At 48.2% G+C, this 115,343-nt stretch carries 109 protein-coding genes, 14 tRNA genes and 2 rRNA genes (1 of these 125 running past the window's edge); 93 read left to right on the forward strand and 32 right to left on the reverse strand.

Annotated elements, in window-relative coordinates:
• The 22 genes from KNO91_RS00005 to KNO91_RS00110 form a co-directional block, all read left to right on the forward strand.
• A 23S ribosomal RNA gene (locus tag KNO91_RS00005) occupies nt 1–84 on the forward strand; the annotation flags it as partial.
• Between the two features lie 96 nt (nt 85–180).
• A 5S ribosomal RNA gene (gene rrf / locus KNO91_RS00010) occupies nt 181–297 on the forward strand.
• 8 nt (nt 298–305) lie between these two features.
• Nucleotides 306–380 (forward strand) — tRNA-Asn (locus KNO91_RS00015).
• A gap of 11 nt (nt 381–391) precedes the next feature.
• A tRNA-Ser gene (locus tag KNO91_RS00020) sits at nt 392–482 on the forward strand.
• A 20-nt stretch (nt 483–502) separates the two neighbouring features.
• Nucleotides 503–577 (forward strand) — tRNA-Glu (locus KNO91_RS00025).
• A gap of 16 nt (nt 578–593) precedes the next feature.
• Nucleotides 594–667 (forward strand) — tRNA-Met (locus KNO91_RS00030).
• Between the two features lie 9 nt (nt 668–676).
• Nucleotides 677–752 (forward strand) — tRNA-Asp (locus KNO91_RS00035).
• A 31-nt stretch (nt 753–783) separates the two neighbouring features.
• A tRNA-Phe gene (locus tag KNO91_RS00040) sits at nt 784–859 on the forward strand.
• A 5-nt stretch (nt 860–864) separates the two neighbouring features.
• Nucleotides 865–948 (forward strand) — tRNA-Tyr (locus KNO91_RS00045).
• Nucleotides 949–951: 3 nt separating this feature from the next.
• Nucleotides 952–1,022 (forward strand) — tRNA-Trp (locus KNO91_RS00050).
• 17 nt (nt 1,023–1,039) lie between these two features.
• A tRNA-His gene (locus KNO91_RS00055) sits at nt 1,040–1,115 on the forward strand.
• Between the two features lie 7 nt (nt 1,116–1,122).
• Nucleotides 1,123–1,197, forward strand: a tRNA-Gln gene (locus KNO91_RS00060).
• Nucleotides 1,198–1,201: 4 nt separating this feature from the next.
• Nucleotides 1,202–1,276: transfer RNA gene (locus KNO91_RS00065), tRNA-Gly, on the forward strand.
• 10 nt (nt 1,277–1,286) lie between these two features.
• Nucleotides 1,287–1,360: transfer RNA gene (locus KNO91_RS00070), tRNA-Cys, on the forward strand.
• Nucleotides 1,361–1,369: 9 nt separating this feature from the next.
• Nucleotides 1,370–1,450: transfer RNA gene (locus KNO91_RS00075), tRNA-Leu, on the forward strand.
• A gap of 96 nt (nt 1,451–1,546) precedes the next feature.
• Nucleotides 1,547–2,614, forward strand: coding sequence for a DUF2332 domain-containing protein (locus KNO91_RS00080; RefSeq protein WP_371816620.1), 1,068 nt, complete (start codon nt 1,547–1,549; stop codon nt 2,612–2,614).
• A gap of 122 nt (nt 2,615–2,736) precedes the next feature.
• Nucleotides 2,737–2,807, forward strand: a tRNA-Gly gene (locus KNO91_RS00085).
• 67 nt (nt 2,808–2,874) lie between these two features.
• A complete protein-coding gene (queG, locus tag KNO91_RS00090; protein ID WP_214815492.1) occupies nt 2,875–4,023 on the forward strand; it encodes a tRNA epoxyqueuosine(34) reductase QueG in 1,149 nt (382 codons plus the stop codon).
• The gene (locus KNO91_RS00095; protein WP_214815494.1) at nt 4,004–4,444 is read left to right on the forward strand and encodes a methylated-DNA--[protein]-cysteine S-methyltransferase; all 441 of its coding nucleotides are present in this window, start codon (nt 4,004–4,006) and stop codon (nt 4,442–4,444) included. The genes queG and KNO91_RS00095 overlap by 20 nt, the downstream gene beginning before the upstream one ends.
• 12 nt (nt 4,445–4,456) lie before the next feature.
• Nucleotides 4,457–4,930 (forward strand): tRNA (uridine(34)/cytosine(34)/5-carboxymethylaminomethyluridine(34)-2'-O)-methyltransferase TrmL, encoded by a 474-nt coding sequence (gene trmL, locus KNO91_RS00100; protein WP_026826698.1) that lies wholly within the window; start codon nt 4,457–4,459, stop codon nt 4,928–4,930.
• Nucleotides 4,931–5,159: 229 nt separating this feature from the next.
• A complete protein-coding gene (locus KNO91_RS00105; protein WP_074032604.1) occupies nt 5,160–5,717 on the forward strand; it encodes a DUF5366 family protein in 558 nt (185 codons plus the stop codon).
• Complete coding sequence (locus KNO91_RS00110) at nt 5,714–6,589, forward strand: hypothetical protein (protein ID WP_214815497.1); 876 nt, start codon at nt 5,714–5,716, stop codon at nt 6,587–6,589. Before KNO91_RS00105 ends, KNO91_RS00110 begins: the two co-directional genes overlap by 4 nt.
• A gap of 47 nt (nt 6,590–6,636) precedes the next feature.
• Here KNO91_RS00110 and KNO91_RS00115 read toward each other — a convergent pair whose 3' ends face one another.
• Nucleotides 6,637–8,427, reverse strand: a complete 1,791-nt coding sequence (locus KNO91_RS00115; protein WP_214815500.1) for a transglycosylase domain-containing protein — start codon at nt 8,425–8,427, stop codon at nt 6,637–6,639.
• A gap of 154 nt (nt 8,428–8,581) precedes the next feature.
• On the opposite strand from KNO91_RS00115, the gene KNO91_RS00120 reads away from it, so the two are divergent.
• From KNO91_RS00120 to KNO91_RS00135, 4 genes are read left to right on the forward strand one after another with little or no spacing between them, the layout of a single operon-like run.
• Entirely contained in the window at nt 8,582–9,736 is a 1,155-nt protein-coding gene (locus KNO91_RS00120; RefSeq protein WP_214789737.1) for a glucose-1-phosphate adenylyltransferase, read from the forward strand.
• Entirely contained in the window at nt 9,669–10,871 is a 1,203-nt protein-coding gene (glgD, locus tag KNO91_RS00125; protein ID WP_371816621.1) for a glucose-1-phosphate adenylyltransferase subunit GlgD, read from the forward strand. Before KNO91_RS00120 ends, glgD begins: the two co-directional genes overlap by 68 nt.
• A gap of 10 nt (nt 10,872–10,881) precedes the next feature.
• On the forward strand, nt 10,882–12,315 hold the full coding sequence (gene glgA / locus KNO91_RS00130) for a glycogen synthase GlgA (RefSeq protein WP_214815503.1): 1,434 nt from the start codon (nt 10,882–10,884) through the stop codon (nt 12,313–12,315).
• Nucleotides 12,316–12,337: 22 nt separating this feature from the next.
• Nucleotides 12,338–14,770, forward strand: coding sequence for a glycogen/starch/alpha-glucan phosphorylase (locus KNO91_RS00135; RefSeq protein WP_214815506.1), 2,433 nt, complete (start codon nt 12,338–12,340; stop codon nt 14,768–14,770).
• A gap of 52 nt (nt 14,771–14,822) precedes the next feature.
• Here the strand turns inward: KNO91_RS00135 and KNO91_RS00140 are convergent, their stop codons facing one another.
• Entirely contained in the window at nt 14,823–15,638 is an 816-nt protein-coding gene (locus tag KNO91_RS00140; protein ID WP_214815509.1) for a sulfurtransferase, read from the reverse strand.
• Nucleotides 15,639–15,738: 100 nt separating this feature from the next.
• Between KNO91_RS00140 and KNO91_RS00145 the strand changes: the two genes are divergently transcribed.
• The 3 genes from KNO91_RS00145 (at nt 15,739) to KNO91_RS00155 (ending at nt 18,998) form a co-directional block, all read left to right on the forward strand.
• Nucleotides 15,739–17,466 (forward strand): phospho-sugar mutase, encoded by a 1,728-nt coding sequence (locus tag KNO91_RS00145; protein WP_214794551.1) that lies wholly within the window; start codon nt 15,739–15,741, stop codon nt 17,464–17,466.
• A 126-nt stretch (nt 17,467–17,592) separates the two neighbouring features.
• Nucleotides 17,593–18,351 carry a transporter substrate-binding domain-containing protein gene (locus KNO91_RS00150; RefSeq protein ID WP_214794549.1) on the forward strand — a complete coding sequence of 253 codons (759 nt, stop codon included), beginning with the start codon at nt 17,593–17,595 and terminating at the stop codon, nt 18,349–18,351.
• A complete protein-coding gene (locus KNO91_RS00155) occupies nt 18,348–18,998 on the forward strand; it encodes an amino acid ABC transporter permease (RefSeq protein WP_015880920.1) in 651 nt (216 codons plus the stop codon). Before KNO91_RS00150 ends, KNO91_RS00155 begins: the two co-directional genes overlap by 4 nt.
• Before the next feature lie 42 nt (nt 18,999–19,040).
• On the opposite strand, the gene KNO91_RS00160 is transcribed toward KNO91_RS00155, so the two are convergent.
• Nucleotides 19,041–20,138, reverse strand: a complete 1,098-nt coding sequence (locus KNO91_RS00160) for an ABC transporter ATP-binding protein (protein ID WP_214789726.1) — start codon at nt 20,136–20,138, stop codon at nt 19,041–19,043.
• A gap of 104 nt (nt 20,139–20,242) precedes the next feature.
• Nucleotides 20,243–21,094, reverse strand: a complete 852-nt coding sequence (locus tag KNO91_RS00165; protein WP_260569865.1) for a PucR family transcriptional regulator — start codon at nt 21,092–21,094, stop codon at nt 20,243–20,245.
• A gap of 42 nt (nt 21,095–21,136) precedes the next feature.
• On the opposite strand from KNO91_RS00165, the gene KNO91_RS00170 reads away from it, so the two are divergent.
• The 4 genes from KNO91_RS00170 (at nt 21,137) to KNO91_RS00185 (ending at nt 25,127) form a co-directional block, all read left to right on the forward strand.
• On the forward strand, nt 21,137–22,255 hold the full coding sequence (locus KNO91_RS00170) for a DUF445 domain-containing protein (RefSeq protein WP_251126006.1): 1,119 nt from the start codon (nt 21,137–21,139) through the stop codon (nt 22,253–22,255).
• A 35-nt stretch (nt 22,256–22,290) separates the two neighbouring features.
• The gene (locus tag KNO91_RS00175) at nt 22,291–22,662 is read left to right on the forward strand and encodes a YlbF family regulator (protein WP_074032614.1); all 372 of its coding nucleotides are present in this window, start codon (nt 22,291–22,293) and stop codon (nt 22,660–22,662) included.
• 133 nt (nt 22,663–22,795) lie between these two features.
• The gene (locus KNO91_RS00180) at nt 22,796–24,574 is read left to right on the forward strand and encodes an SLC13 family permease (protein ID WP_214815512.1); all 1,779 of its coding nucleotides are present in this window, start codon (nt 22,796–22,798) and stop codon (nt 24,572–24,574) included.
• 61 nt (nt 24,575–24,635) lie between these two features.
• Nucleotides 24,636–25,127: a hypothetical protein gene (locus KNO91_RS00185; protein WP_214794545.1), complete on the forward strand. Its 492-nt coding sequence runs from the start codon at nt 24,636–24,638 to the stop codon at nt 25,125–25,127.
• Between the two features lie 37 nt (nt 25,128–25,164).
• On the opposite strand, the gene KNO91_RS00190 is transcribed toward KNO91_RS00185, so the two are convergent.
• Genes KNO91_RS00190 through KNO91_RS00200 form a run of 3 tightly spaced genes read right to left on the reverse strand, consistent with a single transcriptional unit; the run spans nt 25,165 to nt 27,474 of the window.
• The gene (locus KNO91_RS00190) at nt 25,165–25,383 is read right to left on the reverse strand and encodes a YhzD family protein (protein WP_214794543.1); all 219 of its coding nucleotides are present in this window, start codon (nt 25,381–25,383) and stop codon (nt 25,165–25,167) included.
• A 40-nt stretch (nt 25,384–25,423) separates the two neighbouring features.
• On the reverse strand, nt 25,424–26,515 hold the full coding sequence (gene dinB / locus KNO91_RS00195; RefSeq protein WP_214794541.1) for a DNA polymerase IV: 1,092 nt from the start codon (nt 26,513–26,515) through the stop codon (nt 25,424–25,426).
• 35 nt (nt 26,516–26,550) lie between these two features.
• Nucleotides 26,551–27,474 carry a CorA family divalent cation transporter gene (locus KNO91_RS00200; protein ID WP_214815515.1) on the reverse strand — a complete coding sequence of 308 codons (924 nt, stop codon included), beginning with the start codon at nt 27,472–27,474 and terminating at the stop codon, nt 26,551–26,553.
• 81 nt (nt 27,475–27,555) lie between these two features.
• On the opposite strand from KNO91_RS00200, the gene KNO91_RS00205 reads away from it, so the two are divergent.
• Complete coding sequence (locus KNO91_RS00205) at nt 27,556–28,515, forward strand: HD domain-containing protein (protein WP_214794537.1); 960 nt, start codon at nt 27,556–27,558, stop codon at nt 28,513–28,515.
• A gap of 49 nt (nt 28,516–28,564) precedes the next feature.
• On the opposite strand, the gene KNO91_RS00210 is transcribed toward KNO91_RS00205, so the two are convergent.
• Nucleotides 28,565–29,539, reverse strand: a complete 975-nt coding sequence (locus tag KNO91_RS00210; protein WP_251126489.1) for a peptidylprolyl isomerase — start codon at nt 29,537–29,539, stop codon at nt 28,565–28,567.
• 165 nt (nt 29,540–29,704) lie between these two features.
• On the opposite strand from KNO91_RS00210, the gene KNO91_RS00215 reads away from it, so the two are divergent.
• Nucleotides 29,705–30,043 carry a DUF1878 family protein gene (locus KNO91_RS00215; protein ID WP_353047455.1) on the forward strand — a complete coding sequence of 113 codons (339 nt, stop codon included), beginning with the start codon at nt 29,705–29,707 and terminating at the stop codon, nt 30,041–30,043.
• Here KNO91_RS00215 and KNO91_RS00220 read toward each other — a convergent pair.
• Nucleotides 30,027–30,590: an HTH-type transcriptional regulator Hpr gene (locus KNO91_RS00220; RefSeq protein ID WP_015880933.1), complete on the reverse strand. Its 564-nt coding sequence runs from the start codon at nt 30,588–30,590 to the stop codon at nt 30,027–30,029. The genes KNO91_RS00215 and KNO91_RS00220 overlap by 17 nt on opposite strands.
• A 61-nt stretch (nt 30,591–30,651) precedes the next feature.
• Nucleotides 30,652–31,008: a hypothetical protein gene (locus KNO91_RS00225; protein ID WP_214789715.1), complete on the reverse strand. Its 357-nt coding sequence runs from the start codon at nt 31,006–31,008 to the stop codon at nt 30,652–30,654.
• Between the two features lie 168 nt (nt 31,009–31,176).
• On the opposite strand from KNO91_RS00225, the gene KNO91_RS00230 reads away from it, so the two are divergent.
• Nucleotides 31,177–31,512, forward strand: coding sequence for a hypothetical protein (locus tag KNO91_RS00230; RefSeq protein WP_214794530.1), 336 nt, complete (start codon nt 31,177–31,179; stop codon nt 31,510–31,512).
• 38 nt (nt 31,513–31,550) lie between these two features.
• Here KNO91_RS00230 and KNO91_RS00235 read toward each other — a convergent pair whose 3' ends face one another.
• Nucleotides 31,551–31,979, reverse strand: a complete 429-nt coding sequence (locus tag KNO91_RS00235; protein WP_214794528.1) for an HIT family protein — start codon at nt 31,977–31,979, stop codon at nt 31,551–31,553.
• 128 nt (nt 31,980–32,107) lie between these two features.
• Here KNO91_RS00235 and KNO91_RS00240 point away from each other — a divergent pair, with 128 nt between their 5' ends.
• Entirely contained in the window at nt 32,108–33,157 is a 1,050-nt protein-coding gene (locus tag KNO91_RS00240) for a hypothetical protein (protein ID WP_214794527.1), read from the forward strand.
• Nucleotides 33,158–33,205: 48 nt separating this feature from the next.
• On the opposite strand, the gene KNO91_RS00245 is transcribed toward KNO91_RS00240, so the two are convergent.
• On the reverse strand, nt 33,206–33,457 hold the full coding sequence (locus tag KNO91_RS00245) for a GlsB/YeaQ/YmgE family stress response membrane protein (protein WP_214789707.1): 252 nt from the start codon (nt 33,455–33,457) through the stop codon (nt 33,206–33,208).
• Nucleotides 33,458–33,627: 170 nt separating this feature from the next.
• Here KNO91_RS00245 and KNO91_RS00250 point away from each other — a divergent pair, with 170 nt between their 5' ends.
• Both KNO91_RS00250 and KNO91_RS00255 read left to right on the forward strand, forming a co-directional pair.
• Nucleotides 33,628–34,365, forward strand: a complete 738-nt coding sequence (locus tag KNO91_RS00250; protein ID WP_251126490.1) for an ABC transporter ATP-binding protein — start codon at nt 33,628–33,630, stop codon at nt 34,363–34,365.
• On the forward strand, nt 34,362–35,495 hold the full coding sequence (locus tag KNO91_RS00255) for an ABC transporter permease (protein ID WP_214815519.1): 1,134 nt from the start codon (nt 34,362–34,364) through the stop codon (nt 35,493–35,495). The genes KNO91_RS00250 and KNO91_RS00255 overlap by 4 nt, the downstream gene beginning before the upstream one ends.
• Nucleotides 35,496–35,541: 46 nt before the next feature.
• Here the strand turns inward: KNO91_RS00255 and KNO91_RS00260 are convergent, their stop codons facing one another.
• Nucleotides 35,542–36,846 carry an ammonium transporter gene (locus tag KNO91_RS00260; protein WP_251126491.1) on the reverse strand — a complete coding sequence of 435 codons (1,305 nt, stop codon included), beginning with the start codon at nt 36,844–36,846 and terminating at the stop codon, nt 35,542–35,544.
• Nucleotides 36,847–36,967: 121 nt separating this feature from the next.
• Between KNO91_RS00260 and KNO91_RS00265 the strand changes: the two genes are divergently transcribed.
• From KNO91_RS00265 to KNO91_RS00340, 16 genes are all read left to right on the forward strand, one after another.
• On the forward strand, nt 36,968–37,273 hold the full coding sequence (locus tag KNO91_RS00265; protein ID WP_074032630.1) for a MerR family transcriptional regulator: 306 nt from the start codon (nt 36,968–36,970) through the stop codon (nt 37,271–37,273).
• A 117-nt stretch (nt 37,274–37,390) separates the two neighbouring features.
• Nucleotides 37,391–38,434, forward strand: coding sequence for a uroporphyrinogen decarboxylase (gene hemE / locus KNO91_RS00270; RefSeq protein WP_214794520.1), 1,044 nt, complete (start codon nt 37,391–37,393; stop codon nt 38,432–38,434).
• Between the two features lie 2 nt (nt 38,435–38,436).
• On the forward strand, nt 38,437–39,366 hold the full coding sequence (gene hemH / locus KNO91_RS00275; RefSeq protein ID WP_214794518.1) for a ferrochelatase: 930 nt from the start codon (nt 38,437–38,439) through the stop codon (nt 39,364–39,366).
• A complete protein-coding gene (gene hemG, locus KNO91_RS00280; protein WP_214815525.1) occupies nt 39,359–40,744 on the forward strand; it encodes a protoporphyrinogen oxidase in 1,386 nt (461 codons plus the stop codon). Before hemH ends, hemG begins: the two co-directional genes overlap by 8 nt.
• Nucleotides 40,745–40,831: 87 nt before the next feature.
• Nucleotides 40,832–41,719 carry a Cof-type HAD-IIB family hydrolase gene (locus tag KNO91_RS00285; RefSeq protein WP_214794516.1) on the forward strand — a complete coding sequence of 296 codons (888 nt, stop codon included), beginning with the start codon at nt 40,832–40,834 and terminating at the stop codon, nt 41,717–41,719.
• Nucleotides 41,720–41,790: 71 nt separating this feature from the next.
• The gene (gene lplA / locus KNO91_RS00290; protein WP_214815528.1) at nt 41,791–42,780 is read left to right on the forward strand and encodes a lipoate--protein ligase; all 990 of its coding nucleotides are present in this window, start codon (nt 41,791–41,793) and stop codon (nt 42,778–42,780) included.
• Between the two features lie 147 nt (nt 42,781–42,927).
• Nucleotides 42,928–43,401: a PTS sugar transporter subunit IIA gene (locus KNO91_RS00295; RefSeq protein WP_214789690.1), complete on the forward strand. Its 474-nt coding sequence runs from the start codon at nt 42,928–42,930 to the stop codon at nt 43,399–43,401.
• Nucleotides 43,402–43,501: 100 nt separating this feature from the next.
• Nucleotides 43,502–45,049, forward strand: a complete 1,548-nt coding sequence (locus KNO91_RS00300) for a long-chain-fatty-acid--CoA ligase (RefSeq protein WP_214815530.1) — start codon at nt 43,502–43,504, stop codon at nt 45,047–45,049.
• Between the two features lie 91 nt (nt 45,050–45,140).
• A complete protein-coding gene (locus tag KNO91_RS00305; RefSeq protein ID WP_214789688.1) occupies nt 45,141–45,443 on the forward strand; it encodes a metal-sensitive transcriptional regulator in 303 nt (100 codons plus the stop codon).
• 11 nt (nt 45,444–45,454) lie between these two features.
• Nucleotides 45,455–47,566: a heavy metal translocating P-type ATPase gene (locus KNO91_RS00310; RefSeq protein ID WP_214789687.1), complete on the forward strand. Its 2,112-nt coding sequence runs from the start codon at nt 45,455–45,457 to the stop codon at nt 47,564–47,566.
• On the forward strand, nt 47,563–47,769 hold the full coding sequence (gene copZ, locus KNO91_RS00315; protein WP_214789686.1) for a copper chaperone CopZ: 207 nt from the start codon (nt 47,563–47,565) through the stop codon (nt 47,767–47,769). The genes KNO91_RS00310 and copZ overlap by 4 nt, the downstream gene beginning before the upstream one ends.
• 308 nt (nt 47,770–48,077) lie before the next feature.
• Nucleotides 48,078–48,740: a response regulator transcription factor gene (locus KNO91_RS00320; protein WP_015880954.1), complete on the forward strand. Its 663-nt coding sequence runs from the start codon at nt 48,078–48,080 to the stop codon at nt 48,738–48,740.
• Complete coding sequence (locus KNO91_RS00325; protein WP_214794510.1) at nt 48,737–50,107, forward strand: sensor histidine kinase; 1,371 nt, start codon at nt 48,737–48,739, stop codon at nt 50,105–50,107. The genes KNO91_RS00320 and KNO91_RS00325 overlap by 4 nt, the downstream gene beginning before the upstream one ends.
• Before the next feature lie 127 nt (nt 50,108–50,234).
• Nucleotides 50,235–50,705: a competence protein ComK gene (locus tag KNO91_RS00330; RefSeq protein ID WP_214789682.1), complete on the forward strand. Its 471-nt coding sequence runs from the start codon at nt 50,235–50,237 to the stop codon at nt 50,703–50,705.
• A gap of 86 nt (nt 50,706–50,791) precedes the next feature.
• Nucleotides 50,792–53,860 (forward strand): efflux RND transporter permease subunit, encoded by a 3,069-nt coding sequence (locus KNO91_RS00335; protein ID WP_214815533.1) that lies wholly within the window; start codon nt 50,792–50,794, stop codon nt 53,858–53,860.
• 127 nt (nt 53,861–53,987) lie between these two features.
• Nucleotides 53,988–54,398, forward strand: coding sequence for a hypothetical protein (locus tag KNO91_RS00340; RefSeq protein WP_015880958.1), 411 nt, complete (start codon nt 53,988–53,990; stop codon nt 54,396–54,398).
• 29 nt (nt 54,399–54,427) lie between these two features.
• Here KNO91_RS00340 and KNO91_RS00345 read toward each other — a convergent pair whose 3' ends face one another.
• Together KNO91_RS00345 and KNO91_RS00350 are read right to left on the reverse strand one after the other, a co-directional pair.
• Nucleotides 54,428–54,817, reverse strand: a complete 390-nt coding sequence (locus KNO91_RS00345) for a hypothetical protein (RefSeq protein ID WP_214815536.1) — start codon at nt 54,815–54,817, stop codon at nt 54,428–54,430.
• A 55-nt stretch (nt 54,818–54,872) separates the two neighbouring features.
• The gene (locus tag KNO91_RS00350) at nt 54,873–55,253 is read right to left on the reverse strand and encodes a truncated hemoglobin (protein ID WP_214789676.1); all 381 of its coding nucleotides are present in this window, start codon (nt 55,251–55,253) and stop codon (nt 54,873–54,875) included.
• Nucleotides 55,254–55,411: 158 nt separating this feature from the next.
• On the opposite strand from KNO91_RS00350, the gene addB reads away from it, so the two are divergent.
• The 12 genes from addB to KNO91_RS00410 all read left to right on the forward strand — a co-directional run bounded on the left by addB (nt 55,412) and on the right by KNO91_RS00410 (nt 75,211).
• On the forward strand, nt 55,412–58,849 hold the full coding sequence (addB, locus tag KNO91_RS00355) for a helicase-exonuclease AddAB subunit AddB (RefSeq protein WP_214815539.1): 3,438 nt from the start codon (nt 55,412–55,414) through the stop codon (nt 58,847–58,849).
• The gene (gene addA / locus KNO91_RS00360) at nt 58,827–62,444 is read left to right on the forward strand and encodes a helicase-exonuclease AddAB subunit AddA (protein ID WP_214815541.1); all 3,618 of its coding nucleotides are present in this window, start codon (nt 58,827–58,829) and stop codon (nt 62,442–62,444) included. Before addB ends, addA begins: the two co-directional genes overlap by 23 nt.
• Before the next feature lie 168 nt (nt 62,445–62,612).
• On the forward strand, nt 62,613–63,095 hold the full coding sequence (locus tag KNO91_RS00365; protein WP_214794498.1) for a MarR family winged helix-turn-helix transcriptional regulator: 483 nt from the start codon (nt 62,613–62,615) through the stop codon (nt 63,093–63,095).
• Nucleotides 63,088–64,812 (forward strand): ABC transporter ATP-binding protein, encoded by a 1,725-nt coding sequence (locus KNO91_RS00370; RefSeq protein ID WP_214789668.1) that lies wholly within the window; start codon nt 63,088–63,090, stop codon nt 64,810–64,812. The genes KNO91_RS00365 and KNO91_RS00370 overlap by 8 nt, the downstream gene beginning before the upstream one ends.
• Nucleotides 64,809–66,680: an ABC transporter ATP-binding protein gene (locus KNO91_RS00375; protein WP_285800644.1), complete on the forward strand. Its 1,872-nt coding sequence runs from the start codon at nt 64,809–64,811 to the stop codon at nt 66,678–66,680. The genes KNO91_RS00370 and KNO91_RS00375 overlap by 4 nt, the downstream gene beginning before the upstream one ends.
• Nucleotides 66,681–66,814: 134 nt before the next feature.
• Nucleotides 66,815–67,177, forward strand: coding sequence for a response regulator (locus tag KNO91_RS00380; protein ID WP_074032651.1), 363 nt, complete (start codon nt 66,815–66,817; stop codon nt 67,175–67,177).
• Nucleotides 67,174–69,732, forward strand: coding sequence for a sensor histidine kinase (locus KNO91_RS00385; RefSeq protein WP_214794496.1), 2,559 nt, complete (start codon nt 67,174–67,176; stop codon nt 69,730–69,732). The genes KNO91_RS00380 and KNO91_RS00385 overlap by 4 nt, the downstream gene beginning before the upstream one ends.
• 117 nt (nt 69,733–69,849) lie before the next feature.
• The gene (locus tag KNO91_RS00390) at nt 69,850–70,233 is read left to right on the forward strand and encodes a YisL family protein (RefSeq protein WP_214789665.1); all 384 of its coding nucleotides are present in this window, start codon (nt 69,850–69,852) and stop codon (nt 70,231–70,233) included.
• 100 nt (nt 70,234–70,333) lie between these two features.
• Complete coding sequence (locus tag KNO91_RS00395) at nt 70,334–71,365, forward strand: class I SAM-dependent methyltransferase (protein WP_214815544.1); 1,032 nt, start codon at nt 70,334–70,336, stop codon at nt 71,363–71,365.
• Nucleotides 71,366–71,434: 69 nt separating this feature from the next.
• Complete coding sequence (locus tag KNO91_RS00400) at nt 71,435–72,928, forward strand: phytoene desaturase family protein (protein ID WP_214794493.1); 1,494 nt, start codon at nt 71,435–71,437, stop codon at nt 72,926–72,928.
• The gene (locus tag KNO91_RS00405; protein WP_214794491.1) at nt 72,925–74,403 is read left to right on the forward strand and encodes a phytoene desaturase family protein; all 1,479 of its coding nucleotides are present in this window, start codon (nt 72,925–72,927) and stop codon (nt 74,401–74,403) included. The genes KNO91_RS00400 and KNO91_RS00405 overlap by 4 nt, the downstream gene beginning before the upstream one ends.
• A complete protein-coding gene (locus KNO91_RS00410; protein WP_214794489.1) occupies nt 74,372–75,211 on the forward strand; it encodes a phytoene/squalene synthase family protein in 840 nt (279 codons plus the stop codon). The genes KNO91_RS00405 and KNO91_RS00410 overlap by 32 nt, the downstream gene beginning before the upstream one ends.
• Before the next feature lie 442 nt (nt 75,212–75,653).
• On the opposite strand, the gene KNO91_RS00415 is transcribed toward KNO91_RS00410, so the two are convergent.
• From KNO91_RS00415 to ybaK, 6 genes are all read right to left on the reverse strand, one after another.
• The gene (locus KNO91_RS00415; protein ID WP_214815547.1) at nt 75,654–77,120 is read right to left on the reverse strand and encodes a phytoene desaturase family protein; all 1,467 of its coding nucleotides are present in this window, start codon (nt 77,118–77,120) and stop codon (nt 75,654–75,656) included.
• Between the two features lie 30 nt (nt 77,121–77,150).
• The gene (locus KNO91_RS00420) at nt 77,151–78,218 is read right to left on the reverse strand and encodes a glycosyltransferase family 2 protein (protein ID WP_214789652.1); all 1,068 of its coding nucleotides are present in this window, start codon (nt 78,216–78,218) and stop codon (nt 77,151–77,153) included.
• Entirely contained in the window at nt 78,215–78,913 is a 699-nt protein-coding gene (locus tag KNO91_RS00425; RefSeq protein ID WP_214815550.1) for a lysophospholipid acyltransferase family protein, read from the reverse strand. The genes KNO91_RS00420 and KNO91_RS00425 overlap by 4 nt, the downstream gene beginning before the upstream one ends.
• A complete protein-coding gene (locus tag KNO91_RS00430; RefSeq protein ID WP_214794483.1) occupies nt 78,879–79,628 on the reverse strand; it encodes a carotenoid biosynthesis protein in 750 nt (249 codons plus the stop codon). Before KNO91_RS00430 ends, KNO91_RS00425 begins: the two co-directional genes overlap by 35 nt.
• Before the next feature lie 89 nt (nt 79,629–79,717).
• Nucleotides 79,718–80,416 (reverse strand): CDP-diacylglycerol--serine O-phosphatidyltransferase, encoded by a 699-nt coding sequence (gene pssA, locus KNO91_RS00435; protein ID WP_214789647.1) that lies wholly within the window; start codon nt 80,414–80,416, stop codon nt 79,718–79,720.
• 19 nt (nt 80,417–80,435) lie between these two features.
• Nucleotides 80,436–80,900, reverse strand: a complete 465-nt coding sequence (gene ybaK, locus KNO91_RS00440; protein WP_214815553.1) for a Cys-tRNA(Pro) deacylase — start codon at nt 80,898–80,900, stop codon at nt 80,436–80,438.
• A 144-nt stretch (nt 80,901–81,044) separates the two neighbouring features.
• Between ybaK and KNO91_RS00445 the strand changes: the two genes are divergently transcribed.
• Complete coding sequence (locus tag KNO91_RS00445) at nt 81,045–81,785, forward strand: enoyl-CoA hydratase/isomerase family protein (protein WP_251126521.1); 741 nt, start codon at nt 81,045–81,047, stop codon at nt 81,783–81,785.
• Between the two features lie 23 nt (nt 81,786–81,808).
• Here KNO91_RS00445 and KNO91_RS00450 read toward each other — a convergent pair whose 3' ends face one another.
• Nucleotides 81,809–83,167 carry an MATE family efflux transporter gene (locus KNO91_RS00450; RefSeq protein WP_214794477.1) on the reverse strand — a complete coding sequence of 453 codons (1,359 nt, stop codon included), beginning with the start codon at nt 83,165–83,167 and terminating at the stop codon, nt 81,809–81,811.
• Nucleotides 83,168–83,327: 160 nt separating this feature from the next.
• A complete protein-coding gene (locus KNO91_RS00455; RefSeq protein ID WP_214794475.1) occupies nt 83,328–85,112 on the reverse strand; it encodes a glycoside hydrolase family 13 protein in 1,785 nt (594 codons plus the stop codon).
• A 371-nt stretch (nt 85,113–85,483) separates the two neighbouring features.
• On the opposite strand from KNO91_RS00455, the gene KNO91_RS00460 reads away from it, so the two are divergent.
• The 8 genes from KNO91_RS00460 to KNO91_RS00495 all read left to right on the forward strand — a co-directional run bounded on the left by KNO91_RS00460 (nt 85,484) and on the right by KNO91_RS00495 (nt 95,714).
• Nucleotides 85,484–86,749, forward strand: coding sequence for an extracellular solute-binding protein (locus KNO91_RS00460; RefSeq protein ID WP_214815559.1), 1,266 nt, complete (start codon nt 85,484–85,486; stop codon nt 86,747–86,749).
• Between the two features lie 105 nt (nt 86,750–86,854).
• Nucleotides 86,855–88,207, forward strand: coding sequence for a sugar ABC transporter permease (locus tag KNO91_RS00465; protein ID WP_074032667.1), 1,353 nt, complete (start codon nt 86,855–86,857; stop codon nt 88,205–88,207).
• 1 nt (nt 88,208) lies between these two features.
• Nucleotides 88,209–89,042 carry a sugar ABC transporter permease gene (locus tag KNO91_RS00470; RefSeq protein ID WP_214696113.1) on the forward strand — a complete coding sequence of 278 codons (834 nt, stop codon included), beginning with the start codon at nt 88,209–88,211 and terminating at the stop codon, nt 89,040–89,042.
• 23 nt (nt 89,043–89,065) lie between these two features.
• Nucleotides 89,066–90,568 (forward strand): alpha-amylase family glycosyl hydrolase, encoded by a 1,503-nt coding sequence (locus tag KNO91_RS00475; protein WP_214794473.1) that lies wholly within the window; start codon nt 89,066–89,068, stop codon nt 90,566–90,568.
• A 55-nt stretch (nt 90,569–90,623) separates the two neighbouring features.
• Nucleotides 90,624–91,682, forward strand: a complete 1,059-nt coding sequence (locus KNO91_RS00480) for a LacI family DNA-binding transcriptional regulator (protein WP_214789630.1) — start codon at nt 90,624–90,626, stop codon at nt 91,680–91,682.
• An 86-nt stretch (nt 91,683–91,768) separates the two neighbouring features.
• Nucleotides 91,769–92,206, forward strand: coding sequence for a YflT domain-containing protein (locus KNO91_RS00485; protein ID WP_251126493.1), 438 nt, complete (start codon nt 91,769–91,771; stop codon nt 92,204–92,206).
• 215 nt (nt 92,207–92,421) lie between these two features.
• Entirely contained in the window at nt 92,422–94,719 is a 2,298-nt protein-coding gene (locus KNO91_RS00490; protein WP_214815562.1) for a glycoside hydrolase family 65 protein, read from the forward strand.
• Between the two features lie 146 nt (nt 94,720–94,865).
• On the forward strand, nt 94,866–95,714 hold the full coding sequence (locus KNO91_RS00495) for a YitT family protein (RefSeq protein ID WP_074032674.1): 849 nt from the start codon (nt 94,866–94,868) through the stop codon (nt 95,712–95,714).
• Nucleotides 95,715–95,766: 52 nt separating this feature from the next.
• On the opposite strand, the gene KNO91_RS00500 is transcribed toward KNO91_RS00495, so the two are convergent.
• Nucleotides 95,767–96,579, reverse strand: coding sequence for a Cof-type HAD-IIB family hydrolase (locus KNO91_RS00500; RefSeq protein WP_214789624.1), 813 nt, complete (start codon nt 96,577–96,579; stop codon nt 95,767–95,769).
• A gap of 162 nt (nt 96,580–96,741) precedes the next feature.
• Here KNO91_RS00500 and KNO91_RS00505 point away from each other — a divergent pair, with 162 nt between their 5' ends.
• The 11 genes from KNO91_RS00505 to KNO91_RS00555 all read left to right on the forward strand — a co-directional run bounded on the left by KNO91_RS00505 (nt 96,742) and on the right by KNO91_RS00555 (nt 103,490).
• Nucleotides 96,742–96,936, forward strand: coding sequence for a YjzD family protein (locus KNO91_RS00505; RefSeq protein ID WP_074032676.1), 195 nt, complete (start codon nt 96,742–96,744; stop codon nt 96,934–96,936).
• A gap of 76 nt (nt 96,937–97,012) precedes the next feature.
• Entirely contained in the window at nt 97,013–97,435 is a 423-nt protein-coding gene (locus tag KNO91_RS00510; RefSeq protein ID WP_214696100.1) for a thioredoxin family protein, read from the forward strand.
• Nucleotides 97,432–98,211 (forward strand): phosphatidylserine decarboxylase, encoded by a 780-nt coding sequence (locus tag KNO91_RS00515; RefSeq protein ID WP_214789620.1) that lies wholly within the window; start codon nt 97,432–97,434, stop codon nt 98,209–98,211. Before KNO91_RS00510 ends, KNO91_RS00515 begins: the two co-directional genes overlap by 4 nt.
• 125 nt (nt 98,212–98,336) lie before the next feature.
• Complete coding sequence (locus tag KNO91_RS00520; RefSeq protein WP_214789618.1) at nt 98,337–98,963, forward strand: YqeG family HAD IIIA-type phosphatase; 627 nt, start codon at nt 98,337–98,339, stop codon at nt 98,961–98,963.
• A gap of 133 nt (nt 98,964–99,096) precedes the next feature.
• Nucleotides 99,097–100,209: a ribosome biogenesis GTPase YqeH gene (gene yqeH, locus KNO91_RS00525; RefSeq protein ID WP_015880995.1), complete on the forward strand. Its 1,113-nt coding sequence runs from the start codon at nt 99,097–99,099 to the stop codon at nt 100,207–100,209.
• Complete coding sequence (gene aroE / locus KNO91_RS00530) at nt 100,206–100,991, forward strand: shikimate dehydrogenase (RefSeq protein WP_214815564.1); 786 nt, start codon at nt 100,206–100,208, stop codon at nt 100,989–100,991. Before yqeH ends, aroE begins: the two co-directional genes overlap by 4 nt.
• A 6-nt stretch (nt 100,992–100,997) precedes the next feature.
• On the forward strand, nt 100,998–101,294 hold the full coding sequence (gene yhbY, locus KNO91_RS00535) for a ribosome assembly RNA-binding protein YhbY (protein WP_214789614.1): 297 nt from the start codon (nt 100,998–101,000) through the stop codon (nt 101,292–101,294).
• On the forward strand, nt 101,291–101,860 hold the full coding sequence (locus KNO91_RS00540; RefSeq protein WP_214815567.1) for a nicotinate-nucleotide adenylyltransferase: 570 nt from the start codon (nt 101,291–101,293) through the stop codon (nt 101,858–101,860). Before yhbY ends, KNO91_RS00540 begins: the two co-directional genes overlap by 4 nt.
• Nucleotides 101,850–102,407: a bis(5'-nucleosyl)-tetraphosphatase (symmetrical) YqeK gene (gene yqeK, locus KNO91_RS00545; protein WP_214815569.1), complete on the forward strand. Its 558-nt coding sequence runs from the start codon at nt 101,850–101,852 to the stop codon at nt 102,405–102,407. The genes KNO91_RS00540 and yqeK overlap by 11 nt, the downstream gene beginning before the upstream one ends.
• 10 nt (nt 102,408–102,417) lie before the next feature.
• Nucleotides 102,418–102,765 carry a ribosome silencing factor gene (gene rsfS, locus KNO91_RS00550; protein WP_214739453.1) on the forward strand — a complete coding sequence of 116 codons (348 nt, stop codon included), beginning with the start codon at nt 102,418–102,420 and terminating at the stop codon, nt 102,763–102,765.
• Nucleotides 102,765–103,490 carry a class I SAM-dependent DNA methyltransferase gene (locus KNO91_RS00555; RefSeq protein WP_214815572.1) on the forward strand — a complete coding sequence of 242 codons (726 nt, stop codon included), beginning with the start codon at nt 102,765–102,767 and terminating at the stop codon, nt 103,488–103,490. The genes rsfS and KNO91_RS00555 overlap by 1 nt, the downstream gene beginning before the upstream one ends.
• A 40-nt stretch (nt 103,491–103,530) precedes the next feature.
• On the opposite strand, the gene KNO91_RS00560 is transcribed toward KNO91_RS00555, so the two are convergent.
• Nucleotides 103,531–103,944 (reverse strand): VOC family protein, encoded by a 414-nt coding sequence (locus tag KNO91_RS00560; RefSeq protein ID WP_214789606.1) that lies wholly within the window; start codon nt 103,942–103,944, stop codon nt 103,531–103,533.
• Nucleotides 103,945–104,099: 155 nt separating this feature from the next.
• On the opposite strand from KNO91_RS00560, the gene KNO91_RS00565 reads away from it, so the two are divergent.
• Nucleotides 104,100–104,696 carry a DUF2238 domain-containing protein gene (locus tag KNO91_RS00565; RefSeq protein WP_214789604.1) on the forward strand — a complete coding sequence of 199 codons (597 nt, stop codon included), beginning with the start codon at nt 104,100–104,102 and terminating at the stop codon, nt 104,694–104,696.
• An 83-nt stretch (nt 104,697–104,779) separates the two neighbouring features.
• Entirely contained in the window at nt 104,780–106,249 is a 1,470-nt protein-coding gene (locus tag KNO91_RS00570; protein WP_214815575.1) for a catalase, read from the forward strand.
• An 82-nt stretch (nt 106,250–106,331) separates the two neighbouring features.
• Here KNO91_RS00570 and KNO91_RS00575 read toward each other — a convergent pair whose 3' ends face one another.
• On the reverse strand, nt 106,332–107,225 hold the full coding sequence (locus KNO91_RS00575) for a DNA/RNA non-specific endonuclease (RefSeq protein WP_214815577.1): 894 nt from the start codon (nt 107,223–107,225) through the stop codon (nt 106,332–106,334).
• Between the two features lie 170 nt (nt 107,226–107,395).
• On the opposite strand from KNO91_RS00575, the gene nfsA reads away from it, so the two are divergent.
• A complete protein-coding gene (nfsA, locus tag KNO91_RS00580; RefSeq protein WP_214815580.1) occupies nt 107,396–108,145 on the forward strand; it encodes an oxygen-insensitive NADPH nitroreductase in 750 nt (249 codons plus the stop codon).
• 41 nt (nt 108,146–108,186) lie between these two features.
• On the opposite strand, the gene KNO91_RS15445 is transcribed toward nfsA, so the two are convergent.
• The 3 genes from KNO91_RS15445 to KNO91_RS00595 form a co-directional block, all read right to left on the reverse strand.
• Nucleotides 108,187–109,308: a TlpA family protein disulfide reductase gene (locus tag KNO91_RS15445; RefSeq protein ID WP_214815583.1), complete on the reverse strand. Its 1,122-nt coding sequence runs from the start codon at nt 109,306–109,308 to the stop codon at nt 108,187–108,189.
• Between the two features lie 66 nt (nt 109,309–109,374).
• Nucleotides 109,375–110,775 carry an MBL fold metallo-hydrolase gene (locus tag KNO91_RS00590; RefSeq protein ID WP_214815586.1) on the reverse strand — a complete coding sequence of 467 codons (1,401 nt, stop codon included), beginning with the start codon at nt 110,773–110,775 and terminating at the stop codon, nt 109,375–109,377.
• Nucleotides 110,776–110,806: 31 nt separating this feature from the next.
• On the reverse strand, nt 110,807–111,103 hold the full coding sequence (locus KNO91_RS00595) for a rhodanese-like domain-containing protein (protein WP_015881009.1): 297 nt from the start codon (nt 111,101–111,103) through the stop codon (nt 110,807–110,809).
• A 115-nt stretch (nt 111,104–111,218) separates the two neighbouring features.
• On the opposite strand from KNO91_RS00595, the gene KNO91_RS00600 reads away from it, so the two are divergent.
• Both KNO91_RS00600 and KNO91_RS00605 read left to right on the forward strand, forming a co-directional pair.
• A complete protein-coding gene (locus tag KNO91_RS00600; RefSeq protein ID WP_251126494.1) occupies nt 111,219–111,593 on the forward strand; it encodes a rhodanese-like domain-containing protein in 375 nt (124 codons plus the stop codon).
• A gap of 33 nt (nt 111,594–111,626) precedes the next feature.
• On the forward strand, nt 111,627–112,406 hold the full coding sequence (locus tag KNO91_RS00605) for a sulfite exporter TauE/SafE family protein (RefSeq protein WP_214815589.1): 780 nt from the start codon (nt 111,627–111,629) through the stop codon (nt 112,404–112,406).
• Nucleotides 112,407–112,449: 43 nt separating this feature from the next.
• Here the strand turns inward: KNO91_RS00605 and KNO91_RS00610 are convergent, their stop codons facing one another.
• The 3 genes from KNO91_RS00610 to KNO91_RS00620 all read right to left on the reverse strand — a co-directional run bounded on the left by KNO91_RS00610 (nt 112,450) and on the right by KNO91_RS00620 (nt 114,436).
• Nucleotides 112,450–112,644, reverse strand: coding sequence for a hypothetical protein (locus tag KNO91_RS00610; RefSeq protein ID WP_214696058.1), 195 nt, complete (start codon nt 112,642–112,644; stop codon nt 112,450–112,452).
• Nucleotides 112,645–112,818: 174 nt separating this feature from the next.
• A complete protein-coding gene (locus KNO91_RS00615) occupies nt 112,819–113,556 on the reverse strand; it encodes an ABC transporter permease (protein WP_214789589.1) in 738 nt (245 codons plus the stop codon).
• Nucleotides 113,534–114,436 carry an ABC transporter ATP-binding protein gene (locus KNO91_RS00620; RefSeq protein WP_251126495.1) on the reverse strand — a complete coding sequence of 301 codons (903 nt, stop codon included), beginning with the start codon at nt 114,434–114,436 and terminating at the stop codon, nt 113,534–113,536. The genes KNO91_RS00615 and KNO91_RS00620 overlap by 23 nt, the downstream gene beginning before the upstream one ends.
• A 367-nt stretch (nt 114,437–114,803) precedes the next feature.
• Here KNO91_RS00620 and KNO91_RS00625 point away from each other — a divergent pair, with 367 nt between their 5' ends.
• Nucleotides 114,804–115,343: the 5' portion of a 2-oxoglutarate dehydrogenase E1 component gene (locus tag KNO91_RS00625; RefSeq protein WP_214815592.1), read on the forward strand. The gene runs 2,313 nt beyond the window's last position; only the first 540 of its 2,853 coding nucleotides appear in the window; it begins with the start codon at nt 114,804–114,806; its stop codon lies off the right edge, out of view.

A 115,343-nucleotide genomic window follows, 5' to 3' on the forward strand; every position in this document is an offset into this window, starting at 1 on the left:
GAGACGATGAGGTAGATAGGTCATGGGTGGAAGCGTGGTGACACGTGGAGCTGAATGATACTAATCGGTCGAGGCTTTGATCTAGTCTAACGGTTTGTGTTGATGAATCCTCAGTTTTGAGAGAACAATCTCTCTAAAATATGTTGACATTATCGATAAATAATGTTAATATAATACTTGTCTGGTGGCGATAGCGAGACGGCCACACCCGTTCCCATGCCGAACACGGAAGTTAAGCGTCTCAGCGCCGAAAGTAGTTGGGGGATCTCCCCCTGTGAGGATAGGACGTTGCCAGGCAAGATCGTTCCGCAATAGCTCAGTGGTAGAGCAACCGGCTGTTAACCGGTAGGTCGTAGGTTCAAATCCTACTTGCGGAGCCACTTTCTCTTTTGGAGAGCTGTCCGAGTGGCCGAAGGAGCACGATTGGAATTCGTGTAGGCGGCAAAACCGTCTCAAGGGTTCGAATCCCTTGCTCTCCGCCAGTTTTTCAAAATTCAAACATGGCCCGTTGGTCAAGCGGTTAAGACACCGCCCTTTCACGGCGGTAACACGGGTTCGAATCCCGTACGGGTCACCATTTAATTTTATATCGTCGCGGGGTGGAGCAGTCTGGTAGCTCGTCGGGCTCATAACCCGAAGGTCGTCGGTTCAAATCCGGCCCCCGCAATTAATGTCCGGTCTCGTGGTGTAGGGGTTAACATGCCTGCCTGTCACGCAGGAGATCGCGGGTTCGAATCCCGTCGAGACCGCCATTTTTATTTTTAAAAAATCAAGACTACATATGGCTTTGTAGCTCAGTTGGTAGAGCAAAGGACTGAAAATCCTTGTGTCGGCGGTTCGATTCCGTCCAAAGCCACCATATGTGGGGGGGTAGCGAAGTGGCTAAACGCGGCGGACTGTAAATCCGCTCCCTCGGGTTCGGCGGTTCGAATCCGCCCCCCCCCACCACTTAGGGGCATAGTTTAGCGGTAGAACTACGGTCTCCAAAACCGTCAGCGCGGGTTCGATTCCTGCTGCCCCTGTTTTTAATTTAATCATGGCGATTGTGGCGAAGTGGTTAACGCACCGGATTGTGATTCCGGCATTCGAGGGTTCAATTCCCTTCAGTCGCCCCATTATTATTGGGCTGTAGCCAAGTGGTAAGGCATCGGATTTTGATTCCGACATGCGAAGGTTCGATCCCTTCCAGCCCAGCCATTTTGCGGAAGTAGTTCAGTGGTAGAATACGACCTTGCCAAGGTCGGGGTCGCGGGTTCGAATCCCGTCTTCCGCTCCAATGACTTTTTGGCGCCATAGCCAAGTGGTAAGGCAGAGGACTGCAACTCCTCTATCGTCGGTTCGATTCCGACTGGCGCCTCCAACATAATATGCCGGTGTGGCGGAATTGGTAGACGCGCACGACTCAAAATCGTGTTCCTCTGGAGTGTCGGTTCGACTCCGACCACCGGTATCCGTATGACTCTAACTGAGGTTAGGGTCTTTTTTGTGTTCAATTTGCAGGGTAAGTGATCATTTTAATCGAATGGTTTAGGGTGTAGAAACAGGGGTGAATAACATCAACCAAAAAGAGATCGTAGAACGCTTCATCCGATTTGCTGACAAAGAATGTGTAGGATCAAGTCGCTTGTATGAGATATTAGCTAGAGAAGTCGCTGAAAATGAATGGCTATTGTCTCTGTGTGAGGAGATACCTTATGGACAACCGGTGCCGAACCTGTTGTTTGGAGCTGTTCATGAGTTAGTACTTCAACACCAATCCGATGAACTAGCTATGTATTATCTGAGCGTGACGAAGAATCCAAAACAACCTGACGATGTATTTCCTTTTTTTCTGACGTTTTGTCATACATATGAAGCTGAGATTCGCAAGCGACTCATGACGCGACTTGTCCAAACAAATGAGATTCAGCGTTGCTCGTATTTATATCCGATTTTTATGAGAATCCAACAACAGACGAAGTTGCCACTCGGCTTACTCGAAATCGGAACAAGCGCAGGCCTCCAACTTTTTGTTGATCAGTATGTCTATGAGTATAATGACGTTCCGCTTGATCCGACAAATGCCTCATCTGTAAATATTTCAGTAAGCGTTGAATCGAAAGAACCGTTCCATCTCGAGGCGACAATTCCGCTCGATATCGGTACACGTCTCGGTATAGACTTGAATGTAATTGATTTAAAGGACGAAGCAGAACGGTCGTGGATGAATGCATTAATTTGGCCGGAGCATGAAACGCGCCGTCAAATGCTCGATGCTGCCATACAAGAAGTCGATTTTGACAAGGTGACACTCGTTGAAGGAGATGGCGTGTCTATATTACAAGAACTCACGACACGTCTTCCTAAAACAGAGACACTGTGCATCTTCCATACGCACGTTGCGAATCAGATGCCACGTCCTGTGAAAGAAAATCTATTAGAGCAAGTGAGGCGGATCGGACAAACGCGAGACGTCTTCCATATTTATAACAATATTCAAGACCGTTACCTTCATGTCGACATGTATCAATCAGGACGCTTAACGGAGTTGACGTATGCTGAGACAGAAGGGCATGGACGGGCATTTCGTGTGATCACACCATTGGAATCCTTATTTGTTCAGGCATCAAACTAACAATTAAGATATATCGAAATATTTTTTTCGATGATTTTAGAAAAACTTACGAATACTTGTTGACAGTTTAATGGTATAGGTGTATATTAACTGTAGTCGCTTGAACGACAACAATATTTCATGCGGGTGTAGTTTAATGGTAAAACCTCAGCCTTCCAAGCTGATGACGAGAGTTCGATTCTCTTCACCCGCTTCATATCTCTCTGCCGAGTGGCGGAGAGATTTTTTGTATGCGAAAATATATAAAGGAGGTGAACGGAATGGACCCATACACATTAAAACAACAAATCCTCGAGTATGCCGAAACCATCGGGATCGACGAGTTGAAAGTGACAACGGCTGATCCGTTCATCGTCATGAAACAGCGACTCATTCGGCAGCAAGAGAAAGGGTTTGCCTCTGGGTTTGAAGAGCCCGACTTAGAGAAGCGTACAAACCCGGAGCTCTTACTTGAAGAAGCGCAGTCAATCATAGCGATTGCGATCGCTTATCCAAGTAAGTTGAAGGATGCGCCACGGAGCGTCTCCGGAGAGCGTCGCGGGCTATTTGCCCGAGCCTCATGGGGACTGGATTATCATCGCGCCGTCGGCAATCGATTAGAGCAGCTTCAAACGTACATTGAAGAGTTGGTTCCTGGAGTGCGTACGCGCTCAATGGTCGACACGGGTGAACTCGTAGACCGAGCTGTCGCTGAACGAGCCGGAATCGGCTTCAGCGGAAAAAACTGCTCTATCATCTCACCCGAAAAAGGATCGTACTTATATTTAGGGGAAATGATTTTAGATGTTTATTTGCCGCCGGATGAAGCGATTGAAGATGGATGTGGCGACTGTAATAAATGTATGACGGCCTGCCCGACGACAGCACTCGTTGAACCGGGCGTGCTGGATGCGAAACGCTGCATCGCTTATCTTACGCAGATGAAGACGTTGATGCCACGAGAGTTTCGCTCGAAACTCGGAGGGCGACTATACGGATGTGATACGTGTCAGCAAGTTTGCCCGTATAATCGTAAAAAGGATTGGCGTCACCACGAAGAATTGTTACCGGAAGCAGAAGTCGTCAAACCGCTGTTAGAGCCGCTCTTGACATTGAGTAACCGAGAGTTTAAACAAAAGTTTGGGCATTTATCAGGTGCGTGGCGCGGGAAGAAACCAATCCAGCGAAATGCAATTTTGGCGCTCGCGCACTACCGGGAACCATCTGCGATTCCGATTTTACGTGAATTCATCCGAAACGATGAACGAGAGGACATGCGAGCGACTGCGGTATGGGCGATCGGTGCAATTCTTGGTCCTGATGCCGAATCGATTTTTGAAGAAATTGAACGTAAAGAAGTTTCTGACATGGTACATGAAGAAATTCGTATCTATCGAGAGGAGTGGACACATGAAGATCGTGTCGTCTAAATGGGGACCGTTAGCGTATGAATTAAACGCAGCAGGCAAACTGACAGCTCTTGAGTTCACCACATATGAACCGTCAGAAGAAGCTCCTGACTGGTTACAACATCTCATGATGCGCGTCGAGCAGCATGGGTTCCATGAATCAGATCGTACCTACATCGAAATGAAGGGAACACCATTTCAACAGGAAGTATGGGATGCATTGTTGACGATTCCATACGGTGAGACACGGACATATAAACAAATTGCAGAACAAATCGGTCGGCCGAAAGCTGTTCGTGCCGTCGGCCAAGCGCTCAACCGAAATCCGTTACCGATTTTATTTCCGTGTCATCGGGTGATTGGAAGCAGTGGGAAGCTTGTCGGCTTTGCAGGAGGGTTGTCTGAAAAACAACGTCTTCTTGAATTAGAAATGAAAAAGTGAGGGAAATGAACTATGGCGATTCATGTCGTAATGTTTCAACCAGAAATACCAGCAAATACAGGAAACGTCTCACGTACGTGTGCGGCGACAAACTCTGTCCTCCATTTGATTCGTCCGCTCGGTTTCTCGACAGACGATAAAATGTTGAAGCGCGCAGGGCTAGACTATTGGCAATTTGTCGATGTACGCTATCATGACTCGTTAGAGGAATTGTGGGAGAAGCATCCGGACGGACAGTTCTTCTATATCACGAAGTACGGAGAACAATATCCGAGCGATTTAGACGTTTCGGACGTAGAAGGCGACTACTTCTTTGTGTTCGGTCGTGAAACGAAAGGATTACCGATGGAAGTGATTGAGAACAACTTAGACCGTTGTATCCGTCTTCCACAATCGAACCTCGTTCGTTCATTGAACGTGTCGAATACAGCTGCCATCATTGTATATGAGGCTCTACGCCAACAAGGATATGCAGGGTTGAAATAAAAAAAGAGCCGGATTCGTAAAGAATCCCGGCTCTTATTCGTTACCCTCAGGTTTACGGTTATATCCAGCTGTCAAAATCGCTGCGAGGAAGACGACGCTGATTCCAACCATCAATAATAGGCCCATCCAAAAATCCCCCTTTTAATCTCCATAACTATAAATAGTATAATATACTTGGTAGTAGAATTGCACTGAATATAAGAAATTACTGTGAAATTGGAGAAGGAACATGAAAACGAATGTGTACTTACTGAGCTATGCCCCACTCATCGGAATAATTTTGTTTTCCATGTCACTTGCAATCGCAACGTCCGAGTATGTGATCCAGTGGCTGAATCAAATTGGCGTATATAGTGAAATCATCGAACTGTTATCTGTGCAAGAAACGAAAGTATTCGTACTCGTCGTGTTCTTCACTATCTTCTTTATGTTGTTTAGTGCACTCAAACTGGTCGCCGATACGTTCAATCAACTCGGCTTCGCTTTTTTTGCGCGAGAAACAAACGGGACGTCACTCCATCGACTTAAGCCTGGAGCGATTATCTTCCTCATCGGTTCTGGGATCAGTTTTCTGTTTCTGAATACATTACTTGCTGTCATGGCCGTCCTTGTCTGTACGTTATTGATGTATCTCTTTTACTACGTCTGGCAAGTGAGTCAATCGATGTCCGTTCCCCGTGCAATCGGCTTGTTGCTCATGCAAGGTGTCATGTGGGCGACATTGATCAGTGGGTTAGGATGGTCGATTCTGCGGCTGTTTAATTCTGTCGGAGATATCATCTTATGAGAGAGAAATTTGAGCCGACGTTTGATGAAATAGAGGCGTGGTGTCAGACGTTTGTTCCAAAAGAAACGTTGTACTGGATCGATTCTACTTTCTTTGAAGATTTGCCGAGTAGTGTCCTCATTTTACCGAGAGAAGAGTTTTCCCGTCACCCCGCTTATAAAAATCCGCATCTTTCGAATGCCTATCTGACATGGATGATGGGAGAAGGCGTCACACATGTTGTCCATGCCCCGTCAAACGCGGTTGATGGTTTACGTCAGGACATCAAGTCCCGTCTTCTTGAATATCAGGTGAAGGCGAATCGTGGGCTTGTTTTACCTCTTGCCGTTGAGCAGCGGAATGAGGTATCAGATGACGCAATCGTGGAGAAGGATGGGCAATCTTTCATCGTCTTACACGAGTCGAACTGGAATGAACTTTCATTGAACATGCGTCATTCTCTTGTATTTAGTTATGCGAAAGAATGGGATGCATGGGAAGGGGAACGATGTGATGAACGGACACCAGCACATCTCGTTACATATGCGAATACATTTCCGATACTTGAAGGGAGTAATTGTCTGGCGGCGACGTTATATGCAGCCACACAAAGCGAATGGATGATTCACCAGTGGATTCATCCAGAGACATTTCTTCAGACGATTCAGCAGAGCGGTTTTGAAACGGTAACGGATACTGTTCCGGAAGCAGGTGACGTCCTTACTTTTTGGAACGAACAAGAGCAACTTGTTCACGCCAGCTACTGTGTTCGAGAAAACCTATATTTCAACAAGCACGGTCAAGTTCGTTTTAACCCATGGAAACTCATAAATCACGATGAATTATTGAAACACTGGGGAAATTATCATATGCGAATCGAACGCAGAGTGTGAGTCATCAAAAAAGAGTCAGCTGATAAAATTCGGCTGACTCTTTTTAATCAATGTGCCTCCGTCCAGACGATTGCCGGGTAAGCACGGTTGGCAAGTTCGGGGAACGGTCGAGGCGTGTCGGCCCCAAGCCAAATCGCCGTGATGGTTTGATCTGTTAATCCGACGTACCACATATCTTTATTGTCATTCGTCGTGCCTGTCTTTCCTCCAAGGTATTCGTAATCACGTTTCACTTTACTCGCGTAACGTCCCGTTCCGTATGTCGTGACGGTCGTTAAAGCCTTCTTCATCACGTTCATGGTATCGGGAGACCAGACTGCCTCTTCTTTCAAAATAGGCGTCAGTGCGGGCTCACCAGATTTGAATGTGATTTGTTTAATCGTATGACCGGATGTATAGACGCCTTTGTTTAAGAACGGTGTGTAGGCTGCCGCGAGTTCTTTCGGAGAGACCCCTTGCGTGAGGCCACCGAGAGCGCTCGCCAAGTTTTCATCCTGTTCATCATCCCATTGACTGAACATCATGTCAGCCGTCTCGTAGGCGCGTCGCTGATCGAGTGCCGAAAAAGCCGCCAAGGCTGGTGTGTTGTAGGAGTAGGCTACCGCATCTTTCAATAACACATCGCCTAACACACGGTCGTGACTGTTCCCAGGACAGTAGGAACCGTAACATGTCGGTCGACCATCGAGAACTGTATCAAGCGTTGCCTTAGTCTCTTCGATGAACGGGGCGAACACGAGAATCGGTTTGATCGCGGAACCCGGTTGACGATAGGCTTGAGTCGCTCGGTTAAATTCACCGACTTGTGTCATTTCTGAATCGACCATCGCCACAATTCGTCCTTGAGGTGTCAGTTCTGTATATCCTCCGTTCAACCCGGATGGAAGTTGACTCATCACGGCTTTTGCTTTCGTCTGTTTGGCTGTCGATAAGTATGTCTCGATCGTCGCTTCATGCGTCGATAAATAGTCTCTGGCTTCGGCGTCATCCAAGTCATACCGTGAACGGACTAACTGAATCGCCTCGCGGACGACCGTATCCATATAATCCGGATATTGAATCGTTTGACTTCGGTAAGAAGCCTCTAGGTTCACACCATGATATTGGTCATAGGCACTCTTTGAGATGACACCTGCTTCAAATAGTTGTGTCAAAATCCGATCTTTTCGTTCGAAGTATGCATCTGAAGGATTAAGCGGGTCATAGAGTGACGGGTTATTCGGTACCGTCAATAAGTAGGCGAGTTGATTCCAGTTAAGATCGGCGAGCGGTCTCGAAAAGTATGTATCGGCCGCAGATTGAATTCCATATACATTATGTCCAAAGAAAATAACATTGCTATAAGCGGTTAATATTTCTTTCTTGCTATAGTTTTCTTCAAGCGCTCGTGCGATCAATAATTCCTTTACTTTACGCTCATATGTCCGTTCATGAGTAAGGTAAACATTTCGTGCGAGCTGTTGGGTGATGGTGCTTCCACCTTGAACAGATGTCTCATTTGCGTTATTTATAAATGCCCTGGCAATCCCGCTCAAATCGTAGCCGGGGTGGGCGTTGAATTTTCGGTCTTCGATGATCATAATGGCTTCTTGAATGTGTTCGGGCAATGCCTTGGGTGAGACATCATTTCTGCGTCCTGCCAAGTAAATTTGCTGTTCGCCGCCATTGTAAGCGAGCGTGATGGCATGTTTCGACGAGAGTGGTTGGGCTGACACCAGCTCTTGTCCCCAAGATAAGATTTCATCAGTCTTTTTGATCTCTTCTTTCAATGCATTTGCGAGTGTCAAAGAAGTCGCTAATAGCCCCGCAAAAAATAAGGTTCCAATCCAAGCTCTCATCGTTTCACCTCTTTCTATTCATTATATCGTCAAATTTACAAAAAAATAAAAATGTAAACGTTATCATATAATAATTCGAGAAGGAATACTTTAGGAAAGAGCGAAAAAGGGTAAAAGAGGTTGTATATTACGATTTTGAGGAGGCTTATTATTTATGAAGCAAGAAATGGTTGCAATGCTCCTTGCGGGAGGAGAAGGAAAACGATTGGGGCCTCTCACGCGAAAAACGGCGAAACCTGCCGTTCATTTTGGCGGAAAGTACCGCATTATCGATTTCCCATTGTCAAACTGCACGAACTCTGGAATTACAACAGTCGGGGTGTTGACGCAATACGAGCCACTTGAATTGAATCGTTACTTAGGAATCGGGACGGCATGGGATTTAGATCGTCGCAATGGGGGATTAGCGATCCTTCCACCTTACCAAGCACAGTCGGGGAAAAATTGGTACGAAGGGACAGCGAATGCGATTTATCGTAACTTGAGCTATATCGACGCTTATGAGCCAGATTATGTCTTGATCCTGTCAGGAGACCACATCTACAAGATGGACTACGAGAAGATGCTCGAAGCCCATAAAGAAAGACAAGCTGATGTGACAATCTCCGTAATGGAAGTACCGTGGGACGAAGCGTCACGTTTTGGGATTCTGAATACGGCGGATGACCTACGCATCAATGAGTTCGAAGAGAAACCTGAAGAGCCGAAGAGCAACTTGGCATCGATGGGGATTTATATCTTCAACTGGAGTGTCTTGCGTGAGCATTTGATTAAAGATGCGGAGGATGAGACGTCAAGCTTTGACTTCGGGAAGAACATCATTCCAAACACACTTCTCCAAGGACTTGATGTTTTCGCTTATAAATTCAAAGGATATTGGAAAGACGTCGGAACCATTCAATCGCTTTGGGAAGCAAATATGGATCTGTTAGAAGAAGAACCACCATTTGATTTGTATGATCCGAACTGGAAAATTTATTCGGTCAATCCGAATCAGACACCACAATATATCGGTAAAGATGCCTGCGTCGAGCAGTCTGTGATTAATGAAGGGTGTCATATCGAAGGGGAAGTTCAACATTCGGTCTTGTTCTATGACGTTCGTGTCGGAGAAGGATCGCTCGTGAAAGACTCGGTCATCATGCCGGGAGCTAGAATCGGAAAAGATGTAACAATTCACAGAGCCATTGTCGCAAGCTGTGCAGTCATTGAAGACGGCGCGACAGTCGGTGAGCCGGGTGGTGAAATCGTTGTTATTGAACCACACGAAAACATTGAAAGCGGAACCGTCTTCAAACAAAGAGTTTGAAACGAGTAAAGATCGACGCAAGGAGGCGTTACTGTTGACGAACGATTTATTAGGGGTCATTAACTTAGGAACGGAGCAAGGTCTGTTTCCAGAATTCACAGGTCATCGTAATTTAGCAGCGGTTCCATTCTCGGGGCGCTATCGTCTGATTGATTTCACGTTGACGAATATGATCACACAAAACATCAGTCAAGTCGGGATTTTCACGTTAGACAAGTACCGCTCATTGATGGACCATCTCGGCTCGGGGAAAGAATGGGATTTGGACCGTTCACAAGGCGGACTTCACATTTTCCCACCTGCCTTAAAGCCGGACGGGGAAGCGTATCTTGGTGACTTAGCCAACTTCTCGATGCACCGAGAACATTTCATTCGCAGCAAGCAGCCGTATGTTGTCATTACCGGCTCGAACGTGTTGACGACGATTGACTATAACGACATGCTTGAGCATCACAAGTCGATGGGCGCGGACATTACGCTTGCCTATACGACGCATGAGCAGAAATGCGGCTACTGTCGTCCAATCCGCCTCGGCGAGAATGATCGCGTCGTTGGCGTGTCAGAACGCGGCTTTTCACCAGATGATGAATACGCTTATACAGAAACGATCATCATGTCGAAAAATCTCTTTATGCGTCTCGTCGACGAAGCGACGTCTAAAGGAGAATACGATTTATTAGACGGTGTCATTCGCCCGCAGCTCCACCGTTTGCATGTACACGGCTACCATTATGTCGGAAAAATGCAGGTCATCCACTCGGTGCTTTCGTACTATAACGAAAGTATGCGATTGCTTCGTGGGGAAGGAATCATTTATGACTTCCCGCACATCTATACGAAAATCAAGCATGAGCCACCGACTCGTTATTTGAAAGGGTCAAAAGTGAACGAAGCGCTCGTCGCGAACGGGTGTAAGATTCATGGTGAAGTTCAAAACAGTATTCTCTTCCGTGGTGTTCAAGTGAGTAAGCACGCCCGCGTGAAAAACTCAATCATCTCGTCGAAGTCGATCATTGAAGAAGGTGCTGTCGTCGAAAACGCAATCCTGGATAAGGAAGTCGTCGTAAAACGAGGACAGGTCATCCGAGGTACAATCGACGAGCCGATTGTCATCGCAAAACGAACAGTGGTGTGAGGAGGATTTTATGAAAATTTGGTATGTTGCTTCAGAAGCGGCACCGTTCATGAAAACGGGGGGGCTCGCCGACGTTGTCGGTTCGCTCCCTCAAGCGGTGGCGGATTTAGGAGAAGAAGTGAGCGTCGTCATGCCGAAATATGGCTCGATTGCTGACGAATATGTGGACGAGATGGAATATTTGTTCGACCTGATCGTTCCGGTCGGTTGGCGGAAGCAATTCGGTGCGGTCTTGAAATTAGAGCGAGATGGCATCACGTATTATTTCATCGATAACGAGTATTACTTTAAACGTGACGGTGTCTTATATGGACACTTTGATGATGCGGAACGCTTTGCCTTCTTTTCACGGGCGGTTCTCGAAATGATTGGGAAGATGGAAGATGTACCTGATGTCCTTCATTGCCATGACTGGCAGACAGGGATTTTACCGGCCTTCTTACGAATTCATTATCAACATATTGAAGCGTATCAACGCATTCGCACAGTCTATACCATCCATAACCTGCAATACCAAGGGATTTTCCCAGAAGAGATTCTCGGCGAACTGTTACAGTTCGGTCCTGAACATTTTACGGCCGAAGGCATTCAACATAATGGTCTCGTCAATTACATGAAAGCCGGAATCGTGCATTCTGATCAAATTACGACCGTCAGCCCGTCATATCGAGACGAAATCATGGAACCGTATTACGGCGAAGGATTGGACGGGGCCTTACGTCATCGCGCGGTCGACGTCCGAGGGATTTTAAACGGAATCGATTTGGCAACGAATGATCCGTTTACAGATCCGCGTATCGAACAGACGTATAACCTCGATACGTATAAAGAAGGTAAACTCGCCAACAAGCGAGCGTTACAAGAACGACTCGGTCTTGAGGTTCGAGATGATGTCATGCTCATCGGGTTCGTTAGCCGTCTCGTCGACCAAAAAGGGCTCGATTTGATTAACGGAGTATTTGAAGAACTCGGTCAGTTGCCATGCCAATTCGCATTTCTCGGTTCCGGACAGCCAGAATATGAAGGAATCGTTCACGAGATGACAGCAGCACATCCAGGGAAAGTGGGCTCATATATCGGTTTTGACATCGAACTCGCACACTTGATTTACGCTGGATCGGATGCTTTTTTAATGCCGTCACGTTTTGAACCTTGTGGACTCAGCCAATTGATTTCGATGCGCTATGGGACGTTACCGATTGTCCGTGAAACGGGTGGACTTCGTGACACGGTGAAGCCGTATAACGAGTTCACACAAGAAGGGACCGGATTCGGGTTTATGAACTATAATGCTCACGAAATGTTGGCAACAATCGAAAAAGCGATTCGTGTCTTCTATGAGAAAGAAAATTGGCATGCACTCGTCCATCAGGCGATGACCGCGGACTTTAGCTGGAAACAATCCGCCAAGCAATATCGTGAGTTATATCATTTATTCGCATGAGTGGAAGGAGCTAACTTGATTTATGTTCACAGATAAACAGAGCTTTGTCGACGCGTTTAAAGAACGATTCATCGCATTGAATGGGAAGTCGATCGAAGATGGGACAGAGCAGGAAGTGTATCAAACCTTGGCAACGATGGTGCGCGAACAGGCCATGCCAAAATGGATTCATACGCGCGACCGTCAAGAAGAAAAACATAGCAAGCAAGTCATCTACTTCTCGCTTGAGTTTTTATTAGGTCGTTTCCTGTACAACAACTTGTTGAGTCTAGACGTGTTAGAGCTCGTCAAAGAAGGACTCGAGGACCTCGGATATGACTTTACGGAGATCACAGAGCTAGAACCAGAACCGGGACTTGGAAATGGAGGTCTTGGTCGCCTAGCAGCCTGCTTCCTCGATTCATTGGCCGCGCTCAGTTTGCCTGGTCACGGGAACGGGATTCGTTACCGGTATGGGCTTTTCAAACAAAAGATTGTCGATGGGTATCAAGTCGAGTTGCCGGACAACTGGCTACGTGACGGGAACATGTGGGAGACGAGACGTCAGGATAAAGCTGTCGACATCAACTTCGGCGGATGGATTGAGATGAAGCAAATCGGTGATCGGTTGCGCGTCGTCCATCATCCAGACGAAGTCGTGAGAGCAGTGCCGTACGACATGCCCATCATCGGCTATCAAAATGACGTCGTGAATACGTTACGTCTTTGGAATGCCGAATCACCACTTGACGATGAGGCGTATTTGGAGAAAACGAAAGGGACGTATAAAGACTTGTTGCGACATAAACAGTCGATTGCGACCATTTCGGAATTTTTATATCCAGACGATACAACGTATGAAGGAAAAGTGCTGCGCTTAAAACAACAGTACTTCTTTGTGTCGGCAGGTATTCAATCGCTGCTCGCTTCTTATATGAAACGGAATAAATCCCTCAAACAATTAGGGGACCATTATGCCATCCATATCAACGATACGCACCCGGTTGTCGCAATCCCTGAACTGATGCGAATCTTGATGGATGAGCATGGATATGGTTGGGATGAGGCGTGGCGCATCACGAAGAGCGTCATGTCGTTCACGAACCATACGCTCCTCGCTGAAGCGTTAGAGAAATGGCCGGTCGAGATGTATCAACGACTATTACCACGTGTGTATCAGATTATCGAAGAGATTAATCGACGCTTCTGTCGGGACGTATTAGTCAACTATCCTCATCTTGAATCACATATGGGTGAAATCGCAATCGTGTCGAATGAACACATCAATATGGCGAACCTAGCCGTCGTTGGCTCGCATTCCACGAACGGGGTTGCCCAGATTCATACCGATATCTTGAAACAGCGTGAGATGCGTTATTTATATGAGATGTTCCCGCTTCGCTTCAACAACAAGACGAACGGAATCACACATCGACGTTGGCTCTTGAAGTCGAATCCACGATTGTCTGATGCGATTACGGAGGCGATTGGTCCGTCATGGATTGAGCATCCGAACGATTTGGAGAAGTTGATGGGTGTCTCGAAAGATAAGAGTTTCCAAGAGATTGTGATGGATGTGAAACAACAGAACAAATTTGATTTGGCTGCTTACATTCAGGAAGAGACGGGAGAAACCGTTGACCCACACTCAATTTTTGACGTTCAAGTCAAACGTCTCCACGCCTATAAGCGTCAGCTTTTAAACGCTCTTCATATCCATGCACTTTACTTGAAGATTCAATCGGATCCGACGTTTACGATGGTCCCGCGTACGTTTATTTTTGGTGCGAAGGCGGCACCGGGGTACCATTATGCGAAAGAAATCATTCGCTATATCAATGCGCTTGCTACTTTAATCAATAAAGATAAGCGGGCGAGCCAATTCATCAAAGTCATCTTCCTCGAGAACTATCGTGTCTCGATGGCTGAACGTATTTTCCCAGGGTCTGACTTGAGCGAACAAATCTCGACGGCGAGCTACGAGGCATCAGGTACCGGCAACATGAAATTCATGATGAACGGTGCGTTGACGATCGGTACGCTAGATGGGGCCAATATCGAGATTCGTGACGCGGTCGGAGACGATCATATCTTTATTTTTGGGTTATCCCCACAAGAAGTCATGAACTATAAAAAATTCGGGGGATATCATGCGGCGGAGATTTATCACGCTCATCAAGAAATCAAAGATGTGGTTGACGGTCTCGTCAATGGGACGTTCGATAAGGTGGGCGAATATCAGTTCCAGTCGATTTTCGATTCACTTCTCGTCTATAACGATGACTTCCTCGTATTGAAAGACTTCGTCTCCTATATGCGAGCACAGCGACGTGTCGATGAAGTATTCAGCGATCGTTCGCGTTGGGCAGAGAGCTCAATCGTCAACACGGCAAAATCGGGGATCTTTTCAAGTGACCGGACCATCACGGAATATGCGAATGCGGTCTGGAATATCAAACCGACGAGCGTTAAATAAAGATTTTTTGGAATAACATTAAAATCGATGTAAAATAAAAACGATCCACCCGTCACGGGTGGACCTCGTTTTCTGGATAGCTGATCCAGTCAGAATAGGATCCTGGATAGAGTCGAACATCGTCTTTACCGAGGGCGTGTAGCGCCAGAATATTGACACAGGCGGTCACACCACTACCGCAATAAAAGATTGGATTTTCGACAGAAAGAACGTCTTTATAGAGTTCTTTTAAATCGTGAAAGTCCTCTAATGTACCGAGCTCCGTGATGGCCTCGGCATAAGAACAGAGCAACGCGTTCGGGATATGACCTGCCTTTTTGTCAATCGGTTCATGTGACCCGTTGAAGCGGTCTTCTGTTCGTGAATCATAGAGGGAGCCGCTCGTGGCAGCTTTCACCTCTTCGAGTGTCGCGATCATGTCGTCTCGGAAGTCTGGTGTATAGTCACTTGCTGGATAGTCTGGGACGTCCGTCGTAGTCTCACCACAATAGGTGATGCCAGATTGGATGCCGCCTTCTAAGACAACGACCCGTTCGTGACCGGCCCATTTGAAGAGCCACCATGCACGAGCTGCAAATGGGAAGCCGTCATCATAAATGATGACCAAGTCTTCTTTATTAAGGCCGATGCGGCGGAGCGTTCCCGTCCATGCTTCTTTTGAAGGAAGCGGGTGACGTCCACCATGTTCGCCGAGCGGACCGGACAAGTCTTCCATCAAGTCGAGAAAGACAGCGTTCGGAAGGTGTCCCTTTCGGTAGACATATTTACCATAGGACGCGTCGTTAAGTGAATATCGGCAATCGATGAAACGAATCGAGTTCGTATGCACGATTTGTTTTAATTCTTGGGCACGCATTGTTGGAAACATTAATATCACCTCGAGGTTTCGTTACTCTCATCGTATACAAGATGGAAGCAATTGGCGAGTACTTCGATTGAATTTTTTGAGGGTGAAAGGGGAATGAATCATGACATGGCAACAAACATATGACCGTTGGAATCAATTTGAAGGGCTAGCACCGCATTTACGTGCGGAACTTGATGAGCTCGCAAAGGATGAGACGACGTTAGAAGATGCATTTTATAAGACGCTTGAATTCGGGACAGGCGGGATGCGCGGAGAAATCGGACCAGGTGCGAACCGAATGAACGTGTATACGATTCGAAAGGCATCACAAGGCTTTGCAGACTTTATCGCTGCTTCAGGAGAAGAGGCGAAACGTCATGGTGTCGTGATCGCCCATGACTCTCGTCATTTTTCACCTGAGTTTGCTTTGGAGGCGGCGCGGACGCTTGCGTCAAACGGAATCAAGACGTACTTGTTCCCAAGTTTGCGCGCTACACCCGAACTCTCGTTTGCCGTACGTCATTTGAATGCGTTCGGTGGCATTGTCATCACAGCGAGTCACAACCCGCCAGAATATAACGGGTTCAAAGTTTATGGAGCAGACGGTGGGCAACTTCCACCAGCGGAAGCGGATGAACTCGTCAGTTACGTCAATGCGATTGAAGATGAGTTGAAGATCGAGATTGAAGATGAGGCGGCGCTTCGCCAAACGGGGCTTCTCGTCACAGTCGATCCATCCGTCGATGAAGCTTATATGGAAGCACTCCAGTCGATTCGGATTCATCGTGACATACAGGATAGCCCCCTTCAAATCGTCTATTCGCCGCTCCACGGAACGGGACGCCGTCCGGTCATGGAAGGATTGAAAGCATATGGGTTTAACCATGTGACGATTGTAGAAGAGCAGGCAGAACCAGACGGTGCCTTCCCGACCGTCAGCTATCCGAACCCGGAGGAAAAGGCTGCATTTAAACTAGCGATGGAATACGGAGATCGTGTCGGGGCCGATTTACTCATGGCGACCGATCCGGATGCGGACCGTGTCGGCTTGACGGTACGCGGGCGTGACGGGGAATGGTTCGTCTTGACTGGGAACCAGACGGGTGCGCTCTTAATGGAATATATCCTCTCACAAAAGAGCGAGACGGGAACACTCCCATCGAACGGCTTCGTCGCTAAGACGATCGTCACGTCAGAACTCGGTGCCGCGATCGCGAAAGCTTATGGCGTACACCTTGAGAACACGTTGACGGGATTCAAATTCATCGGCGAGAAAATCAAACAATATGAGGAGTCAGGTGAATATGAATTCCTCTTTGGCTATGAAGAAAGCTACGGCTATTTGATTGGCGACTTCTGTCGCGACAAAGATGCTGTCCAAGCTTGTTTACTCGCAGCAGAGATGGCGGCCTACCATAAGCAAAACGGCCGGACGCTCTACGATGCGTTGCAATCGATTTATGAGAAGTACGGCTTCTATGAAGAGTCATTACAGTCGATGACGCTAAAAGGGAAAGCAGGTCTCGAACAAATCGGGCGAATGATGGAAGCGTTCCGTGCCAATCCACCAAAAGAAGTCGGTGGGTATGAAGTCGTTCGTTTCGAAGACTATAAGAAGCAAGTGGCAACTGACTTACGGACAAATACGTCTGAAGCCATCGAGTTGCCTTCATCGAACGTCTTAAAATTCGTCTTTGCGGACGGGTCTTGGTTCTGCCTTCGCCCATCTGGTACAGAGCCGAAAATCAAGTTTTACTTTAGTGTACACGCGGATCGCGCCGAGAAGACGACGGCGAAACGTGAAGCGATTGAAGCAGACGTCATGAAACAGGCAAAAGCCATCGACTGATGGGAGACATCACTCTAGCGATAGGGTGATGTTTTTTGTTTGACATGAAGACATCGCGCCAGTATGATGAGGTTATTGTTTAAAACCGTGTAATCATATAAGGATTATAGGAAAGGCGGAATCATCATGAAAAAAACATTAACAAGCGTACTCGCAATCGGAGCTTCAGTCGGGCTTCTCGCAGCTTGCGGTAACGAAACAGACAGTGGAGCGGACGAAGCAGTCATCACTGTCGGGACAGAGGCGACATACCCACCGTTCACATATAAAGATAAAGGTGAATTGATGGGATATGACATCGACGTCTTGAACGAAGCGGCAGAACGTGCCGGTTATAAAGTAGAGTACGAGGCAATGGACTTCAAAGGACTCGTTCCAGCACTTGACGCAGAACGCATCGACATGATTGCTAACCAAATGAGCATCACGCCTGAACGTGAAGAAAAGTACGCATTCTCTGACCCGTATGCAGTATCGGGAGCTCAAGTTATCGTTGGATCGGATAACAACGACATTCAAGGAGTAGACGACCTCGACGGCAAATTAGTCGGATCGACGCAAGGTTCGGTCTATGCGCAAATGGCGGAAGAAGCTGGTGCCGAAGTGAAATACTACAAAGGGGCGAACCAAGTGCTTCAAGACCTCGAAGTCGGTCGTCTTGATGCGGCATTGAACGACCGTCTCTTCATCTTGACAGAGCTTGAAAAAACAGGCTATGACGTCAAAGCAGTCGGTGACATCTTCAACACGAGCGAAGCTGGGTTCATGACACGTCAAGATAGCGACGTTCTTGAGAAATTGAACGAAGCACTTGCAGAAATGAAAGAAGACGGTACGATGCAGGAAATCGGTGAGAAGTACTTCGGTGAGGATATCAGTCAATGAATGAACTGATCACGACCGTCATAGATAACCGTTCGGTCTATCTTGAAGCCGTCCAGCTCACGTTGATCGCCAGTGTCCTGTCGATTCTTCTCGCCTTGGCGCTCGGTCTGATCATCGCTCTACTTCATAGTAGTCCGATTAAAATCGTACGGTTGTTCACGCGGACGTACATTTCGTTCTTCCGCGGAACACCGCTCTTACTTCAATTATTGATTTTGTATGTCGGTCTCACTGGGTTCGTGCAACTGAGTGGGATGCAGGCGCTCATCTTCGGACTCGGGTTCCACTTTGCGGCCTATATCTCGGAAGCGTTCCGGGCAGCCATCAACTCTGTCGATAAAGGGCAGGTAGAGGCAAGTGTCGCGTTAGGGATTCCGAAAATGAAGCGTTTCAAAGACATCATTTTCCCACAGGCGCTTTCACGCGCCATCCCGCCTGTCTCGAACTCGGTCATCGACATCATCAAGTCGACGTCACTCGGTTCGGTCATCGCGGTTCAGGAGTTAACGTACGTGTCTGACCAAATTGCAGCAACGACGTATTTGGTCATGCCGTTACTCTTGTTCTCGGCTTCGATTTATTGGATCTTATCGACCTTGATTCAAGCCGGTCAACACAAACTCGAACAGCGTTACGCGATTCGATAAGAAAAAGCCTCGATTCAGACGAATCGAGGCTTTTTGTATGGCTTAACGGATCACGAGTTCAGTTTCTCCGTCGAAGAAGTGTGCTTTTGTCATATCGAGTGCGAGTTCAACATCGTCACCCATGTGGATGTTCGAACGACCGTCGACACGTGCTGTGAACTGATGTCCACCAAGCTCTGCGTAGAGATAAGACTCTGATCCCATGAGCTCAGCGACGTCGATGTGCGCTTTGAACGTGTGCGTCGTTGGTGAGTCGAGGTAGATTGGCTCATCATGGATTGATTCTGGACGAATTCCGAGGACGAGTTCTTTTCCGACATAGCCACGGTCACGAAGCGTCTTCATTTTTCCTTCTGGAACGTTGACTTCTTCACCGTTCGTGATGAATTTGCCTTCTGCGAGTGTTCCGCGGAAGAAGTTCATTGAAGGTGAACCGATGAAGCCAGCGACGAAGATGTTGTCTGGATGATCGTATACTTCTTTCGGTGATCCAACTTGTTGGATGAGACCATCTTTCAAGATGACGATACGTGTAGCGAGTGTCATCGCTTCCGTTTGGTCGTGGGTAACGTAAATTGTCGTTGTGTCCAAACGGTTGTGGAGTTGGATAATCTCTTTACGCATCTGTACACGAAGTTTCGCATCCAAGTTTGAGAGCGGCTCATCCATCAAGAAGACTTTTGCGTCACGAACGATTGCACGACCGATGGCAACACGTTGACGTTGACCACCTGAGAGCGCTTTTGGTTTACGCTCGAGGTACTCTTCCAAACCGAGAATACGAGCAGCGTCTTTTACGCGACGGTCAATCTCGTCTTTCGGGAATTTACGGAGCTTCAAGCCGAATGCCATGTTGTCATAAACACTCATGTGCGGATAGAGCGCGTAGTTTTGGAAGACCATAGCAATGTCACGATCTTTAGGAGCGACGTCGTTCATTCGTTTCCCGTCAATGATAAAGTCACCGTTTGAAATCTCTTCAAGACCTGCGATCATACGAAGTGTTGTCGATTTACCGCAACCAGACGGTCCGACGAAGACGATGAATTCACGGTCTTTAATGTGTAAGTTGAAATCGCTGACGGCTTTGACGCCACCATCGTAAATTTTATCAATATGTTCTAAACGAATTTCTGCCATGTCGTTAGCCTCCTAAAGAATCTGTGTGTGTATAATAGCGCTTACAAGAAAGATTATATGATGAAACCGCTTGCATTGAATATAGACAAGTTGCACAAAAACCGTTAATCGGATTTGTGCAACGTGACCATGAGTTGAAGGAGACTCGCATCATAAAACTTTCGAGCATCATAACCGGTCGTCTCAAAGAGGCGATCGAGTCGATAATTCAGCGTATTTCGGTGCATGAAAAGTGCTTTCGCCGTATGGGAGACGTTCAACGAGTTACTGAATAACGCCTCGAGCAATTCGATTGTCGATAGATCGAGCATCTTCATGAGTGGAGCGGTAATGTGACTCCGCTCTTTTAAGTCCTGTTCTTGTAGTAAATAATGGTATAATAATTGACTAGCAGGGTAAGTTTTAGTAGACAGACGAGCGTATGGCATGAGCAGTTGATGTTGACGATACACAAGAGCGAGAGAACCTTGTGAACGTTCGCTGTAGACCGCGTGTGCTTCGATGAAACAATCACTCGCAATGGCACGCAACACGTCCTCGAACTCTTGGAGATCGACAAATGAATCTCGTTCGATGAGTTCGATGTGTTTTGTTGTCATCCATACGATTTCAGCATGTGGCATGAAGTCGTGGACGATACTGATGAATGATTCGAACGCTTCCTCTTCCGCTTCTTGAAGCGAGAGAGAAATGAGCCGAAACGATTGGTCAAGACGATACGTCTCATCTTGAAGGCGTTCTTGCCATTTTCGCTGATGTGGGTCGGTCTGAAGGATCGGGGTCGCCCACATGCGGAGCAGTTGCTGTTCACGTTCGGTCAATTCGAATGTCGGGAGCCCAAATATGGTACCATCTTGCGTCTCGAACCAGTCAAGGTCACCAGATGCATCTTCCGACCGATGGACAGCAGTCGGAAAAATCGATTTAATACGATCAAACGTATTCAATACTATCACCTCATCAACAATGTATCATATTTCAGATCGGAGGCTTGCAGTTTGGACGGGTTATTAAAGATTTTACTCATGATTGTGATTGGTGCGACGATTGGGGGCGTGACGAACTTTCTCGCCATCAAGATGTTGTTCCGACCGCATGAACCGAAATATATCGGTTCGTTCCGGATACCTTTTACACCAGGTCTCATTCCGAAACGTCGGGATGAATTAGCATCTAGCTTAGGGAAAACGGTCGTCAAACACTTATTGACACCAGAAGGCATGCGAAAGCGATTATTGGATGACCAAGTGACGACGCATATTACGCACTTTGCGCAACAAGAAGTTCAAGCGATGTTACGCTCGGATAAAACGGTTCGAGAACTCGTAGAACCCCTCTACCCGAACGCAGAGGCACGCATCCTCACGTTGGCGGATGACAAGTTACGTGACGAGTTAGCGAGCGTCATGGCTGAAGTGAAAGAGCGGAAGTTGTTTGAATTGCTTGGAGAAGAAGGGATGGACCGAGTTCGGGCAGTCATTCCTGAAATTGTGGAGGCGCTTCTCGTCAAATCGGAAGAGTATTTTTATTCCCCTGAAGGCGAGGCACAACTTCGTCATATGGTCGATTCGTTCGTTCAGCGTCGACTCGGGTTTATCGCAGGCTTTATTCAAAATATGAACTTTGTCGAGATGGTCCGACCAGAAATCGTCAACATCTTACGAGGGCAGTCGACGCGTGACGGTATGACGACGATGATCACACGTGAATTTGAGCGATTTAGTGAGAAGACGGTTGATACGTTGATTGATGAACGTTTAGAGGCGCGACTCATTGATGGCATCACAGAACAAGTCGTCACACGTTTGCCAATCGGGCAATTGTTAGATCGACCGCTCTCGTCTTACACGCAGTCCATTGAAGCACGAGTCGTCGACGAACTCGTCCCACAAGGTGTCACCCTTGTCATTGAGCGCTTCACGAATCAAATGGAGACGATTATGGACCGATTGAAAATCGATAAAATCGTTCAGGAACAGGTTCAGTCACTCGACACATCATACCTCGAAGAGATTGTTTTATCGATCTCGAAACGAGAGTTCCGGGCAATAACATGGCTTGGAGCGCTGTTAGGTGGTATGATTGGGTTGATTCAAGGGTTGATTGCCATCTTGTGATGGCCACGCCCTAATAGCATTTAGGAGGACGTTACATGTCACAAACAAACTTGTACGACCAAGCTTACCAATTGGAGAAAGCACTTCGCGATTCTGAAGAGTTCACAACACTCTCTTCTTTATACGATCGTGTCAATGCGGATGCGGAAGCGAACCAGTTGTTCGCTGACTTCCGTAACATCCAAATGACGCTTCAACAAAAGCAAATGCAAGGAGAGGAAATCTCTGAGCAGGAAATGATGGATGCGCAAACGAAAATGATGAGCGTTCAACAGAACGAATTGATCATGGAGCTCATGCAAGAAGAGCAACGCATGCACCAGCTCGTTACAGAAGTAACGAAAATTATCATGAAACCACTTGAGGAGCTTTACGCGCCGATGGTGAATGAAAACGAAGTTCAATAAGATGTGAGGAGCGGATGGCAATCGAGCCATCCGCTTTTTTTGTTGATGAGATTGTCACAAACAACAAAGTGAGCGCTTTCAAATGAGATTTATAATAAATATAGATGGAATAGTGGAGAAAGGGTGAACTGGCATGTGGATCGTGCTCATTTTAGTCGTGATGATTGTCTTTTTCATAACAGGTTGGCTAAGAGCGGACTTGGTCGCATTGATCGGACTTCTCGGTCTCGTCCTGACCGAGCAGCTGACGCCGAGTGAGGCGATGGCAGGGTTCTCGAAATCAGTCGTCTTGATGATTGCCGGGCTATTTATTGTCGGAGCTGGATTGTTTCACTCTGGATTAGCTGAACGGTTGGCTTCCGTGCTCATCCCATATGCGAATGGAAGCGAGACGCGACTTTTTTATTTGTTCATGTTAACTGTCACCGTTCTTTCAAGCGTGATGTCCAACACAGGGACCGTTGCATTGCTCATCCCTGTCGTCATGGCGATGACTCGACAAATCAAGCGATCTGCGAAAGGGTACCTCATGCCGCTTGCTTTTTTCTCAAGCATCGGTGGAACGATGACATTGATTGGAACACCACCAAACCTTGTCGCGGCTGAATCGCTACGAGGTCTAATTGATGTGCCAATTGGTTTCTTTTCGTTGTTTCCGATAGGTGCAGTCGTGATGTTTGTCGGATTGCTGTACTTTCGTCTGATCGGGAATCGTTTGCTCGATCAAGGTCGTTCAAGAGAATGGGATGAAGGGGGAGCAATCGAATCGATTAACCCGAACGTATATGTCATGTCGATCGACGCGTCGCATCCACTGATTGGCAAACGATTAAATGATTTGAAATGGTCGCATGACGGTGTCATCGTGTTGAAGGAACGGATTAGAGGGATAGGGAAACATTACGAGACCGCGCGTGCCGACACCGTATTACGTGCCGGGTCGTTACTCGTCAGTGGAGATGAGCAGCGAGTCCGTTCTCTCTCCGAACAACAACACATCCCTTTTAAGAAGGTCGAGGCAACAAACGTCTATGACAAGACCGGTGGCATCGTCATGTTTACGGTTCCAGGGTCGAGTCAACTTGTAGGGAGATGTCTCCATGAGAGTCAACTACGTAATGCATTTCATGTGAACGTCTTGCGTGTCATCCGTCCACAAGAAGAAATTGCACAAGTGAGGCTGAAAGATACGCCGCTAAAACAAGGGGACTTGTTGATGGTGCAGGGGAAATGGGAAGATTTAGAGCGAGTTGAACAAGAGACACGATTACTACTCTCGAACGAGCGAGTGACGGACGTGGCGAATCGAACGGTGTCGAGTCATCATCAACTCGCGGCTGGTGTAATCATGGTCATGATGATGACGATGTTCGTGTTTGAATGGGTCGACCCGACCGTCGCGGTTTGGCTAGCAGCACTTGCGATGGTGATGAGTGGAGCCGTACGCCATCTAGACGTTGCGTATCAATCGATTCAATGGTCTTCACTCGTCTTGATTGCGGCCATGATCCCAGTAGGAACGGCGCTGGAGAAGGCGGGTGTCATGGCGTGGCTTGTCGACTGGATCGGACAGTCGTTCGCGGGTTTTGGTCCTGCCTGGGTCCTCGTCGTTTTATTTCTTGCGACAATGGTCCTCAGTCAAATCATCTCGAACACCGCGACAGCTATTTTGTTTATCCCGCTCGCCATCGCCCTGTCGGAATCGATGGCGGTCAGTCCTGTCCCGTTCGTCATCGCCGTCGCCATTTCAGCATCTCTCGCCTTCATGACTCCGTTCGGGTCTCCGACGAATGCGATGGTATTTAGTGTGGGAGACTATCGTTTCATGGATTTCGTCAAAGTCGGTGTCCCGTTGCAACTGCTCACTGGCATCGTCGGAATCCTCATGATTCTTCTTCTCTTTCCATTTTAAGCAGGATTTAGGGGGTGGATAACGAAAGTAAAGTGATCAGGAAATGAAAGGATGGAAGACGATGAAAAAATGGATATTGGTTTTCCTCTGCTTGTTTCTCGTAGCCTGTGGGAAAGAAGAGACGGCCGAACCAAAACCTGAGATGACGGAGAACGGACGGGTGGCCGAACAGTATCTCGAGAAACAACAGTACCCAATCGTCTCATATGAAGGCGAGTATACGAGTACGTTAACCTTAGAAGAGTTGGCGGAAGATCGTGCACGGACCACTTGGGGAGTACAATCCGTGTCACCGGATGAATACGTTGGAAAGACCATATACTATGAAAACTTTACGGTGAAAGATCATCCGATTGGTGAACAATCTCCCGCCGGTCAGACTGCTGTCTCGGTAATGGTCGTGGATGGAGAGGTAATCGGGGGAACGTCATTCCCTGTGACAGACGGATCAGGTTTAGGGAGCGGATATAGTTTGAGCGGAGAATCGTTCGAGGACATTCACGCTGATATTCAGGAATGGCAGGAAGCATGGGACGAGAAATATGGAAATTAAAAAGTAGACCGAGAACAATAATCTCGGTCTACTTTCATTATGATGCCGTTCCTTTCAATTTCCCCGGTAATTTGCAACGTTCAAAATAGATGAGTTGCCCTCGGCGAACAATGCGCGCGCCTTTGTGCTCATGACCTGCGACACGAAGCAAATCGAGCCCTTTTTGTTTGGCTGATTGATCATCGCTCGCTTCGAACATTTCATTCAACACGAGCGTGCCGTCGTTCTCAAATCCCGTCACCGTGTATGTCTCCATTCACATGACCCCCTTTCTCTCTATTTTAATGAATGACTATTCATTCTTCAAGAGAAGGTTTCGTCAGTTCGTCGAATGTCAGTTGACGTGTTGATTCGGTTCGCGGAATCAAGTCGGATACGGTCAGTCCAATCAAGCGGACGGGTTCGGTGACGTTCATCTCATCGAAAAGACGCCTTGCGAGCCTCCGGATTTCGTCGTGGTCATGAGTGGGATGATTTAATTTGATTTGATGACTCCGAGCCTGAAACTCACTCGTCTTTAATTTAATCGTGACGGTTTGACAGCTCAGCTCGCGTCGGTCGAGCTGACGCAAGACATCCTCCATCTCGGGAATGACTCGTTCGAACACTTCTTCTGGGTCGTCGATGTCAAACGCAAACGTCGTCTCCGACCCGATTGATTTGCGTTCCCGTGTGGCGACGACGGGACGCGTATCTCTTCCATGTGCCAATTCATATAATTGTTGTCCGCGATCGTGTCCAAAGATGGCTTTCAGTTGTTCGGGACGAGCTTGTTGGAGGTCCCCGATTGTATGATATCCACTCTTATAAAGTGTTTGAGCTGTCACTTTTCCGACTCCGTGCATCGCTTCGATTGAGAGAGGAGCGAGAAAATCGGCGACATCATCAGACGGTACGACGGTAAGACCGTTCGGTTTGTCAAAACCGGACGCAATCTTCGCGACGAACTTTGAAGGTGCGACACCAGCGGATGCCGTGAGACCGGTACGCCGTTTAATCTCGCCTAAAATATATCGGGCAATATAGGGGCCTGACGTGCTCAACAGCGTATTTTCGGTCACGTCGAGATAGGCTTCATCAAGTGATAACGGTTCGACGAGAGGGGTGACCGACTTAAAAATGTCCATGACCTGCGTGCTAACTTGGCGATAAGCTTGAAAGCGTGGTTTCACAAACGTGGCATGTGGACACAACGCAAAAGCGCGACGTGATGACATCGCGCTGTGTACGCCGTACTTCCTCGCTTCATATGAACAAGTGGCGACGACTCCGCGGCTGTGGGGTGGTCCTCCGACGATGACAGGTTTTCCTCGTAAGTTGGGTCGGTCCCGTTGCTCGACGGAGGCGTAAAAAGCATCCATGTCCACATGAATGATGAGTCGTTCCATAACATCACCTTTCCTGTGCAATTCTCTTTTCTTTATTATAACGAACTTTTGTTCGTTTTTTTAGATTTTTGTTTGACTCGATCACTTGGTGACGTCGTTTGATTCGGGAATTGTAACAGTGAGCCAATCCAATTCTTCCGTTTCAACCATACTTGAATGATGAGCGTGAAGAAAATAATCACAAACCAGGCGAATGCATAGCCGAGGGGCCAGTCCAGTTCAGGCATTTCTTTAAAGTTCATCCCCCACACGGCTCCGAACGCAACGACAGGAGTCGTGAGTGCCGTGAAGACGGTAAGTGCCTTCATGATTTCATTCCCGCGAAAGTTAGAGAGTGTCGAGGCGAGGTCTGTCATCGCGATGACATCACCTTGATAATGATTGATGAGCGTCAATAGTCGGCTCACTCGGTAATCAGCGAGTTGATAAGGTTTTAACGTTTGTAAATCAATATCGAGAAAGGCCTCACGTCCTGCCATGACGAGTTCTTTATAAGGAGTGACAGTGTCAGACCAACGCTCAATCTCGCTTCGGAGCCCGAAAATCTCGTTCATGAACGTGGCGGGTACTTGTCCGGCCATTTCTCGTTGCGCCACGAGAAGTCGTTCTTCAAATTCATCAATCCCATGGAAGTAATTGTTCATCCGTTCGGCGAGCAGTTCATAAAACGCTTCGATTGGTGAGTTGCATGCTTTCGCGAGAACCGACTCGTGATGTAAATCATCAAATCCAATTGTCCATAAAAAATCAGGAGCAATAAAATAATGTCCGATCTTCTGAGGTTCTCGTTCTAACTGTTCGTAGTCGAGGGTGAGTGACCCGTACATATAATCATCCTCAACCACGATTTTTGTGACGCTTGCGGTCGTCAATTGTTCAAGCCAATACGTATAGGCCAGCGCATATCGAGAATCCACTTCCACATAATCCTCAGGGCGTGTGTACCAATCCCATTCCATCATCTATTCCTCCAATTCGCTATAGTAGTAGTATTCCCAAATTGACGGGAATGTTGGCATCTATGGCAAAGTTTCGATAAGATGAAGGTATTGAATAAGAGAGAGGTGCTTTCATTGACGACAAAAATCGGTCAGCTCAAAGTGGGCGACACGCTAGACCAGTATGTCATGATCAAACAATCGTATAAGGGACTTGCCGGAAACGGAAAGCCTTATTTAACATTAATCCTTTGCGACGAGAGTGGCGAAATTGAAACGAAATTATGGGATAGTGCGGATACTGAAAAGTATGCGACGAAAAAAATCGTCCATGCGGCGGGTGAAGTAATGGACTATCGTGGGCGGACGCAATTGAAGTTGAAGCAAATTTCAATTATCGAGCAAGAAGTAGATATCGCCCCGTATGTTCGATCGGCACCGATTCCGAAGTCGGAGCTTGAAACGACGATTCGTGGGTTCATCACATCACTTCAACACGATGAAATCCGACGTCTCGTCGAAGAGGTCGTCAATCGTCACGAAGAGGCATACTTCACGTATCCTGCAGCTGTGCGACATCATCACGCGGTCTATTCAGGACTAGCCTTCCATGTCATGTCGATGTTGAAGCTTGCGGATACGATGTGTGACCTGTATCCGTCATTGAACCGAGACCTGTTGATTGCCGGCGTGATCTTACATGACTTGGCGAAAGTCATCGAGTTGTCGGATGCCATCACACCAGAATACACGCTTGAAGGGAAGTTGCTCGGTCATCTATCGCTCATGTCATCTGAACTCGAGGTCGTGTCACGTGAGCTCGGGACGGACCGGGAAGTGACGACGTTGTTGCAACATCTCGTCTTGAGTCATCATGGGAAGCCGGAATGGGGATCGGCGAACACGCCACAACTCCCTGAAGCGGAGATGCTGTTCTTCATCGACAACATCGATGCGCGCATGAACATGTTCGAAAAAGCGTACGAGGGTGTCGAACCTGGTGCGTTCACCGAACGTGTCATGGCCCTCGATAATCGTGCATTCTATCGCCCGAAGTTATAATTAAAGTTCAAAAAAAGGGGTACTCCATTGCTGGAGTGCCCCTTTATGATTATTGTTCAGTCGATTCTTCTGAAGATTCGTCTGCGTTTTTAATCGCCTCTTTGACAGCATCAAATTGTTGCTCTGCTTTTGCGTCTTTTACGTCAACGTTGTATTTTTCAATCAACTCTGCGTAAATTTTGTTTGCATCGACAGAAGCAGATTTTTCTGTTGCCAACTCTTCACGAATGCGGTCTTTCTCGTCCTCGAGCTTCAAGTCCTTCTCTTTACGGTCTGTCACTTTGATGACATGGAAACCAAATTGTGATTGGATTGGCTCAGAGACTTTTCCGACTACATCTTCTTTGAAAGCATATTCTTCGAATTCAGGTACCATCGTGCCTGTAGAGAAGTAACCGAGCTCTCCACCTTTTTCACCAGAACCTGTATCTGTTGATTTTTCTTTCGCGAGTTCTGCGAAGTCCGCACCATCATTCAACTGTTTGATGATGTCTTGTGCTTCTTCTTCTGACTCGACGAGGATGTGGCTAGCTTCCACTTCCACGTTTTCTTTGGCGAACTGTGCTTCGACCTCTTCGTCCGTCACGTCGACAAGTTCAGATTTTGCTGCGTCGACAAGCATTTGTCCACGAAGTGCTTCTTTGAACTCTTCCGTGCCGCTCATGCCGGCTTGTTGGATCGCTTGTTCAAATTCTTCTTTTGAGTTGAATTGTTCTTCTGTCTTGCTGAACTCTTCATCTACTTTTTCTTGTTCGACTTGGTCACCATATTCTTTTTCAAGAAGTGCATTCATTGTCTCTTGGAATGCAAGTTGTGGGACCATGCGGTCGTAGCTCATGTCCGCGATTTCACCGCGTGTGATTTCGCCGCCTTTATATGTGACGACTGCTGAATCGTCTGATTCGCCACCAGCGTTTGTTGCGGCATACGTACCGCCAGCACCGATGATGAGTGCGAGTGCCGATGCACCGACGAGAGCGCCGGTTGAGAATTTTTTATCTTGCTTTTTTGGTTCGTTTGACATTCCGTTTGACATGTATTCCACCCCTAATAATTCTTTAAAGTTTCTAAGTCCGACTATATCACATTTTCCTAATCATGACAGCTGTTCTCTTGTCTGTACAGTATCATAGCACACAATCCTGTCGTATAATGATGTAATAGAATGTGAAATGATGGGGTGAGGGTAGTGTCACTAGAAGAGAAGGTCGAGCATTTATCATATCAGATGAAGATCTTACTCGAGATTGTGGATTGGACGGACCGTCCGTTTGAATATGAAGTGATTCGAGCGAACTTGACGAAGCAAGACGTAGAGGCGTTTTATCAGTTGCTTGAGGATATTCGGGTACGACAAAACGAGCAAATGCGCTATGGATTTACGTCCATAGAGCCGTTGCTCGTCCATTTTGTAGGCATGTTAGATTCGAGGCTCGACGTTAAAACGATTCTTGGGGCATGCGTCCGTCAAGGAATCGAGTTAGACGTCACAGAGCCACTCTATCGGCAGGTCAGGCTTCTTGACTGAGTTCATCCTCATCAGGACGTCTGCCTGCCTCTTCTGTGATCATTTTTGATGTTTCAGCAAAAATGTCCATGAAGTTGTCCCCATATAAACGACGAACGATCGCTGTCATGTCTGTTAAGTCAGGGAACTTCCCGTAAAGCTCTTGAAGTGGGAGCGAGGCGCGGAATACGCCGTTTCCTTCCGGGTCAAATGCGTGAATCGTTTCAAGCAACAACGATTCTCCTTCAGGTGTCAATTGGACGTACGTATTTCGCTTGTCCGTCTCCTTTTTAGAAAACGTAAGTAATCCACGATCTTCTAACTTCTTCGAGAAGTTGAAAGCGGTCGAGACGTGCATGACGCCATATTTTGCAATTTCAGAGATCGATGCGCCGCCTAACGCGTGGGCAATCCATAAGATATGATGCTCATTGATATTTAAATCGAATGGTTTAATCCAGTTTTGCCAGTCTTTTTCGACGGTTTTCCACAAAGCCTTACTCAATTGAATAATTTTGTGGCTATAGAGCATGGCCTCAGGGCCAGTGAATTCTTTTTCGTGTTCCATCTCGATCCATCCTTTCCGGATAAAAAGTCAAAAGTAAACGACGGACGATGACCTCAAACACTTACGGTGTTTGATTGACGGTGTTGTCAGTCATAGCAGACTGTACGTTCGAGAGTTCCTGAAGGTTCCCTTGGATTCGCTCGACTGAAGGCTGAATGTCTTGTTGATAGCGTTCGACTTCGGCTTTCACTTGATCAGTCAATTCTTTTCCTTGCAGTTTACCTGCGGCGGCAACTTGCGATGCATGTTTCGCCACATTCCCAAATTGTTCTTTTAGCGTAGTGATTGTGGATGCTCGATGTTGTTGAGCAGCAGCATCATTTGCGGTACCTCTCGCCAATTTTTTAAATGTGGCGACTCCTAAAAATGCTAAAACAAAGCCGAAAGCAATCCAATCTCGACGTTGGCGACTCGACAATTCATTCCCCTCCTCAAGCTCGGATAATCAGAATTACATTCTTTTCATATTATTTTACCAAAAAAGAGTGATTAAAAACCTATATCGCAAATAAAATTTTTCAGAACATTCATTTTTGACCGAAAAATCATTTTATTTTAAAATACAGGTAAAGGAAGGTGATCCTCAGTGGAGAAAGCGAAGCGTTGGGTAGATGATATGCTTGACCTGTATCTCGCTGCAAAACAACTGGGAGATGACACTTGGGCCGACTCCATAATGAACACACTCGAGGCGGGGTATGAAGCGTCGAAACAAACAGAACAGGCACGCGAAGAATCGATGCGAGAAAAACGTGTGCTTGAAATAGATACCCGTCTAACTGAATTACGAAAAGAATTCGAACAAGCGACATCTGTCAAAACGCGTCAACAGTTATATGAAGTGGCGATCAAACTTCAGGTCGAGCGAGCGCAATTAGAAGAAGAGCGGAAGCGTCATCGGGATTCCATTAATCAATCATAAAGAGAGACCCGTCATCGATTGACGGGTCTCTGTCTGTTTCATACGTGTGAATGAATGTTCGATGCGAGCGTTGTGAGTTCTTCAGACGTGAAGGCATCGTTTTGTGTGATCCATTTTGCGCCGAATCCGTCTTCGTGTCCGAAGCGCGGGATTAAATGAATATGGAAGTGATAGACCGTTTGTCCGGCAACTTCTTCGGCGTTCGACAAAACGTTCATTCCGATTGCGCCCGTTTCGCGTTGAATCGCCTTGGCGATGGTCGGGACGCGTTTGAAGACGTCCGCTGCGACCTCTTCCGGCAGTTCGTAAACATTTTTCGCATGGTGTTTCGGGATGACGAGCGTGTGACCTTTTGTCACTTGAGAGAGGTCGAGGAAAGCGACGACCGCCTCATCTTCATACACCCGATACGACGGGATTTCTTGTTGAGCGATTTTGCAAAAGATACAGGTTGAATCGGTATGCATCTTCATTCCTCCATTCTGAAAGTCATTTCTGTTTCATCATACCACGGAAATTCAGGCGCAAGAACGATTGGAAGGGAGATTGATTCCTTTTATAATTGAGGTAAGTACTATAGAAAGGAGGCGAAAAGATGTCGTACACAAGAAGTCGAAAAAAAGAACGTCATTCAAAAGCGTTACTCGCATTATCTGTGATCACCATTTTAGTCGGAGCTATTGTCTTCTATATATATGGATACAAGCCAGCGGCGGAGCAAGATAAAATTCATGTCGCATTTAAAGAGGCCTTATTAGAGGAAGACCGTACTTTCTTTGAGGAGAAAGTGGAATATCAAGGAGAAGCGTTGACGCGTGCGGAGGCACTACGGTTTATGGGCTGGCTGAACGATGAAAAATCCATCCGTAGCGATGCCATCGCCGAAGTCGCACAAGATCGTGCGAATCGGACGAAAGGGATGGAGGCAGAAGGACTGTTTCGATTGATTGATACAGGTGAAGGGCGTTTTGGCTTTTCAGATTATCGGATTGAATTATTGCCACAACAAATTGACGTCACTTCGGACGTACCGATGACGAACGTTTGGGTCGATGGCCAACGTGTCGGAAGAATTGATGAGGCGAACGGACGATTCACGTTTGAGAGGATGCCGGGAAGCTATGATGTGAAGGCGGTCGCCGTCGCAAAAGGTGAGACGGTGTCTGAAACGGAAACGATTCAATTGATCACGTCCGAATCGATTGATTATGCACTCATGCCGGAATCGAGCGAAGCGATTGCGGGGCAATTTGATTTGAAGCGGGCAGAGCTCATTGAAATTGAGGTCGAGGCGCAAACCGGTCATCCATTAGAAAGGATTGATTCATTGATCGGGCAATCAAAACGGAAGGTTCAAGAAACGTTAGGCGAACCAGATGGGAAACGTGATGGGAAATGGGATTATGAACGTTTGACCATCGTGTATGAAGAGGGGGACGTGCAATCGGTTATGGTTGATCTTGATAAACGACCAGACGACTTGATTGCGTTACTCGGAGAACCGAAAGAAAAGACGGAGCACCAACTCGGCACGGAGTGGGATTACGGACAATCGTTCTTCGAATCGTTCTTCACGTTCTTTGGTCTTGAGACAGAGAAGCAATTTATTGAAAAGAATGACGCGATGTATTTATTGATTCAATGAAAAAAAGAGGGACATTCCATTATGGAAGCCCCTCCTGTACATAAATAATTATTTTTTACGCATTGATTTCATGACGAACGATACGATCAAGATAAGAAGAATCGCACCGATAAGCGCTGGGATAATCGCGATATCCGCTACGATTGGTCCGAAATCACCGAAGATGAGTCCACCCAACCAAGCACCGATAATCCCCGCGATGATGTTACCGATAATTCCACCTGGTACGTCCTTACCTAAAATTAATCCTGCTAACCAACCGATGATACCTCCGATAATCAAATAAAGAATAAACCCCATAATTCATTTCTCCTTCCTCTGTTTGCCCATTGTTCTTTTCAACGATTTTGTGGAACAATGGGAGTATTGATGTTTTATTTTAAAATGCCTTACAGTTCAGATTATTCCCATGTGACAACATTTAAAACATATACCACGAAAAAAAGTTGAAAATGAAAGGTGTGGTTTTCATGCTGCACGTCGATCGATTGAACGGCGGATATATCGGTAAGCAAGTTTTGCATGACGTTTCGTTTGAAGTGGAAAAAGGAGAGCTCGTTGGGTTGATAGGGCTAAACGGAGCTGGTAAATCGACGACAATCAAACACATTTTGGGTCTCTTGTCACCACTATCCGGAAAAATCGAAATTGATGGAGAGACATTAGAATCTTCAGAAAAAAGGTATCGTAAGAAAGTGAGTTACATACCGGAGACACCCATTTTATATGACACATTGACCTTACAAGAACACATCGAATTGATGGGAAAAGCATATGATGTGAGTCCTGATGAGTTGACTGAACGGACGAAGCGCTTAGCGAAAGAGATGCGGATGGAAAAACAACTTACCTGGTTCCCGTCTGTCTTCTCGAAAGGGATGCGTCAAAAAGCGATGATTCTATGTGCTCTTGTGACGAAAACGCCGCTCCTCATCGTCGATGAACCGTTCGTTGGTCTCGATCCATTGGCGATTCGACAGTTACTCCAACTATTTGATGAATATAAACAAGACTGTGCGATTTTGATGTCGACCCATATCTTGGAGACGGCGGAGCGACATTGCGATCGGTTCGTCTTCCTTCATCAAGGTGTCGTCATCGCAAACGGAACAGCTGCACAGTTGCGAGAGAAGTATCAATTATCGCCTGATGCGACGCTCGATGATATTTATGTAGAAGCGATTGCTTCGGAGGAACGATCGTCATGAATCGATTTACTTCAAGACTAGGCAACTGGATGGAAGAGGTCGTCAAATATAGTCGCTACGTCGCGAACGGAGGGCTATTATTTACACTTTATTTCACCTTGATTTACGGGGCATTCGTCTACAACAACTTTTTAGAGCGAATTGATACGACGTTTCCGGGGACATGGATTGCCGCAGCGGTGCTCATCCTGATTCCGCTCGGTCACCGTCCGAGAACATTCATCCAAGAGGCGGACCAAGTATTCCTACTCCCTGAATTAGGTACCATTCGTTCATATATGGTGGGTGTTCGTTTATTTAATGTCGTTTTTGCTACATTACGAGCTCTTCTCGTCTTACTCGTGTTATTGCCACTTCTCGTTCGTACGGAAAGTTATACGAGCTTAGAAGTGTTGTCTTTCGTCATCACGATGACGTTACTGTCAGTTGCGGGTCGATTGGCGAAAGTGGAAGGTGTAAGCGGGTGGATGATTGTACCGTTCGCGATGGTAAGTGGTGCTTTTCTTCTAATGGATTGGACACAATGGGCATGGGTGCCGGCTTTTATGCCATTCATTCTTTTACATGTGAAGCGAAATGAGCGAATTCCGCTCCTGCAATGGTTGGCGCTAGAGGAAAAGAGTCGGGCACAGTTTGAACGGGTGATTAGCTGGTTCGTCGACTTACCAACCTTAAAAGAAGAAGTTCGGGAGCGACGACTGCTGACAAAACTTCTCGAAAAACGAGTACTCCAACGCGTCGATGCTTCACGTTACGTATATGGTCTTCGTATTTTGCGTTCGAACGATTCACTCGACCTGATCCTGCGGCTGACGGCGGTGGCACTCATCGTCATGTGGATGTCAGGCGGGTGGTATGTCGGATTCGTCACGCCACTATTCGTCGGACTGACGGCGTTGCAGCTCGTTCCACTGTTTAAGCGGTTAGAGGCAATTTCGATTGTCTCCTGGCTACCGATTACCCGTGATGAGCGGATTGAAGGCTATTCGTGGTGGGCGATAAGGTTGCTCATCGTCCAGTCCATCGTGCTCGTGCTTGCCTCGATTGGATTCGGTGCGACGTGGGATGCGGCGGTAGGATTAGTCTTATCCGTCGTGGTCATTCGTTACTATTTAAGCCGGTTGACATGAAAAAGAAGGACATCCGAATTCGGATGTCCTTCTCGCGTGATTGAAATTATTTCTTAGGTGACATGACCGACACACTCGAACCGAGAATTTTCGGAAGGCGTCCTGTTTTTTCTGTTGCTTCTTCGACTTCACCGTAAGCCGATACACCGTGTTCTGCGATATCGAGACCGACATCTTCTTGTTCTTCTGTGACACGAAGACCGATTGTGACGTCAAGGAGTTTCAAGAAAGCGTAGCTTCCGCCACCAGCGATGACCATGGCGATCAATACGCCGAGTGTCTGTACGCCGAGTTGTGTCAATCCGCCGCCGTAGAAGAGTCCAGCAGAACCGATTCCCGTGATTTCGACAAGACGAGGAGAAGCGAAAAAGCCAAGTGCGAGTGTTCCGATGATCCCAGCCACACCGTGTACAGAGAAGGCACAGAGTGGATCATCCACATATTTCGCCATCAAGATGCTCGTTCCATATGTTGCGATCGATGCGAGTGCACCAATGACGACTGCTGCCCACGGCTCTACGAACGCACAAGCCGCTGTGATGGCAACGAGTGCTCCAAGCACACCGTTGACGATTGTTGGGATATCGGCCGTTTTACGATGGAGCATCACGATGGCAAGGGCACCGAGCGCACCTGCTGCTGTTGCGAGCATTGTTGTCAGCGCTACGTAACCGAAGAATCCATCTGCGACTGACATCGTCGAACCGGCGTTGAATCCGAACCAGCAAAGCCAAAGCACGAGACCACCAACGACAGTTAAGACGTGGTTATGACCAGCAAGTGATTCCGTCTTACGACGTGGTTTTAAGATGATCGTAGCCATGAGAGCTGCCATCCCACCTTGAAGGTGAACGACTGCTGATCCTGCGAAGTCTTGCATTCCCATCGATCCAAGCATTCCGCCAGCCCATACTGAGCGTGCAACGATTGGGTAAAGGATGGCAACGAAGAAGATACCGAAGAGAACGTAGGCAGAAAGCTTAGCCCGTTCCGCGAATCCGCCCCAAGCGATTGCGAGGGAAACTGCAACGAATGATAACTGGAATAAGAATTTGATATCGATTGAGACGTTTGCCCAATCGAGGCTTGTGAACGATCCACTTAAGAAGAATCCTTCTGTCCCAAACCAAGTCGTCCCGTCACCGAACGAGAGGCCGAACCCGACCGCCCAAAAAGCGAGTGCCGCCACAGAGAGGCTGATAATTTGTTTGACCGCGACGTGCCCGGCGTTCTTCGCCCGGAGCGTCCCTGTCTCGAGTAATCCGAAACCTAATTGCATCGTCAATACGAGCAATGCAGCGATGAGTACATACAGCGTGTCCATATAATAGAGAATGTCTTCCATGTTCATGCCCTCCTTTTTCTTAGGTGCTTTCCAAAAGTTGACTTCAGTGTAAAACGAAAAAAGGATGTTGGATTGCATTTTGTCAGATTATCTGACATAGTTTTTTTATTAAGGAGGGCGAGGGCGAATGGACTATAAATCGAAGAAAGTGATCGGGATGGGCGTCGTGACAGAGTTGACGGGACTTTCTGAGCGTCAGGTCCGCTATTATGAAGAAAAAGGTCTCGTCTTTCCGGAACGAACAAAAGGTGGTTCACGTAAATATTCCTTCCATGACGTGGAGCGTTTAGTTGAAGTGGCGACCAAGCTGGAGGATGGGTGGCGGATTCAAGATATTAAAGAGCGCGAACGTCGATTATCGGCGAAACAGCGTGATGATTTGATTCGGGGTCAATTGAATTCGGCCTTCCGAACATTTCCGACAAAAAAATGACACAAAGAAAACACAATGAAAATGCTTCACATTAGCATAATTCTAATTAATTTCTGTATAATGTTTTTGAGTTCACAAACACGAGAATAAAAGAGTGTAGGAGAAATTTAGAGGGGAATGACGCGACGTATGAACGATACTATTTTAAAAGCGTTTAAAGGAGAGGCGACAGATTATGTACCTGTATGGTATATGCGCCAAGCCGGACGCTACCAACCGGAATATCGAGAGATTAAAAAGACGAGGTCACTATTCGAGATCACGCATGATCCTGAACTTTGTGCATATGTCACGGAACTTCCGGTGAAACAACTCGGAGTCGACGCGGCCATTCTATATAAAGACATCATGACGCCACTTCCATCAATGGGTGTGGATGTCGAGATTAAGAGCGGGATTGGTCCGGTCATCGATAATCCTTATCGAACAATGGAGGATGTAGAACGCTTAAAACCGTTAAACCCGGAAGATATCTCATACGTCTTCGACACGATCCGTCTATTACGAGAACGACTTGAAGTGCCACTCATCGGGTTTTCAGGGGCGCCGTTCACATTGGCGAGCTACATGATTGAAGGAGGTCCATCACGGAACTACCATCGTACGAAAGCACTCATGTATTCAGAGCCAGACGTATGGAATGCGTTGATGGCAAAACTCGGTGACATGGTCATCACTTATGCGAAGGCGCAAGCGGATGCTGGCATTCAGGCGTTCCAATTGTTTGATTCGTGGGTCGGGACGCTCAGCCGTAAAGACTACGCGCGTTACATCAAACCGACGACGGAACGTATTTTCAAGGAATTGCGTTCCCTCGATATCCCGCTCATCATGCATGGGGTTGGAGCGAGTCATCAAATCGAAGAATGGCACGACCTTCCACTTGATGTGGTTGGACTCGATTGGCGTCTGTCTGTTCAAGAAGCGCGCGATCGTGGCATCACGAAGGCTGTCCAAGGGAACTTAGACCCGTCGTTCTTACTGGCTCCGTGGCCGGTCATCGAAGAGAAGGTAAAAGAAATTTTAGATGAAGGAATGAAACAGCCAGGATACGTCTTCAACTTGGGACATGGGGTGTTCCCGGAAGTCGATCCGGCCGTACTCGTCAAACTGACGGCATTCATTCACGACTACTCACGCGAAAAAATGGGAGGCAACTAATCATGAAAACAGTCGGACTACTTGTCATGGCGTACGGCACACCGTACAAGCCGGAAGATATCGAACGCTACTATACGCACATTCGTTACGGACGCAAACCGTCACCGGAAGCACTCCAAGATTTGACGGAACGCTATGAAGCGATTGGTGGTGTCTCTCCACTCGCAAAAATCACGATTGATCAAGCGGAGACGCTTCGTGACATCTTGAATGAGCGTCATGCAGGTGAAATCGAGTTCAAACTGTATATCGGATTGAAGCATATCGAACCATTCGTAGAGGATGCGGTCGCGCAAATGGCGAACGACGGCATTAAAGAAGCGGTATCGGTCGTATTGGCACCGCATTACTCATCATATAGCGTCAAATCATATAACGGTCGTGCACATGAAGAAGCAGCGAAATATGGCATCGACATCCGCTCAGTTGATTCTTGGTATGACGAACCGAAATTCATCAACTGGTGGGCAGATGCAATCAAAGAAACGTTTGCAAACTTGCCTGTACCGGCTGAAAAAGCATGTCTCATCGTATCGGCTCATAGCCTTCCTGAAAAGATTTTGGCTGGGGGCGACCCATATCCAGATCAATTGAAAGAGACGGCAGACAAAATCGCTCAGGCGACAGGTGTTCCGAACGTTGAAGTCGGTTGGCAGTCAGAAGGGAACACACCAGATCCATGGATTGGACCAGACGTCCAAGACTTAACGGCTGAACTTTATGAAAAGCATGGCTACGAAGCGTTTGTGTATACACCGGTCGGCTTTGTCGCAGATCACCTTGAAGTACTATTCGACAACGATGTTGAATGTAAAGTCGTCTGTGACCGCCTAGGAGTTCACTATGCTCGTCCAGCTATGCCAAATGCAGAGCGAAGCTTCATCGAAGCCATCGCGGATCGAATGGAAAGCGTGATTGTACATCATGCGTAAATTTACGATTGTCGGTGGTGGGATCACAGGTCTCACCGCCGCTTTTTATGCGGAGCGTTATTTGCCGGAAGATGTGTCGATCACATTGCTCGAGGCGACGGATCGCCTCGGCGGAAAGATTGATACGTATGAGACGGGCGAGTTTGCGGTTGAACGCGGACCGGACTCGTACGTTTTTCGAAAGACAGCGATGACAGAATTGATTGAAGACGTCGGTTTAGGTGATGAACTCGTTCGGAACGGTGTAGGGCAGGCTTATGTCCTCCATCATGACGGGCTTCATCCAATCCCGAAACAGACAGTGATGGGGATTCCGCTTGATGTCAACGCGTTTCGTGAAACGACACTGCTCTCTGAAGAAGAGCATGAGGACTTGAAGAAGATATTATTGACGCCACCCGATGTGGAAGCGCCAGACTCTGATGTCTCGCTCGGTCTCTATCTTCGTGAGCGTGTCGGAGATCCGATTGTCGACCGTTTGATTGAACCGTTACTCTCTGGCATTTATGCCGGGGACATCGATCAAATGAGCGCGATGTCGACATTCCCGCAGTTCATCGAGGGAGAAAAGAAATACGGGAACTTATATGAAGGAATGCGTCATTTGCGTCCTGAACAGCGGGTCGCTGAAGTTGGTGCGAAGAAAGTCGGTCAGTTCGCCTCGCTGAAACGGGGACTCAAATCGCTCACGGACCGCCTGGCTGAGCGATTGGAACGAACTGAGGTCGTGTTGAACTGTTCCGTCGAACAAGTATCCGAACGTGAGGACGGGTATCGCCTCTTTACGAATCGTGGAGACATCGATACGGACCATCTCGTGTTGACGGTCCCACCTCGCCTCATTCGTCAGTTCCTCCCGAAAGTCGATAGTGACTTCTTGGCAGAGATGAAGCCGCATGCGACAGCGACTTGCTCACTTGTCTTTAAAGAAGAAGATATCGAGCTTCCATTCGTCGGGACAGGATTTGTGACGAGTCAGGAAGCAGACGTGACGATTACGGCGTGTACGTTCATCGACCAGAAATGGCCACATGCCGTACCGGAAGGATATCACGTCCTCCGAGTCTTTTTAGGTCGACCGGGGGCAGATGACATCGTCGAAGCGTCCGATGATGAGATTGTCGAGACGGCGTTACATGATCTTCGTGGTCTCATGCGGATTCACCGTGATCCGATTCAAACGGTCGTCAGTCGACTTCGTGACGGATTGCCGCCTTATGCGGTCTTTCATGCGGACCGCGTCAAAGCGCTCCGAGCTGAGATGAGCCGGGTATACCCTGGAGTTATTTTGGCCGGGATTGCCTATGACGGGATTGGGATGCCGGACTGTGTGAAGAGCGTGCGGGAACAAGTGAAGGCATTGCGTGAAAAAAATTGAGATTTGATGAAGGGAGGGTTCGGATTGTTCCGAATCCCTCTCTTTTTGTTATAGTTAGAAGCGAAAGAGAAAAAGGAGTGATGGAAGATGGCAACGTATAAACTTTTTGTATCAGACATGGACGGTACGATTTTGCACAACCACACCAAGATTGCGAACGAGACAGCAGAAATCGTTCGTGAAGCAGAAGCAGCAGGGATTCGATTTGCTATTGCGACGGGGCGCAACTATGTGAATGCGAAACAAATCTTAGACGAGGTCGGACTCTCTTGCCCAATCGTTTCGTCGAATGGGGGACGCGTGCTCGACACGTCGGGAGAAGTCCTTCACGAAATCGATTTGACGATCGAAGAGGCGCTCCAAGTCATCGATGTCCTTCATCAAGATGACAAATATGCGGACGTCTTTTACGAGATGTACACGGAAGCTGGGCTTGTGGCGAGCCGTGGCGACTTGATTGAAGCGTCGATGAAAAACTTGAAAGCGAATGGTGACGATCGCTCGCTTGAGATGTACGAATTCTTCAAGAATCGCTATTACGTCAATGAAGATGTGAAGATTGTCGACGACATCGAGGGCTTCATTCGTGAAGAAGCAGGGCGTGTCTACAAGTTCATCGCGTTCTCAAGCCATCTTGAGAAAATGACGGCTCTTTGGAAAGAAATCGAAGCACAAGTCGATGGGGTGTACGTCACTTCTTCAGGTAATGACAACATCGAAGTGATGGCACATGGCGCAGATAAAGGTAACGGTGTGACAAAACTCGCTGAACATTATGGCATCGATTTATCGGAAGTCGTCGTCATCGGGGATAACTTGAATGACGTCCCGATGTTCAAAGTGGCCGGTAAAGGGATTGCGATGGGCAACAGCCACAAAGACTTGATTGCCATCAGCGACCATGTCACAGAGCGTCACGACGAGTACGGGGTGGCGAACGCCTTGAAACGTGTGATGACAGGTGAGTGGGAGTAAAAGATTTGTCGAGTCATCGTCTCGTTTCGTATAATACGAGTAACGAACATCCGACTAGGAGGAAATAGACTGTGAAATTTATTTTTAATCCGGATATCCGCGACCCGAAGCTTAACTTGGCGGTCGAAGAGTATATCTTAAAACACTTGAACGTAGATCATGAAGATTACTTCTTGTTCTATATTAACGGCCCATCAATCATCATTGGGAAGAACCAAAACACGTCAGAAGAGGTCAACTTGAAGTACATCGAAGAGAACGGCATCGATGTCGTTCGACGCCTTTCTGGTGGGGGTGCCGTTTATCACGATGAAGGAAACTTGAACTTTAGTTTCATCACAAAAGACGATGGCAACTCGTTCAATAACTATAAGAAGTTTACGCAACCAATCGTTGATGCGTTACGCAACCTCGGTGTCGAGGCTGAACTAACGGGTCGTAACGACATTCAGGTCGGAGAGCGTAAAATCAGCGGGAACGCCCAATTCACGACTCGTGGACGTATGTTCAGCCACGGAACACTCATGTTCAACTCGAATATTGAAGAGGTCGTCAACTCGCTCAACGTCTCGGAAGAGAAGATGCGCTCTAAAGGGATCAAATCGGTCCGTAGCCGTGTGGCGAACATCACTGAATTTTTAGAGCGTGAGATGGAGATGGAACATTTCGTCGAGGCGTTGCTCCATTCGATTTACGATGGCGAACAGCCAGAGCGTTACGTACTTCGTGACGAGGATTGGGAAATTGTCCACGATATCTCGAAAGAACGTTATGCGAACTGGGACTGGAACTTTGGGAAGTCGCCGAAGTTTGATGTCGAGTCGAAACGTCGCTTCCCAATCGGTACAATCGATGTCCGCTTGAACGTCAACAAAGGGACGATCACAGAAGCGAAGATTTACGGTGATTTCTTCGGTGTCGGTGACATCCAAGATGTCGAACAAGCGCTTGTCGGAACTCGTTTCGAACGCTCGGCAATCCGTGAGCAATTGATGAAACTCGATTTGAAACATTACTTCGGAAATGTTGAGCTCGAGGAATTGGTTGATTTGATTAGTTAAGACAGTCAAGACGATCTCTACGGAGGTCGTCTTTTTTTTGGCAGTTTCGTGAACGTTGATGCTACGGATTGCACCGGGACAGGAGAAGGCGTATCATAATTTTTGCAAGCGCTTTCGTAGAGGCTGGTCAAAATAGGAGGAGTAACGATGTATCGGAGGCTCAGTGAATGGATGGATGCAAGTCGTATGTGGGTGACGGAACAAGCGACGTTTGAACGGGCTGTCATGGCGGTAGGACTGGAGTTGGAACGTAAAGAGATCGTCGATTCTTCATTTATACGAGTGATTCTGGATCAAGAGACGATTATTCCGTCTGGAGTGAGTGACGTGGCCGTTCCGGTGGCTGTCATCGATGTTCCGGTCTCCATCTCAAAACGAGACGGCATATCACTCCTTCACTTGTTACATCCGTGTGAGGTGAAGACGATCACGGGTGAAATGATTCACGCGAAAGCAATCTTATTGATTACAGCTACGACGGAACCAAAAAAACAGGCGTACCATAAATTGATTGATGATTTACTTATGGACGACGAGTCGCTTCAAGCGCTCGTGCATGTTCAAAGTCGAACGGGATTGTATCACTTACAGACGAACTTTTTGGAAGCGTTTTCTTATTGAAGCATTTCATGTACAATAGAAGTAATTGAAAAGGGCGCGGACAACGTGCTCTTTTTTATGGCTCAAAAGTGAATCATCATTCATTTAAAGGGGGATTACCATGGCAAACTTAGTCAAGTCACTGCAGGAAGTAGTGGCTGCTCACCCGCAAAAAGCAGCGTACGTGTTTGGGGAAGACACGGTGAGTTACGGACAGTTTTATGGGCAAGTCAAGGCGATGGCATCGACGCTTGAACAAAAGGGGATTGGACAAGGCGACCATGTCGCTCTCGTTCTTGGCAATAGCCCTGCGTTCTTGATTGCGTACTTCGCTGTGTTGTCACGTGGAGGGGTCGTCATTCCGATCAACCCTACATACACGCCTGATGAAATGGCGTACATTCTGCTTGATGGAGACGTAAAAGGGATAGTTGGATTGTCACCGCTTGTCGCACAGGCGGAGGCGGCACTTTCGAAGTTGCCACAACTAAAACTCGTCATCTCGGTCCCATATGCCGATGTACCGGCATTGAAACGGGAAGGCGAAATTGAGTTTATTCCGTTCGCGGAAGCGTTCGCAGAAGCAGAGGGGACGTTCGTCGAAGTAGACGAGGAAGAGGTTGCTGTCATCCTCTATACGAGTGGGACGACCGGAAAACCGAAAGGCGCTTTATTGACCCACCGAAACTTGTTCTCGAATGCGCACTCCATCGGGGAATATTTGGATATCACGCCAGAAGATAAGGCGCTGGCGGCATTACCGATGTTCCACGTGTTCTGTTTGACGGTCATCGTCAATGCGCCGCTCCTTCGTGGTGCGACGATTGTCATCTTGCCGAAATTCTCGCCACAAGACGTGTTCGACTTAGTGCCGAAGCATCGTGTGACATTATTCGCCGGGGTACCGACGATGTACAACTTCTTGCTGCAGACGGCGATGAAAGTACCGGCTTATACGTCAGCGTTGAAACATGTACGCGTCTTCGTCTCAGGAGGGGCGAGTTTACCGGTCCAACTGCTCGAGTCGTTTGAGCAGATGTTCGAATGTAAGATTCTCGAAGGATATGGACTTTCTGAGGCGTCACCGGTCACTTGTTTCAATCCGCTCCACGGTGAGCGAAAAGCTGGGTCAATCGGTCCTTCAATCGTTCACGTCGAAAACAAAGTCGTCGACGAGCTTGGGGAAGAAGTCGGCGTCGGGGAAGTCGGAGAATTGATTGTACGCGGACCGAACGTCATGAAAGGATATTACAAGTTGCCGGAAGAGACGATGATGACGCTCCGTGACGGATGGCTCTATACGGGAGATTTGGCGAGACGTGACGAGGACGGCTATTTCTATATCGTCGACCGGAAAAAGGATATGGTCATCGTCGGAGGTTATAACGTATACCCTCGTGAGGTAGAAGAAGTTCTTTACCAACACCCTGACATCGTGGAAGCGGCAGTAATCGGTGTGCCGGATGCCGAACAAGGGGAAGCGGTGAAAGCGTTCGTCGTCACGAAACATGAAAATGTGACGAAAGAGGACATTCGTGCATACACACAAACGAAGTTGGCGAAATATAAGCAACCGACTTATATTGAGATCATCGAAGAGCTTCCGCGAAATACGACAGGTAAGATTTTACGTACGGTCTTAAAAAGCGAAGCGTTTCAAAATAGTTGAGTAAAGGGGGGCGACTACGAGTCGTCCCTTTTTTATCATTTCATTTGACACTATTACGGGGTAGGGGTATATTGAGGGTGAGGTGATCAACATGGATGAATTTTTGCATGAACAACCACTCGTTCCACGTGATGATGCTGAGCGGGAGGCACTCGGAAAGCGTCTTAAACGAATCGAAGGACAAGTCCGGGGAATTCAAAAGATGGTCGAGAACGACCGATACTGCGTCGATATTTTGACGCAGACGTCGGCTATTCAAGCTGCGTTGAAGCAAGTCGAGATGCAACTGTTAGAACGTCATATGCGCAAGTGTTTGGTTCACGCGAGTGAGACGGAGGACATGGAACCTTACATTGATGAATTGATGACGATTGTCAGCCGCATCAAAAAATAAGGAGGGATGTCATGAAAACCGTTGAGTTATCCATACAAGGAATGACCTGTGCGGCTTGTTCGGCACGAATCGAAAAAGTGTTGAACAAGATGGACGGAGTCGAAGCGACCGTCAACCTTCCGCTCGAGACGGCAACAATCCGTGTCGATGAAGGGATCACAGAAGAAGAGCTAATCGCCCGAATCGAGAAGATCGGATACGGAGCTGAACCGAAAGTGGAGATGGCACCACCGCATGATTTGCGTCCATTACAACGGAAAGTCATCATCTCTGCCTTGTTGTCGGCGCCGTTACTCCTCGTCATGCTGACACACATCCCAGGACTCGGATTTCATGCACCATGGCTGATGAATCCGTGGTGGCAATTCGCTCTGGCGACCCCCGTCCAGTTTTGGATTGGGGCGCAGTTCTATCAAGGGGCATATAAGAGCTTAAAGAGTGGTTCGGCGAATATGGATGTACTCGTCGCGACGGGAACGTCAGCCGCATACTTTTACTCCATCTTTGAAATGATTGTGCACCCGATGAATCCACATCTCTACTTTGAAACGAGTGCCGTTCTCATCACGCTTGTATTGCTTGGGAAATGGTTAGAGGGACGAGCGAAAGAGAAGACGACCGATGCATTGAAGTCACTGTTATCGCTTCAAGCGAAGGAAGCGATTCTCTTTGTCGACGGAGAAGAACGGTCTGTCGCCGTCGAACTTGTCAAAGCGGGAGACGTTCTCGTTGTTCGTCCGGGTGAGAAGATTCCGGTAGACGGACGGATTATCGAAGGGGAGACGGTCATCGATGAATCGATGTTGACCGGTGAATCGATTCCTTTAGAGAAGGCGATAGATGCCGAGGTCGTTGGGGGAACGATCAACCAATCCCACCGAATCCTCATGCGGGCAGAACGTGTCGGGAAAGAGACGATGCTCGCTCAAATCGTACGTGTCGTCGAACAAGCACAAACGGATAAGGCGCCGATTCAACGGCAGGCCGACCGCATCTCTGGCGTGTTCGTACCGATCGTCGTAGCCATCAGTGCCGTCACCTTCGCTGTCTGGGCGTTCCTCTTGAATGATATCGATACGGCCATTCGTGCATCGATTGCGGTACTCGTCATCGCTTGTCCATGTGCGCTTGGTTTGGCGACACCGACATCAATCATGGTCGGAACCGGACGAGCGGCAGAGCAAGGTGTCTTGTTCAAAGGTGGCGGTCAACTCGAATCGCTCAATGAAGCGAATATCGTTGTCTTCGATAAAACAGGAACGTTGACGAACGGTACGCCTGAAGTGGTGGAAACGTTTGGAGATGAAGCGTCGCTCCGACGTGCTGTTATGGCAGAACGTCAATCGACACACCCATTGGCTGCAGCGATCGGTCGTGAACCCGGCGACGGTGTCGTAACCAAAGTAGAAGAGCTAGCGGGACGTGGTGTCAAAGCGATCGTCGATGGAGAAGAGCTCATCATCGGTTCTGTTCGAATGATGGAGGAGCTCGGATTCGACTTACCAGATTGGTCGATGCGAGCGATGACCCCGGTCTACGTCGCAGATGAGAGTGGGATTGTCGCGGCGTTCGGACTACAAGATCAATTGAAGCCGAAAAGTCGAGATGTTGTGCAGACACTCAGTCAAACACGCGAGGTGTACGTCTTGACCGGTGACCGGAAAGAGGTTGCCTATGCGATTGCCGATGAACTTGGGATTCCGCATCGCCAAGTCATTGCCGAGGTACTCCCTGTCGAGAAGGCGGACCAAATCGAACGCTTGAAGAAATCAGGTCGTGTCGCGATGGTAGGGGATGGCATGAACGATGCACCCGCCCTTGCGGTAGCAGACGTCGGAATCGCATTCGGAAGTGGTACCGATGTCGCGCTCGAGGCGGCGGATGTTACAATTGTAGGGCAAGACATTGAAGGTGTGAGTCGGGCGATGAATATGAGCCGCTTGACGATGAAAAACATTCGTCAAAACTTGTTTTGGGCCCTCGCTTACAATAGTCTTGGCATACCGGTCGCAGCAGCGGGGTTACTTGCCCCATGGATCGCGGGTGCGGCGATGGCGTTCAGTTCGGTGTCTGTCGTCTTGAACGCATTACGATTAAAAACACAAGGAGGATCATCATCATGAAAGAAACAACGTTAACAGTAGAAGGTATGACATGCAATCACTGTAAAGCTGCAGTGGAGGGAGCATTAAATGAATTGAACGGTGTCGAATCAGCGACCGTATCTCTCCAAGAGCATCGGGTCGACGTGATTCACCAAGACTCTGTCACGCGCGAAGCGATGGTAGAAGCAGTCGAAGAACAAGGATACGACGTAAAAGCATAATGATGAGAAGTCCCGAGTCAAATCGGGACTTTTTTTGTTGTATTCAATGAACTGGATGTATGCTATATTTAAGTTGATAATGAGAATCGGTATCAACGGGAGGCGAACATCATGGAAATCATCATGATCAGTGGAGTGTTGGCGTTGATTAGTGGGGGCACAGCGTTTTTGGCGCAACAGTTACGAACAAATTCAGTACGTTGAAGAAGGTGCGATTTCGTTGCCTTCTTTTTTTGACTCTATACCTTTCCCATCATTTCACGACAATTGTTTGATATGATGAGAAAAAACGTGTTGAGGTGACTTGAATGTATACAATCTACTTAGTCGACGATGAAGCAAACTTGAATAAAATGCTCGTCACGTATCTAGAACAGGAAGGATACAACGTTCGTTCATTTGCGGACGGGACATCCGCACAAGAAGCCATTCCGGACCAGCCAGACTTATGGGTGCTTGATATCATGCTGCCGGACTTAGACGGATTTCAATTGTTAAAACAAATTAAGGCCGTCAATGCGAATACGCCAACGATTTTCATCTCAGCTCGGGATGAGGATATCGATAAAATCATTGGTCTTGAGATGGGATCGGATGACTACATCGCTAAACCGTTTCTCCCGAGAGAACTCGTCATTCGCGTCAAAAAGCTGATTGATCGTGTCTACGGATCGAAATCAAACGAACATATCGAGTACGGAGAGTATACGATTTATCCGGACAAACGTCTCATCAAACATGGGGATGAAGAGATTGATTTGACATCGAAAGAGTTCGATTTACTTCTTCTCTTCTTAGAACACCCTGGTTCCGCCTTGTCGCGTGAACAGATTCTCGAAGGGGTATGGGGGAATGATTATTTCGGTTCGGACCGTGTCGTCGATGATTTGGTGCGCCGCGTGCGTAAGAAATTGCATCGGCTTGAGCTCGAAACGCTTTACGGTATCGGTTACCGTCTCGTCAGACCATGATGAACGCACTTAAACCGAAGCGTCTCATGTGGAAGATTTGGGTGCTCATCCTGCTCATCATCGTGACGCTCGCGCTTATGATTTTGATCACGATCCGCTCTTCGATCACCCAGTTCATCGATGAACAAGTGTACGAGACGCTACGAGATGTAGACTACTATTTGGGCAATACGAACGAGTTAGAGAATTATCCGCAAAATCCGATTGAATATGACCGGCGCCAGCAAGAGTCACGTTCGGTCAACCAATTGATTTTTCTTCCGAATGGACGAATCATCTACGGATCGGCTCCACTTGAATTGACGAACCGGATGTATCAGGAAGCGTTGAACCAAAGTGGTCAAGTCGAGCGATATCAGACAACGATTGATGGGGAAGACGTCTATTACATCATTCGTCAAAATGAATATGACGGCACAATCGTATATCAAGCTTCCTATGCGTGGGATGCGTACCGACGTGAGTTGGTATCAACATTGTATTGGCGCATCTCGATCCTCATTGGGGTGATCAGCCTGTTGTCACTCATCCCAGCACTGCTCATGTCTCGCCAATTGACGAAGCCGATCGTCGAGATGGAACGGGCGGTCGAGAAGATTTCAAATCGTCAATGGGAGACGGCACTTCCATTGGATCGTCAGGATGAGCTCGGACAACTGGCCCACTCGATCGATGCCATGCGCAAAGAATTGAAAGAACAGGATTTGGCACAGCAGGCATTGCTTCAAAACATTTCGCATGATTTGAAAACACCGATCATGGTCATCCGTGGATATGCCCAATCGATTGGGGATGGCATTTATCCGACAGGGGACTTGAAAGGTTCTTCTGAGGTCATTGACGAAGAAGCATCTCGACTCGAAAAGAAAGTCGTCGATTTGCTATATGTGACGAAGCTCGAATATTTCAAAGGGCAAGAGATGAAACTTGAACCGATCAATCTCGATAAATTGATGGAGCTTCTTGTGGCGCGTTTCAAACTGAGAGGACAGCTTGATTGGGAAATTAATGGTGAAGGCGGAGAGATGCTCGGGGACGGGGAACAGATTCGGGTCGCATTCGAGAACGTTCTCGACAACGCGCTACGCTATGCGGAGACTTGTATTCGGATTGACTTGAATCGGGACGAGTCTGGCGTGGAAATCATCATCTTTAATGATGGACCGCCGGTTGATGAGAGCCTCGACTTATTCCATCAGTTCTCTCGAGGCAAACAAGGAAAGTTCGGACTCGGCTTATTTATCGTCCAACGAATTGTGACACTTCACACAGGGGAAGTCTCCCTTCGAAATACAGGGGACGGAACTGCGGTACGATTTTATTTTCCGCGACTTAAACCGAACCATGCTTTAAAATCTAATGCTTGATTTTCAAAACCAGCCAGAAAACGGCTGGTTTTTTTATGGGAAATGTTAAATAGTCGATTTGCGGGACGTACGGAATCCTGGTATGAATGACATGTAAGTCATTACATATGTTATGGGGGATGAAAAGATGAGTAGATTGACCAATGAAACGAGAGCTTTAATTCCTGTATTTAACGAGTTTGGCGAAGCGGAGACACTCGTGTATCAGCCGGAAGGCGTGACCCGGATGAAAGGATCACCCATCGATCTGTTGGAACATGCGTGTTTGTACTATGGATCGAGCATTCAAGGCAGAATTGAAGCCGCTCGTCATGTCCTCGGTCCACATCGGAAGACACCTGTCGTGATGGATTGGCATGCTGACGCGGTCTTCTTTCCGACGATTGCAAAGGAGAGTCCAGACTGTGCGTGGATCAACTTTCAACATGTGACATCAATCAAGAAAGACGGAAAACAGACGCTTATTCAATTTTTGACAGGTGAGTCGGTCAAGGTTCATGTATCCGATCATACAGTGGCAAGGCAAAAACAACGGTCAATCGAATTATCATACGCTTTTCAAAAACGTTTCCATGACAGCACATTGCAACACGCTTAAGGATTGAATTCACTGGGAAACCCCTCTATGATGAAGAAGAGATATCATATGTGTATTTGCACATCTTCCGAAAGCGAGGGGTTTTTATGTTTTTTGAGAAAATGATTGAACGAGGGAAACTGGTCATCGTGTTTCTTCTCGTAGCAATCGTCGTAGGTGTGCTGACGTTCTTCCAGCTCCCTAAGCGTGAGATTCCGGAGACAGGAATCAATATCGTGCTCGTTCAAACACCGTATCCTGGTGCAACTGCAGAAACGGTTGAACGAAGTGTTACCGGCGTGTTAGAAGAAGAACTACGCAGTCTAGAAGGCGTAGAGAATGTGACGTCGATTTCGGCTTCAGAGTTCTCGAATATTACGGTCGAGTATGCAGATGGAACCGATCAGGCAGAATTTCAGGCGAACGTACGCCAAGCTTTGTCTGATGCGACACCAAAGCTTCCGGAAAACGCACTCGCACCGACAGTCAATGATTCACTCGGTCAATTACCTGTCGCATCGTACTTATTGACAGCAGATGACCGTGAATCATTCGAGGACGTTCGTGCAGATATTGAGCAATTAGAATCAAACCTTCTGCGAATGGATGGTGTGACTGGAGTCACCGTCAAAGGGCTACCGGAGCAGGAATATGTCGTCTCGCTCGACTCCGAACAACTAGGTGCAAGGCAGCTCGCCTTCCCTGATGTGTTGACGGCCATCAACGAAGAGTACAAAACGACACCGCTCGGTCGCCAATCGACCGATGAAGGCATCTATCAACTAGCAATCGACAACTTGACGAATGTAAACGATATGGAGCAAGTCATCGTCGGTTCATTTAACGGAGAGCCCGTCTTGTTAGAAGATGTCGGAACGGTCGAAGAGACGGCGAAAAGTGAGACGGATCTCGTTTCATTAGACGGAAAACCAGCAGTTTCCATCACTGTACCGATTGAATCAGGCTTGGATATCCCGACGATGCAAGACCGTGTCAATGAGGTAGTGGAAGACGGTCTTGGAGATTTAGACGGGTTTGAGCTCGTCCCGTATTATGAACAGGCGAAAGCAGTCGATGCAATCTTCTCATCACTGACGCGTGAATTCATTATCGCGATCATCGCCGTCATTGCTGTGACAACGATTGGTCTCACGTTCTCTGGTTCAATCATCGTCAGTTTGGCAATCCCATTGTCATTCTTGATTGCCTTAATCCCGTTACAGTTCACCGGGGTCGACTTGAACCAAATCTCGATTATCGGAGCGATCATCGCCCTGGGGATTTTGGTCGATGACGCGATTGTCGTCAACGACAATATCTTACGACGGTACCGTAGCGGTGATTCTGCGATGCTCGGAGCAGTTCGTGGAACGAAGGAAGTATGGGGCTCGATTGTCACGTCGACACTCGCGGTCGTCTTCGCCTTCCTTCCGCTCACTTTGCTCTCTGGAGCGAACGGAAACTTCATCCGTGCCTTACCGACGGTGCTCGCGCTCTCAGTTTTGGCATCGATGGTCATCAGTTTGACGCTCGTGCCGATCGCACAGTATCGCTTGAACCGAAAAGAAGTGAAAGTATCGAAGCGTGAACCAGGTTGGCTCGGTGGACCGCTCAATCGTCTCAGCAACTTCTATGCCGACCGTCTCTTGCCAAGCGTCGCGAAACGTCCATGGACGTTCGGGATTGTCGGTTTCGTCATCACGACAGCGCTATATGGTTTGATTCTTCTCACGCCGTTTGAGTTCTTCCCGGCGGCGAACCGTCCGGAAGTCGTGACGAGTGTGACGTTACCTGTACAGACGGATTTAGAAGAGACGGAAGCACGACTTGAAGAAATCGAAGCAAGATTCCAAGAAGAAGAAGGGGTCGTTGAAACATCGATCTTTGCTGGTGGTGGACTTCCTGGTCTATTCACGGGTGGACTCGATCAATCTGGTGAAAACACAGGGCAAGTCGTCGTTCGTGTCGACAATGAAGAAATCGATGCCATCGAGTTGATCGATAAATACACGAACGTGTTGCGTGAAGATTATCCAGACGCCGAAATCTTCTTAGATACGCAACAACAAGGACCGCCGGCATCGGCTCCTGTCGAGTTCACGATGCGTAGCGAAACGATTGATCAGCTCGTCGCTGCACGTGACCAAGTGAAAGCAGACTTGGAAGAAATCGATGGCGCAATCGTCCTCGATAACATTAAAGAACCGTTCCAAACCCTCACATACGAATTGAATCGTGAGGAGATGGCACAAGCGGGCGTGACGGCGAAAGCCATTAGTGATCAAATTCGACTCGTCACAGACGGTATTCCAATCGGCACGTTCGATGATGGGGTAGAACAGCGTGACGTGAAAATTGTCATCGATGCGGAAGCGAATCGCGAAGCACTTGCCCTTGATGACATTTTAGTTCCTGTCGAAACGGAAGCAGGCCCACCTGTTGCACCACTCAGCACGTTTGTGACGGAGACGACAACGGAACAAATCCAACAAATCCCTCGTGAAAACGGGGAGCGTTCGGTCACACTCCAAATTTATGCAAGTGAGGGCATGGACGAAGATGCGTTCAAGCAAGATGTTGAGCAAGTGTTGGAAGATGCGAAGTCTGGGTTAGAGGATGAAGGAATTACGTTCGACCAGACTGGCGCGAGCGACACACAAAACGAGTTCTTCTTAGAGCTTGCGACATTGTTCGTCGTCGTCTTGTTCTTGATTTACTTGATTATCGCATTCCAATTCAACTCATTGTCGCTACCACTTCTCGTGTTATTCACGATTTACCTTGCGATTGCTGGAGCGGTCGTCGGATTGTTCGTGACACAGACGCCGTTCAGTTTCATGGCATCAATGGGGATGGTATCGCTTGCGGGAATCGTCGTTCGGAACGCAGTCGTTCTGTTCGAGTTTATCGAACAACGTATTCGTGAAGGATTACCGGTCACAACCGCTGTATATGAGGCCGGACGGGCTCGGATTCGTCCGATTCTCTTGACAGCGCTCACGGCAGTCGTTGCCCTTTTACCAGTCGCACTTGGAGAAGATCCGCTCTTCAAACCGCTTGCGATCGGAATCGTGTCGGGTATTCTATTCTCGACTGTGTTGACTCTCGTGCTTGTGCCGGCGTATTACCTGATTTTGGCGAAACGTCGTCATAAGGACAAACCATTTACAGAATGAATCTTGAGAAGGTGTGACGCCTAAATGGTGTCACACCTTTTTTTGGACCATTTGTCACATGTTTTGGGTGATGTTGTATGGGTATAATTAGAAGAGAGGTTTTGAACAGTATGGGAGGGAATTGAAGATGAACGATTCATATACTTGGCTCAATCGTAGGAAAGTACGACCTGCGTATAGTGTGACAGGAAGCCGCTCTTGGTCCAGTGAGCGTGTCGTTCGACCAGATCGTGCGCGTGGGAAGATGGTACGCGACGTGAAACGTGTACGTCGTCCGTACGTAGACGAGTACGGCAATCGTCGCTGGACGACGGGGCGTGTGGTCGTCACAGATGCGTCACGTAAGGCTCGGGCGCATGGACACGGTGATACAGCCGTACAATTAGAGTTCTCGACACCAACGCCTTATGAGCGTGTGAAAGAGATGATTCCAACGAAGCGTGTGCTCGTCCCAGTCGTCGCTGGACTTGCTGTCGTCGGTGGGATTGCCGGTGTGGCGTATGCACTTCGTAAAAAGAAACGAAATAAGAAGAACTAAAAAAAATCGCCGAATCATCGGCGATTTTTTTATTTGAAGCGTTCAGCGAGGATGCGCTCGAGTTCACGTTGCCCGAGTTCACGCATTTCTGCCTCATTTTCTTCGTCGTATGCATCGTCCGTGAAGCGTCCGACAAATTCGACTTTGCCATTTCCAAGTTCACGGAACACTAAGTTTTTGCGATCGTTGTAAAAGACGACACGATACTCACGGCCATTTTCATGGTCGTAGTTGAAGACGCCTTTGATGTGATCCATGTTCTTCTCTTCCGGCTGATCCTCATCATCGTCCTCATCTTCTTCTGCTTCAGCTGCTTGGTTAGCTTCATCAAGCGCGTCGGCGAGGACTACCGTTTCTTCTTTTTCTTCCGTCCCCTCTTCCTCAGATGAGACGACTTCTTTTTTTTCTTCTTCTGTCATGTGAAACGACCTCCTTTACTTACTTTCCTATCATACCCACTTTTTATAGTTGTGACTACTCAAAATGATGCGAGCAAACGCGGACAACATTCGAGGACGACATGATCAGTCGCTGGAAGAGTTGGCGTTTGATTGATTCCGGCGCATCGACCGTCTTGAGCGCTTGCTCCATGCATCCGAGCCAATGCCCGGCATGTGTCTCAGAAATCGGATGCTCATGATGAATCATCGCTAAATTCCCGCCACCGCGACGTTCCGAATATAACTTTGGACCACCTAGCAACTGGGTTAGAAATTCAAATTGATGTTGTTTCACCCGATCTTTGTCTGCCGGAAATAGCGGTAGTAAAATCGGGTCGGCATAGACGAGGTCATAAAACGCGTCAACAAGTTGTTGAACGCCGCTTTCGCCTCCAAATTGTTCATAGGCACTCACATTCATTCCCCCTCATACGTTCAGTCTAATCGATTTTGAACAAAAATGGGAACGATGCAGGCTATAACTTTTTTTGGTGGGGTGAAGAGGAGGTTTCCCTCTACAAATGAAGGGAGATGGTTCATAATGAATAAAAAAGGGAAGGAGTGTTCGCTAAAATGACAGTAACCTTTCACGTTGGTCGATCGGGAACGGGGAAAAGTGAACGGATGATTGAACAAGTCATTCAGGATTTGAAACAGAACCCGAGCGGACCAACGATTTATATGATCGTGCCGGACCAAATGTCGTTTGAGATGGAGAAGAAGATGGCGACAGTGGACGGTCTGCGCGGCTCGACAAGGATCCAAGTGCTGTCGATGCGCCGTCTCGCATTCTTAATGATGCGAGATGCGGGAGTGGCAACGGACCAATTCTTAGATCAGACGGGGACGCATCTGTTATTACGGAGAGTCGTCGAGATGAGCGAGGAGCGGCTGACCTTGTTCCGTCGAACGATGAACCAGTTCGGATTTTATGAAGAATTGAACCAATTGATTTCCATGTTGAAGCGAGGACTTGTTGAACCGGAGCATCTATTACGCTTAAGTGAACAAGCGCAACATCGTGCCTTAAAGTTACAGGATCTCTCCATCATCTATGAAGGGTTTTTGAAGATGACGGAAGGTAAGTCGCTACACGCGGAGGATTATTTCAACGTCCTGTTGCAACTGTTACCGGAGACGGATTTGACGGGAGTCCATGTATATGTGGACGGATTTAATGAGTTTTCAGAGCAGGAACTAGCCGTCCTCGTCGGTCTTGCAGAAAAGGTCGACGTCGATGTGTTGTTGACGCTTGATCCCTCATCCATGTATCGTCCGGATCCATTGTTTGGACCGACACAGCGTACGCTCATGCGCTTCAAGGAACTCTTGTCGGAACGACAACTTCTATCGGTCGACAAAACGTATGACAACGTATATCGCTACACACATCCAAGTCTTCGTTATTTAGAGGCGACCTTTGACCAGATGACGGCGGAGCCATACACCGGGACGGAGAATCGTGTCGACTTGCACGCTGCCGTCGACCGGACTGTCGAGGTGGAGGCGGCTATTCGCGAGGTCATCCGACTCACGCGTGAAGAAGGATATCGTTACCGAGACATTGCGCTCATCTCGCGTTCACTCGATGAATATGGCGACCTGGCATCACAAGCGTTACAAAAGATGGGGTTGCCCTACTTCTTAGATGAACGGCAGCCGATGCTTGACCATCCGCTCGTTGAATTGTTGAAAGCCACCATCGACATCGCATTGCGTAGCTATCGGGAGGAAGCTGTTTTTCGGGCATTGAAGACGGAGCTCGTCGTCCTCGACCCAACGCACCGACGCACGTCTGTCGACCGCCTCGAAGCGTTCGTCATTGAACGTGGCATCAAACACTACCATTGGCACGATGCATGGCAGTTACGTCGTCGTACAGGAGAAGAAGCGCGACTGACGAGTGAAGAGCTAGATGTTGAAGTGGAGTTGAATCGCTACCGGGAACGCGTCATCGAAACGTTTGATCCCTTGCTGTCGGATTTGAAACAGGCGAAGACGATGCAAGCCTACACGCATGCCATGTATGCCTTCTTAGAACGAATCGGTGTATCGGACTGTCTGACTCATTGGCGTGACGAAGCGATTGAAGAAGCGCAGTTGCTCGAAGCTCGTGAACATACTCAAGTGTGGGACGCAGTCTTACATTTACTCGAACAGTTAGAAGCGGCAGCTCCAGAAGAGACGTTGTCAACGGAACTGTTTCTCCAGATGATGGACACGGGTCTAGATAGTCTTCGTTATGCGCTCATTCCACCTTCACTCGATCAATTGACGGTGACGGACTATGTCCGTGGTCGATTAATTGATAAGAAAGTGGTGTTCTTGCTAGGGGCGAATGAAGATCAAATTCCTCTCGTCACGACGCAGTCCAAGCTATTGACCGATCACGACTTGGACTTCATGCATGAGAACGGTCTGCGTGCTGGGAAAGCGACCGAGCACTTGTTTGATGATGAAACATATTACTTATATAAAGCAGTGACGGCACCGAGTGAGCGTCTCTACATTAGTTATGCCCTCGTCGATAGAACAGGTAAGGCGATTCAACCGGCGCGCTTCATTGCGGATTTAAAGGCCCGTCTCCATAAAAACGTCATCAAGACCCATTTCGCTGAAGCCGGGGAACACCGACCGCATGACCAATTCGCCTTTTTGACGAATGTGAACCAGACAGCAGCGGTCACGGCTCTCGAACTTCAGCGCTTAAGTCGTCATTATCCGATTCAAGATATGTGGTTCGCCGTCTATAACGAACTGTTGAAACATCCGGACGGTCGCGAGCGATTGCAATTGTTGACGAGCGCCTTGTTTTATCAAAATATCCCGAAATCATTAGACGACGATGTTGCCAAATCGCTTTACACGCCATCGATTCGGGCGAGTGTCTCGCGACTCGAGACGTTCCAAGCGTGTCCGTTCAAGCATTTTGCAAGTTATGGATTGCGTTTAAAAGAACGTCGGCTGTATCGACTCGAAGCACCGGATATCGGAAACCTCTATCACCGAACGATTGAACATATGTCACAGACAGTGAAGATGGACGGAAAAGAATGGCGGGACGTGGCGCCAGATGAATGTGTGAACTTAGCGGAACAGGCGGTAGAACTTGTGACGCCTGAAATCCAACATGCGATTCTGATGAGTTCAAACCGATACGCCTATTTGAAGAAAAAATTGACGGATGTCGTCAGCAAGACGGCAGAGGTATTGATTGAACAGTCGAAACGGGACGGTTTCGACCCGAAAGCGTTTGAACTTGCATTCGGGAGCGGTCAGTTTCCACCTGTCTCATTCACGTTGTCGAATGGGGCGACGTGCGAGCTCATTGGTCGAATCGATCGTGTCGACACGGCAATGGTTCATGACCAGCTGTACGTTCGCATCGTTGATTACAAGTCGAGCAAGCGCGAAGTCGATTTTGCGGAAATTTATTACGGTCTCGCGATGCAAATGCTCATTTATTTGAAAGTGTTGATTGAGCAGGCAGAGGTATGGACGAAAGAGAACGTGGCGCCGGCTGCGGCACTGTATTTCCACGTTCATCGCCCACTCGTACCACCGGCAGGTTCTGATGAAGAGACGCGACAAAAAGTGTTGGAGTCTTATCAGATGCAAGGGCTATTGGTCGACGACCCAGAAATTTTGGAGATGATGGACCGTTCCGCAAAAGAATCTTCGAAAAAATCGATTGTCATCCCGGTCAAATATAAAAAAGATGGGACGCCTGATGCGAATACGTTGAAGAAAATCGTCACACCGCCTCAACTCGAACAGTTGATGGACCATGCGTTTGATGTCGTCAAATCGAGTGCCGAGGAAATGTATGACGGAAAAATAGACGTAGAGCCGTACGAATATAAAGAACGGCGACCGTGTCAGACATGTCCGTATCAGAGTGTCTGCCATTTTGACGAGGCGCTCTCGAATGAACCTCGCAAATTGAAAAAGTTAGAGAAAGAAGATGTATTTCAGGAGTTAGGAGGGGATGACCGTGAAATGGACGAATGACCAGTTCGCCGCAATTGAAGCGAGGGGAAGTCACGTCCTCGTCTCGGCTGCGGCCGGATCGGGGAAGACAGCAGTTCTCGTCGAGCGGTTGTCTAGCCGATTGCTCGATGAAGCAGATGAATTGACGGCAGATCGTATGCTCGTCGTGACATTTACAAACGCGGCAGCGGCAGAAATGAAGCGACGCATCGCAAAGGCGCTGGAAGAGGCGTTGCGTGACGACCCGACGAATGAGTATGTCCGGAAACAGCGACAAATGTTGAACCGGGCACTCATTACAACCATCCACTCGTTCTGTTTAGAAGTGATTCGCGAAAATTACTATTTATTGGACTTAGATCCGGCATTCAAGATTGCGGAAGAGCGAGATCTCGTGTTGTTACAAGATGATGTGTTAGAAGAAGTGCTTGAAGAAGAGTACGGGAAGCAGGATACAGATTTCTTCGCCCTTGTCGATGCTTACACATCAGATCGCGGGGACAGTGAAATCGAAGACCTCATTCTCGGTCTATATCATTATGCCCGTACACTCCCGGACCCCGACGCCTATTTAGATAACCTCATTTCGATGTATACGTTCGGAGATGACCCGGATCGGGAAGCCATCCTCATCGAATTTGGCCACATGTTGTGGCAAGACATCGAAAAAGCGGTGCGTGATCTTCGGAAGCTTGAGGCGGAGCTTCGGGTTGCAGGATATGAACCCCAGTCGGAAAACATCCGTCAGGCAATTTTCCCGTTAGAACAGTTAGAAGGGGAAGCCGTCGTCTGGAGCGAACTCGAGACGGCTGCACGTGCGATGAAGTTTGGCACGATGAAATCCGTTCCTAAAAAAGAGGAACACCAGATTTATCATGAGGTGCTCAAACCGGCGTATGATCAAGCGAAGAAAAAATTGACGGCGGCTGTTGAGCAGGCACGTGTCAGCGGGGCGGATTTATTGGAAAGCGTCTCGATGCAACAACCTCTCGTCAAGACGCTCGTCCAAACGGTTCGTGCGTTCGGAAAAGCATATGAACAAGCGAAGCGCGACCGAGCCTTCGTCGACTTCAGCGACTTGGAACATTATGCTCTCGCCATCTTACGGCAGGAAGATGGACCGTCTGATGTCGCGGCTCTGTACAAAGAACGCTTTGTCGAGGTACTGGTCGATGAGTATCAAGATACGAACGAAATTCAAGAAACCATCATCAATCTTGTCGCAAATGAACGGGAAGAAATCGGGAACTTGTTTATGGTTGGAGACATCAAGCAATCCATTTATCGGTTCCGTCATGCGGAGCCAGGTCTCTTCATCGATAAGGCGACACGCTTCAAACAGGCGGACACGGGAAAACGAATCGATCTCTCCCAAAACTTCCGTAGTCGGGCAGAGGTGCTTCATGGGATCAATGACTTGTTCGTTCAGCTCATGGACGAAGAGGTCGGAGAAATCGCTTATGATGAGGCCGCTCAACTCGTTCCGGGTCGTGAATATGAACCGATCCCAGCGAATCCCGAATTGATGATTGTCGACGGAGCGAGTCGTGAATTATCGAAACAGGAAGTCGAAGGACGAGCCATCGCGACCCGAATTTTAGAGCTAGTGTCTGGAGATGAACCGTTCAAAGTGACGGATGAAGCGACGGGACAACTCAGGAACTGTGAGTATCGGGACATCGTGATTCTCGTCCGTTCAAAAAAAGGACGAGTCGAGCAGTTGATGGACATTTTGACTCAGTACAATATTCCAGCTTATACGGATTCCGATGGCGGCTATTTTCAAGCGACAGAGATTCGCATGATTCTTGCTCTCTTGAAAGTAATTGATAACCCGCTTCAGGATATTCCGCTCGCCGGAGCGCTCCGTTCCCCGATGTTTCGATTCGATGATGGTGAGCTAGCACGAATCCGACTCGAGTCCGAAGATTCGTTCTATGAGGCGCTGAAGGCGAAAGCGGATGATGATGACGAGCTCGGTGTGAAGTGTGGAGACTTTCTCGATCGTCTTTCCCGCTGGCGTACCTATGCGCGCAATCATAGCTTATCCGAATTGATTCAACAGTTGTTCAACGACACTGGATTTTATGACTTTTCCGGTGGATTGCCTGGTGGAAAAGGGCGCCAAGAAAATTTGAAGGCGCTCTATGACCGCGCGCTCTCTTATGAACGAAGCGGCTATCGTGGACTGTATCGCTTTTTACGTGTCATGGACCGTTTACAAGATACGGGGGAAGATCTATCCGAGGCGCGGTCTCTCGGCGACGAAGAAAACGTCGTTCGTATCATGACTGTGCATAAGTCAAAAGGTCTCGAGTTCCCGGTAACGATTGTCGCCCAGCTCGGAAAACAGTTCAATACACTCGATCAGAAACAGCGAGTCATTTTCCATAAGCAGTATGGAATTTCACTTGATGCAATCGATGTCGTGACACGTACAAAGGCGGAGACGTTCGTGAAAGCGATGATTCGACGAGATTTAGACGCGACGATGAAAGCAGAAGAGATGCGTGTCCTCTATGTCGCGTTGACACGGGCAAAAGAGAAATTGATTCTCGTCGGAACGGTCGGGGATTCGCTCAAACAGCTCCAACAGTGGCTACAAGTCGAACAATCTGGAGAATTGTTAGCGAGTGAGGCGAGACGTGAAGCGAAAACGTACTTGGATTGGATTGCGCCAGCACTCTTACGTCTACCAAGTGCCTCGCCATTTATCGAATCGTTCGGATTCACTACAGCCGCTACATTCTATGAGTCGTCTTCTTGGACGTACCGTATGATTGGTGAAGCTGATTTGGCGGAGGTTGCGACACTACAAGAGATGATGGCGCAGCTACATCATGTTCAACAGTTTGAAGCGATTGATTTCCCTATTCAAAATGAGGAAGCGACGATTCATGCCATTCACCAAGCATTGACATATGCATATCCGGCTCAAGATGCCGTACGCACGGCGGCGAAACAAACGGTGACGGAATTGAAACGAGCGATGCAACTGGAACAAGCCGCCTTTGAAGACCCGGTTCGACCAATCGATACACCTTATCGGGAGCCGAAATGGCGTCAAGTGAAACAGAGCGGTGCCGAACGCGGGACTACGTTACATCTGATTTTCCAAATGGCTGATCCGAATCAACCGATTGTCGATCAAATCGATCAATGGGAGAGACAAGGGATGCTTAGCCCGGTCGAGGCTGAAACGGCACGTCTCGCCATTCCTGACGTAGAGGCGTTTTTCCGTACCGACGTCGGACAGGCGCTCGCCGATGCGCTCAAACAGGGTACCGCTTGGCGAGAACTGCCATTCACCTATACCGTACCGGCTGAACGGGTCAACCCAGATGGGCAGTTTACCGATGAAGACGTACTGATTCAAGGGATTATCGACTGTCTGTACTTCGATGGGACATCTTATATCCTGTTGGACTATAAATCAGACGCCGTCGTTCATTTATCCGGATCCCGTGAAGACGCACATCAACGGCTTCGGGATCGTTACGCGATTCAATTGCAACTGTACCGAGAAGCGATTGAGACGATTTGGGATATTCGTGTCGAGCAGACGCTTATTTACTCACTCGACTTACAAGAAATCGTCACAGTGGCCACCTCATAAAGAGCAAGCCAAGAGCGATGTCAGTTATATGACATCGCTCTTTTTGTTATGTGCATTTTCACATTCTAAATCGTTGACAAGTAAGAGGCGGAGGAGTAATTTATTTTATATAAGTAATTGTTCCATATAGAACAATCCGAGTCGGAACGATAAAAGGAGTGAAGTAGCATGACCGAGATGAGTGCAACAAGAGCGCGGGAAATGATGCAATCGTTTTGGCGCGTACAGCGCGTCTTGATTCGCCTCATGCATCAGACGGCCCAACAAAACGACCTTACCTTGCCACAACTTCATGGACTGATGATGTTGAATGAACAGGGTGCGATCACACAAAAAGAATTAGTGCGGCGCACAAGAATGCCGAAGAGTACGTTGAGTCAATCATTGGATGGTCTAGTGGAGAGAGGGTTGATTCGACGAGACATCAATCCGGATAATCGCCGCGAAGTGGTATTGACGATTGATCAATCTGGCAAACAATTGATTGATGAGATTGAACAACAAGAGGAAGGGACCGAACAACAGTTGAATCAAATCTTGTCTCGCTTAGATGAGGAGACGTATCGTCATATGATTGAAGCCCATCAACAGATTGCAGATGGATTAAATGAAGGATTCACAGATTGTGAAGGGGGATGTCGTCATGATTAAGTTGTTAAAACGTTTGATTACTTATAAATGGGCCGTCCTCATGGTCTTGTTATTTGTGTTCGCACAGTCACTAGCAGATTTATTCTTACCGACATTAATGGCGGATATTATCGATAACGGGGTCGTGACAGGAGATACCGGCTATATTTGGCAAATGGGTGGAATCATGCTCGGTGTGACCGGACTTGGGGCACTCGCGGCAGTCGTGGCAAGTTTTTATTCATCGAAAGCGGCGATGGGATTCGGTCGTGATTTACGAAGACGCGTCTTTAACCATGTCGAGCGTTTCTCGCTCGAAGAGTTCGACCGTGTCGGAACAGCCTCGCTCATCACGCGGACGACGAATGACATCACGCAAGTCCAACAAGTCATTATCATGATGCTTCGGATGGTCGTCAGTGCACCGATCATGTTTGTCGGTGGTTTGATCATGGCGACGTCGAAAGATGCCACGTTGTCACTCGTCATCGTTGCCGCCATGCCTTTTCTCGTCATCTCGATCTTCCTTATTTTTTGGAAAGCGATGCCGCTCTTTAAGAAAGTACAGAAGCGATTGGATCGTTTGAATCTTGTCCTCCGAGAAAACTTGACAGGCATTCGAGTCATTCGGGCCTTCAATCGTGAAAAAGAAGAACAAGTCCGTTTGACAGAGGCGAATGAGCGATTGACGGATGTCTCAATCAAAGTCAACCAAATCATGGCGTTTCTCATGCCGGTCATGATGCTCGTCATGAACTTGACCGTTGTCGGCGTCATTTGGTTCGGTGGCATCCGAATCGATAACGGGGCGATGCAAATCGGGGATTTGATGGCGTTCATTCAATATGTCATGCAAATCATGTTCGCGCTCGTCATGGCTTCTGTCATGTTCATCATGATTCCGCGGGCGTCGGTATCGGCGAACCGAATCAATGAAGTGCTCGAGATGACACCTTCACTAGTTGATGAAGGCACAAAAGCGGCGGATGCTGAGCACGGGACACTCGTGTTTGATGATGTCACGTTCTTTTACCCCGGTGCCGAGGAACCGGCATTATCACATGTCAGTTTTTCAGCGAACCCGGGTGAAGTCACAGCTGTGATTGGTGGAACCGGATCTGGGAAATCGACACTCGTTAATCTGATTCCACGATTTTATGATGTGACATCTGGAGAAATTCGTGTGAACGGGGTCGATGTTCAAGCCGTATCGCAAGAAGAGCTCCGTTCAAAAATCGGATACGTGCCGCAAAAGGCGTTGCTGTTCACGGGAACGATTGCAGAGAACATTCGATACGGGAAAGCCGATGCGTCGACCGAAGAAGTCATACATGCCGCATCGATCGCACAGGCGAGCGACTTTATCGAGAAGATGCCAGATCGATATGAATCTGTGATTGAGCAAGGTGGGTCGAACGTGTCGGGTGGACAAAAGCAACGCCTCTCCATCGCCCGGGCGCTCGTTCGAAAACCAGATTTGTATGTATTCGACGACAGCTTTTCGGCACTCGATTTCAAGACGGATGCCGCGTTACGCAAGGCGTTAAAAGAAGAAACGAAAGATGCGACCGTATTGATTGTCGCACAACGGGTGAGTACGATCATGGATGCTGATCGCATCATCGTACTCGAAGAAGGAAGTGTGGCCGGAATCGGTACACATGAAGAATTGTTTGCGACGAATGCGGTATATCAAGAAATCGTGAAGTCGCAGCTGTCTGAGGAGGAAATCGCATGAGTGAGAAACAAACAACGACGCGACAAACTCATGGCGGGCATGGTGGCCCAGGAGGTCCTGGCGGTGGGAATATGATGATGATGGGTGAGAAGCCGAAGGCGTTCAAAGTCACATTCCGTCGTCTGCTCGCCTATTTGAAACCACGACGAAATACGTTGATTGCGGTTTTCGTCGCAGCCATTCTAAGTACGGTATTCATGATTGCTGGTCCAAAGATCATGGGGATTGCCATCACGGAACTCTTTGAAGGTGCCTATGCGAAATTTACAGGTGTGCCGGGCGCGGAGATCGATTTCACGAGAATCGGACAAATCTTGTCCTTGCTCGCAGGACTTTACGTCATCAGTAGCCTATTCAATTACGTTCAACAGTATTTGATGTCTGGCGTTGCCCAGAAGACCGTTTATGATTTGCGAGAAGACGTCAACAAAAAATTAGAACGACTACCGCTTAAGTATTATGATGGACGTTCAAATGGGGAGACGTTAAGCCGAGTGACGAACGATATTGACTTGATTGGGAGCACGCTTCAACAAAGTGTGACGTCATTCATTACATCAATCGTCACGATTATCGGGATCTTGATTATGATGCTGTCCATCAGTCCCCTTTTGACGATCATCTCCCTTGTGTCATTACCACTGACAATCTTTGCAATTCGTCCGATTTTAAAACGTTCGCAACAATACTTTTCCGATCAACAGCGTCATCTAGGACGATTGAATGGTCATGTGGAGGAAATGTATACCGGACACGCGGTCGTTAAAGCGTTCGGGCGTGAAGATACAGCTGTCCGTGAGTTTGATGAGGTGAATGAAGAACTCTACAATGCCGGGCGTAAGGCGCAATTTATCTCAGGGATTATCATGCCAATGACGATGTTCATCGGAAACATCAGCTATGTGTTAATCAGTGTTGTCGGTGGGATTTTAGTCACACAACGAAGCATCTCGATCGGGGATATTCAAGCGTTTATCACGTATACGCGGCAGTTCACCCAACCGATTACGCAAACAGCGAACATCGCAAACATCGTCCAGTCGACGGTCGCTGCAGCAGAACGGGTATTTGAGTTGTTAGACGAAGAGGAAGAAGTGAAAGAAGTGACGACGTATCGCCTAGAGCGGGCGGAAGGAAATGTCGCATTCCGTCACGTCGACTTTGGATACGGGGACAATCTCCTCATTCAAGACATGAACCTCGACGTGAAGACGGGACAAACGGTGGCGATCGTCGGTCCGACCGGTGCCGGAAAAACGACATTGATCAATCTCCTCATGCGTTTCTATGAATTGAACGGTGGAGAGATTCTGATTGACGGTAAAGATTCTAGACACATGTCGAGAGAAGATTTACGTCATACGTTCGGGATGGTCTTACAGGATACGTGGCTCTTTAATGGAACAATCCGTGACAACATCGCTTACGGAAAAGTGGGTGCGACGGAAGCGGAAATCGTCAACGCAGCGAAGACAGCGCATGCGGATTCATTCATTCGGACGTTGCCGGACGGATATGACACAGTCTTGAACGAAGAAGCGAATAACATCTCACAAGGACAGAAGCAATTGCTGACGATTGCGCGAGCGGTACTCGCGAATCCGCCGATAATGATTTTGGATGAGGCAACATCAAGTGTAGATACGCGTACCGAGATTTTGATTCAACAGGCGATGAAGCGGTTGATGAAAGGACGAACGAGTTTCGTCATCGCCCACCGGTTATCGACGATTAAAGATGCAGACTTGATCTTGGTGATGGACCAAGGCCGTGTCATCGAACAAGGGACACATGAGTCGCTGCTTGAAGCCGGTGGTTTTTATGAAGATTTGTACAACAGTCAGTTTGCTGAAAAAGAAGTTGTATAAGAAGAATATAGGTTTTACGGCCAGGCGATTAGGCAAAAGACGTACGAAGATGAGTTTCGTACGTCTTTTTATTTTGTGTAACAATTACAAATCCGTTAAAATAAAAAAATGGGATAAAAAATGGAGGAACGATTATGGTAAAAATCTTACTTGCGGAAGACGAAGAAGTACTACGCATGCTCGTTATGGATACATTAGAAGACGAAGGATATGACATCGATGAGGCACAAGATGGAGTAGAGGCCTATCGATTGATTGAAGAGAACGAATATGATTTGGTGATTGTGGACCATATGATGCCCGGGATGACAGGGCTTGAGGTCATTGAAAAAGTAAGGAAGTTACCAGGGCGACAAGATACGAAAGTGATGATGTTGACAGCGAAAAGCCAACAATCTGACCGTGATTGCGCGAATGAGATTGGTGTCGACTACTTCATTTCAAAACCGTTCAGCCCACTTGAACTTGTCAAAATCATAGGAGGCATCGTGAAGTGAAAAGGTGGTTTAAACAAAAACTCGGGCGCGACATCATGGTCGTCCTCTATTCGTTCCTCGCCATCGCGTTGGTCGGATCGGTTCTGACCTATGTGTATATCGAGAATCGACTCGAAGCGAATGAGGCTCGTTTACGTCAAGTTGATGAACGCGTCAATCGTTTGACGACGCTCTGGGATGATTGGCAGGCCGATCAGTATGATACACGTGGATATCTCTTGTTTGGAGATACATCATCTCTTGAACGCGCAAGTGCGAACGAAGCGAAGTTCCAACAAGAAATCAATTGGTTTAAAACGCAAGTCACTACTCGTCAAGGTGAGTTGTTCGCAGAAGATTTGCAGCAGTTCCATGACTTTTACTACGACGTCATCATTCCGGTGACGTATGAGTATGCGCAGGCACAGCTTGATGGTGATGTAACGGAAACGTTTATCGATGCTGAAACAATCGCCGAGTTACCGACGGCGCAACGATTGATTGATCAAGGTGTCGTCCAATTTAATCCGGAGCGTGGCATCGATATTTTAGGGCCGATTGATGAAGTCGAATCCTCGTTAGAAAACTATCGTAAATTGATGGCTTCTGAAAAAGAGGCGGTCTACGCGGAATGGCGCCAAAACAATAACATGCTTCAATTCTTGTGGATTATGAGCATTGCCTCATTCGCTGCATTGATTTTGTTATTCGTCCAACCGTTCCTTCGTCGTCAAACACGCTTGATTTCAAAACTCTCAATCGCATCGAACCGTTTGTTGAAAGGTGAGATCGTCGACTTGAGTGATCAAATGAAACGAGAAGATGAGATTGGTACGATGTCTCGCTCGTTCCATAAGATGGCCGAGACACTTCGTGACAACGAACGTCATTTGATTGAAAAGAACCATGAACTTCAGGCGCAACAAGAAGAATTGATTGCCCAACAAGAAGAGCTTCAGGCACAGCAACAAGAGCTTGAAGAGATTCTCGAGCAGACTCAACAGAACGAACAACATCTCGCTTACCGAAACGAATTGACGGAGACGTTAGCGTCACGTGATTCGCTTACGGCGTATCCAGAGATTATCGAGAAACTCGTTACGATTACGGACTCGGAAGTCGGTGCACTCGTCTTCGTCGATGAATCGGGCACGTACCGCGTGACGAGCCATGGTTTGAATGACACGTTGTCCCGTCAATTGCTCGATAGTGAGAATTCTGTGTTAACGCGGGCGATGACGTTGAAGACGACGGTACACTCAGCGAAACAAGTTGCGAGCGACCATCCGCTTCCTTACCCGTACTATATGTTCGAAACGGCGGTACCGGTCCATGACCCGACGGACGATTCGATTATCGCGTTCATCTATTTGGTCCGCTATAAAGACCGTTTCACACAGACACAGATGGGTGACATCATGTCGTTCGCTCGTCAGCTTTCACTCTCGCTCTTACGGATGCGTCTATTCGAAGAGATGAAACGCGAGAAAGGGAAGACAGAACGCATCCTCGACTCGATTCGAGAGGCGGTCGTCTATATCGAACATGCGACAGATGATGTATTCGTCAACCGTCCACTTTATGAAATGTTCCCGGAACTGAGTGACGTCAGCACACAGGACCTTGAAGAAGAAACATGGGAAGAGTGGCGTAATCGCCTTGTCGAAACGGTGGACCAAGCAGAAGACTTTACGAAGTATACAAATCGATTGTTCACGGAAGACTTCCCACATGACAGTGTGAGCTTCTCAATCCGTAAAGGTGAAATGAACTTGCAGATGTATGCTGAACGGATTATTGTCGGCGGTCTATCGAAAGGGACGCTTCTCGTCTTCCGGGATATCACAAGTGAGACAGAGGCTGAACGATTGAAGAGTGAATTCATCTCAACGATTTCTCATGAATTGCGGACACCGCTTTCGTCCATCTACGGATTCACAGAATTGATGGTGAAAAAGCAGTTACCGAATGAGAAACAAGCAAAATATTTAGAGACAATTCATGCGGAGACGGAACGTCTGACGCATCTCGTCAATGATTTCCTTGATGTGCAGCGGATGGAATCCGGTAGTCAAATGTACGACCGGGAACAACTCGATATCGAACCGGTCGTCCGAGACATGTTGACGTTCTATGAAGCGTCATCTTTGAAGCACGAATTCGAATTGATTGCGGATGATGCACGTCCTTACGAATTGTTCGTCGACTGCCAGAAGTTCAAGCAGTTGATGAGTAATCTCTTGTCGAACGCAGTGAAGTATTCTCCACGTGGTGGAAAAATCACGGTAGAGCTTGCTCATCATGAGCAAATCGTGTCCATCAAAGTGAAGGACGAAGGAATTGGAATTCCGAGCGACGCGCTCGACCGATTATTTGATAAGTTCTATCGCGTCGATAACTCCGACAGCCGTGAGATCGGCGGAACGGGTCTTGGTTTACCAATCTGTCAAGAAATCGTCCGAGGTCATAACGGTCAAATTCATGTGGAATCGATTCAACATGAGGGGTCGACCTTCATCGTTGAAATTCCTAGCTATGAATACGCTGTCCAAGAGGCAGAGATAACACCAGTATAATGAATGGAGTCATCCTCGAAGGATGGCTCTTTTTTTTAGGAAAGCGTTCGCTTGACCAATCAGGAGAGGGTTCGTGTACAATGAAGACTGTACAACAACATAAAGGGGGGCATTAGAATGCCACTGATTGCATTCTTGCACACACACGTCACGAGCTGGATTTTGTTACTTATCTTATTTGCCGTAGCCTATATTGGTTACAAGAACGGCAACAAGAGTGGAAAGATCGCACATATGGCGTTTCGACTCATGTTACTCATCGCATTCGGGACAGGACTTTATCTCTACCTTCAATTGAACGGAGGCGGCACGTTCTATCACGTGAAAATCACAGTCGGGTTACTGGCATTGATTTTCGGTGAGATGACACTTGTCAAAGTGAAAAAGAACAAACCATCGAACGCCTTTTTCGGCGGATTTATCGTATTGGCACTCGTGACAATCTTTATCGGTTACGCATTACCATACGGACAATCTTTCTTCAACAGCTTCATTCAATAATACTTTCCCACTTCGCACACCGAAGTGGGAATTTTTTGTTTGTACACAAATTATTAGGGGAAAATAAAAAAATCAGTAATCATGACGATGAGGTGAAACGATGGATCAACAAATGACGGAATGGACACGCGTATTACATGCACGGAAATGGATGAAACAAACAGAATCATTTTTACCACTATGGCACGGCTATATCGGATATAAGTTTGGTTTATTCGATGCACTTCAAGGTGGCGCAAGTATGGCGGAGATGAATTTACGACTCAAACGCCCGTTGACGCAACTTGCGCTAGAGCGTTGGTTAGAAGTTGGGGTCGCAGTGCGTCATTTGAAGAAGAGAGGATGGCGCTACTATCCGACACGTGGATTAAAATACCAGTTGTCTGGTAACGATGAGCGGAGCATCGGATTCATGCTCCAAGAGATGATGGAACTTCACATCCCTGCGTTGATCGCTTACCCAGAATTCTTAGAGTCTGGGAAACAAAAGACGTTTGATGGGGCCGAACACGGTCAAGTCGTCGCGAAAACATCGACGCTCGTCGAGACGGTCGCATTCCCGATCGTACAGCAACTGTTACGTCAGGCGAACGTCGGGTCGATGCTTGATATCGGTTGTGGGCATGGTGGTTATTTACGTAAATTACAAGCGCTCGAACCGAATTGGGAATTGACGGGGATCGATTTAGAGGAAGAGGTTATCGAAGAAGCGCGGTCTCGTGATGAACGGGGCGATATTCATTTTGAAGTCGCCGATTTCATGAACTGGGAAACAGAAGAACAATTCGATGCGGTCATGATGAACAATATGCTCTATTATTTCTCACCAGAGGAGCGAATCAAACTGCTTGAACGGCTTCGGGATCGTTTAGAAGAGAACGGGGTCGCAGTTCTTGTGACACCACTTGCGGAGACGGCACTCGGCGGACGGTTCGCTTCTGCATTCAACGCCTTCATGACGCTTCACGATAACTTATATCCGCTCCCGACCATTCCACGATTACGCCGACAAATGCAGGAAGTCGGATTTGAACAAATTCGATTCATCCCATTCATCCCAGAAGGGTCTTGGTATATCGTCATCGCCGAGCGAGGAAACAAGAACCTGCTCAATCAACCGATTCAAAATTGAACTTGTCTCCGGTCATTTCTATAATGATAGAGAAGCATAAGAGACTATTCACATAGGGAGTTGTTGAGTGTGTCGAAACAAAGAGTTGCCGTAATAGGGGCAGGACCCGGTGGATTGGCTGCTGCGATGCTACTAGCGCATCGTGGCGTAGACGTCACCGTATTTGAGAAACAACCGTTTGTAGGAGGCAGAACGTCACGTCTACAAGTAGGCGAGTTCACGTTTGACCGAGGACCTACATTTTTAAATATGCCTTACATTTTAGAAGAGATCTTCGAAGAAACGGGACGTGATTTACATGATTACGTCGAGATGAAACGGCTAGAACCGATGTATGATTTGTATTTTGATCGTGGGACGCGCCATCTCTCGATGACGACTGATCGTGACCAGATGCATCAAGCCATCGAAGAACAATTCCCGGGAAATGGGGAAGGATATGAACGGTTCATGAGCGAACAGGCGATCAAGCTCTCCAAGTTGATGCCTGTTCTTCAAACCGCGCATGACAAACTGACCGACTATGTCTCATTACGCGTACTCAAAGCGTTACCGTTCCTTTCAATCGGGAAGTCGCTTTATGACGTCTTATCCGAGTACTTCACGAGCGAAGAGTTGAAGTATGCGTTCACGTTCCAAGCAAAATATTTAGGAATGTCCGCTTGGGAATGTCCAGGCGGTTTCTCGATTTTATCTTATATGGAGCATGCATACGGGGTTCATCATCCGATTGGAGGCGTGAATCAACTTTGTTATGCGATGGCGAAGGTCGTAGAAGAAGAGGGTGGCGTGATTCGCTTAGGTGAACCAGTAGAGCGTCTTCTCATGGATGACAAGAAAGTGACCGGTCTCGTAGCAGGGAGCGTTCATTATGCGTTCGACGAAGTCGTGATCGGTGCTGACTTTGCTCACGCGATGACGTCGTTAGTCCCAGACGGCAAACTGTCGAAGTGGAGTCCGGCTCAACTGAAGAAGAAACGCTACTCGTGCTCGACATTCATGCTTTATCTCGGGCTCGATCACGTCTATGAAGACGTGGCACACCATTCGATTCACTTCGCAGACGATTATGAGTTGAACGTCAAAGAGATGACGCAAGAGTTGAAACTGAGCGAGGATTTCTCATTCTACGTTCAAAACGCCTCGCGCATCGACCCGACGCTCGCACCTGCAGGAAAATCGTCGCTATACGTCCTCGTACCGGTACCGAACAACTTATCTGGTTTGCCATGGGAAGAGTTGCAGCCAACGATGACAGAACGTGTACTCGACGCCCTTGAGACACGGTCACCATACCGAGACATTCGCCAACATATTGAGGTGATGGAGACGTTGACACCTGAGGATTGGGAAACGTTCGGGGTATACGAAGGCGCAACCTTTAACTTGGGCCATAATCTATCGCAAATGATGTATTTCCGTCCGCACAATCAGTTTGAAGAGCTCGACAACGTCTGGCTCGTCGGTGGCGGGACGCATCCAGGAAGCGGGCTTCCGACCATCTTTGAATCAGCGCGCATCACAACGAACTTGTTGCGTGACCGGGCAGGTGTCGGCCGATGAACATCAGCTTTGTCGGGGCCGGGGTCGGCACACTTTACGCCGCCCTCTTATTGACGAAACGAAACCCTTCACTTCACATCACGATTTACGAGAAGGAAGCGCGTGTCGGTGGACGACTAAACTATGTTGAATTTGAAAATGGAGCGAAAGTCGATGAAGGTCCGACGATCGTCTTGTTACCGGGCAAACTGAAGCAACAGTTGATGGAAGCGGGGCTACCGGAAAGTGAGGTCGAATTACTCGAAGTCGATCCACTCTATCGTTTGCGCTATCAAGACGGGACATCGTTCTATAAATATCGGGATATCGAGCGACAGGCAGAAGAGATCGAGCGGACTTTCGGCGAAGGGGACGCATTCCGTCATTATATGTCGCAGAAGAAAGAAGAGTATCGGATTGGGTTCGATACGTTTTTAGACCGCAGTTATGCATCGAAAACAGAGTTGTTCGAACCTAAACTATTGCTTCTCCTCATGCGCTTGAAAGCATATGAAACGGCCCATGCGAACATGAAACGTTTTTTTGAGGACGAACGCTTACGTGTCGCCTACAGTTTACAGACGCTCTATATCGGTGGGAACCCTTATGCGACCCCCTCGTTATATGGACTCATTCCTTATCGTGAACAAGAAGAGGGAGTCTGGTATGTAAAAGGAGGATATTTCTCGCTCGCGGCGAAAATGGAACAAGAGCTGAAACGACGAGGTGTTCATTTCGTAATGAATGCGACCGTCAATCGTGTCCACGTCACGAACGGTGTAGCCACTGGCGTCACGGTCAATGACGAATACGTGCCTTATGACGCGGTCGTCGTGAACGGTGACTTTCCGCTTATGGAACGACTCATTGATGGCGTGACACCGAAGACGTATGAACCGTCCAGTGGTACGCTACTCCTTTATTTCACGGTCAGCGGAGAAATCGATTTACCGGTCCATCAATTCGATTTACCGAATGATTTTGAGGGATCGATGCGAACAATCTTTGAGGATGGTAAACTAAGTGAGTATCCGGCGATGTACACGTTCAATCCATCACGGATTGATCCGACACTTGCGCCGAATGGGACGAGTGTATTATATGTCCTCGTTCCGGTACCTCGTAAATTGGAGCGAGAAGACTTTGAGACGCAAGGAACGATTGACCATCTATTAGGAAGACTCGAGGCACTATTACCCGATTTTCGGGACCGTGTCATCGAGATGAAAGTACGGACACCGATGGATGCCGAGCGATTTGGTCTATTTGAAGGAGGAAGTTTTGGGATTGCACCAAAATTGTCTCAATCAGCCGCTTTCAAGCCACAGGCAAGACCGTTCCCAAAAATCGAACGATTGTATGCGGTTGGTGCATCTGTCCATCCATGTGGAGGCGTGCCGATTGTCATGATTGGTTCACAGTTACTCGTGAAAAAATTGGAAGAAGAAATGGGGGCAATACATCGTGACGACACAAGAAGCGTATCGTCAATGTGAGGAAATCATGAAGAAAGGCTCGTTGACCTTTTATCGGGCCTTCTCTTTGCTCTCAAAACCAGATCGACAAGCGGTCATGGCCGTGTATACGTTTTGTCGGACTCTTGATGATGCGGTCGATGAATCAGACCGTCCAGAAGAGAGTTTGGCGTCGTTTTTGCATGCATTCGATCGCTTTTTAGCAGGATATGACCAGGATGAAGCGCTATGGGTCGCCCTTCGAGATGTATGGCAACGCTATGAGATGGACGTCGATCCATTCTTTGAGCTAGCAGAAGGCATGAAGTGGGATTTACATAAATCACGATATGAGACGCTCGAAGAGACCGAGCAGTATAGCTATTATGCCGCGAGTACGGTCGGTTTGATGCTACTCCCGATTCTTGTCCCGAATCAAGACGCCGAGACGAAACGTCAGCTCCGACAAGGCGCCATCGACCTCGGCATCGCGATGCAACTGACCAATATTTTGCGAGATGTCGGGGAAGATTTGAATAGAGACCGCATCTATTTGCCACGCACGATGATGCGACAGTATGGCGTAAGTGAAGAGGTGTTACAGCAACGTGAAGTGACACCTTCCTTCATCGAGCTATGGGAGGCGTTGGCGAAGCGCGCGGAGTCCTTGTATGAGCGGGCACGTGCGACCCATCACCTCTATCCACTCGCCAGTCGAAAACCGGTTCAAGCAGCAGCTCTTCTATATGAAGGAATTTTAGATGCAGCTCGAGCAAACGGATATGACGTCTTCACAAAACGGGCATACGTATCGACCTTACAAAAAGGAAAGTTGTTAGCAAAATTATAAGTCATCCAATCTACTGTAGATGCTCCTCGCGTCTACAGTTTTTTGCGCAAAAAAAAACCACTTTTGGCGGGGGACCAAAAGTGGCGTAAGCGTTATGTGATCCATTCATCGGGGAAATGAATGAATCGATTTGTGATGAAGCCCTAAAGATGTGCCGGGATTCATGGGGAATGAATCAGTTGGGACATCTTCGTTGAAACAGGATGCTTGATGGACTAAGGGGGAACATCATACGCAAGCTGTCTCAACTACGGGATACGAGTGGGGAAACTCGCTCATCACTTTTTTCTCGGGTGTGACAAGTTCAAAACGCGATGAGGCTCGGGGAAGCCATTCGATCGCTACAGGTGCAACAAACGTTACAGAACTGCTTGAACTCGAATATGATATTATCACGTCTTTCAATTGTCGACAAGTGTCGAAACTCGCGTTCACAAAATGTTCATATTGTCAGAGGTATGTCCTCTAACATCGATCGTGCTGCGAATTGTCCTGAAAGCGTGACCATTGGGCTCCCGCCTCCAGGATGGGTCGAACCACCTGCAAACCAGATGTTTGACACGTCCGTCGACCGAGCTGCCGGTCTAAAGAATGCCCCTTTTTTCGAATTGGCCGACGTACCGTAAAGTGCACCGTAGTATGCATAAAAATCACGCGTTAAATCTTGCGGTGTCACACGTTGATGGAAAAGGACCTCTTCATCTTCCCAGTCCACGCCGAACTCACGCAACCGGCGACGAATCAAATGCTCATACGTGTCGGCATCGATGTCAGTCAAATGGGCAGGTGCATTGACGAGAATGAACAGATTGTCGCCAGCCTCGCCCATCGATGAATCGGTTGCGGATGAATTGGAGATATAGATAGTCGGCTCGTCCGCATAGCGCTCTTCTTGAAAGAGTGATTTGAATTCTCGCTTGTAGTCGTCAGAGAAATAGACGTTATGGTGAGCCAGGTTCAATCGCTTCGATAGTCCGATCATTAAGACGAATGCAGAGATGGACGGTTCGACGGTATCGCGTGTCGGGACTGGGAAAGAAGGACGGTCTTTCGCGTCGACAAGTCGAGGATATTGCGTGAGTAGCTCGCCATTGAGCAAAACGGCATCGCAAGAGATGACTTCTTTATCGTCGACGACGACTTCATGGGCTTTCCCGTTCAAGACCTCGATTTTCGTCACTTCGTGTCCGAGACGGAATGTCACTCCGAGTTCACTCGCTCGCTTCGCAAACCCTTTCGCGATGTTCCAGTTGCCACCCTTCGCGAAGTAGACGCCATCATTTAATTCTAGATGCGCGATGAGCGCGAACGTTCCTGGCGTCACGTACGGGCTGCTTCCGATGTATGTCGCATATCGGTCGAGTGCCTGGATGATGCGTTTGTCTTTGAAGTATTTTTGATGAAGGGCATGCAAACTTTGGAGCGGGTGCACTTTTACCATGTCCGCCCAAAGACCCGGGTCTAATTTTGTCTCCATGCGGGTGAAGAAGCGTTCGTTCGCGATACGGAATAACTTCTCCGCTTCGTCTAAATAAGCCTGTAATTGATTTTTCTTCATTTGATCATTGGTCAAACGTCGCACTTCCGCCTCGAGCTGTGCACGATCTGCGCTAAATGTGAACGAGGAGCCATCCGAATAATGATTGACGGTATGTTGATCGAGTTTGATCAATTCGAAATAATCATCCGGGTTGGCACCACTGTTTCGGATGACGGAACGAAACACATCTGGCATTGTGATCGTATTCGGACCAAAGTCAAAACGATGACCGTCGGTAATGACGGGCATAAGTTTTCCGCCGACATGTTCATTCTTTTCAATGACCGTGACGTCATAGCCGTGTGTGGCGAGCGTGACGGCAGCGCTCAGTCCACCTAGTCCGGCTCCAATGACAACAATTTGCTTCATACATGTGTCCCCCTTAAGTAAGACGCTCGATTAAGAATAATGGCGACCTTTCCACGTGATGGGTAGTCGTCTCCACTTTCGGATGACGGCGTTCCCGAGTAAGGTCAGATAAGCGATTAAGCTGAGTGGATGCAACCATGTACCGGATCCATGTGATCTCATATCGACAGCAAGTCGGGCGAGGAGTACGAAGAGTGCCGCACTGATTGTTTGCCAACTCGGTGAAACGAGCCATGCGAACATGGCGGTCAACTGGATCCCGTAGTACGTCAAGAAGTACAAGGCAAGCCCTACTGATTCATTCATTCCCTTGAATACGTTTTTTGAAAACCCGCTCCATACTTCTTCATTCGTCTCATACATATCACATGAGATAAACGGGGCGACTTGAACGAGTGATGTCACTTTTCGATGTCGCTTGAACGTCCGACATAAATCGATGTCATCGATTAACGATGATCGGATCGTGGCATGCCCACCAACTTCCTCGTAACTGTTTCGCTCGACGAGTACGTTCATTCCGTTCGCTGCCGCAAATGCTGGATGTTTTACTTTACGCCAAAACAAAGGCAGGTGTTGGGCGATGAGTACGTGTTGCATCGGGATCAACAATTTCCCGAGAAATGTCGTTGTCGGAAATTGGGGGAATCCTGATAGGAAGACAGCCTGCTCGCGACGGAGAGTGGCATGCATGCGGGCAATAAAGCTCGAATCGATCGTGACGTCCGCATCTAAAAAGAGGAGATACGGTTCAGTCGTGCGTGATGCGAGTTGATGACAGGCATGGACTTTGCCGGCCCAGTCATTAGGCAAAGGGACTCCCTGAATGACGGTGAATCGGACATCGTCCCCAATCGCGCGATTCAATCTTTCGTATGTATCATCTTCGGAGCGGTCTTCATAAATGTAGACATGAGTATTCTCCGGAATCGCCATTTGTAAATTAGAGATCAATCGGTCGACATGTCGAGACTCATTCCGCATCGGGATGCAGACGGCCGTCGCAGGTGTTTTTCCAGGAGTTGCGAGCGGTCGTAAAAACGCTAGATTGATGAGTGTGAAGAGCAGCATACTGAGGGTCACAATCCAAAGTATCATGATTCCCTCCTCCCGAGTCGGACGAGCGTTTCTGTCCATTCGGCAAGGTTACGCCGCGAACGAAACAGGGGAGTGTAGGCGGTCGAACGTGTGATGACGTCATCTCTGACGTCGTCATACAGCTGTTCAAGTGCCTGCGCAATCTCCTGCTTCTGACCTCTCCGTGTCGACGAGGTTACGTTGTGCTTTCGGAATCGGACATAGACGACGGGTTCCGCGTGGCTTTCGAATGCATAATACATGGCGCATAAATGAATCGGGCGATCATTTAGTAGAAGGGTCGCTCCTGATTCGATTTCGACAGGTCGCTGTTCTTGTGGAACTTCTCGACCTTGCGGATATATCCATACGGATTTGCCTGATGTCAGCAACTCATTCGCGTAGGCGAGGGAAGCTCGTACGTCGGAAAGACTTCCCTTTTTTACTGAGAAGGCGCCGAGGTGACGAAAGAACGGGAAGCGGCGCAAACCGTCCTCGTCCATCAATACATGAATGTCATGTCTCAAAAAATATTCATTCACCATATACATGACGAGCCCATCCCACCACGCACTATGTGTACTCAAAATCAATCCTGGCGTCGGGATATCATCAGTTCGTATGTAAATATTGTGGAACGTCGGACGAATCTGACGTTCTCGTACGAACGTTGAGAAGACGTTATTGAACCATCTCTTTTTGTGTGACTCGATCATCGCGACCTCTCCTTTCTAACAGAATGACCCCGGACGTCAACATGCTAAGGAAACCAATCCCATAGAGACCTGCGTTCACGGCTGTGACGCCGAACAAGGCGTGAAGCATGACGAACAAGTACACGCCATGTCGGATGAATAAAGCATCGACGGATCGTTCATGGCGTTGTAACAGCCATGAGAAAATGAGAGAGAGTCCGAACCAGCCGATAAAGTTTTGGGTCGGAATATCATAATACAGCCCATCGTTCGCCCATTCCCAATACCCCTTCACGTTAGCCGCCACCGGGTCGATCGCCATATCGAGCCATACCGCGAGAATCGGGACGAGCCATAAAATATGGTTACGGAATGTGAAGAGACGGGCCACGGCAAAACTAGAACCGATCACGGCGAGCCACGCCGCACCGATTGTGACAGGGACTCCAAACACCGTCGGACCAAACGCCTCGGCATAGATGTATTCACTGAACGGGAACCCGGTTTTCACGCCGAGCGTCTCGACAGCGATTGAACCAAAGAAAATAAACGGGACAATCCAGGCGCCTTGCCGCACGCCTTGATAGAGAATGGTTCCGCCAATCGCACCGGCGAGCCATAAAAAGACAGGGTTTGCCCACTCTAGCCAAGGCGGAAGCAGGTCGAACCCAACCAAAATTAACCCAATGAAATACCAGACAATAAACCATTTCCAAATAAACGGATACACTTTCATTCCATCACCTCTTCTTTCATTCTAAAGCTCATCGGAGTCTTCGTCTAACAAATGCATGTACGAAAAAAGAGCCTCGTCGAGCGAGACTCTTAATTGGCCATCCGTTTCCGTTTTTTCACGAACGAAAAGGCGATGAATAAGACATAGAACGGCACCGCGATAAACCAGAATGTCGGCCACTCTTTCCAACGTGCGAACATCATGTACGTCACGTAGACGAGACTGATCGTGATGATAAAGGAGTGGCGTGGCAATGGCACATCTTTAAAACTCGGGATACGGACGCGGCTGACCATTAAAAGGGCGAGCCCTGTAAAGAAAATTGGCGTCAATAGTTCGCTGACGCGGTCACCGAACGTCGTGATGACAGCGAGAAGTCCACCAGCGGCCGTGATTGGCACACCGGAGAAGTAACTCGCCGCAACGTTTGTCGCAGACAAGTTGAAACGGGCGAGACGGTATGCACCGAATAGCGGGAACAGTGCCGCAAAAAACAATCCATAATTGCCGTAATCAATGAAAAACGTATAGTAGGCGAGCATCGCTGGTGCGACACCGAACGTGACGATGTCGGCGAGCGAGTCTAGCTCTTTCCCGAAGTCCCCAGCGACTCCGAGCATACGGGCGAGGCGCCCGTCTAAACTGTCGAGCATCATCGCGATGATGATTAACAGTGTGGCGTTTGAAAAGTCACCACGTGCGGCGTAGACGATTGCGACGACCCCACAAAATAAGTTTCCGAACGTAAAGGAGTTTGGGACCCACGAACGGATGCGTTCTTTCCACATAATTTTGCCCCCAGTAAGGTCATTGGCTAAACCAGCGACCGTTTGTGAATTGCAGTAAATCTTCTGGCTTCAACTCGAGTTGAAAGCCACGTTTCCCAGCAGAGATGGTGATTGTCTCTTTTTCTTTGGCTGCTTCATGCACATACACCGGAAAAGGTTTCTTCGCTCCGATCGGAGAGACACCCCCTCGGATATACCCGGTCAGAGCTTCGAGCTCTTTCATCGGGACAGGGGCTGCTTTTTTCGCTCCCCAAGCTTTCGCGGCTGCCTTCAAATCGATGTCACGCTCTCCGGAGATGAGAAAGAAGGCGTATTGTTTTTTCTCGTTCATGAGACAAATCGTTTTGTATAGTTCATCGAGCGGTTTCTGCAATGTCATCGCCACGTGTTTGGCGGAGACGTCAGACTCATCGACTTCATACGTATGATAAGTGAACGGAATCTTCTTTTGTTTCAGTTGCCGAGCGGCGTTTGTCAGTTGCATCTGACTCATCCTTTCGTGACCGACTCCTTTTAGAATAGCAAATCAACCAACTGCCCGGCAATTGAACTTCAAAAAACTTTTCAGTAAAGGAAGGAGTTTGACGGAATGACGAAGAAATGAACAGTGATTCATTTTAAAGGGGGAATGAAAGTGGAGACGATTCAATTGACGACACACAATGGGGTAGGGTGGTTAAAACTGAACCGCCCGGAAAAGCTGAACGCCTTGAACGAGACGTTGCTTCGCGAAATGAAAACGGCAATCGATGAATTTGAACAGGACGACGCGGTTCGCGTCATCGTCCTTGTCGGTGAAGGCCGGGCGTTCTCATCTGGGCAAGATTTAACGATTGAGAGCGATGCAGATTACGGGGAATATTTAGAAGATGTGTATCATCCACTCGTGCGGGCGCTTTTCTCGAGCCGTAAACCAATCATCGCGGGGATTCATGGCGTCGTCGCAGGGGCGGGGCTTAGTTTGGCACTTGCGGCAGACGTTCGAATTGTCGCCAAATCGACGAAGTTCAGTTCAGCCTTCATTAAAATCGGTTTGGTCGCGGATGCGGGCGGACCATATCACTTGCGCCGTCTCATGCGAGACGATCTCGCTTTAGATTGGTTATGGAGTGGCAGTACCATCGATTCAGAAGCGGCGCAGACGTTCGGACTCGTCACAGAGCTCGTGGAAGATGCGATGTATACGGAACGATTGACATCATACGCGGAGACGCTTGCTGCAAAATCACCAGTCGCCGTCCAAGGGATGAAGGCGCTCATGCGAGCTGCTTCGTTTGAAGAGGGACTGAGTGAGGAAATCGAATGGCAACGGAAGTGTGGGGACACAGACGTTCACCGCCAGGCGATGCAGGCATTCTTAATGAAATAAAAAAAGCGGCCGCGGCCGCTTTTTTACGTGGTTGTTTTTGCTTCGAACTGGAAGCCTTTTTGTTGCCACGTCCCATATTTCCAACGGCGGAACGCGAAGAAACCGCGGAACCATTCATCAAGAGAGAAGGCGAGCCAAATCCCGAGGATGCCGAGTCCCATTTGAAGACCGAACAAGTAACTGAACGCCACGGCGACGCCCCACATCGAAGCGATTCCGATCATGACCGGGAAACGGACGTCCCCAACGGACTTCAATGACCCCATCAACACGATGTTCATGGCGCGACCCGGTTCTAAAATGAGCGTTGCCCATAAGATTGGCACGCCGACCGCGATAATATCAGGGTTTGAGGTGAACAGCCCAAGTAGCGACTCGCTGAATACCGCCAAACCAAGAGAGGCGACGAACGAGGCGAACATGGCAATTTTCAACGTTTTAACGGCGCGATGATACGCCTCTTTGAAACGTTTGCCTCCGATATCTCGAGCGATCAGGAGTTGCGTCCCTTGTGCGACAGCGACGGTGAACAAGAAAGCGAGCATCGACAAGTTCATCACATATACGCGAGCAGCAAGGGAAGCCTCGCCCATCGTCGCGATGAATCCCGTGATGATGATTTGTGATGCCTGATACGATAAGTTCTCCCCAGCAGAAGGGACGCCGATTTGGAGGAGCGACTGAATGTCGTCTTTCTTCGGACGAATCACTTCTTTTAATGGGAAGCGGATCATAAGCTTCCGTTTGACGAGCCAGAACAACAGAATCATGGCAGCGAATCGTGCAATCACGATGGCCCAGGCGACACCAGCAACACCAGTGACCGGAAGTCCGAACAAGCCGGTAACGGCAAAGATGGCACCGACGGCAGTGATAATATCAATCAACAACGTTGCGAGCATGGCGTGTTTCGTCATACCGTGACTCCGGAGGATTGAGCTGAGCGCCATGATGAGTGCTTCGGTGAATAACGACAAGCCGACAATTTGTAGGAACAACAAACCGTGTGCGAACAATTCGTCCGATAGACCGAATAGGCGTAAGAACGTCTCACCGAACAAGAAGATGACGACGACCATGATTGCACCGAGCCACATATTCAAACTGACAGCGGAGCGGGCGAAGTCCCGACTCTTCTTCATGCGCCCTGCCCCGATGGCCTGACCAATCAAGATGGTCGCGCCGACAGACGTCACACTAAAGACAATCAAGAACACGTTTAAAATTTGGTTGGCGACCCCGACGGCCGAAGCGGCGGCGTCTGAGTAGTGTGCGAGCATCAATGTGGCGATGATCCCGGTTCCCATATGGAGGGCAAGCTCGATGAAAATCGGCCACGACAGTTTGAACAGGGTGAGCTGTTCCGTTTGTTTCGTCTGCATGTAGTGTATTCTCCCTTTTCTCTATAATTCTTTCTGTTAACTATTTGTTTTATAAAAATGTCAAAGGTCATCTTACTCCTTATAAAATGAAAAAGATAGGGGGTTTGCTAAATTATTTTCAACAAAAAAATCACCCGAAGAAATCAGGTGATTTTCGAAATTATTTCAATTTCAGAATAGCTGCACTAAATGGTGCCAGTTCGATTTCGAGTGACTCGAGATTGCGGTCGTGTAACAAATCATAGGCGGCGCCACGATAACCGAGCGGACTTAGTTTCGAAGTGGAGTCCGAGTTGTTGAAGTAGACCAAGTACGTCTCATCTTTCGTGCATCGCTCGATGATGACGGCGTTGTTGGCATCGTCAACCAAGTTGAAACGATACGAGCCAGCGTTCGCGAGCACGGGATGGTCTTTTCGTAGCTGGATAAGCTTTTGGATGTAGCGGAAGAGGTTCCGGTCTTCAACGGATTCGTCCCATGGCATACAGCGACGGCATCCTGGGTCTTGTTCGCCTTCGAGTCCGATTTCGTCTCCGTAGTAAATGCATGGGCTACCAGTATATGTGAGCATCGAGGTCATCAAAAGCTTGAACTTTCCTTTATGACCTTTCGCCCGAGTCAACGCACGTGGTGTGTCGTGTGAGTCAATCAAGTTGAACGTGACTTCGTTGACGTTCATCGTGTTCATCATCTCGACACGCGTCAATTCATTACGGAACTCAGAAGCGGTCGTCCGGTCGAGCGCAAAATAGTTCAAGCTCGCGTTCGTGAACGGGTAGTTCATAACAGCGTCGAACTGGTCACCTTGTAGCCAAGGCTGCGAATCGTGCCAGATTTCCCCGAGGATATAAGCTTCTGGGTTCGCTTGTTTAACTGCCTTGCGGAAGTCACGCCAGAACGCATGGTCGACTTCGTTGGCGACGTCAAGACGCCACCCGTCGATCCCGAACTCTTCGACCCAGTAACGGGCAACATCTAATAAGTAAGCTTTTAATTCTGGATGCTCCGTATTAATCTTCGGCATGTTCTTCTCGAACGCGAACGTATCATAGTTCGGCTTCGGTTCTGTGACAACCGGGAAGTCGCGAAGATAGAACCAGTCGCGGTACTCAGAAGACGGACCGTTCTCGACGACATCTTGGAACCACGGGTGATGGTATCCGATATGGTTGAAGACGGCGTCGAGCATCACTTTGATGCCATTGTCGTGTAAGAGGTCGACCATCTCTTTGAACTTCTCTTTCGTCCCGAACTGTGGATCGATTTCCATATAGTCGAGCGTGTCGTACTTATGGTTCGTCGTCGCTTTAAAGATTGGACAGAAATAGACTCCGGTAATGCCGAGCTCGACTAAGTGGTCAATATGGTCGATCACCCCTTGGAAATCGCCACCGAAGAAGTTGGTGATCGTTGGCTCTGTCGAGTTCCATGGAAGCGTGCCTTCTGGATTGAGTGAAGCATCTCCATTTGCGAAGCGGTCCGGGAAGATTTGATACCAAACCGTATCTTTCACCCAAGAAGGTGCATGGAAGATATCAACGGGATTGATGAACGGGACGCAGAAGTAATAGCCCGTATCATCGAGTGGTTTTTCCTCGAACCATCCTTTTTCGGTATAGACGGCCGTCTCTTGTCCGTCATTCAGACGGAATCCGTAGCGAAGGCGACGGAATGGAGGCTTAACTGCAATAAACCAGTAGTCATAGGCGTCGTCAAAACCGATTTTCTCCATTGGAGTCTCGTATGTACGCCAGTAACTCGGTTTGTCCGGATCAAAGTTCCACATCGCCGGGTCTTCAGAATGCCAATCGTATGGGTCGTTCCAAATCAAATCGACCGATTCGATATCGCCACGCTTCGTATGGAAACGAATGTGGATCGTCTCACGATCATATTTGTAAACGAACGGGGACATGGCACGATGATAAATCGCTTCTTTCATCATAAGGAAAACATTCCTTTCTTTTATAGGGGATGACATCATTTTACAACACTGTGAATCAAAGAGAATAGGTGTTGCGAAAACGTTTGCTCAAGCAAAGGTTAATAAAGCGTTTACATTTTGTCAATTGCTGAAACTCATAAAAAGTGAGGAATTAAGAACAAAATTTTATAAATTACATAAATGGGTCAACAGACGTAAAAAAAGTGTAAAAAAAGACTTGTAAAACGCTTTCACAACTGTATAATAAAAATTGAGGTGAGGATGCAAACGTTTTCACTACCGTGTCAATTTCGTAGCGGAGTTTTAAAATTGACGTGGTCGTGCGATTGCGCAAATCTGACCATACTATTTCCTTGGGGAGGTTTTTCATCATGAAGATGAAAAAAATGGTAGCAGGACTTTCAACAGCAGTATTCGCATTCGGTGCACTTGCTGCATGTGGTGGCGGAACAGACAACGGATCTTCTAACGAAGGTGGTTCTTCAAGCGAGAACAAACCTGAAAAGATCGTCATCTGGGAAGACATCGAAAAGTCTGAAACAACGAAAGAAGTTGCGAAGGCGTTCGAAGAAGAGCATGGCGTAAAAGTTGAAGTCGTTGAAGTACAGATGACGGATCAAAAAGACAAGCTCGCACTTGACGGTCCAGCTGGTAAAGGTCCAGACATCGTTCTCGTACCACACGACCAAATTGGTACAATCGCTGACCAAGGTCACTTGGCTCCGATCGCTGACGAAGGATCACTTGATGCATTCACAGACGCTGCGAAATCAGCTGTTATGTTCGATGGTCAAGCTTACGGATATCCTAAATCAGTTGAGACACCAGTTCTCATGTACAACAAAGACTTGATGTCTGAAGCTCCAGCATCTATGGACGACCTTTACAAGTTGTCAAACGATGTGAAAGCTGATGGTGAGTATGGATTCCTCGCACTTTGGGATAACTTCTACTTCGCACACGGTGTTGTCGCTGGATTCGGCGGATACGTGTTCAAAGAAGACGGTGGCGCACTCGACCCATCTGACATCGGTTTGAACAACGAAGGTGCAGTTGAAGGATTCGAATACATCGGTAAATGGTACGAAGAAGGCCTCTTCCCTAAAGGATTGATCGGTGAGTCTGGCGGCCAGGCGATGGACCAACTCTTCACTGAGAAGAAAGCTCATTCAGTCATGAACGGACCTTGGGCTGTAGCTGGTTATACAGATGCAGGCGTGAACCTCGGAGCGGCTCCAATGCCAACACTTCCGAACGGTGAGCCAATCAAGACGTTCATGGGTGTGAAAACATATGCCCTTTCAGCTTACACAGAAAACCAAGAGTGGGCTGAAATGTTCCTTCAAGAGTTGACGAATGAAGAAAACGCATTGGCAATGTTTGAAGCTTACAACGAGATCCCACCAGTAGCAGCACTCGAGTCGAACGAGACAATCACGTCGAACGAAGTTGCGAAAGCGGTATTCGATCAAGCAACAAACGCAATCCCAATGCCGAACATTCCTGAAATGGGACAAGTTTGGGAGCCAATGGCACAAGCACTTCAGCTTGTAGCGACTGGTAAACAAGATGCACAAAAATCTGCAGACGATGCAGTGAAAGTCATCGAACAACAAATCCAAGCAAACAACCAATAAGGAATTGAAATGACGGGGTGCGCCATATGGCGTTCCCCCTCATTTTCTAGCATTGAGCAAACGTTTGCTTGATTGATTTGCTCAAATCGAAAGGAGAAACTGAGGATGGCTGCAATTGCGAACCCTAAAACACCGGACCAACGCCCGGACAAGCCTACAAACCATGCTCGGAACGCGGGACTACTTTCCATCATTCCGGGACTCGGACAGTTATACAATAAACAATACGCGAAAGCGGTAGCGTTCTTTATCGTCGTCGTATCATATTTTGCCGTAAACTATGATCTATTTTTCAAAGGGGCGGGCGCCGGACCAGGTGACCGTGGAGGACTTTGGGGATTGATCACGCTTGGTGAAGTGCCAGGACCTCGTAACGACCACTCCATCTTCTTGATGGTCGAGGGGATTGTCGCGTTAATTTTACTTTTCTTCGGAATCGCGTTCTATGTTTGGAACATTCGTGACGCCTATCGTGTCGGTCGCGCTCGTGATCAGCATCTAAACCTTCCATCGTTCCAAATGCAACTTCGCAACTTGCGTGACCATGGATTCCCATACTTAATGTTAATCCCATCACTCATTTTGTTAGTGTTTACAGTTATTCTTCCATTGATCTTCACGTTCTTGATCGCCTTCACGAACTATCGCTACAACAACGCACCACCAGCGAAACTCGTCGAATGGGTCGGATTCGAGAACTTCACGCGTATTTTTGAAATCGATATCTTCCGTGACACGTTCGTCGGGGTACTCGGCTGGACGCTTGTCTGGACGGTCGCTTCAACGACAGGGGTCATCGCAATCGGGATCTTCCTTGCGGTGCTCTTGAACCAAGAGGGTCTACGTTTCCGTCGCTTGTTCCGCTCAATCTTAATTTTGTCTTGGGCAGTTCCGGCATTCATCACGATCTTGATCTTCCGTTCGATGTTCAACGAATCGTTCGGGGTGTTCAATACGACGATTTTACCGGCACTCGGTCTTGACCCAGTCAACTGGATGACCGATCCGACAGCAACACGAACAGCACTCGTTCTCATTCAATGGTGGCTCGGATTCCCGTTCATCATGACGCTCATGACAGGGGTTCTTCAATCGATTCCTGGTGACTTATATGAAGCAGCGACGATTGACGGAGCAACCATCTTTGATAAGTTCCGCTTGATCACATTGCCGATGCTCTTGTTCGCAACAGCACCGATCTTGATCACGCAGTTCACGTTCAACTTCAACAACTTTAACATCATCTATCTCTTTAATGGCGGTGGCCCTGCTGTACCTGGACAAACGGCCGGCGGTACCGACATCTTGATTTCTTGGATTTACAAATTGTCTCTCGGTGCCAACCCGCAATACGGACTTGCGGCTGCGATCACACTTATCTTGTCATTCTTCATCATGACGCTTGCCGTGATCCAATTCCGTCGGACAAAATCTTTCAAAGACGAGGATATGATCTGATATGAAAAAACAAAAACGAATCAATTTGGCGATCTCGTATGTCATCTTGACGCTTGCGTCGATCATCATTCTCTATCCGATGCTTTGGGTTGTCGGTACATCGTTCAACCCAGGGCGTACGATCACGTCAACGATTATTCCAGCGAACCCGACGTTTATTCACTATAAAAACTTGTTCGACCTAACGATTTCGGATTATAGTTTATGGTATGTGAACACGTTGAAAATCGCTTTCATCACGATGGCACTCTCTGTCGTCTTGGTGACGATTACTGGTTACGTCTTCTCACGCTATCGTTTCGTCGGACGGAAGAACTCACTCGTCTTGTTCCTCGTCCTTCAAATGGTGCCACAGTTCGTTGCGATCATCGCGATTTATGTATTGCTCAACATGCTCGGCCTTCTTGACACACATACAGCGCTCATCTTGCTCTATGCGGGTGGTGCGATTCCGATGAACACGTACTTGGCGAAAGGGTACTTCGACACGATTCCTAAAGAACTTGACGAAGCTGCTCGAATGGATGGTGCAGGTCACCTCCGAATCTTCTGGCAAATCATTTTGCCACTTGCGAAGCCGATTGTCGCAACGATTGCTCTCTTTAACTTCATGGGACCATTCAACGACTTTATCTTGGCATCGCTCGTCCTTCGTTCACCAGAGAAACAAACATTGGCAGTTGGTCTTTACAACATGATTTCGAAACAGTTCGATAACAACTTCACGTTGTTCGCGGCAGGTGCGGTTCTTTCAGCCCTTCCGATCGTCATCTTGTTCTTCATGTTCCAACGCTACTTCGTTTCTGGCCTTACAGCGGGTGGTACGAAAGGATAATACTCGTAAAAGGAGGAAGCGATATGAGGCGAGGCGTCGTGCTCGTGCTCCTGTCGCTTCTTTTGTTTCCGACCGTCGTCGGTGCAAAGGAAGCTGCTACTTGGGAACAAGAACGCATGTATTTTATTATGGTCGACCGATTTGTTGACGGAAATCCGGATAACAATGAGCAGGTCGACAAAGATGACCCGAAAGCATTTCATGGCGGAGACATCCGTGGGGTCATCGAGAAGCTCGATTATATCGAGTCACTCGGATTCACATCGATTTGGTTGACACCTGTTTTTGAAAATATGCCAGACGGCTATCACGGGTATTGGATTAAAGATTTTTATAACATCGACCCGCAATTCGGGACGAAAGAGGATTTGCAGGAACTCGTCGACGAGGCACACAAACGAGACATGAAAGTTATTCTCGACTTCGTCGTCAACCACGTCGGTCCAAACCATCCGTGGGTGGAAGAAAAGCCGGAATGGTTCCATGAACAGCTGCCGATCGTATTCTGGAAAGATCAAGAACAGGTCGAGACGCATTGGTTGTTCGATTTACCGGACTTCAAAACAGAAGACCCGGAAGTCAAATCGTATTTGATTGATGCGGCAAAGTATTGGATTGAAGAAACCGACATCGATGGCTATCGCCTCGACACAGTCCGTCACGTCGATAAGGCGTTCTGGAAAGACTTTGTCGAAGGTGTTCGGTCGGTAGACCCGGACTTTTACTTACTCGCCGAAGTGTTTGACCCGGACCCACAATACGTCGCGCAGTATGACGACCTCGGGTTCAACAGTATCACGAACTTTACATTTTATGATCGTGTCTCGAAAACGATGACGCAACAGCAGGCGAACGTTGATGAAATCGATGTTGCCGCAAGCTATGCCGAAACGTTCTTCAACGACCCGAACCAGATGGCGACGTTCCTCGATAACCATGATGTCGAACGGTTCATGCATATGGCCGAACTCGGTGGTGTGGAATCAGCGGAACGACGGTTACGCCTCGGGTTGTTCGCGCTTTATGCGTCACCGGGTATGCCGATCGTTTTCCAGGGAACAGAGAATGCTCAGACGGGCGGGGCCGATCCTGCGAACCGAGTGATGACTGAATTCCCGGGAAATGAAGAGTTACATGAATACGTCGCAACGATGAACCGCATGCGTGAGGAGTACCCGGTCTTTGCGACAGGTGAACAGCGCATGATTGCATCGGAAGACGGGATGGCCGTCTTTGAGCGTAAAGACGGAGATGACGTCGCATTATATGCGATCAACATGAACAGTGAGGATCGAGAGATTAAGATCGAGGTCAGTGAAATCGGGGAAGATACAAGACTTCGCGGTCTATTATTCTCACAACTGGTCACAGATCAACGCGGAACGTTTACAATTGAACTATCTGGTGAAAGTGCGAACGCTTACATCGTCGAGGAATCATCGGTAAATCCGTGGATGATGGGCTTACTCGTTGTCACGATTCCGATTTTCTTGACAGGTTTGGTCATGTGGAAGCGCCGCAAATAAAGATATGAATGGCCGAAAGGCACGAATTGAATTCACGGAAGCAGGGGGGAACACCATGCAAATCACAATTAAAGATGTTGCGAAGCATGCGAACGTCGCGCCGTCGACGGTATCTCGCGTCATCGCCAACAGCCCAAGAATCAGTCAAAAGACAAAAGAACGGGTCAGAAGCTCGATGGAAGAGCTCGGTTATCATCCAAACATTCATGCGAGAAGTCTCGCCAACCGCTCGACACAGTCGATTGGTCTCGTCATGCCGAGCGCGGCGACAAAGACTCTCCAAAACCCATTCTTCCCAGAAGTGCTACGAGGAATCAGCACGAAAGCGCACCAAAATGGTTATTCACTCTATATGACGACCGGTGTGACAGAGGAAGAAGTGTTGTCGGGTGTCATCGAGATGGTACAAGGACGCCGCGTCGACGGTGTCATCGTCCTCTATTCACGTGAAGACGACCAAGTCGTCCAATACTTACGACAAACGAAGTTTCCGTTCGTCGTGGTCGGGAAGCCGTTCGGGGACGCTTCTTCGATTACGTACGTCGATACGGACAACTATTTGGCAGGTCGTGAAGTGACGAAGCACCTCTATAATCTAGGTCACCGTCGCATTGCCTTCATCGGGGGATCGGACAAACTCGCTGTGACGCAAGATCGCCGTAACGGATACGCGACGGCTCTCATGGAGGCTGGCATTCCAGTAAGTGAAGACTATATCGCACGGGCTGAATTCATGACAAAAGGCGGGGCGAAGGCCGTTCGTGAGTTGCTTCAAAATGAAGAGCCGCCAACCGCGGTCGTCGTCAGTGATGACATGATGGCACTCGGTGTCATCAGTACATTGAGTGAGATGGGGCTCAAAATCCCAGAGGACGTAGCCGTCGTCAGTTTTAACAACGTCTATATTGCGGAGCACTCGAATCCGCCACTCACATCGGTCGAAATCAACATTTTCGGTCTCGGTTTTGAGGCGACGAACTGCTTGATTGAACAAATTAGCGATAATGCGCCACCTTACGGGAAGCGCGTCATCGTCCCGCACTATTTGGTCGTCCGCCAATCGTGTGGCCAGAAGAAGAGCAAGGTAACCGAGACATTAGAATCGAATTCCTGATTGTTTAGACGATCTCGCGAGAGCGAGGTCGTTTTTTGCATATCCGATTGATTGAATCATTTTGAAGTGGGGAACATCACTCACGAATGGATAAATCGAAAGGATGGATTGAGATGAGTCGGAGACGATTTGTTGGAACATATGATACGAAAGAAAGCCTGCTTTCTAAAATCGATGAATTGAATCAAAACGGTTATGATGAAGGAGAATTATATGTCGTGACCGAACAAGAAGACGCTGTCCACGTGCTCAAACACGAGACGAACGTAAGCGTGGAAAACGGTGACACGTCTTGGTTAGACAATCTTCAAGACGATACACAAGGTAAAGATATGAAACAAGCGCTCAGTGACTTAGGCATTTCAGATGATGAGGTGAATCAGGCACACGAACAGATTAAACAAGGTGGATATGCGCTCGTGATTGATGAACCAGATACGGGGTTCAATGATGGTCGGAGCGCTCTATTCGAAGGTCATGAGGCGAATGCGGCGTTCGGTGAGGGCGAAAAAAAGCATAAGTGAAGTTTGGATGAGACTGACTCTGCAAGAGGCAGTCTTTTTTGTCTAAAAATGTGACGAAAAAAAGAAAGAAAAAGTTTTATGCAAACGATTGCATTCTTTCTTCAGTTGTGTAAAATGAAAGGTGAGATTAAATACAGCGCTTTCATAGACAAACGGTTGCACGAACTTGTTGTCCGTCGAAGGTAGCCTTGTAGAGAAAAAGGAGTGGCAGACAGATGAAACGATTGTTTGCAGTCGATGAATGGAAAGTAACAGAAGAAGGTCTTCACCCGAAAGAAAACCGTCTTGCTGAATCGATCACATCGCTCGGTAACGGGCACATGGGGATGCGAGGGAATTTTGAGGAAGATTACTCGAATGATACGCACCAAGGATTCTATGTGGCGGGCGTCTATTACCCAGACAAAACACGTGTCGGTTGGTGGAAGAACGGATATCCTGAATACTTTGCCAAAGTATTGAATGCGACAAACGTCATCGGTCTACGTGTCATCATCAACGGTACACCCGTCGATTTGGCGAAATGGGACGTGAAAGATTTTACACGTGAATTGGATATGCAGCGTGGTGTCCTCACACGGACGTTCACATTGATGAATGGTACAGAAGAGACAAAAGTAGAGGTCGTCCGTTTCTTCTCGATCGTTGACAAAGAAGTATTGGCGATTCGTTACAATGTCACACCGGTGAACTACGAAGCGAAAATCGAATTCACTCCATACTTAGACGGCGATGTCGTCAACGAAGATTCGAACTATGACGAGAAGTTCTGGCTCCCGGTTGACAGCGGCATCGAAGAACGATTTGGTTTCGTGACAACGAAGACGAAAAAACTCGATTGGCACGTCACGGCGTCGATGATTGCCGATGTAGAAGGTGCTCGTTGCGAAGTTCTCGAAGCGACAGACCTCTTCGTAGCGAACAAATTCACGGTCAGTGCGACTGCCGGCGAAACAGCGACAGCCTATAAATATGTATCTGTCGTGACGAACCGCGACCACGCGATTGACGACCTTCAGTCTGCAGGGATGACACGAGTCGAAGCGGCATTTGAGAAAGGCTTCGAAACGCTTCTCGCTGAACAGACGGAAGCATGGCTCGCACGCTGGGAAGATGCGGACGTTCGAATCGATGGAGATATCGAAGCACAACAAGGGATTCGTTTCAACATCTTCAACATGTACCAAACGTACACGGGCGAAGATTCACGCCTCAACATCGGACCGAAAGGGTTCACGGGAGAGAAATATGGTGGTGCGACGTATTGGGATACAGAAGCATACTGCCTCCACTTCTATTTGGCGACGACCAAACCAGAGGTCTCATGGAACTTGCTCAAATACCGTCACAACCAGTTACCACAGGCAAAAGAAAATGCTGTGAAGAATGTCGGTATGGAAGGTGCGCTTTACCCGATGGTCACGATGAACGGGGAAGAGTGCCACAACGAGTGGGAAATCACGCATGAAGAGATTCACCGTAATGGTGCGATTGCTCATGCCATCTTCAACTACACGAACTTCACAGGCGACAAGTCGTACCTTGGACAATACGGGCTTGAAGTATTGGTCGAGATCTCGCGTTACTGGGCTAGCCGCGTCAACTTTGTACCACACAAAGACGTGTATATGATCCTAGGCGTCACAGGTCCGAACGAATACGACAACAACGTGAACAACAACTGGTACACGAACTTGATCGCTGCGTGGACGCTCGAATATACGCAAGAAGTGTACAACTACTTGAAAGAAGCGGAGCCTGCACGTCTCGAAGAGCTCGTGTCGACACTCGGCATCACGGACTCTGAACTCGCGAAGTGGGCAGATATCCAGACGAAGATGTACTATCCAAAAGATGACCTCGTGCCAGATGTCTTTATGCAACAGGATGGCTTCATGGATAAAGAACAAATCTTAGTGAAGGATCTCGATCCAAAACATCTTCCACTTAACCAAAACTGGTCGTGGGATCGTATTCTCCGCTCGAACTTCATCAAACAAGCGGACGTACTTCAAGGACTCTACACGTTCGGTGATCGCTTCACCATCGAGCAGAAACGTGCGAACTTTGATTTCTATGAGCCACGCACGGTTCATGAGTCGAGCTTATCACCATGTGTCTATTCAATCATTGCGGCAGAAGTCGGTTATGAGGATAAGGCGGTCGAATTGTATCAACGTTCGGCACGACTCGACCTCGACAACTACAACAACGATACAGAAGACGGCTTGCACATCACATCGATGGTCGGGTCTTGGATGTCAATCGTTCACGGGTTCGCGGGTATGCGTATTCAAGAGGATAACCTCTCGTTCAGCCCGATGATTCCGAAGGACTGGAACGGCTACTCGTTCAACATGCTCTGGCGTGGTCATCACTTGACGGTCACATCATCGCGTGAACAAGTGACGATCAAACAAACAGGTGGTACAGATGTAACACTTCATGTGTATGGAAATGCAGTAACGGTTCCTGCAAATGAATCGATTACAATCGAAACAGTGAAAGCGTGACCAATTGCTTCGTACGAACAAGCCGACCTCAGTCGGCTTGTTTTCGTATGAAAAACTTATCGGAATTCCTGCATATTTGCTGTATGCAGCATGAATAATCTATGTTATCTTGATTCTTAGCTATTTTGAGAAAGGGGAGTTGAAGCTTGACGGAAGCCGTTAAAGAACATACACGAATCGGGGTTGTCTCGATCATCGGAGGATTGTTCGTTGCCTTATCCATGACATTATTTTTAATTCCAGCCGGTGTCTATTCGACAGGATTTACGGGCCTTGCCCAAATCTTGACGGCACTACTTGCTGGTACACCGTTTGAACTAGGGGAAGGACTCTGGTTCTTTATTCTGAACGCACCACTGCTCGTCGTTAGTTATTTTATGCTCGGGCGGAATATGATGATCCATACGCTTGTCAGTGTCGCCTCGGTCACGTTGTTCATTCGTATGCTTCCGCAATCGCAGCTCCTCTCGGACGACCCGCTCTTGAACGCTGTGTTCGGCGGTGTGCTTTTGGCGATCGGATCAGGGATTACGATTCGTTACGGGGCCTCGACAGGAGGCTTTGACATCGTCGCGTTGATTCTCGCGAAGTTCACGAACAACTCGGTCGGTGTCTACCTCTTCTTGATGAACATGATGATCGCGCTCGCAGCAGGTGCCTTGTTCGGATGGCCGACAGCGCTCTACACAATCGTCTTCTTATATGTGACATCAAAAGTAATCGATGAGATTTACACGAATACGCAGCGTCAGACGCTCTTCATCGTGACGAACCATCCGGATGAAGTCACGAAAGAATTGCATCAACACGTGTTCCGCGGAATCACGCTCATGCCTGCGATCGGCACATACTCGAAAGTCGAGAAGGCGACGCTCATGATGGTCGCGCAACGACACGAGGTGCGTGAAATCACACGGATCTGTAAAGATGCAGACCCATCGGTTTGGATCAATATCTTGCCGACAGAGGACGTAGAAGGTACGTTCCGTCGCTAATTGAATAAATCACAAAAAGCACCGACTTTTTAGTCGGTGCTTTCGTTATACCTTATACCTTGATTCCAAGTCGTTCTTCTAGGAAGAGGGCAATCCCGTCGTCCATGTTCGAAGCCGTCACTTCGTTGGCTACGTTTTTCAGTTGGTCGATGGCATTCCCCATCGCGACGCCCGTCCCGACATAGTCGAGCATCTCGAGGTCGTTCTCTTCATCACCGAACGCGATGATCTGCTTCCGATCGATGTTCAAATGCTTCGAGACTTCCTGGAGTCCGAGTGCCTTCGACGTATTTTTGCTCATGACCTCGATCATGTGCTCGGGCATACGCCACTGACGATTCAATACCGCCTCGGCATGAATGTCGTCGAGTTGGGAGCGGACGTGCGCCACATGATCTTTTGTTGCATGAATCAACAGGGATGTCGGCTCATCTTGCAGATGCGTCAACAAGTTACCCGACGTGACGCTGAGCGCACGTTCTGCATACGGGCTGTAGAACTCTTGCGGGTCCTTTTGGAAGTAAACGTGGTCCGTCACTTCGACGACGATGTTATGTGCTTTCGTGTCGGCGACCTCTTCAATGATATCGTGTGCGGTCTTGAGTGGAATCGGGCGATGTGTGACCGCGTAATTCGCATCTTTCGGGTGATGCACGAGGGCACCGTTAAAGTTGACGAGCGGTGTCGTCAAGCCCATCTGCTCATAGTACATGATGGAATGGCGCTTTGGACGCCCTGTCGCGATCATGACTTCATGACCAGCTTCACGTGCCGCTTGAAGGGCACGGAGATTTCGTTCACTAATGGTTTTATCATCTCTTAATAACGTTCCATCTAAATCAACTGCGATTAAATAACGTGACATCAGTCATCCTCTTTTCTTCACAATGATGTTTCTACGACCGTATCACATTTTTTGATTTGACGGAAAGAATATACAATCGAAGTCGCATATTCCATTCGAACAATGCTATACTAATGTCGTATGAATTTTTACGAATCATCTGTGAGATGGAGGGGACGTTCAATGCGTTATTTAGTGACATTGATCTGGGCGATTGTGCTCTCAAATACAGCGGTGTTTATCATTTCTGCTGTTGATGGTGTAGAGTTCAACGCGATGCTCGCGACAGGATTTGGCGTGGCCATCACAATCTTCGTTGCGCTTCTCGATGTCTTAAACCAAGACATGGGAATCAGCGACGTTGCACAAGAGAAGTAAGCCGTCTACAATCAAACTGACTCGTGCATGAGTCAGTCTTTTTTCTTTATCTAACAATAAGAGGAGGATCATGCATATGAAAAACCCTGAAAAACGCGCGAATTTTATTACGTTCGCCATCATCGGAGCGATTATCGTCATCGGGATCGGTCTGTTGTTCTTTTTAAACGGAGCGAATGAAGAAGAAGGCGTCAATGCCGTTACTGCAGATGAATTACAGCAACAGTTAGACCAGGACGGCGAGGTCGTCGCTTACTTCTGGCAAACAGGCTGTGAATATTGTGAGCAAGTAAAACCATATGTCGAACCGCTCATCGAAGAATATGATGCGGTATCGATCAACTTGGCAGACCATAACGTATGGGAAACATACGGCATCAACGGAACACCGACCATCATCCGATTCGAAGATGGAAAAGAAGTCGGTCGCATTGAAGGTGCTGTCTCTGAACAACAATACGAGACGTTCTTTAAGAATGAGGAGGCAAAAGAGGAATGAAGCGTCGTTTTTATCAAACGTTATTTGAGTTGAACGCCTCGCCTTGGATTGCCACGCGCCTCAAACGCTTCGCGGAGTCGAGCGTTAGTCGACACTTGGTTCCGTCGTTTGCCAAAGTGTACGACATTGCGGTGGAGGAAGCGGAACAGCCGCTTCACGCCTATCCGTCACTTCATGCATTTTTCACGCGTCACCTAAAACCGGGGGCACGTACGATTGATGAATCAGCCGACACACTCGTCTCACCATGTGACGGGAAACTCTCGGTCATCGAATCGATTACGGAAGATAGTCGCTTTGAAGTAAAAGGACAGTCTTACACGCTTGCGGAGTTGCTCGGTTCTCAACAAGAAGCGAGACGCTACGCTGACGGGACGGTCGTCGTCCTTTACCTCAGCCCACGCGATTATCACCGGGTCCATACGCCGCTTTCGGGGCGTGTGCTCAGTCACTATGAACTGGGGGACCGCTCGGCTCCAGTAAACGAGATTGGGTTGACGGAGACCGTGAGACCGCTCTCTCGCAACTACCGTCGTGTGACACGCTTTGACAGCCCGGCTGGAACGTATGAACATATCATGGTCGGTGCCTTGAACGTGAACACGATCGAGTGGACGCTCGATGGCGATCAAGCCGATAAAGGGCAAGAAGTGGGATACTTTTCATTCGGTTCTACTGTCGTCCTTTGTTTTGAGAAGGATACGATTCAAATGGACCGTGAAAAAATGGGTCCGGTTCGACTCGGTGACGTCATCGGAACGATCAAAACCAACTAATTTTGTATCAATTTTCTTCCGACCGAACGATAGACTAGTCGTTTGGTCGGTTTTCGTTTACCATAGAAGGGATATCAATACTTGTATAAGTAGTTGAATCGTTTAGCTAATTGGAGGAATTTTACGTGTTTAATCGACTTTATCCGAAACAGTTCGTCGCGACTGTGTTTGACATCGACTTACAAGAATTGAAAGACCGTGGGGTACGCGTCATTTTGACCGACCTTGATAATACACTCGTGGCCTGGGACGTCCCGCATGCGCCTGAACTTTTATTGATGTGGCTTGAAAAAGTGAAATCATACGGTTTCGATGTGATTGTCGTATCAAATAATAACGAGAACCGTGTACGAACGTTTACGGAGCCGCTTGGCCTTCATTATGTCGCTCGTGCCAAGAAGCCGTTACCTTCTGGTTTCAAAGCAGCGCTCTCGAAATACGGCTATTCGCCGAAAGAAGCCATCTTCTTAGGAGATCAGCTGTTCACGGACGTGCTCGGTGCGAATATGGCCGGTATCCACGTCATCCACGTACAACCGGTCGTCAAGACGGACGGACTCGTCACGAAATTCAACCGGATGCTTGAGAAGGTTGTCTTCGCGCACATGAAGCGTCGCGGGAAGTATGTATTGATCACGAAAAAAGTGGAAGAGCTTGCTGTGGATGCACAGCGGGCGAAAGTCGCAGTCGCTGAAAAAATTGGCGAGGCGATGCATTCACGTTCCGAAGATTCACATAAAAAAGATGAATAAGACCTCGAACGCACAGGAAGAAGGAGGCTGCCCATGTACGGCGACCAAGGCGTCGGAATTAACGCTTCAGGAGTAGCAGCGAGGTGCTACGGCGAATGAAGAAGGGGAAACCTAAACGGCAATAAGTACAACTATGGAAGAAACCAAACGATATTGCGCTGGGTGCGGTGTAGCCATCCAAACGGAAGACCCGAACGGGGTCGGCTACGCACCGAAATCGGCACTTGACCGAGAAATTGTCATTTGCCAACGTTGCTTCAAATTGAAGCACTATAACCAAGTCCAAGACGTAGAGTTATCTGATGATGACTTCTTACGTATCTTGAACGGAATCAGTTCAAAAGAGGCGCTCGTCATTAAGATTGTCGACATTTTCGACTTCAATGGCAGCTGGCTCCCGGGACTTCAACGTTCTGTCGGCTCGAACCCGGTCCTATTAGTCGGGAACAAGGTGGACTTGTTGCCGAAATCCGTCAACCCGAACCGGATGGCGAACTGGATGAAGGCTGAAGCAAAAGAACTCGGCTTGAACCCGATCGACGTCCATTTGATCAGTGCGAAAAAAGGGCATGGGATCGACGAACTCGCTGAAAAGATTGAATATTATCGAAAAGGCAAAGACGTCTTTGTCGTCGGTTGTACGAACGTCGGGAAGTCGACACTCATCAACCAGGTGATCAAACGTTTCGGTGAAGAGGATGAAGCCATCATCACCGTCAGTCATTTCCCGGGAACGACGCTTGACTTGATCGACATTCCGCTCGATGATGATGCGAACTTGTACGATACACCAGGAATCATCAACCGTCATCAAATGGCACACTATGTCGATGCGAAAGATTTGAAGACGATCACGCCGAAAAAAGAAATCAAGCCACACGTGTTCCAATTGAACCCGCAACAGACGCTTTACTTTGGCGGCTTGGCACGCTTGGATTACTTGGAAGGCAATAAACGTTCGTTCGTCATCTATATGTCGAATGAGTTGAAAGCACACCGTACGAAACTCGAACGCGCGGATGAGCTCTATGACCAGCATATTGGGAAGATGCTCAATCCTCCGAACGAGAAGACGCTCGAAATCTTACCACCACTCGTACGCCACGAATTCAGTTTACGAGACGGTGTGAAGACAGACATCGTGTTTAGCGGTCTCGGATGGGTCGCGATTCACGGTAAAGGCGGTCGCATTGCGGCTTGGGCTCCGAAAGGCGTCGCTGTCACACTCCGCGAGGCGCTCGTATGAATCTGGCTGTCATCGGCCACCCGATTGCTCATTCGCTCTCTCCCCAACTGCACGAGCAGTGGTTGAGGGCGTCTGGGCTTTTCGGGCGTTATGAGGCCATTGACGCGATGGAGACCGACCTGCCTCGCCTGTTCGAAGCGATGCGGGAAGGCGAATGGGACGGGTTCAACGTAACGATCCCATACAAAGAAGCGGTCGTTCGTTATGTCGACGAGCTCGACGAGGCTGCCAAGATGGCCGGTGCCGTCAACACGGTGTATAAGCGGGACGGACGCCTCGTCGGAACGAATACAGACGGTGCCGGGCTCGTCCAAGCATTGATGCCGTTCACGGATTGGTCAGGGAACGTTCTTGTCATCGGTGCTGGCGGTGCCGCACGTGGAATCGTGCAGGTGTTACCGACGCGTCAGGTATCAATCGTCAATCGGACAGTTGAACGGGCAAAAGAGCTCGCCAACACGTTCGGCGTTACCTATACGACGTTCGACGAGGTCGACATCTCACGCTATGACGTCATCATTCAGACCACTTCTGTCGGGATGGACGAGAGATCGACACCACTTTCATTAGAAGGATTACGACAAAACACGGTCGTTTGTGATATCATATATCGTCCACTTGTCACCCCGATGCTTCAAGAAGCGAAACGTCGCGGAGCAAGAATTGTGACAGGTGTTGCCATGTTCGTCGGTCAGGGCGCGCTCTCGTTCGAGAAATGGACGGGCGTGAAACCGGACGAAACCATCGGAAAAAAGTTAATCGAAGGATTATTGGAGGAATAATATACTATGCTATCAGGTAAACAAAAACGCTTTTTACGCGCAGAAGCGCACCATCTCTCACCAATCTATCAAGTTGGGAAGAATGGGGTCAGCGAAGCGATGTGTAAAGATATCGTGGACGCACTCGAGAAACGCGAATTGATCAAAGTTCAAGTACTTCAAAACTGCATGGACACGCCAAAAGACGTGGCCGGTGAGTTGTCAGAAGGTACACGAGCTGAGGTTGTTCAAGTTATTGGTAAAGTCATCGTCTTATACAAAGAGGCGACTGAGAAAGAAAATCGCCAAATCAAACTCCCATGAGCCGCATCGGTTTGATGGGGGGCACGTTCGACCCGCCGCATCTCGGTCATCTATTGATTGCCGAACAAGCTCGCGAACAGCTTGAACTCGATGAAGTCTGGTTTTTACCGGCCGCGATTCCGCCACATAAAGTCGGATTCAGCTCGGCAGACCATCGAATCGAGATGACACGTCGTGCCATTCAAGGTCAATCAGACTTCAAATTGAACCTGATTGAGTTTGAACGGAGTGAACCGTCTTACACGGTAGAGACGATGAAGCGGTTGATTGAACGGCATCCAGACGATACGTTCTACTTCTTGATTGGAGCGGATTCGCTCGTCTCGCTCGAATCGTGGTACGACTATGAGACGCTCATCGGTCTCGTCACGTTCGGTGCGGTCGCCCGACCCGGGACACGTTACTTGATTCCGGAGAAGGCTGACGTTCGACCGATTGACATGCCCCAACTTGAGATTTCGTCTACTGATATCCGGGAGCGGGAGAAGCGTGGCAAGTCCATCAAATATCTGGTCCCGACTTTGGTCGAGACGTATGTGAAGGAGCATAAGCTATATGACGTTTGAAGAAGCGCACGAGTTGATTAAACGAACGCTACCGGAAAAACGCTATATCCATACGCTTGGTGTCGTCGAGACAGCGGAGCGTATGGCGATTCAGTACGGCGAGAACGTCGAACAGGCCCGTCTGGCTGCAATGCTTCACGACTATGCAAAATATGTTGACACCGAGGAAATGCGTCAAGTCGTCATCGAAGAAGGGCTGGATTCAGCTCTTCTTGAATACGGGGACGAGTTGTTGCATGCGCCGGTCGGAGCCGTCTTTCTGGCTCGTCAATACGACCTCGATGAAGCGGTGCTCTCTGCGATTCGGAACCATACGACGGGAGAGCCGGGGATGTCTCGTCTCGATCAAATCCTATTCGTGGCCGATGCCATCGAACCGAATCGGAATTACCCGGGAGTTGATCGCCTGCGAGCAGAAGCAGCTCAATCGCTCGAAGCGGCGGTTGTCGCAACACTGCGCCAAACGATTGAATTTTTATTGAAGAAGTCGGTGCGGATTTTTCCACTGACGATTGATACGTATAATGATTTTGTGAATACACCTTAGGAGGGTCAATATGACTGCAAGAGAAGAATTAGAATTGATTGTAAAAGCGGCTGACGATAAACGTGCCGAGGAAATCGTCGTACTCGACATGGAAGGTATCTCGCCGATTGCGGATTATTTCGTCATCTGTCACGGGAACTCGGAGAAACAAGTTGAAGCGATCGCGCGTGAAATCAAAGACGTCGCTGGCGAAAACAACTTGCCACTCCATAAGTTCGAAGGAATGGATACAGCGCGTTGGGTACTTGCTGACCTTGAGAACGTCGTTGTCCACATTTTCCACCGCGACGACCGTGATTACTACAACCTAGAGAAATTGTGGGCTGACGCGCCGCACGTCGAAGTGGAAGTCGGCTAATGGCATACGAAGGATTCGCCTATGTATACGACGAGTTGATGAAAGACGCGCCGTATGATGAGTGGGTCGCTTTCGTGCGTCGTCACGTCGAAGATGGCGCGACACTCGCGGATGTCGGATGCGGGACAGGGTCGGCGACGATCCGCCTCGCCGAACATTACGACGTCATGGGGATCGACTTATCGGAGTCGATGCTCGAAGTCGCACAAGAAAAGGCACTTGAAGCAGAAATCGAGTTGCCGCTTTGGGAACAAGATATGCGTGAGTTGGAACTACCGGAACCGGTCGATGCGGTGACGATCCTCTGTGACTCACTTTGCTATCTTCAGGATGAGGCAGACGTGATTGACACGTTCGAATCCGTCTACAACCAACTCAAACCAGGTGGGCTGTTCATCTTTGATGTCCATGCCCCGAATAAGATGCAGACGCTCTTCAACCAAAAGACGTACGCGTCAAACGAGGAAGACTGCTCATATATCTGGTTTGCCGATCCGGGAGAAGCTCCGCTTTCGGTCGTTCATGATTTGACGTTCTTCGTCGCGCTTGAAGACGGGACGTACGAACGGATCGAGGAGACGCACGAACAACGGACGTATGAACCAGGGCAGTACATGCAATGGTTGATCGGTGCCGGGTTCCACGTCAAATCGGTCACATCTGATTTTACCGAACATGCACCGGGAGCGGATGCCGAGCGTATCTTCTTCGTAGCCCAGAAATAAGCAAATCCCCGATTCTTGACGAATCGGGGATTTTTTGTCGTTACGCTTCGTGGCTGAACTGCCACTGGACACCGAACTGGTCTTCGAGCATACCGTATGCCTTGCTCCAAAACGTTTCTTGGAGCGGCATCAAGACACGTCCGTTCACGGCTAGTGCATCGAACTCGCGATGGATGGCATCAAGGTCATCCGTGACGACGGCGAGCGTGACGTTATCGCCAAAGTTGACCGGTCCGTCAGGCATGGCATCAGAGAACATGAGCGATGAGCCGTGAATCGATAGTCGGGTATGCAACACGAGATCAGCCATTTCACTCGGGACCGGTTGACCATCTGGACCGGGTTGGTCACCGAACGTCATGATGTCTGGAGTGGCATGATTAAACACATTGGCATAGAAGTTCACGGCGTCGCGGCAATTCCCGTTAAAGTTGAGATACGGATTGATCGGCATAGCAAGTTCCTCCTCGAATTCATAATATTAATTATAGAACATATGTTCGTTTAATGCAATCGAGTTATCGAATTTCCATTGTGTAGGTTGAACACGATTGAGAGTCGGGAATAGAGATTATAGAGAATAAATTAAATGAAAGAAGGCGAAGTATCATGAAGCTTACGAAAGGACGCATCCTTGAGTTCGGATTCGTCTTATTCATGGCGGTCATGCTTGTCACATCGATCATTGAAGAATCATGGTTCGACGCGAGTGTGGCGGGGGCAGGCATCATCTCAGGTCTCATCCCGTTTTTCATTGAAAAGACGTTTAAAACAGAACTCGATAGCAAGATGAAGGTAGCATATATCCTGTTCTTGTTTGCCTCACAGTATTTAGGGTCCATCGTCGGATTGTACGGAAACGGCTGGTGGGACACGTTCCTTCATCTCTTGAGTGGTATCTTTCTTGCATTCTTAGGGTTCGACTTCTTCTCCCGGCTCGATGACGACATTCGGACCGAGATTCCGAAACGATTTTTATTCGTCTATATCGTCGTCTTCTCAATGGCAGGAGCGGCGCTTTGGGAGATGTATGAATTCACATCTGATGTCGTTTTGAACACGACGATGCAAGGGAACGGGAACGACGATACAATGGTCGACATCATCGCCGGTTCACTCGGAGGAGTGCTCGCCGCATTTTTCGTCGTCACCCTTCATCAACGTGAAAAATCCAAACAAAAGAGACACATGAAAAAAAGTTCGTGATTCACGAGCTTTTTATTTGTAATCATTCTAATGTTTTATTAATATCAAGATTGTAATGATTATAAATAATGGGAGGCAATCATATGGATCAACATCGTCAACTAACTACTAACCAAGGCGCACCAATCGGGGATAACGCCAACTCCATCACTGCGGGTCGTCGGGGCCCGACGCTTCTCGAAGACTACCAACTAATTGAGAAATTAGCGCATTTCGATCGTGAACGTGTACCAGAACGTGTCGTTCACGCGAGAGGGGCAGGGGCGCATGGTGTCTTCACTGTAAAAAATAGTATGAAACGATATACAAAAGCAGCATTCTTGCAAGAAGAGGGGCAAGAGACGCCTGTGTTTGCGCGTTTCTCGACCGTCATCCACGGTTTAGGTTCACCAGAGACGCTTCGTGACCCTCGTGGTTTCGCCGTCAAGTTTTACACGGAAGAAGGGAACTATGATTTCGTTGGAAACAACTTACCAGTGTTCTTCATCCGTGACGCGATTAAATTCCCGGACGTGATTCACTCGCTCAAACCGGATCCACAAACGAACCTTCAGGACCCAGACCGCTTCTTCGACTTCATGTCACTCACGCCAGAATCGACGAACATGCTTCTTCATTTGTTCAGTGATGAAGGTATCCCGGCATCGTATCGCCATATGCGCGGGTCATCCGTCCATTCTTTCAAATGGGTGAATGAATTTGGAAACACGGTGTACATAAAGATGCGCTGGGTACCGAAGCAAGGTGTTCAAAACTTATCGATGGAAGAAGTTGCGAAAATTCAAGCGGAAGACTTCAACCACGCAACACGTGATTTGTTCAACGCGATTGAAAATGGAGACTATCCGGAATGGGATCTGTACGTACAGATTTTAGATCCGGCGGACATGGACAACTTTGACTTTGACCCGCTCGATGCGACGAAAGATTGGTTCGAAGACGTCATCCCGTACCAATTGGTCGGAACGATGACGCTCAACAAGAATGTCGATAACTTCTTCGCCGAGACAGAGTCTGTCGGCTTTAACCCGGGTGTTCTCGTCCCAGGAATTCAGCCGTCGGAAGACAAGATGCTTCAAGGACGTCTCTTCTCGTATTCGGATACGCAACGTCACCGTATCGGACCGAACTACCTTCAACTTCCGATCAACTGTCCGTTTGCCCAAGTTGCGAACAACCAGCGTGACGGAGCGATGCCGTTCAAGCAACAGACGAGCCCAGTCAACTACGAGCCGAACCGCTATGAAGATGCACCGAAGCCGAATGCGGATTACATTGAGACGCCGCAACCGATCACAGGTGTGACGGGACGTCAGAAGATTGAGAAGACAAACGATTTTGGTCAGGCTGGAGAGGTGTATCGTCGTTATTCTCAGGAAGAGAAGGACGCGCTCATCCGTAACCTCGTTGCGCACATCAAAGAAGTTCGTCATGAGAAGACGGTTCTCCTCTTGATCTGTAACTTCTATCGTGCAGACCGCGAACTCGGGGAGCGTCTCTCAAACGAGTTGAACGTTGATCTCGCACCATTCTTGAACCAAATGTCGAACTAAACGAGTAGCCGCGGTCACGTACCGCGGTTTTTTGTATGCAAAAAGACGCCTCTCGCATGGAGAAACGTCTCGTCTATCGTCGTTATTCACCGACCATCCCGTCACCGTCACGGTCGTCCATATACTGATACAACCAATGGTCACGCGTGATGGGCATCTCGAATCCGGCGTTTTTTGCTTCCTTGATCGTCACTTGTCCGTTTCCGTCAATATCGATATCGGATAAGTCTCGCTCCTCGACCGGCTCCGTGGTCACGTCAGGTGGAGAGTCGTCCGTCAGTCCGAGTGATTCATTCACTTCTTCTGGGTCCGCGTTATCATACGTATCCGTGACCGTATTGCCCCGTACGGTATACGTGTATTGGTAGCGGGAAGGAATCTGTGTCGTCGTATTCGGGTAGGTGATGATGGCCTCGAAGTCTTTCGCCCCGCCTGCTTTTCGAATGACGTCTTCCATGAACGCCTGATCCCCATAGCGATTGAGTGCACTGTTTTGTGGGGTGATATTATAGGCATTTGAGACACCGCCGAGGGAATCGGCAATAATGTGACCTTCATCGAGGTTCGGGTCTTCGACGCCCGGAACCTTTGCCTCGTCTGAATAATAACGACCAGAAGAATTGACGTCTTCGGTCTCATCGTCTTGGAGGGTGATTTCATCAGCAATGACACGAATCAATTGACCATGTTCGTTCGTGAACGCCCAGTACTCCCGGTCGCCGAAGCCGATATCGACGACGACATTCGCTTCCCGTGTTCCGGACTGATCACCGCCATCGACCTCGATTTTCGTATAGCCTTCAAATAAATCTTCTTCCTGTTCAGGTGAAGGCGCATCGGTGGTTTGTTCTTCTTGTGTCTGTTCCTCTTCGGTCGTTTCATCAGTCGACGTCGGGACGCTCACATCGGCATCCGTACAACCGGAGAGGAGCAGTACCCCAAGCAAGAATGGAATGTAAAATGGTATTCTTTTCATGTATCTCGCTCCTTATTCAAAGTTACGCTATCGTATTTACTATGTAAATTATAATGATAGCATACGAAAGCAAGAAGTGAGCGTTCCCCTTCAAAATGTGCCCGATGGATTCCTCTCATTTGTGGATTCAGAAAGCTTGTGCCAAGATTGAAAAAAAGGGGGAAGAACGTATGAACGAAGTGATTGAAACATTATTGAACCACCGTTCCGTCCGTGACTTTACAGACGAGATATTAACAGATGAACAAATTCAGACCATCGTTGAGAGCGCCCAACGCGCATCGACATCTAGCTTTATCCAGGCCTATTCCATCATCGGGGTGACCGATGAAGTGAAGAAGAAACGACTTGCCGAGATTGCCGGCAACCAGTCCTATGTCGTCGAGAACGGTCACTTCTTCGTCTTTTGTGCGGATTTGCATCGCCATGAAATGATTGGTGAGCTACAGGAAGCTGAAGTGTCTGCGACACTTGAAACTGATGAGAAACTCTTGGTCGCCGTGATTGACGCTGCACTCGCCTCGCAAAATGCGGCAGTGGCGGCAGAATCGATGGGGCTCGGCATTTGTTATATCGGCGGCATTCGGAACGACCTCTTTGCGGTCAAAGAAGTGCTCGGGTTACCGGAACGGGTCATTCCGCTCTTCGGCATGGCTGTCGGTGTACCGGCTTCAGTCGAGGATCAAAAACCGCGCTTACCATTCCAACATGTGTACCATGAGAATGCGTATGAAGCGAATCCAGAACAGATTAAGCAGTCCCTTTCCGATTACGATGCCTTGATTCACGATTACTATATGGTTCGTGGCTCGAACCCGCGTAAGGATACGTGGACCGGACAGATGGGGCGCATGTTGTCAAAATCGACGCGTCTTGACGTCAAAGATTTCTTGAAAGCACAAGGCTATTTGAAGCAATGACAAAAACCGCCGACAAATCAATGTCGGCGGTTTTGTCATGTTCAGTTCAGTTGGGCATTGAGCCAATTCTTGTCGATGGCACCGAATTGTTTTGCGATGATCACACCGGATTCATCGAGCACATACGTCGTCGGCATCGCCTGAATTCGGTACGCATCCCCGACTTGACCGTCACGGTCATAGACGACAGTAAACGCGTCTTCGTACGGTTCGACGAACGAGATGGCATTGTCCGGGTCACGTTCGCTCGTCGTCGTGTTGACGGCGACGATGGTCACGTCGTCTCGCTCTTTCGCAAACGCAGCCATATCTGGCATTTCTGCGCGACATGGAGGACACCAGGACGCCCAGAAATTGACGACGACGAGCTTACCGCGTAAAGATGATAAGTCGAACGTACTCCCGTCAGTTCGTTGTAATTCGAACGAAGGGGGAATTTGCCCGATGTTTAGACCGGTCGATGCCGTCTCTGTCGTGACGGTTTGCGTAGCACGTTCCGGCAAGGCAGCATTCACGACCGCGAGCAAGACGAGGACACCGATACTCACTTGAATCGCTTTCTTTGAAGGGCGAGCGACATAGAGCGAAAGCCCGAACAGGATGAAGACAATCCCAATCATCCACCATTGAACCTGCCCGACCGTATACGACTGAAACAGCCAGATGCCATATGCACCGAATGCGGTCCAAAGAATGCGTCCTTGCGTTGGCGCATGCATCCATCGCCACGTCGTTCCGAGTAGTAAAAGAATGAGGACGGCGCTCCATAGATGAATCGGCTGGTCGGAAAAATTCAAAATCGTCCCGTATACCGGAACCGAGAGTGTCATCCCGAGCCAGATGAGGAGCCCGCTCAGCATCCAATATCCTAAAAGGTCTCGATCGAGTCGATAGACGAACCAAAGGACAACAGCGGCCGCAATCCATTGAGACCATACGCCTCCTGTAGCATAGAGGGCAAGAGAAATATCACGTGTCGTCAACAGACCGATGACGATGGCGCTCCCTTTCCAGGCAAGAAATCCATAGAACCATGTACCGATGACGGCTTCACGCTGCTTACTCGTCAAACCGAGGAAACGGAAGATCCCGTAGAGGATACCAAGGCTTACTAAAAAAATGAGTAAATCGAAACGAATGTTGAGTGGACCGATAGCGACCACGTCTTTCCCTCCTAAACAAAAGGCGCCCCTCTTGAAGCGGGCGCCATATTCATAGTCAGTATAGCATTACTTGATTTGTTGAGCGTTCAAGACAGTTTTCATCGCGCCGTAGCCACCGAGGATATTGTGAATATCTTTGTAACCGAGTGATTGAAGGACACTTGCCGCCATGCGTGAGCGGACGCCTGATGCACAATGGACCGCAATCGTTTGGTCTTTCGGAAGCCCTTCGTGATCACGTGTGAGTTTACCGAGAAGGATACGCTCTGCCTTTTCGTAATGGCTTGCGTTCCATTCTGTCGCGTTACGAACGTCGAGGACGAACACGTCACCTTTTTCAGCAGCTTCGATCGCTTCCTCTGCTGTCACGTCCGTATACGTTTCCGTCGCGAGTGATGGGTCGAGTTCTTCGACAGGGACGATGAAACGAAGGCGATCGAGACCGATTGATTGAAGATCGGTTTGTACTTGATCAACGTTCTCTGCACTTGCGATAACCGTGATGTCTTTGTCGAAGTTGACGAGCCATCCCGCCCAAGAGACGAACTTGTTGTTGTATGGGATGTTGATTGTCCCTGGTACGTGACCATTTGCGAAGTCTTCGCCTTTACGTGTATCGACGACCTGTGTCTCTTCGACGAGTGTATCAAGACGGTCCGACCCGACGACTTCAGGACGAGCGATATCTGTCGTCACTTGAATGCCTTCTTTGTTCACTTTCTTCATCATGGCGAAGTAGTTCGGCGGTTCTGGTTGATCCGTCGTCAACTCTTTGATGAAGGCATCTTTGTCCGTCATTTGAAGCGCCCAGTTCGTCGCTTTTTCGTAACCGACCGTCGATGTTGGAATCGCACCGAGTGCTTTCCCGCAAGCACTGCCTGCACCGTGTCCTGGCCAGACTTGAACGAAGTCAGGAAGCGCCATGAACTTTTTGAGTGAATCAAACATTTGTTCCGCGCCAATTGCCGTCGTTCCTTTCACACCGGCTGCTTCTTCGAGAAGGTCAGGGCGACCGATATCTCCGACGAAGACGAAGTCTCCTGTGAAGATTCCCATCGGTTGTGTCTGGTTACGGTCATAAAGAAGGAACGAGATGTGTTCCGGTGTGTGACCAGGTGTATGCATGACTTCGAGTGTCACGTTTCCGATTTTGAACGTGTCGCCTTCTTTGACTAGTTGTGCGTCGATGTCTTTCGCGAATGCATACTTCCAAGAAGCATCACCTTCGTCTGATAGATAGGCTTTTGAACCTGTGCGCTTCGCGAGTTCGAGTGAACCCGATACAAAGTCCGCATGGATATGCGTCTCTGCCGTTGCGACGATGTTCATGCCTTCTTTTTTTGCTTCTTGAAGATAAGGCTCGATGTTACGGGCCGGATCGATGACGATTGCCTCGCCTGTCATTTGACAACCGACCATATATGAAGCTTGTGCTAGTTTCTCATCATAAAAATAACGTAATAGCATATAAATTTCCCCCTATGAGTAAAGTAATCGTTTATTCGACTTCGCCTTGCCAGCTCATCATCCCACCGTCGACGTTCGTGACGTCGAACCCGAGTGAGTCGAGATAAGCAGATGCGTTCATGCTGCGTCCACCGGCTGCGCAAATGACGTGAATCGGTTTAGAGCGATCGAGCTCATCGACTTTTGCCCCGAATTCAGAAAGTGGTACGTTTTTCGCTTGTTTGATGTGACCTCCAGCATATTCATCAACCTCTCGTACATCGATGAGGTTGAGTGAGTCGTCAGCTTGAAGTAACGCTTCTAATTCAGTAGTCGTAATCGTCTTCATGAGTCTTTGATCTCCTTTTCATGTTTAAGGTTTTTGGCAACGAGAATGTTTCGTTGGCTTTAATATACCCCCTAAGGTATAATGAGCGCAAGTGAAAAGAATTGGAGGGGAAAACATGAAGAGAATTTCCTTATTTGTTGGGATTTTGGTTTTAATGGCGATTTTTATCTTTGTAATCACATCAGAAAAGGATGGAATTACGAAAATTGACGTTAAAACTCTACAAAACAAATTGGAAAACGAGGAAATAACACTCCTTGACGTACGAGAAGTGTCAGAATACGAGGGGGGGCATATCGAGGGGGCGGTGAACGCACCACTTTCTTCATTAGATGCAAACCAACTGTCGTATCCGAAAGATGAACCGATCTATGTCATTTGTCGGAGCGGTAACCGAAGTGCCCAGGCCGCTAGCCAATTACAAGATGCCGGATATACAGACATTTATGATGTGTCGGGTGGCATGATGGCTTGGGAATCGATTGAATAAGTAGAGAATACGAAAACAAATGGAGGAGTCTATATGGAGTTCGGGTTTATCATTACAATCTTTCTAATTGGATTTATCGGGTCGTTCATTTCTGGGATGGTCGGGATTGGTGGGTCGATCATCAAATATCCGATGTTGTTGTACATTCCACCGCTTTTGGGATTTGCCGCTTTTAGCGCGCACGAGGTGTCTGGGATCAGTGCCATCCAAGTGTTCTTTGCGACAATCGGTGGGATTTATGCCTATCGTAAAGGTGGATACTTAAACAAGCAGTTGATTCTTTACATGGGTGTGGCCGTCTTGATCGGAAGTTTTATCGGGGGATACGGATCGACCATTTTATCTGAGACGATGATTAATGTCGTATATGCCATCCTTGCGACGATTGCGACGATCATGATGTTCTTGCCGAAACCACAAGTGGACGACATGCCACTCGACCAAGTGCAGTTCAACAAGGTGATCGCGGCAAGTTCAGCGTTCATCGTGGGAATCGCAGCTGGTATCGTCGGGGCAGCGGGGGCATTCATTCTCATGCCGATCATGCTTGTCGTCTTACGGATCCCGACGAAGATGGCGATCGCGAGTTCACTCGCCATCACGTTTATTTCGTCGATTGGTTCGACGTTCGGTAAAATCATTACCGACCAAATCGTTTGGGAGCCAGCTATCATCATGATTATCGCGAGTCTAATCGCCGCGCCGATCGGGGCAAATGTCGGGAAAAATATGAATACGAAAGCACTCCAATGGATTTTGGCGTTACTCATTTTAGCGAGTACCGTTAAAATTTGGAGCGACTTGATTTCATGAAAAAATCACGATGCCTATATTCTGGCATCGTGATTTTTTTGCGTTACTTCGTAATGAAATAATAGAGAAGTCCGAGTCCGATAAACGAGACAGGGAGCAAGATGATGTAGAGCCAAGAAACCATCGACCAGCTCTTCTTTTGGCTATACGTGGAGCGGTCTTTCCCGAGACCGACCATGATGGTGAAAATGAGTGCAATCAAACAGACGAGCAATGCTAACCCAATCGTGAGAGCCATGTTGTCACATCCTTTTCCAAACTTGTTATCTTCATCATATCGTATGCACCGAAGAGACTTTCGACAGAATGTTGAGGTTGTGTGACAAAGGTGAAGGAGAAGAGTCACACTTACAAAATCATACAAGAAAAATCCCTTGTCACTCGAACGAATCGAATGAAAGGGATTGAATGTTTATTCCGCGAACGTTTTGCTACGGAACATAAAGGCCGTGATGAGATAGAAGGCGATGATATGAAGGGCGACATAGAAGATCGAGAAGCCCATCGTAGCGTCCATCGCTTTCATAAACTCAGGGTTAACGTCATAAATCGAAAGGTCGGTATGCAAGAAGACGATCCATTTTGCGAGTTCAGGTTTCCAGGCGACGAGAAGCCCACCGATGATACTTGAGGCAAAGTTCGCGAGCACCGTGAAACCGATGACGACACCGACCGATTTGAAGACGACCGAGAACATAAGCGTCAAGAAGATGATGAAGATCGGTCCACTCACGCTGATGAGGATTGGTCGCACGACGTCCCATGTGACAGAACCGTCTAACGTGAGTGAGAACCCGAACGCGACGATTAGGATAAAGACGAATTGGAGCAACATGACGAGGACGGACATGACGAGTTTTGATAATAAGATGCGGTCTCGAGAATACGGACTCATCAAGAGATGCTTCAACGTATCAAATTTCAGCTCATTCCCGACCATCTCGGCCGTGAAGACGATGGTAAAGATGCTGAGGAAGGCGATGGCGCCCATCGTTGAGAATTCAAAGAACGATGCCGCTTCCGGTGTACCATTTCCGCTCGCCAATACGGCGTATACGATGAGAATGATCGCGGTGTATACGCCTAAGGCGACGTAAGGTTTAATCGTGCGACGCCACTTCATCCATTCATTGCTGAGTAATGAACGCATTGTTTGTACCTCCTTCTTTTTTCGTCAATTTCAAGAATTGTTCTTCGAGCGACTCGTGCTTCATCCCGATCTGGTAGACGGCGATGTCACGCTCGATCAACTGTTTCAATAAGACAGGGATATCCGTTTCCTGACGTGGCACGATGAACGATTCGGCAGACTGTTGAATGATTTTCACATCATCGAAAGCGAGAGCCGCGACGTCGAGCGCATCGCTCATCTGCTCTTTCGCGACTTTACAAAGGATGACGCTATCTGCTTTCGTCTGTCCGTCTTCCACCGACTTGATTTGTCCTTGGTCGATGATGGCAAAGCGGTCCGTGATCAATTCCATTTCGCTCAACAAGTGACTCGAAATGAGGATGGCAATCCCGCGATGGTCAGCGAGGTGACGTAAGTAATTTCGAAGATCGGCGATTCCGGCTGGGTCGAGACCGTTTGTCGGCTCATCAAGGATAAGTACTTTAGGATTATGCAACAAGGCACGGGCAATCCCGAGGCGCTGTTTCATCCCGAGCGAGTATTGTTTGACTTTCATATCGAGCTTTCCGTCGAGTCCGACGAGCGCACCAAGTGCGTTCAAATCGACTTTCTTTAAGTTCGGGATCAAGTTCATGGCATGAATCAAGTTCTCACGACCGGTCATGTACGGATAAAACGCCGGATTCTCGACGATGGCTCCGATTCGGCTAAGTGCCTCTTGGCGGTTGTTCGCGACGTCATACCCATCGACCGTCACGGTACCGTGTGTTGCAGGCATGAGGCCTGTAATGATTCGGATCGTCGTTGTTTTCCCGGCGCCGTTCGGTCCGAGGAAACCAAAGATTTCACCTGGGACGACATCAAAACTGACATTCGTCAATACCGTTGCTTTTCCCATTTTCTTATGGACATTTTGTACGGATAACATGTGGTCACCTATCTTTCTTTTTAAAAGTTTTAGTGTGCTTCCTACACCCCTTCTACGGCCTTGTATGAAATAAGGTTTCATCTTTTTTTGAAATTGTTGAAACAAATGAGTTGAGACACATTTTATCGATAAGCAAAACTTATCGAAATAGTATGGACGAATTGTGAATTTGTAAGGGTCTTTCTCGCATGAAAGGTGTAGTATGAAGTTGAGCGTAAGAGGCAAGATTTGGTTTTGTTCACTAGGGTAAGGGAAGAGTGAACTGCTTCGGGCTACATGTTAAAATGAAAGCGTTCACAGATTGAACGTTTAGGAATGGATAAGGGGGATTTATTCAATGGGAGAGTCGTCGAATGTTCACGAGAAATCGCAAGCATTTTATGGTCCTAACTTAGGCTACATCATTGAACTATACGAACAATATTTGGAAGACCCGTCTTTAGTCGATGAGGAGACACGTCGTTACTTCGACGAGAACGGGGCACCAGAATCATCACCGACAGAAGTACCGGTATCGGGTCCGTCGTTTGACTTGGAGAAAGTCGTCTCGGCGACACGCCTCGTCAACGATATCCGTGCGTTCGGTCATAAGGCGGCTGATATCTATCCATTGAAAGATCATCCGCGGGAACAGGAGTTATTCGAGCTGTCTCGTTACGATTTGACAGAAGAAGATTTGAAACAAATTCCGGCTCGTCTTCTTTCGGACGATGCACCGAAACCGAACGCGAGTGCCCTCGAATTATTCCGTCACTTGCTCGACGTCTACACAGGAACGGTCGCGATTGAACTTCGCCATTTGGACGATATGGAAGAGAAGAAGTGGATTCGCCGTCAAATCGAGCAAGGTGCATTGAAGCAATCCTTCTCGAAAGAA

Origin of the sequence: Exiguobacterium sp. s59, from assembly GCF_018617475.1 — a bacterium.
GTDB classification, from domain to species: domain Bacteria; phylum Bacillota; class Bacilli; order Exiguobacteriales; family Exiguobacteriaceae; genus Exiguobacterium; species Exiguobacterium aestuarii.

Excerpts from the sequence above, each read along its gene's own strand:
- queG (WP_214815492.1), top strand. The coding sequence starts at position 2,875 with ATGGACCCATACACATTAAAACAACAAATCCTCGAGTATGCCGAAACC.
- KNO91_RS00095 (WP_214815494.1), top strand. The coding sequence starts at position 4,004 with ATGAAGATCGTGTCGTCTAAATGGGGACCGTTAGCGTATGAATTAAAC.
- trmL (WP_026826698.1), top strand. The coding sequence starts at position 4,457 with ATGGCGATTCATGTCGTAATGTTTCAACCAGAAATACCAGCAAATACA.
- KNO91_RS00105 (WP_074032604.1), top strand. The coding sequence starts at position 5,160 with ATGAAAACGAATGTGTACTTACTGAGCTATGCCCCACTCATCGGAATA.
- KNO91_RS00110 (WP_214815497.1), top strand. The coding sequence starts at position 5,714 with ATGAGAGAGAAATTTGAGCCGACGTTTGATGAAATAGAGGCGTGGTGT.
- KNO91_RS00115 (WP_214815500.1), bottom strand. The coding sequence starts at position 8,427 with ATGAGAGCTTGGATTGGAACCTTATTTTTTGCGGGGCTATTAGCGACT.
- KNO91_RS00120 (WP_214789737.1), top strand. The coding sequence starts at position 8,582 with ATGAAGCAAGAAATGGTTGCAATGCTCCTTGCGGGAGGAGAAGGAAAA.
- glgA (WP_214815503.1), top strand. The coding sequence starts at position 10,882 with ATGAAAATTTGGTATGTTGCTTCAGAAGCGGCACCGTTCATGAAAACG.
- KNO91_RS00135 (WP_214815506.1), top strand. The coding sequence starts at position 12,338 with ATGTTCACAGATAAACAGAGCTTTGTCGACGCGTTTAAAGAACGATTC.
- KNO91_RS00140 (WP_214815509.1), bottom strand. The coding sequence starts at position 15,638 with ATGTTTCCAACAATGCGTGCCCAAGAATTAAAACAAATCGTGCATACG.
- KNO91_RS00145 (WP_214794551.1), top strand. The coding sequence starts at position 15,739 with ATGACATGGCAACAAACATATGACCGTTGGAATCAATTTGAAGGGCTA.
- KNO91_RS00150 (WP_214794549.1), top strand. The coding sequence starts at position 17,593 with ATGAAAAAAACATTAACAAGCGTACTCGCAATCGGAGCTTCAGTCGGG.
- KNO91_RS00155 (WP_015880920.1), top strand. The coding sequence starts at position 18,348 with ATGAATGAACTGATCACGACCGTCATAGATAACCGTTCGGTCTATCTT.
- KNO91_RS00160 (WP_214789726.1), bottom strand. The coding sequence starts at position 20,138 with ATGGCAGAAATTCGTTTAGAACATATTGATAAAATTTACGATGGTGGC.
- KNO91_RS00175 (WP_074032614.1), top strand. The coding sequence starts at position 22,291 with ATGTCACAAACAAACTTGTACGACCAAGCTTACCAATTGGAGAAAGCA.
- KNO91_RS00180 (WP_214815512.1), top strand. The coding sequence starts at position 22,796 with ATGTGGATCGTGCTCATTTTAGTCGTGATGATTGTCTTTTTCATAACA.
- KNO91_RS00185 (WP_214794545.1), top strand. The coding sequence starts at position 24,636 with ATGAAAAAATGGATATTGGTTTTCCTCTGCTTGTTTCTCGTAGCCTGT.
- KNO91_RS00190 (WP_214794543.1), bottom strand. The coding sequence starts at position 25,383 with ATGGAGACATACACGGTGACGGGATTTGAGAACGACGGCACGCTCGTG.
- dinB (WP_214794541.1), bottom strand. The coding sequence starts at position 26,515 with ATGGAACGACTCATCATTCATGTGGACATGGATGCTTTTTACGCCTCC.
- KNO91_RS00200 (WP_214815515.1), bottom strand. The coding sequence starts at position 27,474 with ATGGAATGGGATTGGTACACACGCCCTGAGGATTATGTGGAAGTGGAT.
- KNO91_RS00205 (WP_214794537.1), top strand. The coding sequence starts at position 27,556 with ATGAAGGTATTGAATAAGAGAGAGGTGCTTTCATTGACGACAAAAATC.
- KNO91_RS00210 (WP_251126489.1), bottom strand. The coding sequence starts at position 29,539 with ATGTCAAACGAACCAAAAAAGCAAGATAAAAAATTCTCAACCGGCGCT.
- KNO91_RS00220 (WP_015880933.1), bottom strand. The coding sequence starts at position 30,590 with ATGGAACACGAAAAAGAATTCACTGGCCCTGAGGCCATGCTCTATAGC.
- KNO91_RS00235 (WP_214794528.1), bottom strand. The coding sequence starts at position 31,979 with ATGCATACCGATTCAACCTGTATCTTTTGCAAAATCGCTCAACAAGAA.
- KNO91_RS00240 (WP_214794527.1), top strand. The coding sequence starts at position 32,108 with ATGTCGTACACAAGAAGTCGAAAAAAAGAACGTCATTCAAAAGCGTTA.
- KNO91_RS00245 (WP_214789707.1), bottom strand. The coding sequence starts at position 33,457 with ATGGGGTTTATTCTTTATTTGATTATCGGAGGTATCATCGGTTGGTTA.
- KNO91_RS00250 (WP_251126490.1), top strand. The coding sequence starts at position 33,628 with ATGCTGCACGTCGATCGATTGAACGGCGGATATATCGGTAAGCAAGTT.
- KNO91_RS00255 (WP_214815519.1), top strand. The coding sequence starts at position 34,362 with ATGAATCGATTTACTTCAAGACTAGGCAACTGGATGGAAGAGGTCGTC.
- KNO91_RS00260 (WP_251126491.1), bottom strand. The coding sequence starts at position 36,846 with ATGAACATGGAAGACATTCTCTATTATATGGACACGCTGTATGTACTC.
- KNO91_RS00265 (WP_074032630.1), top strand. The coding sequence starts at position 36,968 with ATGGACTATAAATCGAAGAAAGTGATCGGGATGGGCGTCGTGACAGAG.
- hemE (WP_214794520.1), top strand. The coding sequence starts at position 37,391 with ATGACGCGACGTATGAACGATACTATTTTAAAAGCGTTTAAAGGAGAG.
- hemH (WP_214794518.1), top strand. The coding sequence starts at position 38,437 with ATGAAAACAGTCGGACTACTTGTCATGGCGTACGGCACACCGTACAAG.
- hemG (WP_214815525.1), top strand. The coding sequence starts at position 39,359 with ATGCGTAAATTTACGATTGTCGGTGGTGGGATCACAGGTCTCACCGCC.
- KNO91_RS00285 (WP_214794516.1), top strand. The coding sequence starts at position 40,832 with ATGGCAACGTATAAACTTTTTGTATCAGACATGGACGGTACGATTTTG.
- KNO91_RS00295 (WP_214789690.1), top strand. The coding sequence starts at position 42,928 with ATGTATCGGAGGCTCAGTGAATGGATGGATGCAAGTCGTATGTGGGTG.
- KNO91_RS00300 (WP_214815530.1), top strand. The coding sequence starts at position 43,502 with ATGGCAAACTTAGTCAAGTCACTGCAGGAAGTAGTGGCTGCTCACCCG.
- KNO91_RS00305 (WP_214789688.1), top strand. The coding sequence starts at position 45,141 with ATGGATGAATTTTTGCATGAACAACCACTCGTTCCACGTGATGATGCT.
- KNO91_RS00310 (WP_214789687.1), top strand. The coding sequence starts at position 45,455 with ATGAAAACCGTTGAGTTATCCATACAAGGAATGACCTGTGCGGCTTGT.
- copZ (WP_214789686.1), top strand. The coding sequence starts at position 47,563 with ATGAAAGAAACAACGTTAACAGTAGAAGGTATGACATGCAATCACTGT.
- KNO91_RS00320 (WP_015880954.1), top strand. The coding sequence starts at position 48,078 with ATGTATACAATCTACTTAGTCGACGATGAAGCAAACTTGAATAAAATG.
- KNO91_RS00325 (WP_214794510.1), top strand. The coding sequence starts at position 48,737 with ATGATGAACGCACTTAAACCGAAGCGTCTCATGTGGAAGATTTGGGTG.
- KNO91_RS00330 (WP_214789682.1), top strand. The coding sequence starts at position 50,235 with ATGAGTAGATTGACCAATGAAACGAGAGCTTTAATTCCTGTATTTAAC.
- KNO91_RS00335 (WP_214815533.1), top strand. The coding sequence starts at position 50,792 with ATGTTTTTTGAGAAAATGATTGAACGAGGGAAACTGGTCATCGTGTTT.
- KNO91_RS00340 (WP_015880958.1), top strand. The coding sequence starts at position 53,988 with ATGAACGATTCATATACTTGGCTCAATCGTAGGAAAGTACGACCTGCG.
- KNO91_RS00345 (WP_214815536.1), bottom strand. The coding sequence starts at position 54,817 with ATGACAGAAGAAGAAAAAAAAGAAGTCGTCTCATCTGAGGAAGAGGGG.
- addB (WP_214815539.1), top strand. The coding sequence starts at position 55,412 with ATGACAGTAACCTTTCACGTTGGTCGATCGGGAACGGGGAAAAGTGAA.
- addA (WP_214815541.1), top strand. The coding sequence starts at position 58,827 with ATGACCGTGAAATGGACGAATGACCAGTTCGCCGCAATTGAAGCGAGG.
- KNO91_RS00365 (WP_214794498.1), top strand. The coding sequence starts at position 62,613 with ATGACCGAGATGAGTGCAACAAGAGCGCGGGAAATGATGCAATCGTTT.
- KNO91_RS00370 (WP_214789668.1), top strand. The coding sequence starts at position 63,088 with ATGATTAAGTTGTTAAAACGTTTGATTACTTATAAATGGGCCGTCCTC.
- KNO91_RS00375 (WP_285800644.1), top strand. The coding sequence starts at position 64,809 with ATGAGTGAGAAACAAACAACGACGCGACAAACTCATGGCGGGCATGGT.
- KNO91_RS00380 (WP_074032651.1), top strand. The coding sequence starts at position 66,815 with ATGGTAAAAATCTTACTTGCGGAAGACGAAGAAGTACTACGCATGCTC.
- KNO91_RS00390 (WP_214789665.1), top strand. The coding sequence starts at position 69,850 with ATGCCACTGATTGCATTCTTGCACACACACGTCACGAGCTGGATTTTG.
- KNO91_RS00395 (WP_214815544.1), top strand. The coding sequence starts at position 70,334 with ATGGATCAACAAATGACGGAATGGACACGCGTATTACATGCACGGAAA.
- KNO91_RS00405 (WP_214794491.1), top strand. The coding sequence starts at position 72,925 with ATGAACATCAGCTTTGTCGGGGCCGGGGTCGGCACACTTTACGCCGCC.
- KNO91_RS00415 (WP_214815547.1), bottom strand. The coding sequence starts at position 77,120 with ATGAAGCAAATTGTTGTCATTGGAGCCGGACTAGGTGGACTGAGCGCT.
- KNO91_RS00420 (WP_214789652.1), bottom strand. The coding sequence starts at position 78,218 with ATGATACTTTGGATTGTGACCCTCAGTATGCTGCTCTTCACACTCATC.
- KNO91_RS00425 (WP_214815550.1), bottom strand. The coding sequence starts at position 78,913 with ATGATCGAGTCACACAAAAAGAGATGGTTCAATAACGTCTTCTCAACG.
- KNO91_RS00430 (WP_214794483.1), bottom strand. The coding sequence starts at position 79,628 with ATGAAAGTGTATCCGTTTATTTGGAAATGGTTTATTGTCTGGTATTTC.
- pssA (WP_214789647.1), bottom strand. The coding sequence starts at position 80,416 with ATGTGGAAAGAACGCATCCGTTCGTGGGTCCCAAACTCCTTTACGTTC.
- ybaK (WP_214815553.1), bottom strand. The coding sequence starts at position 80,900 with ATGCAACTGACAAACGCCGCTCGGCAACTGAAACAAAAGAAGATTCCG.
- KNO91_RS00445 (WP_251126521.1), top strand. The coding sequence starts at position 81,045 with ATGAAAGTGGAGACGATTCAATTGACGACACACAATGGGGTAGGGTGG.
- KNO91_RS00450 (WP_214794477.1), bottom strand. The coding sequence starts at position 83,167 with ATGCAGACGAAACAAACGGAACAGCTCACCCTGTTCAAACTGTCGTGG.
- KNO91_RS00455 (WP_214794475.1), bottom strand. The coding sequence starts at position 85,112 with ATGATGAAAGAAGCGATTTATCATCGTGCCATGTCCCCGTTCGTTTAC.
- KNO91_RS00460 (WP_214815559.1), top strand. The coding sequence starts at position 85,484 with ATGAAGATGAAAAAAATGGTAGCAGGACTTTCAACAGCAGTATTCGCA.
- KNO91_RS00465 (WP_074032667.1), top strand. The coding sequence starts at position 86,855 with ATGGCTGCAATTGCGAACCCTAAAACACCGGACCAACGCCCGGACAAG.
- KNO91_RS00470 (WP_214696113.1), top strand. The coding sequence starts at position 88,209 with ATGAAAAAACAAAAACGAATCAATTTGGCGATCTCGTATGTCATCTTG.
- KNO91_RS00475 (WP_214794473.1), top strand. The coding sequence starts at position 89,066 with ATGAGGCGAGGCGTCGTGCTCGTGCTCCTGTCGCTTCTTTTGTTTCCG.
- KNO91_RS00480 (WP_214789630.1), top strand. The coding sequence starts at position 90,624 with ATGCAAATCACAATTAAAGATGTTGCGAAGCATGCGAACGTCGCGCCG.
- KNO91_RS00485 (WP_251126493.1), top strand. The coding sequence starts at position 91,769 with ATGGATAAATCGAAAGGATGGATTGAGATGAGTCGGAGACGATTTGTT.
- KNO91_RS00490 (WP_214815562.1), top strand. The coding sequence starts at position 92,422 with ATGAAACGATTGTTTGCAGTCGATGAATGGAAAGTAACAGAAGAAGGT.
- KNO91_RS00500 (WP_214789624.1), bottom strand. The coding sequence starts at position 96,579 with ATGTCACGTTATTTAATCGCAGTTGATTTAGATGGAACGTTATTAAGA.
- KNO91_RS00505 (WP_074032676.1), top strand. The coding sequence starts at position 96,742 with ATGCGTTATTTAGTGACATTGATCTGGGCGATTGTGCTCTCAAATACA.
- KNO91_RS00510 (WP_214696100.1), top strand. The coding sequence starts at position 97,013 with ATGAAAAACCCTGAAAAACGCGCGAATTTTATTACGTTCGCCATCATC.
- KNO91_RS00515 (WP_214789620.1), top strand. The coding sequence starts at position 97,432 with ATGAAGCGTCGTTTTTATCAAACGTTATTTGAGTTGAACGCCTCGCCT.
- yqeH (WP_015880995.1), top strand. The coding sequence starts at position 99,097 with ATGGAAGAAACCAAACGATATTGCGCTGGGTGCGGTGTAGCCATCCAA.
- aroE (WP_214815564.1), top strand. The coding sequence starts at position 100,206 with ATGAATCTGGCTGTCATCGGCCACCCGATTGCTCATTCGCTCTCTCCC.
- yhbY (WP_214789614.1), top strand. The coding sequence starts at position 100,998 with ATGCTATCAGGTAAACAAAAACGCTTTTTACGCGCAGAAGCGCACCAT.
- KNO91_RS00540 (WP_214815567.1), top strand. The coding sequence starts at position 101,291 with ATGAGCCGCATCGGTTTGATGGGGGGCACGTTCGACCCGCCGCATCTC.
- yqeK (WP_214815569.1), top strand. The coding sequence starts at position 101,850 with ATGACGTTTGAAGAAGCGCACGAGTTGATTAAACGAACGCTACCGGAA.
- rsfS (WP_214739453.1), top strand. The coding sequence starts at position 102,418 with ATGACTGCAAGAGAAGAATTAGAATTGATTGTAAAAGCGGCTGACGAT.
- KNO91_RS00555 (WP_214815572.1), top strand. The coding sequence starts at position 102,765 with ATGGCATACGAAGGATTCGCCTATGTATACGACGAGTTGATGAAAGAC.
- KNO91_RS00560 (WP_214789606.1), bottom strand. The coding sequence starts at position 103,944 with ATGCCGATCAATCCGTATCTCAACTTTAACGGGAATTGCCGCGACGCC.
- KNO91_RS00565 (WP_214789604.1), top strand. The coding sequence starts at position 104,100 with ATGAAGCTTACGAAAGGACGCATCCTTGAGTTCGGATTCGTCTTATTC.
- KNO91_RS00570 (WP_214815575.1), top strand. The coding sequence starts at position 104,780 with ATGGATCAACATCGTCAACTAACTACTAACCAAGGCGCACCAATCGGG.
- KNO91_RS00575 (WP_214815577.1), bottom strand. The coding sequence starts at position 107,225 with ATGAAAAGAATACCATTTTACATTCCATTCTTGCTTGGGGTACTGCTC.
- nfsA (WP_214815580.1), top strand. The coding sequence starts at position 107,396 with ATGAACGAAGTGATTGAAACATTATTGAACCACCGTTCCGTCCGTGAC.
- KNO91_RS00590 (WP_214815586.1), bottom strand. The coding sequence starts at position 110,775 with ATGCTATTACGTTATTTTTATGATGAGAAACTAGCACAAGCTTCATAT.
- KNO91_RS00595 (WP_015881009.1), bottom strand. The coding sequence starts at position 111,103 with ATGAAGACGATTACGACTACTGAATTAGAAGCGTTACTTCAAGCTGAC.
- KNO91_RS00600 (WP_251126494.1), top strand. The coding sequence starts at position 111,219 with ATGAAGAGAATTTCCTTATTTGTTGGGATTTTGGTTTTAATGGCGATT.
- KNO91_RS00605 (WP_214815589.1), top strand. The coding sequence starts at position 111,627 with ATGGAGTTCGGGTTTATCATTACAATCTTTCTAATTGGATTTATCGGG.
- KNO91_RS00610 (WP_214696058.1), bottom strand. The coding sequence starts at position 112,644 with ATGGCTCTCACGATTGGGTTAGCATTGCTCGTCTGTTTGATTGCACTC.
- KNO91_RS00615 (WP_214789589.1), bottom strand. The coding sequence starts at position 113,556 with ATGCGTTCATTACTCAGCAATGAATGGATGAAGTGGCGTCGCACGATT.
- KNO91_RS00620 (WP_251126495.1), bottom strand. The coding sequence starts at position 114,436 with ATGGGAAAAGCAACGGTATTGACGAATGTCAGTTTTGATGTCGTCCCA.